Raw genomic sequence first — 115343 nt, 5'->3', positions numbered from 1 at the left:
TCAGCACGGCGGCTGGTTTTGCCGCGCGCATGCTGCTGCATCTGCGTGCCGCGCGTCATGACCGCACTTTCTGGCGCGACTTGCCGCTGGTGCCATTGCGCGATACCTTGCTGGCATTTCAATGGCTCGCGGGCGCGTTCGGCTCCCATGTGGTGTGGCGTGGCGCACGCGTGCCGGTCGAGGCCTCTGCATTGGTCACGCGCGGTGCGGCGTTGAGCGTAATGGATGTCATGGAGACTACGGATGGCGGCTAGGTCACGCGGGCTGATCGTCACTGCCGACGACTTCGGTCTGCATCCCCGGGTGAATCTGGCGGTCGAGCAGGCGCACCGGCACGGCGTGTTGACGGCCGCGAGCCTGATGATCGGCGCGCCTGCCGCGGACGATGCGGTGGCGCGTGCTCGCGCACTCCCAGCGTTGCGGGTCGGCCTGCATCTGGTGCTGGCCGACGGCGACGCGATCACGCCGCGCGCCGGGATTGCCGCGTTGCTCGACGAGCATGGCCGCTTCGGCGACAACATGGTGCGGGACGGGGTACGGTTTTTCTTGTTGCCGCATGTTCGCAAACAGTTGGCGCGAGAGATTCGCGCGCAGTTCGAGGCTTTTGCGAAGACGGGTTTGACGCTCGATCACGTCAACACGCACAAGCATTTTCATTTGCATCCGACGGTGCTCGGGTTGATTCTGGAGATCGGCCGCGAGTACGGGATGCGGGCAATGCGCCTGCCGTTCGAGGTGGGCGCGCCGCTGTGGTTGAGGCCGTGGATTTCACGGGTGCGGGCGAGGTTGGATCAGTCTGGGATCGTGCACAACGATTATGTAGTTGGGATTGCTAATAGTGGGCGGATGGATGAGGCGGCGTGGCTTGCCGTGCTTGCTGATTTGCCCCATGGGGTGGGGGAGATCTATTGTCATCCTGCTTTCGCCGGCGATCGCGTTTTGAGTCATGGGATGCGGGACTACCGGCATGTTGATGAGTTGCAGGCGCTCTTGTCGCCTCGGGTCGCTGATGCTATTCGGGGGGTGGGGGCGCGAGTGGGTGGGTTTGGGGATGTGTTGAGGGGTTGAGGTTTTATAGGCCGGCACGCGCCGCATCGCCGGGTGTCGGGAGCGTGTTTCAACACGCTGCTACAATCCTGTCTTTCTCGATTGATTTTGCGCTATGGGTTTCGAACAACTCGCTGAATTGAAGAAGCAACTGGCTGCGGCACGCGCCGAAGCTGCGCCTGCGGCCAAGCCTGTCGCCAAGCCCGGCGCGAAGCCTGCGCGCAAGCCGTCGCCGCCGCGCCGTGCCGCGCCCGCTCCCAAGCCAGACGCGAAGCCTGCGGCTGACGCAAGGCCTGCGGCTGACGCAAGGCCTGTAGACCCGGTGGTGAAATCGATCGGGAGACTGCAAAAGCGGTTCCCGAATGTATTTCCGAAGAATCCGGCGCCCAAGCTGCCGCTGAAGGTCGGCATCTTCGAGGACCTCGTGGTTCACGCGAAGGAATTGTCGCTGAGCGAAGCCGAGTTGCGCGACGCGATCAAGACCTGGTGCCGTGGCAGCCGCTACTGGAAGTCTCTCGTCGAAGGCGCCGCGCGCGTCGATCTGACCGGCGGCGAAGTTGGCAAGGTGACGGCGCAGGAAGCGGCCGGCGCGCAGCGTCTGCAGGCGCATCGTGCGGGCAGGGGCGCGACTAAGCAGGGCGACTCGCAGGACAAATCGCAGGTCGACCCGCAGGTCAACTCAAAGGACGTCACGACCCCCTGAGGGTCGCACATTAGCGAAACGCAAGCTTTCGTGACAATTCTTCTGCTTCTTTAAAAGACCGATGGTGTGATTTTTACTTCTGTGTCGTGGCGATAAACGTAACAGAAAAATTTTCGCACTGTCGATCCCATTCCTACTATCGTCCAATGGACGAGTCGACACTCCGCGCAGTGTTGCATGACACATGCAACCGGTTTCAGCTCAGCCTGCCGACGGAGGTAGATGTGCGCCAACAACGGTTCGTTCCTGGCGCATTGTGACAGGGTTGCCTCCACGAGATCGCGCGAGAGGACGGTTATCAAGTCTTCATAATAAAAGCCAAAATATAATAAGGAACGTTAGTCTTCAGATCGTGGCTATGGGCGGGTTGGGTTGAAGTAGCGGTATGATTGTGTGGTTTTCCATCCCCGGTTGAAAGCGCCTCAAGTATATAGTTAGAATTGTTTACATTATCATCAAAATCGTATCCGATGGGATAAGTGCTGTTCCCATCCCCGCAGTCGTTTTCGTACATATAGACGTTTACGGCTCCAGCTTTTGGGCTTGATTTCGTTTTTATTTCGTGAGTGTGGCCGGGAATTTGACTGACGTCCAATTTGGTATCGTTGACCGTGGTGGTTATGGTCGGTGTAGCGGAAGTGGTGGTCGCGCTAAATGTCCTGGAACTGGTGTCGCCGCTTAGTTTTTGAGTGTTTTGCCCGCCAACATCGGCTGTCTTTCCGCCTAAAATAAATCGATCAATCAGGTTAGGGGTGGTATCGTCTTTTCCGTCGCACAATAGCCATCCGTCCGGCACGGTTTCGCCGCTAAACATCATGATCATTCCGGTGGGGAACAGAGTTGATACATCAACGCATACGCCGCTGGAACCTACGGTAATTCCGTAGCCTGCTTTTATAGATACGCCATTCGAGTCAACGGAAACGCCGTTGTATGGCTTGACGGAAACACCATTCGAGTCAACGGAAACGCCGTTATGTGGTTTTACGGAAACACCACTCGAGTCAACGGAAATGCCGTTATATGGTTTTACGGAAACACCGTTCGAGTCAACGGAAACTCCGTTATATGTTTTTATGGAAACACCATTTGAGTCGGCGGTAATTCCGTTGAACGGCTTTACGGAAACACCACTCGAACTCACTGTAATGCCATTGCTCTGTGCGACCGATAAGGTACCGATGGTCGCAGCATTAGAAGATAATGCTAAACCTGCCCCCACACCATTTGTTGTCTGATCTGCGCTTTGCCCGATTGCCCGGCGCCCGCATTCCGCGATGTCAATTAAATCGCTGAAGTCCGTCGTCAAAGGAATGCTCCCGGGAGCAAACCGAGCTTTAAGTTCGGACGTGGAAGGGGTTGAGATGGTGCCGGACACTCTCTCCTGCCCTTTTTTTGGAAGACTGCCTGACGTATTGGTGGAATTGCTGCTTTTTTCTGCTGGCGCGCCAGATGTTTTTTTTCCTGTCATTACAAGCTCCGGATGATTTATAAAGCTATGAAAACCCTATGATGTGAAATAAATTTCCCGTCTCTAAAAGTGAGAGCTTTCATAAATGGGAGGTAAAGTGGCGTGCTATCAGAATTTAAAAATTAAATCCCGGTTTAAAAGTCGAATAACTCTGAAAATTATTTCGAAGCGGTAGATTTTATTGATTCAGGAAATCAAGGCGTGGAACCTAAGTGGTGTTGATGATCGTAGTGTAGGGCATCTTCCTGGATTGGCGAGATTTCTCGAAATTGCATGGCGAATTGATTACCGTAAATTTTTGCAATAATAATCAATGCTTTTTGCTTGGGATGAAATGATTCGCCTGTGTGCGCGCGATTAAAGTGGCCTATATGAGCATGCGCATTGAATGGGTTTATCGGCGAAATCGTTGATGGGTAAGCAAATGCCGTCAAGCGTCCGGTGAAATTGAGGAACTCGTCGCACCGGCGTATTCGGGGCTCGGTGATGCTGGTAGGTTGCGGTAATCTGCCGCATGAGCACTAGACGTATATTTTCAGGGTCGGATTTAAATCGACCTTTTCCAGACCCGCTAAGCAAGGATATTTAGCCGGTCAGCATCAATATGGGCAGATTCTCAGTTAGGCGACTGTCAGGTGTGATCGAATTGCGCGCGATCTGCGTGCAACGGTTTTAGACTGTCATGTTTCGCGCGAACATCGGTTCGGTTTTTTTATGACCGTTTGACATTGTCCTGCATCGCAGCCGCCAGCCGGACGCGCACGAAGCCGACGTGCTCGCGCAGCACATAGAACGCGTCGGCGTATGCGAGCGGCATACGCAAGCGGCTAAGCGACGCCTCGATATGATCGAGTTCCGCGAAAAGCTGCCTGCGCTCCGCCTCAGTCGAGTCGGCGAGTGCGCCGCGTTCGATCGCAATCAGCGCACCGTAATAGCGATAGATGCGCGAGCGTACGCGCCACCGGTACAGGGCCGGGATCAGGCGCATCGCCGGAAACAGCAGCACCGCCATCGGTAGCAGCAGAACGAGCGTGCGATCGCCGATGCTCGCGAGCCAGAACGGCAGCGTGCGGTATAGAAAACTCTTGCCGGTCTTGTAGTAGCGCTGCGCGTCTTCGCTGATCTGATATTCATGGGCGACAGGACTCGGGAATTCTCCCGCGTGCTGCAACAGCCCTGGCATGCCGTGCACCTCCTGTGCGGCCTCGATCAATAAGTCGGAAATGGCCGGGTGCAGACCGGTCCGGGCCACGAGTTCGACCGTCGGGCTGATCAGATGGATGGTGTCGGGCGGAATTCTGCGCTTGAGATCCAGCACGCCGGGCGGCAGGTCGATCTCGTCGAGATAGGGAAAGAGGCGCGTATAGGCGCTGGCTTCGTCGAAGTTCATCACGGAGATGCCGGGCACTTTCAGGAGCCGCAGCATCAAGCCGCGCGTGGCCGAGTCGCCGTTCAGGATCGCCGCGTCGACGTCGCCCGCCACGAGTTGCGTGGCGGCCTGCAAGCCATCGCTCGGCACCAGCACAGTGTCGCCGCCCGGTTCGATGCCGTTTGCTTCCAGCAGTTGGAGCGCGAGGAGGCGCGTGCCGCTGCCTTCTCGGCCGATGGCAATCCGTTTGCCTTCCAGTTCTGACAGCTCGCTGATCCCCGTGCCGCGATAGAACACCACCACCGGAATATAGAAAACGCTGCCGAGCGACATCAGCGATGACGTATCGAGCCCATCGGCCACGCCGCCTTGCACGAGTGCGAGATCGACATGCTGTTTCGGGTCCAGCAGACGATGCAGGTTCTGCACCGAGCCGTCGGATTCCAGCACGTTCAGTTTGATGCCGTTGCGGGCGAGGATCTTCTTGTACTGATCTGCGGTGACGAGGAACGAACTATCGTGCGGTCCCGCGCTGATCGTGATGGTTTTCGGCGGCGCCGGATCGACCACCCAGACGATCAGCGTGACCACCAGCACCAAAAGCGCGGCAACGATAACGTAAGGCAGGGTGTGATCGCGCCACTCCGCATGCGAATGATCGTCGGGAAAGTGCGGGGGACGCGGGCGATGCGCTTTCATTGACACTCCGTGCCGGTAGCCGGGATGACGCATTGTCCACTGTCCGCACTGTAAAGGTGAAATGTCCGGCATAACCGGCGCCTTGCCGGCCAGGATGCGCGATGGGCCATGGCATAATCCGCGACAGCTTCTAATCGTGTCGCCGGGCGCATCTTGAGTCGTTTTCATCAGAAGATCGGCAGTTGGCTGGGATTGTTTGCGATCCTGATGGCAACGCTTGCCCCGACGATCTCGCATTCGCTCGCCGCACGTTGTAGCGGCGAAAGCGTAATGCAAGGTGAGCATTGTTTGATGCCCTCGATGGCTTCCATGCCGGCGATGGGCTCCATGGCATCGATGGCTTCCATGCCGGCGATGGACTCCATGGCGTCGATGCCCTCCATGGAGGACGAGGCATCGGACCAACCCGCCGGCAAGCATACCCAACACGCTGCCATGTCCGACGGCGATGCCTGCGGCTATTGCAGCCTGCTCGCACACATGCCCGTGGTGCCCAGTGTCGAGGCGTTGTTCTTCGTCACTGTTCGCGCGCTGCAGCATACCGTCGCCACCCGCTTCGAGAGCGTTCGCCGCGTCGAACCGCTCACTTTCGCGCAGCCTCGCGCCCCTCCGTTCGCATCCTGATTCGAGTCACACCCGCGCGATGCCACGACCGCATCGCGATGCCGCCGCACGTCCGTCTGTAGACGCGCGCGCCGACATCATTACGACCCATGAACAGGATGAACCATGCAAACCCAAACAACGCGCAGCGCGATACCGCTGCGCGCGGCGTCGCTCGTTGCGGCTGCCAGCAGCGTATTTCTCTTTACCCCTTCACTCGCCAGTGCTCACGCGATTGCGGGTGATCGCGTCTTTCCATCGACGATGGCCGTCGACGATCCCGGCGTCGGCGACGAAGCCAACCTGCAATACGGCCACCAGCGCGTGCCCGGCGATAACGGCGATCAAAGCATCAACACCTTCGATTTCGAATACGACAAGCTGATCACGCCGAGGCTGGCGGTGTCCATCGACGGCACCTATACGATGCAAAACAATCCGACGGCGCGTGGCTTCGACAACTTCGGCGTCGGCTTGAAGTACCTGCTGTACGTCAACGATGAACACGAGTTCATGACGTCGGTCGGTGTGGATGCCGAACTCGGCGGCACAGGAAGCCGCGCGATCGCGGACAACTTTTCGACGATCTCGCCGACGATCTACGCCGGCAAGGGCATGGGCGATCTTCCCGCATCGCTTGCCTATCTGCGGCCGATCGCGATCACGGGTGAAGCCGGCCCGGCGCTGACAACAGGAGCGGGGCAGCCGAACGCATTCAACTACGGCTTCACGGTGCAATACAGCTTGCCGTATCTGCAGCAGCACGTGCACGACATCGGGCTGCCTCAACCGTTGGCGAACGTGATTCCGCTGGTGGAGATTCCGCTTTCCAGAAGCCAGGGGCAGACAACCGGCACGGTCAATCCGGGCTTCATCTGGATCAACCGCTACGGCCAGTTCGGCGTTGAAGCGCAAATCCCGATCAACCGGGCAAGCGGCTCGCACGTGGGTATTCTGGTGCAGGCCCACATCTTCTTCGACGATGTCGCGCCGACCACGATCGGCAAACCTCTCTTCCAGTAACACAGGAGCCAAGTGATGAAGAACGATCGACAGGGGTGGATGCGTGACGCGGCGAAATTGCCGTTGCTGATTGCCGGGCTCGCTTTCGCCAGCGCCGCTTTTGCGCATGTGTTTCCGCAGAAGCAGGAGCCAGGCGCGGGTGCGACGGTGGCGTCGCCTGCGCAGGTCCGCGTGACGTTCGACGGGCCGCTCGAGCCGTCGTTCAGCTCGCTGACTGTGACTGACGCGAGCGGCAAGCAGGTCAACACGGAGAAATCCGCAGTCGACGCCCATCAGACGGCGGCAATGGCAGTGCCGTTGCCGCCGCTCGCGGCCGGTCATTACACCGTGCACTGGGTGGCCGTGGCGGACGATGGGCATCGCACGCACGGCGACTACGCGTTCGATGTGAAGTAGTCAGAAGCAATGATGCGCTGCGTCATCGGGAGAACGATGGCGCAGCGTGTCCGATCTCGCGGGAAATCGTTTGCACGTGAAAAGTACTATCATCGATTGCAGGCATTGAGCGCTTGGCTGTGCAATGCAGCAGCCCTTTGCCTCCCGGGAGAGAACCCATGACGGAGTTTGTGAAGGCGCTCCTCGGCGAGGAAAACGGCCATCAGCGCCGGCAGATCGCGTGGCTCTACGCGTTATTACTTACTTTCAATATCGCGGCATGGGTAGCGGCCTTCGTGGCGTTTCGCGGCTACCCGCTGCTGATGGGTTCCTGCCTGCTTGCTTACTCGTTTGGCCTGAGGCATGCGGTGGACGCCGATCATATCGCGGCCATCGACAACGTCACGCGCAAGCTGATGCAGTCCGGCCAGCGGCCGGTGACGGTGGGGCTGATGTTCTCGCTCGGACATTCCACCATCGTCGTCCTGGCGACGATCGGCATTGCGGCGACCGCCATGGCGTTGCAAAGCCGGATGAGTGGTTTCAAGGAAGTGGGCGCCGTGATCGGCACGCTCGTGTCGACGTTCTTCCTGTTTGCCATTGCACTCATGAATCTGATCGTGCTGCGCTCGGTGCTGCGCGCTTTTCGGCGCGTACGCCGAGGCGAGCCCTACGTCGATGAAGATCTCGACATGCTGCTCGCCGATCGCGGCTTTCTCGCGCGTATTTTCCGGCCGCTATTTAACCTGATCAGCAGAAGCTGGCACATGTACCCACTCGGCTTCCTGTTCGGGCTCGGTTTCGATACCGCAACGGAAGTCGGGCTGCTCGGCATATCCGCTGCCGGCGCCGCGCAAGGCATGTCGATCTGGTCGATTCTGGTGTTTCCGGTGTTGTTCATGGCCGGCATGACACTGATCGACACCACCGACAGCATCCTGATGCTGGGCGCTTATGGTTGGGCCTTCGTGAAGCCGGTCCGCAAGCTCTATTACAACATCACCATCACGACGATCTCGGTGCTCGTCGCGCTCCTTGTCGGCGGGATAGAAGGCCTCGGCTTACTGGCTGACAAGCTGCATCTGAGTGGCGGATTCTGGCAGGCGCTGGGCAGTCTGAATGACAACTTCGGCATGATCGGCTACGCGATCATCGGTGTATTTCTGGCTGGCTGGTTATTGTCAGTCGCGGTTTACAAGTGGATGCGATTCGAAGAACTCGAGATTCGTTCGTGATCGTTGCAGGACGTCAACGATTGCGACTGGTGGCGCTTACGCGGGCAACGGCATAAACCCTTAAGGGCTATTGTCAGAGAATTACAGAGGATGCGCTCATCGGGTCCTTATCGGCCCAATACGCTGCCCCATGTTTCGTGAGTAAGTTACCGAAACTGGGTTATTTCGCATCGCTGAACTATACTCGAAAAAGTTTTTCGGGCTCATCACGGTGGGCACCATTCAAACTAAAACATGCAGCAAATCCGATCCTTTTAGCCGCGCTATGCGGAAATTTTTGCGGATTGATTGCTGGACACGTGACTGCCGTGCGGCACTCGCCACGTATCTTTGCTGACAAAAAAGAACGTGGTTCGCAGTGGAGACACACATCATGGCAGAAGCAGACAACGTCCCTTATGGGCGCAAGACTCAGCACGCGCCGGCTCTCAAGGAAGTGCACATCATCTGGATCACCGCGGGCCTCGGCTGCGACGGCGATTCGGTATCGATTACCGCAGCGACTCAGCCGAGCATCGAGGACGTGATTCTCGGTGCGATTCCTGGGCTACCGAAGGTGCATTTGCATAACCCCGTACTGGCGTATGAAAACGGCGACGAGTTTCTCAAGCCGTTTCACCAGGCCGCGCGTGGCGAGCTTGAGAACTTCGTGCTGGTGATGGAAGGCTCGATTCCAAACGAGCGTATCAATCGCGAGGGATATTGGGCCGCATTAGGCACCGACCCCGATACGCAGGAACCGATCACGATTCCGCAATGGCTCGACCGGCTCGCGCCGCGTGCGCTGGCGGTAGTCGGCGCGGGCACCTGCGCGACCTACGGCGGCATTCACGCAATGGAAGGCAATCCGACCGGCTGCATGGGCCTCGCCGATTATCTTGGCTGGGACTGGAAATCGAAAGCGGGCCTGCCGATCGTCAACGTGCCAGGGTGCCCGGTGCAGCCGGACAACTTCATGGAGACGCTGCTCTACCTGCTCTATCAGTTGGCGGGCCTCGCGCCGATGATTCCACTCGACGACGCGTTGCGCCCGAAGTGGCTGTTTACTCGCACCGTTCACGACGGTTGCGATCGCGCGGGCTCCTACGAACAGGCGGTCTTCGCCACCGAATACGGCAGCCCGAATTGCATCGTCAAGCTGGGTTGCTGGGGGCCTGTCGTGCAATGCAACGTGCCCAAGCGCGGCTGGATGGCGGGCATTGGCGGTTGTCCGAATGTGGGAGGTATCTGCATCGGCTGCACGATGCCGGGCTTTCCCGACAAGTTCATGCCGTTCATGGATGAGCCGCCCGGAGCGGTGCTGTCGTCGAATCTCATCAAGAGCTATGGTCCGCTGATTCGCAGCCTGCGTAAGCTGACCAACAACACGCTCAACGACGAGCCGAAATGGCGTCACAACGGTTCGAAACTCACCACCGGCTACAGTCGCTGAGCTGGCGGCGTAGTTGGCGGGATTCGACTTGTCAGCAGGGAGAAGGTCATGGCCGTTAGTACCGCACCTGAAGCGACCACAAGCACCCAGGCAGCGCCGGGCAAGCTGGTCGAAATGAATTGGGATCCGATTACACGGATCGTCGGCAGTCTGGGGATTTACACCAAGATCGATTTTGCGAACCGCCGCGTGGCGGAGTGCTACAGCACGTCATCGATCTTTCGTGGCTACAGCATTTTCATGAAGGGCAAAGACCCGCGCGACGCGCACTTCATCACGAGCCGCATCTGCGGGATCTGCGGCGACAATCATGCGACCTGTTCGGTGTATGCGCAGAACATGGCGTACGGCGTGAAGCCGCCGGCGATTGCCGAATGGATCGTCAATCTGGGCGAAGCGGCCGAATACATGTTCGACCACAACATCTTCCAGGACAACCTGGTGGGGGTGGATTTCTGCGAGAGAATGGTCAAGGAAACCAATCCGGGTGTGTGGGACAAGGCGCAGAAAACGCCCGCGCCGAATGCTGACAAGCACGGCTACAAAACCATCGCGGACATCATGACCGCGCTCAATCCGTTCACCGGCGAGTTCTATCGCGAGACCTTGATGGTCAGCCGCTATACGCGCGAGATGTTCTGCCTGATGGAAGGGCGTCATGTGCATCCTTCGACGCTGTATCCCGGCGGCGTGGGCACGGTGCCGACTATTCAGCTATTCACGGATTACATCACTCGTCTGATGAAGTACGTTGAATTCATGAAGAAGGTCGTGCCGCTGCATGACGATCTGTTCGACTTCTTCTATGAAGCACTACCGGGTTACGAAGAAGTCGGCCGGCGCCGCATTCTGCTCGGTTGCTGGGGCTCGTTCCAGGACCCGAACGTGTGCGACTACAGCTACAACTCGATGACGCAATGGGGCCGCGGCATGTTCGTCACACCCGGCGTGGTGGTGGACGGCGAACTGGTGACGACCGATCTCGTCGATATCAATCTGAATATCCGCATCCTGCTGGGCAGTTCCTATTACGACGACTGGGATCACGAAGAAACCTTCGTCAAGCAGGATCCGCTCGGCAATCCGGTGGACCGCAAGCATCCGTGGAATCAGACCACGTTGCCGCGTCCACAGAAGCGCAAATTCGACGGCAACTACACGTGGGTGATGTCGCCGCGCTGGCTCGACAAGCGCACCGGCGATCATCTTGCGCTCGATACTGGCGGCGGACCGATCGCACGCTTGTGGGCCACCGCGTTGGCGGGCCTGGTCGATATCGGTTACATCAAGGCGACCGGCCACAGCGTGAAGATCTATTTGCCGAAGACCGCGCTCAAGCCGGAAGTTGAATTCGAATGGAAGATCCCGAAGTGGAGCAATGCGCTCGAACGCGATCGCGCGCGCACGTATTTTCAGGCGTATTCGGCGGCTGCGGCTTTGTACTTTGCCGAACAGGCGCTGGCCGAGTTGCACGCGGGACGCACCCGCACGTTCAGCGACTTCAAGGTGCCGGAAGAGGGCATTGGCTGCGGTTTCCATGAAGCGGTGCGCGGCGTGCTCTCGCACCACCTCGTGATCCGCGACGGCAAGATCGCCAACTATCACCCGTATCCGCCTACGCCGTGGAACGCCAATCCGCGTGATATCTACGGCACGCCTGGGCCCTATGAAGACGCGGTGCAGAACACGCCGATCTTTGAAGAGAACGGCCCGGACAAATTCAAGGGCATCGACATCATGCGCGCGGTGCGCAGCTTCGACCCGTGTCTGCCGTGCGGCGTGCATATGTATGTCGGCAATGGCAAGACGATCGATACGTCGCACTCGCCAACCTTTGGCGTGATGCAGGGAGCGCACAAGTGAGCAACGAGAGCGCGGTCGTCGCGCAGCAACGCCGCATCGACGAACTGATTGCGGCGCTGGAAGCGCTCGACGATCCGCGCGCGCGTGAGCCTGCCAAAGAACTGCTGCAGGTCGTCCTCGATCTGCATACGAACGGACTCTCACGACTGATGGAGATCGTGTCGGAGGCGGGCGCGATGGACGATGCGATGCTCGCGGCGTTCGAGCGCGATGCCGGCGTGTCGGCATTGCTGCTTTTGCACGGTTTGCATCCGCAGGATCTGCCGACGCGCGTGTCGCGTGCGGTCGAAAAAATGCGGCCGTTGCTTGGCGCACAGGGCATCCAGATCGAACTGCTCGACGCCGCGGAAGAAGCCGTGCGTGTGCGTGTGGCCGGCCGCCTGCAAGGAAAACACAACTCCGTGGGCGAATTGCAGCAGGAAATCGAACGCGCGATCTTCGAAGCGGCGCCAGAAGCAATGAGCGTCGAGATCGTGGGTCTGCCGGACGTCAATGTGCATGAACTGCGCTTTGTGCCGCATCGCACCCGGGCAGCAAGTGACGCAGCAAGCGACGCAGCAAGCGAGGTAGCAAGCCGGACCGAGGCCGGCGCGCAATGACACCCGCCGTCACGACACGCGGCTGGGTCGCGCGGCTGCGCTATTTCGTGCGCAAAGCCGACGACATGCAGTGCGAGTTGTGCGGCCTGCCGCTTCTATCCGATCATCCGCATCTGTTCGAAACCGCCAGGCGGCAGCTCTTTTGCTGTTGCCGAGCGTGCGCGCTGCTGTTCGGCAGTCAGCAGAATGCGCGCTATCGTCCGGTGCCGCGCGACGCGCATTATCTCGCCGGTTTCCGCATGAGCGACGCGCAATGGGACGCGTTGGCCATTCCCATCGATATCGCTTTCTTCTTTCACGACAGCCAGGCACAGCGTGTCATCGCGCTGTATCCCGGACCCGCCGGTGGCACGCAATCGCTGCTGGAGTTGCAGGCGTGGGACGAACTGGTCGCCGAGAATCCGTTGCTCGCGCAACTGCAACCCGACGTCGAAGCGCTGCTGGTCAATCGCAGCGAAGGTGCGCGCGATTATTACCGCGTGCCGATCGACCAGTGTTACGCACTGACCGGCGTAATTCGCGCACGTTGGCGCGGACTGTCTGGCGGCCGGGAGGCGTGGGATTCGATTCATCGTTTCTTCGCCGCATTGAAGACCCATGGCCGGGTGCCGGAGGGCTTGCTCCATGCCTGATCTCGAGTTCACTGTCGAGTCGGCGGAAGTCGTGCCGTTCGCCGCAGCGCCGCTGCTGACGTTCCGGCTGCGTATCGTCAATACGCCAGTGCAGGAAGAGATCGCCAGCATTACCCTGCAATGCCAGATTCAGATAGAAGCGACCAGGCGCCGCTACGCGCCCGCCGAACAATACGGACTCGAGGACCTGTTCGGCTCGCCGCCGCGTTGGGGTGAAACGCTGCGCACGCTGCTGTGGGCTCATACGACGGCGATCGCGCCACCGTTCACGGGCGAATACATGCTCGATTTGCCAGTGCCGTGCAGCTACGATTTCAATGTCGCCGCAACCAAATATTTTCACGGCCTCGAAGAAGGCGAGATTCCGCTGATGCTGCAATTCAGCGGCACGGTGTTCTATCGCGAGGCCGACGGCGCGTTGCAGGCCGCACCGATTCCGTGGCACAAGGAAGCGGCGTACCGGCTACCGGTTACGCTATGGCGCGACATGATGACCCGCTACTACCCGAACGGTACGTGGCTGTGTTTGCACCGTGATGTGTTCGATCGCCTCTCGCGTTACAAAAGCAGACGGGGTCTCACGAGCTGGGAGCAGGCGGTGACGAGCCTGCTCGACGGCCTCGAGGAGGACATATCGTGAACGCGGTCGAAAGTGTGGTTCAGGCGGTGCTGTACGAGGGCTACATGCTGTATCCGTACCGGCCGACCTCGGTCAAGAACCGGCAACGCTGGACCTTCGGCGGCGTGTATCCGCGCGCTTATGCCGAGGCATCCGGCAGCGATCCGTGGGTGACGCAGACCGAGTGTCTGCTGCGTGGCGACCCGCGCACCCGCGTGGCCGTGCGGCCCGGTTTTCTGCAGGTGATCGAGCGAATGGTGCTCGACGTGGCCGACGATGCCGCCGCGCGGCCGGAGTCGGGTGAGCCGGCCTGGCGCACCGTGCCCGTGCTCGACATCGACGAACGGCGTTACACCCCATGGCAGGAAGCGGCCGAGCGGCACATCGCTGTGCCGGTTTTAGTGATTGGCGAATTGCTTGCCGCACCGCTGCAAATTGCGTTTTCGTTCGACGCTACCTGTGAACTCGAACCGCTCGCTGACAAGCTGGGCGCGCTGCGTGGCGCGCTGCGCCGTACCCGGGCCTCGCTGCAAGGCCACGTCGAATTGAGCGCCGCTAGCGTGGCGGCCGGGGTGTATCGGTTGACGGTGCGCATCGTCAACGAGACGCCGCTCGACGACCCCGGCAGCCTGAAGCGCGATGCGGCTTCGCTGTATGCGCTGGTGTCCTGTCATACGGTGCTGACCATCGAAGGCGGCACGTGGATCTCGTCGATCGATCCGCCCACCGAACTGGTCGAGGTCGCTGCTGCGAGCCGCAATATCGGCGTGTGGCCGGTATTGGTGGGCGATGAGCAGCAGCCCGACACGATGCTTGCCTCGCCGATCATTCTCTACGATTTCCCGCAGATTGCACCTGAAAGCGCCGGCGACCTATTCGACTCCACGGAGATCGACGAGATTCTTACGCTGCGCATTCTCACCATGACCGACGACGAAAAGCGCGAAATGATTGCAACGGACGAGCGCGCGCGTGCCTTGCTTGCACGCACCGAAAGTCTCGGCGCCGAGCAGATGGAGAAGCTGCATGGCACCTTACGCCAGGTGCGCGCACTCGACGGGGCAGGCGTTGACGCATTTTCACCACTCGAAGCGCCCACCATGCCGGTGTCGCCCTGGGCGGAGCTCGACGCGCGGCCTCATCTTGCTTGCGTGCGGGTGGCGGGCGTCGAGATTCGGATCGGCGATCAGGTGCGCTTGCACCCACGCGGTCGCGCGGACATCTTCGATATCGCGCTGAGCGGCATGGTTGCCACGATCGAATCGATCGAGCGCGATTTCGACGATCATGTGCACGTTGCCGTGACAGTCGACGACGACCCCGGCAAAGACTTCGGCATGCAGCGCATGCCCGGCCATCGCTTCTTCTTCGGCCCGGACGAGATCGAGCCGCTGGTCAACACATCCAGCCCGTCCCGGCCGTCCAGTCGTAAAGGAGGCCACGCATGAGTGGGATTCTCGTGGCCGGCATCGGCAATGTGTTTCTCGGCGACGATGGTTTTGGCGTCGAAGTGGTCCGCCGTCTGCAGGAGAAACTGGCGGCCGGTGAGTTGCCGGCATTTGCCGACAGCGTGAGCATCGCGGACTTCGGTATTCGCGGCATCGATCTTTGCTATGCGCTGCTCGATGGCGTGGACAGCGCGATTCTGATCGACACGACGCAGCGCGGCGCTGCGCCGGGCACGTTGTATGTGATCGAACCGTCTGTCGAAGAAGCCGTTGGCGACGAGCCGGGCGATCCGTATGCCGTGCCGATCCTGATGTCGCCGCACGAAATGGACCCGGCCAAAGTGCTGCAAACGGTGCGGATGCTGGGCGGCGGTTGCGAGGACATCGTCGTTCTCGGTTGCGAGCCGCAAGACTTCGGGTTCGAGAATGGCGAGGAAGGAAGGATGGGTTTGAGCGGCGCGGTGTCGGCGGCCGTCGAGCAGGCGGTTGAACTGACGGTGACGCTGGTGATGGCGAGGATGGAGCGGTTGTCCGCGCGGGCGGCTTGAATGGCCGGGCAGCCAGGCGGTTGAATTGCAGTCCACACGGGCTGCCTGAAGGCCTGAGCGCCCGGGCGACTGAGCGATTGTGCGGCGGGCCATCACGGATACGGCGTGAAATAACTGAAGTGGGAGGCGTCATGAAAGGCTTTCTGAAGTACCTCTTGTTGCCGGCGTTGGTGGTCGGCGTGCTCGCGAATATGAAGGACATCAAGCGCTATATCCGCATCCGCAACATGTAGCCGATAGCAGCCAGGGAGGTGGCGATGAGTACGCATGCACAGCCCGCCGGACAATCTTCGCCCCAGCGCCCGGCGGTCCCCGGACCGGTCGGCGAGGAAATTCGTGTGCGCGGACTGGTGCAAGGCGTCGGCTTCCGGCCGACCGTGTGGCGGCTCGCGCATGCGTGCGGCGTGGTCGGCGACGTGCGCAACGATAGCGACGGCGTGCTGATTCATGCGTGGGGCGATGCGTGGACGTTGCAACGTTTTATCGAGAGCCTGAGGGCCGAGTGTCCGCCGCTCGCGCGCATCGACGCGATCGAGCGGCATCAACTGAGCGAAGCGGCCGAGGACAGCGATTTCCGGATCGTGGCGAGCGTGAGCGGCCATGTGCAGACGGGCGTCACGCCTGACGCAGTGATCTGCCCGGACTGTGCCGCCGAGATCGCCGACCCGGCGAACCGACGTTACCGTTATCCATTTACGAACTGCACGCATTGCGGGCCGCGTCTTTCGATCATTCAGGCTATTCCCTACGATCGCGCCAATACGACCATGGCCGCGTTCGATATGTGCGAGGCGTGCCGCGCCGAGTATGAGGATCCCGCCGACCGGCGTTTTCATGCGCAACCGGTCGCGTGTCCGGTATGTGGCCCGCGTGTCTGGCTGGAAGGCCGGCACGGCGCGCGGGCCGATGGTGACGATCCCTGTCGCGCGGCAAGCCTGCTGTTGCGGCACGGCTCGATTGTCGCGATCAAAGGGCTGGGCGGCTTTCAGCTCGCCTGCGACGCCAGCGATGAAGCCGCCGTGGCGCGTTTGCGTCAACTGAAACGGCGCGAGCGCAAACCGTTTGCGTTGATGGCACGCGATCTGAAGGCAGTACGCCGCTATTGCACGCCCGACCCAACAGAAGTCGCCCTGCTGCATAGCGCGGCCGGACCGATCGTTATCCTGCGTGCCGACGGTGCGGAGTGCGTCGCGCCAAGCGTCGCGCCGGGCGTGGGCACGCTCGGTTTCATGCTGCCGTCCACGCCGCTGCATCGCCTGCTGATGGAGTCGATCGACTCAGCACTCGTGGTGACAAGCGGCAACACCAGCGATGAGCCCCCCTGCATCGACAACGCGGATGCCCGCGCACGTCTCGGCCGCATTGCCGATGTTTTCCTGATGCACGATCGCGATATCGCACGCCGGGTCGACGATTCGGTGGCCCGCGTGGTGCAGGGCGAAGCGCGCGTGTTGCGGCGCGCACGTGGCTATGCGCCGGCGCCATTGCTGTTGCCGGACGGCTTCGCCGACATGCCGGCGGTGCTGGCAATGGGCGGCGAGCTCAAGAACACGTTCTGCCTGGTACGCAACGCTCAGGCGATCGTCTCGCACCACCTCGGCGATCTGGAAGACGCGTTGACTTATGCGGACTATCGCCGCTCGGTGGCGCAGTATCTGCGCCTGTTCGAACATGAACCGCAGGCGGTAGCGCTCGACTTCCACCCCGAGTATCTGTCGCGCAAGATCGGCTACGACCTTGCGCAAGCGTGGCAGGTTCCCGTGATCGAGGTACAGCATCATCACGCGCATCTCGCCGCGTGCATGGCGGAAAATGGCGTCGCGCCCGATGCGCTGCCGATGCTCGGTATCGCGCTCGACGGTCTTGGGTTTGGCGACGACGGCAAGCTGTGGGGCGGCGAATTCATGCTGGCGGATTATCGCGGCTTCACGCGCCTCGGCACCTTCAAGCCGGTTGCGATGCCAGGTGGCACACGCGCCATCGACGAACCGTGGCGCAATGCTTACGCACATCTAATGGCGGCATTCGATTGGCGTGGCTTTACCCGGCAATACGGCGGGCTCGACGTGCAGCAGTTCCTGAGCCGCCGCCCCCGCGCCGCGCTCGACAGGATGATCGCGCAACGCGTCAATAGTCCGCTGGCAAGCTCTGCAGGCCGCTTGTTCGATGCCGTGGCGGCGACGCTCGGCGTGTGCCGGGAACGCGTGCTTTATGAAGGGCAGGCGGCGATCGAGCTTGAGGCGCTGGTCGATCTGCACGCGCTGCAAGACGATGCCCACGCGTATCCGTTCGAAATTGTCAGCACCATGCCTGACGGTTTGCGTTGCATCGAGCCACGGCCGATGTGGGAGGCGTTGCTCGACGATATGTTGCGCGGCACCTCCGTGCCGGTCATCGCCGCGCGGTTTCACAAGGGGCTGGCCGTCGCGATCGTGCGAATGGTCGAATGTCTGGCCGACCTGCTGACAGGCCCCGTAGATGCTCGCAGTGTTGCGTTGTCCGGTGGTGTTTTTCAGAATCGCATTCTGTTCGAACAGGTAGCCGGGCGACTCGGCGCAGCAGGTTTTCGCGTGCTGACGCACCGGCAGGTGCCGGCCAACGACGGCGGTCTGTCGCTGGGGCAGGCGGTCGTTGCGGCGGCGCAGGCATTTGAACGCGGTGCAGAGGCGGCAGTGAGGAAGTAGTGGTGCAGAGCAACACAACGGCATTTGAACGTGGTGCAGAGGCGGCGGTGAGGAAGTAGCGATGCAGAGGCAGTGATGCAGAAGCAGCGGTGCAGAAATAGCGGTGCAGAAGTAGCGGCGCAAAAGCGGGCTAAAGGGAGAACAACATGTGTCTGGGCATCCCAGGACAGATCGTCGAAGTGACCGACGCGGAGAACGATCTCGCGCTCGTGAACGTCGGCGGTGTGCGGCGCGTGATCAATATCGCCTTCGTGATCGACGAGGGACGGCCGGCGAGCGCGTGCATCGGCGAATGGGTGCTGGTGCACGTGGGTTTCGCGATGAGCCGGCTCGACGAGCAGGAAGCCGCACGCACGCTCGCGCTATTGCGCGAACTGGGCGTCGCGCAGGGCGAGATGGAAGACATGGCCGCGACGGGCGAACTAAGGGACCCACTGCGCGACGAACTGCGCAGCGCGCCATGAACGCGTGATCGGAAGCCAACGGAGACCGGCATGCCCGAACATGAATCGCTGCAGGCGTTGTATCCGTTCCTGCACGGCGCTCGCCAGGACGCTGACAAGCTCGACGCGGCGTTGCTCGATTCAGTGCGTCTGAAAGCGCAGGACAGCGTCGACACCAAACGACGGTTCTTCGACGAAAACGGTCCGGCGGTGGTGCGGATCGCCCATGCGATAGCCGACATGTACCGCCGCGACGGCAGGCTCTTCACAATGGGCAATGGCGGCTCGAGCTGCGATGCCTCGCATATCGCCGTCGAGTTTCTGCATCCGGTGACCACGGGCCGTCCGGCGCTGACCGCGATCAATCTGGTGGCCGACGTGGCCATGATGACGGCGGTCGGCAACGATGTCGGCTTCAGCCATATTTTTGTGCGGCAACTGGTGGCGCAAGGAAGGCGTGGCGATGCGCTGATCGGCGTGTCGACCAGCGGAAACTCCGACAACCTGCTGACTGCCTTTACGAAGGCGAAAGAGATGGGCCTGCTGACCATCGGGCTGTCGGGCCACGATGGCGGGAGAATGGCGGCCAGCGCCGCTGTCGATCATTGTCTTGTGGTGGGAAGCGACAGCATTCATCGCGTGCAGGAGACCCACGTCGCGATTTATCACATTCTGTGGGACCTCGTGCATACGCTGCTTGCTGACGACCGCGGCGGCCTTGCCGGTTCGGCTGGCCTCGCAGGTTCAGCGGACGGAGGCGCGCCATGAAATACGTCGATGAGTTTCGCGACCCGCACAAAGCGAAAACGCTGGAGAAGGAAATTCGCGCGCTGGTGTCCCGCATCGAGCGCGCCAGGCAACGGCCGCTGCAGATCATGGAAGTGTGTGGCGGCCATACCCATACGATTTTCCGCTATGGCATCCAGCAATTGCTGCCCGATGCCGTCGAGTTCGTGCATGGCCCTGGTTGCCCGGTGTGCGTGCTGCCGATGGGCCGCGTCGACGATTGCGTCGCGTTGGCCGAACGTCCGGAAGTGATCTTCACGACCTTCGGCGACGCAATGCGTGTGCCGGGTTCGAAGAAGAGTCTGCTGAAAGCGAAAGCCGACGGCGCCGACGTGCGCATGGTCTATTCGCCGCTCGATGCATTAAAGATCGCGCAACTCAATCCTGACCGCGAGGTGATTTTCTTCGGTCTCGGCTTCGAGACGACCATGCCCAGTACCGCGATGACGGTCCTGCAGGCGCAAGCGAAAAAGATCCACAACTTCTCGCTGTTCTGCAATCACATCACGATCATCCCGACCATCAAGGCAATTCTCGATTCGCCCGACTTGCACCTCGACGGCTTTCTCGGTCCGGGGCACGTCAGCATGGTGATCGGGACACGGCCCTATGATTTCATCGCGCGGCACTATCGCAAGCCGATCACGGTGGCGGGATTCGAACCGCTCGATATCTTGCAATCGATGTGGATGGTGTTGCGGCAGATCGAAGAAGGGCGCTGCGAAGTGGAGAACCAGTACGGCCGGGTCGTGACGGAAGACGGCAATGCACAGGCCTTGTCGGCGGTGACGCGCGTGTTCGAGACACGCGCGTTTTTCGAATGGCGCGGACTGGGCTCGATCGATCATTCGGGTGTCAGGGTTCGCGAGACGTTCGCCGCCTTCGACGCGGAGCGCAAGTTCGATGTGCCGAACCTGAAGATCGCCGACCCGAAAGCCTGCCAATGCGGCGAGGTGCTCAAGGGTGTGATCAAGCCGCATCAGTGCAAGGTGTTCGGCACCGCCTGCACACCGGAGTCGCCGCTCGGCTCGCTGATGGTGTCGAGCGAAGGCGCGTGTGCGGCTTACTACAACTACGGGCGTATCGATACGTCGCGGATCGATGAGCGGCGTGCTGCGCGGCAAAGCGTGAAATCAACCGATCCAGCTTATGCATTGACCACGCGAGGCCATTCATGAACGACCGGGCGTCCGATCCTTTGCGACCCACGGCACGTCGCCGCGTACGCGACGCCTCCGTCAATCTCGCACATGGCAGCGGCGGCCGCGCGATGCGCGATCTGATCGAAGACGTCTTCGTTTCGACCTTCGACAATCCCACGCTCGACGCGCTGGAAGATCAGGCCGTATTCGCGCTCGCCGATCTCACCACACGTGGGGACCGTCTCGCCTTTACGACCGATAGCTACGTAGTCGATCCGTTGTTTTTTCCAGGCGGCGACATCGGCACCCTGGCCGTATCGGGCACGGTCAACGATCTGGCGGTGTGCGGGGCGACGCCTTTATATCTCTCGTGCGCGGTGGTGATCGAAGAGGGCCTTGCAGTCGATATCTTGCGGCGTGTCGCCGCGAGCATGCAACGAGTCGCGCTCGAAGCGGGTGTGGCGATCGTGACGGGCGATACCAAAGTGGTTGAACGCGGCTGCGCGGACAAGCTCTTCATTAACACTGCCGGCATCGGCGTGGTGCGCAGTGACGTGTCGATTTCGGCTCGCAATGCACGTCCTGGCGACGTCGTGATCGTCAACGGCTATCTCGGCGATCACGGCGCGGCGATTCTGGTCGCGCGCCAGCAACTCGCACTGGAAGCCGATGTGGAAAGCGATTGTTGTCCGCTCAACAGCCTGATTGCGGCGATGCTTGATGCGTGTCCGCAGATTCACTGCTTGCGCGATGCGACTCGCGGTGGTGTCGCGACTGTATTGAACGAGTTCGCACAGAGTTCGAACGTGACGATACGGCTGCGTGAAGCCGACCTGCCGTTGCGCGAGCAGGTCAAGGGCGCGTGCGAGATTCTCGGCCTCGATCCGCTGTATCTGGCCAACGAAGGCAAGCTGGTGGCCGTCGTGCCCGCCGATGCCGCTGAGCGGGTGCTCGCAGCCATGCGTGCACATCCGGCGGGGCGTGAGGCAGCTGCAATCGGCGCGGTGGAAATGGGCGAGACGGGCGCTGACGGTCTAGTCGTCATGCAGACGGCGTTCGGCGGGCAGCGCATCGTCGATATGCTGGTGGGCGAGCAATTGCCACGCATCTGCTGACCGCCGGAGGAGCGCGCCATGCATGAGTTGAGTATTGCCAACAGTGTCGTCGAGATTTGCGCGGAGCAGGCCAACGGCGCGCGCGTAAGAAGTGTGACGCTGGAGATCGGGCAATTGTCGGCAGTGATGCCGGACGCGATCCGGTTTTGTTTCGACGTCTGTGCGAAGGATACGGCGGTGGAGGGCGCGACCCTGGAAATCATCGAGATTCCTGGGCAGGCACGTTGTCTCGCGTGCGGCGAGATGTTCGACATCGATGTGCCGTTTGGGCAGTGCGAATGCGGGAGCGAAAATCTTGAACTGATTTCGGGGCAGCAGTTGAAGATCCGGCAGATGGAGGTGGTGTGATGTGTACGACATGCGGATGCTCGAATACGCAGGGCGCGGCGGTGACTGATCTGGATGCGGAGGAGGCGGCGCAGGCGGGAACGCAATCGCAAGCGCAAGCCGCGCAGGATGGCGCTGCACTCGGCGCACGCGAACCGGCGTATCGGCGTGTGAGCGAATATGAGCAGGGGCATGTACACCCCCATCCGCACGGCCACTCGCATGTGCACGGCCAATCACATGCACACGACTCGCTGCATTCGGACGACCACGTCCATTCACTCGAGCACTCACATCCGCACTCTCACGGGCATGAGCATTCACACGACGGCGACCACTCGCACGCTCATACGCATGCACACGATCATCCGCACGTTCACGACCACGAGCGCGAACACGTCACTTCAATCACATTGGAACGAGACATCCTGGCGAAGAACCAGTTGCTGGCGGAGCGTAATCGCGGCTGGCTTGCGGGCCGTTCGATTCTCGCGCTGAACCTGATGAGTTCGCCGGGCGCGGGCAAGACCACGTTGCTCGAACGCACAATCCGCGATCTTGGCGAGACGTTTCCGCTCAGCGTGATCGAAGGCGACCAGGCTACACTCAACGACGCCGAGCGCATTCGCGCGACGGGTGCGCGCGTCGTTCAGATCAACACCGGCACGGGATGTCATCTGGATGCCCAGATGGCGTCACGGGCACTGACGCAGCTCGATCCGCCGATGCATTCGGTTGTGATGATCGAGAACGTCGGCAACCTGGTATGTCCCGCATTGTTCGATCTTGGCGAGAAGGCCAAGGTGTTGATTCTTTCGGTCACGGAAGGCGAGGACAAGCCGATAAAATATCCGCATATGTTTCGTGCTTGTTCGCTGCTGTTGCTGAATAAGATAGATCTGCTGCCGCATTTGCGGTTTGATGTCGAGCAGTGCATCGACTATGCCCGGAGAGTCAATCCCCAGATTGAGATTCTGCAAGTGTCAGCGCAGAGCGGGGAAGGCATGGAAGCATGGTATGCGTGGCTTCGCGCGCGAGAAGAGCGCGCGGCGTCCATGCAGGTTTAAAGTTTTTGCCTGTAGTGGCGGCAAACAGAAGCGCGCCGCCCAAAAAGGAAAAGGAGTCAGAACTTATGCCGCAGGCCAATCCGAACCACGGCCTGCTTATCATCGGCCGATGCAGACGGTCCATTAATAGCTGCAACCGCCTGCTTCCCAGTCGAATCCGTGCCTGACGCTTTCTGATAAACCCCGATCAGATACACATCGGTACGCTTCGACACGAAGTAATCGATCCCTGACGCGACCTGCTGATAGGTCGCCCCCGTCATGCCCTTGACCGAACTCCCCTTCGTGTAGTCGTACGCCACGCCACACAGCAAATCAGGCGTGATCTGATACTTGAAGTTCACCTCCGCATTATTCAACGTAGCATTGCCGCTCAGGCCGGCCGGATTCGGCCCCGAAGAAAGATCTCCAAGATCGCGAAAGCTCGTATTCGAATAGGTCGCGCCGAACGTCGCCGCACCAAAAAGATATGACGCCCCAGCACCAATCACATGCAGTGACTTCGCCGACGCATACCCGGAATACACAGGCGACACCATATTGCTGCCCGGCACGCCATTCACAGTAACAGCAGGACTACCGGTACTGCCGAAGAACGACGTGTTCGGATTGGCGACATCCAGATAACCCACACCAAGCGCCAACGGCCCATTCACATACCCAGCCGACACCGACCAGATCCGGTTGCGCGCAAAATTGCCCGCAACCCCGCCCAGGCTATACATGCCTTCCACCGTCAAACCACCATACGTGTTGCTGGTGAACTTGATCGCGTTGTTCGTCGAGTTGGTGTTGTTGATGTTGTCGAGATCGCCAGGATGCGCGGCCATATAGCCACCCCATTGATCGCCAACCTCAAACGGGCCGAGGATATCGACGTTCGTGTCGTACTGGCGGCCGAGCGTCACGGTGCCGAAGGGCCCTGACAAACCTACCCACGCCTTCTTGCCAAATAACAAACCGCCCTGACCGAGCTTGCCGGTGCTGGCGTCGAAGCCGTTCTCCAGCATGAAAATCGCTTTCATGCCGCCGCCAAGGTCTTCCGCGCCGCGCAAACCCCAGCGGCTTTGCTGCATCACGCCGCTCAGCAGACGAACCGCGCTATGGCCCGAGACGCTACCGTTGGCGTTGGCCGTCGCCGCATTGCTCGTATAACTCAAACCTTCATCGATAATGCCGTATAGCGTGACGGCACTCTGTGCATGCACCACTGCCGGAAAGGTAGAAGCGAGGCATACTGCCAGTAGCGTTTTTTTCATGTTGTCTGACGCTCAAGTTAGAGAAAGTGCGAAAAGTGACGGACGTGTTCGCTCCCGCGAGCCACGCGTTGCTTGCCTGCAAGCAGCCGGCGGCGAAACCGGCTACTGGAAGAACCTGGGAATTAGCGGTGTTTTAAGGGCGCCCGGCGATAAGCGGCGGCCGCATCGTGCTGTGCGCGGTGGCAACCTCATAGGCGTAGCCGAATTGCAGCAGACCCCAGTCGTCGCGAAAGCGTCCGGCGATCTGTAAACCGATCGGCAAGCCGGACGCGCTAAAGCCGCACGGCAAGGCGAGCACCGGCGATTCGGTGGAGGACAGATACCAGCAGATGCGCATCCAGTCGATATACGAGTCGTACCGTGTGCCCATGAATTCAGTGGGCCAGCGCAGATCGGCATCGAACGGCAGCATCTGCGTGGCGGGCAGCACGTAGTACGCGTGGTTGTCCATGAAGCTGCGCATGCGCTCGAACAACGCCGTCTTGCGCCCGAACATATCACCCAGATCCGCTGCGGATAGCGAGCGGTGCAAGCGGCACTCCGCTTCGATTTCCGGCTTCAGTTGTGCACGTGCATCGGCATCGAGCCGATCGACCAGGCTGCCGATCATCCACGCACGCTCCATGCGAAAGACGTCCTCGGCATCGCCGAGATCGGGGTCGGCGAATTCCACCTCGCAGCCCATCGACTCGAACACCGTGGCCTGGGCCTGCACGGCCCGCTGAATCTCGGGATCGACAGCAAGACCGGCAAGCTGGACCGACATGGCGATACGTGTGCCACGAAAATCACGTTGCAACGGTTGGGCGAAGCGCGATCCTGGTTCGCTGATTTCGGTCGCGGTTTCGCCGGAGGGTCCGGAGATCGCGCTCAATAGCAACGCGGTGTCGGCGACATCGCGTGCCATCGGCCCGTCGACACCGAGCGTCGCCCAGCCGTTCAAATCCGGCGCGCGCGGCACACGTCCGGGCGAGGGACGCAAACCGACCACCGCGTTCCACGCGGCCGGATTGCGCAGCGAGCCCCCCATGTCGCTGCCGCAAGCGAGTGGATTCATCCCGCACGCGACGGATGCCGCCGCGCCGCCGCTGCTGCCGCCGGCGGATTTGCTCAGGTCCCACGGATTACGTGTCACGCCGAAGACTTCATTGAACGTGTGCGAGCCGGCGCCGAATTCGGGCGTGTTCGATTTGCCGATCATGAGCGCACCGGCGGCATCGCAGCGGCGCGCGACCAGTGCGCTGTGCTGCGGGACGTGGTGCTCGAAGGTTTTCGAGCCGAACGTGGTGCGCACTCCGCGCGTCGCGGTCAGGTCCTTTTGCGAAACCGGCAGGCCGTGCAGCGGACCTTGCCAGACGCCGCGCGCCCATTGCGCGTCGATTTCTACGGCGCGGCTCTGCAGAGCGGATTCGTCGGCGATCGTCACCAGCGCGTTGACCTGCGGGTTGACGGCCTCGATGCGTGAGAGGTGCGCATTCAGAATTTCGACGGCGCTCACTTCCTTCTTTCGCTGCAGTTTGAGCAGGGTGTGCGCGGACAGGTCGCAGAGTTCGCTGTGCGCAGCCAGCGGTGCATCAGCATGAAGAGTGTCTGACATGAGAGTTTCGTGGTGTTGAAGCGTGAATGACGAGTGTGTGGCGGCCTAAATGTCCTGACGTGTGCGGTCGGTCACGAACAGCAGCGCGACCAGCGAGAGCACCCCGCAGACGATCACGTACCAGGCGGGCGCAGCCGGATTGCCGGTTGCCTGAATCAGCCAGGTTACGATGAATTGCGCAAAGCCACCGAAGATCGACACGCCCGCGGCGTACGCAATCGAAAGCCCTGTTGCACGCGTGCTGCGCGGGAACATCTCCGGTAGCATCGCGCCGTTTGCGCCCGCGTTGACGGAGTGCAGCGCTGCGAGTGCGCAGACCACCAGGTACAAGGTGCTGATCGAAGGCGAATGCTGGATCAGACAGAAGCCCGGCAGAATCAGCACGGTTAGAAGCACGCGCGAGATGAAAGCGACCCGTTTGCGGCCGAACGTGTCGGACCAGATGCCACCCACCGGCGACACCACCAGCATGACTGCGCCCGCGAGAATGCCGCACCAGAGCGCGGCATCCATCGGCAGATGCAGCACCTTGATCGCATACGTCGACATGTAATAGATCACGATGAAATGCGCCGACGTGCCGCCGACCACCAGCAAAAGCGCCACCACGACAAGGCGCCAGTCGCGTTGCAGAACAGTCTTCAGCACGCCGGCGGAATCGCGCGCGGCGTCGGCAGGCGCATCCGCTTCGCCGCCTAGACGCGAACGCAGATAAAGGCCGAGCGGCGCAATCAGCACGCCCGCAAGAAACGGAATGCGCCACCCCCAGGCCTCGAGCGAAGCTTTGTCGAGGTAGTGCGACAGTAGAAATCCCACCAGTGAGCCGGCCAACGCAGCTGCGCCCTGGCTCGCGAACTGCCAGCTCGTGATGTAGCCGCGTCGCGCGGAAGAGGCACGTTCCGCGAGCAGGGTGGTCGCGACGCCAACTTCGCCGCCGGCTGAAAAGCCTTGCAGCAAACGCGCGGCGACGATCGCGAGCGGCGCTGCGATGCCGATTTGTGCGTAGGTGGGCATCACGCCGATCAGGCCGGTGCCGACCGCCATCGTCACCAGCGTGAGATTCATCGCGGCGATGCGGCCGAAGCGGTCCGCCAGCACGCCGAACAGCACACCCCCAAGCGGGCGTGCGATGAAGCCGATGCCGAACGTGCCGACCGAGAGTAACAGTTGCTGTTGCGACGAAGCGAGCGGGAAGAACAGCTTGCCGAGCAGTACGGCAAAGAAGCTGTAGACGGTGAGATCGAAGAATTCGAATGCGTTGCCGATTGTCGTGGCGACGATCAGCCCGCGGGTCGATGCGCCATGCCTCGCGCTTTGACTGACATCGTGCAGCGAAGAACTGAGTGAAGGTGACTTCATGAACGGGATCCCTCTGGAGGTGAATCAATCCGTGATGCTTCGGTATCGTTTCGAGCGCGCTTCAATATCGGTTCGAGAGCGCCTGGATCGGGTGGAGCGCCTTCAATGACGACGACAGGAAAAGTCTAGGGAGTCAAAAAAGCATTCTGGATTTGCTTTTTCTTATTGTGATAACGCTGGGTTATCGCGCCCCGCTGGGCGGGGTTGGCGCTGCTGCCAGGGTTCATGCGGGCAGCACGGCAATGGGTATTTGGGAGCATGGCCGGGGGTTTTCTCGCGGTGTACCATCGGTTCAAGCCATCAGCCGCGGGTTTCAGCCGCTGGTTGATGCGAGGCGTGGTGTGGTGCCTCTTTCTCTAACCGCTTACCCGACCGCTCACTCGTGAAATACAACCAGTTGCGCGCTTTAGTGGCGATTGCCCAGCACGGCAGCATTCGCGCCGCGGCCAAAACGGTGTGTCTGTCCCAGCCCGCGTTGACCAAGGCGATTCGCGAGCTCGAACAGGAATTGGGCGTGCCGCTGGTATCGCGCAGCGCGCGTGGCGCGCAACTCACGCAGTTCGGCCAGGCCGTGTGTGCGCGCGCAAGACTCATCCTCGCGGAGATGCAGCACGCAAAGGACGACGTGATCCATCTATCCGGACAGGCGGGCGGTACGGTGTCGTGTGCGGTCACGCCGCTGGTGTCGCTGAAGTTTCTGTCGCGCGCCATTCATTCGTTCAGGCAACGTATGCCGAAAACGCGGCTCTCGGTTCAGGAGGGTTTTCTGACGGCGGCGTTGGCGCGGCTGCGCGATGGCTCGCTCGACTTCGTGATCGCTATCGTCGACGAAAAAAAGCTCGCGCCGGAATTCGTGTTCCGCTCATTGCACGAAGGCGAGTTGATCATTTCCGCTCGCAAAGGGCATCCGTTGGCGAATGCCGAATCGATCGCGGATCTGGAAGGCGCGGAGTGGATGCTCAACACCACGCCCGAAAGCATCGGCCAGTCGCTTCAGGATTTTTTTGTGCAGCACGGGGCAAGCGCGCCGCATGTGGTTGTGGAGTGCAGCTCGTTCAGTGCGAGTTTTTCGCTGACGGTGAGCAGTAATCTGCTTTCGTGCTGTCCGAAAAGTTTTCTGGAAACTGACTGGATCCGCGAGCGGCTGGTTTCGATACCGGTGCGTGAGGCTTTACCGCGCGTATCGGTCGGCATCATCTCGCGGCGTGACGCATTGAATACGTCGGCCTGCGATTATTTGATCGACTGCTTTGTCGAGGCCGTCGCCGCTGTGCCGCAGTTTCAGTTCGATACCGATAGCGCGGGCGTGGTTTAAACGGACCACACGCTGCGGCTGAACTCAATCGCTCTTGCCGCGCTCAATGCTATGCCGTGCGCTTGATGCGGTGGAAGTTTCGATCGAAATAGATCAACCCATCGCCGTCCGTGCGCACGCTGATGCAGGTGGTTTTGACGAACATCACCGAGTGCGAGCCCACTTCTTTCAGATCGACGATCTCGCCTTGCAGACTCGCGAGTGCGTCGCGCAATACCGGCACGCCCTGCGTGCCTTCGTCCCAGATCGGCCAGCCAAAGCGCTCTTCCATCGGCACCTGCGTCATGCCTGCGAAGTGTCGCGCGAGCAATTCGTGCTCGCCAGGCAGTACGTTGATGCAAACGTGCCGGTTGCGTTCGAACGTGGCGTGCATCGCGCTTGAGCGGTTCAGGCAGACGAGCAGCGTGGGCGGCGTATCGGTGACGGAGCATACCGCGCTCGCGGTCACGCCACAGCGTCCGTGCGGGCCGGCTGTCGTAATGACGTTCACGGCCGCGGATAGATGCGCCATGGCCTGACGGAATTGCTGCTTCGCTGCCACGTCGCTGTCAGCGACGGGAGTCGATTGCGGATTCGGCTTCATGTTCTGGGTTCCTCGGGAGACGCGGTATCGGTCTGGATTCAAGCGTAATCAATCCACGTACGGAAAAAAATCCGCGCGAGCGGCGTGCAAGGGGGCGTCTTTCCCAATCCGTCTAAAGCTTTCCCCAATGCGTGTCTGAACGGCGGCCGCATGAGGGACATTAATCCGCGCTACAGGGTAACTATCGCTTTGCAGGGCTTTTTCCACTGGTTATCATGAGGCGGCAAGACGCTTCGAATCGCACCCTCCCCGAACCGTTCCGGCTTACTTCATGTCCCACCCGTCTCAGTCCGCACCGTTCCTCGCACCGATCGTCTATATCGTCGACGACGATAACGGCATGCGTACGTCGCTCGCGTGGCTGCTCGAATCGGTCGGCGTGAAGTCGGCGGGCTTCGCCAATGCAAATGAATTTCTGGGCGCTTTTGATCCCAGCGTGCCGGCATGTCTCGTGCTCGATGTGCGCATGCCGGAACAAAGCGGCTTCGACGTGCAAGCGGAGCTGAACCGTCAAGGTGCGACGCTGCCAATCATTTTCGTCAGCGGTCACGGCGATATTCCCATGTCGGTGCGCGCGTTGCAGAACGGCGCGATCGATTTCGTCGAGAAGCCGTATAACTCGCAGCAGATGCTCGACCGCGTGCAGCGCGCGTTGAAACTCGCCACGCAGCGTCATGCCGCCAATCAGAAGCAGCGCGATTTGCGCAAGCGCCTGGAGTCGCTGACGGCACGCGAGAAAGAAGTGCTGCGCGGCGTGATCGACGGCAAGGGCAGCAAGCGTATCGCTTCCGACCTGTCGATCAGTGTGAAGACCGTCGACGTACATCGTGCGAGCATCAAGGACAAGCTCGGCGCGGCGTCAATCGCGATGCTAGTGCGCGACGTGATGGCGGTGTGGGATCAGGATGCGTCCGCGAACGGCGTGCTTCGTTGAGGCACACCGTCGCGTGAGCATTCACGTTGGCGAAATCTACAAATGCAACTCATCACGAGCATCACGAGCGGGTCGTACACTTAACGCATGAACAGGCCGCCGTTCACATCCCAGCACGCGCCGTTCGCGAAGTAAGCGTTCTCGGCAGCCAGCATGACCGCGACATCGGCGACATAGTCCGCTGAGCCCAGACGTCCTGCCGGAATATTGGCGATCACCGCCCTCAGCTTGTCGGCCGCGACGCTCTCGTGCACGATCGGCAAATCCATCGGCCCGGGCGAAATCGCATTGACGGTCACGCCCGCCGCGCCGAGGTCACGCGCGAACACCTTGGTCAACGTGATGACGCCGCCTTTGGCCGCTGCATAGTGCGCACCGGTTGCCGAACCACCGTTCTGTCCCGCCAGCGAGGCGATGTTGACGATGCGGCCTGCGCCGGCGTCGGCGAAATGCTGGCCGAACACCTGGCAGCCGAACAGTACGCTGCGCAGATTCACGTTGATCACCTGATCGAACTGCTCGGCGGTGATCTCCATCACGGGGACGACTTTGGATGCGCCCGCATTGTTGATCAACGCGTCGATGCGGCCCCAGCGTTGCAGGATTGCATCGCGTGCGGATTCGAAGGAGGCCTTCGAGGTGACGTCGAGATTCAGCGCGAAGGCGCTAGAACCGTCGGCGCTCAGTTCGCGGGCGAGGGCTTGTGCGGCATCGAACGCAATGTCGCCGATGGCAACCGCATAGCCTGCTGCATGAAAGCGTGTGGCAATCGCGGCGCCGAGACCACGCGCGGCGCCGGTGACGAGTACGACTCTGTTCTGCATTGCTTCTACTCCTTGGGAATTGCCTGCTTCAGTCGGCGAGGGCCGCTTCGAAGCGTGCCGCAATCGCGCAGACCTGTTCATCCGCGCCTTTGCGTCCAACGATCTGCAAGCCCGCCTTGAGCGGCGAGCCGTCGATAGGCAAGGGCAAGCTCAGCGCCGGATGGCCGCTCAGATTGAACGGCCGGATCAACGACGACATGGCGATGACCGAGGTGCCGCCGCGTGCTTCGTCGAGCGTGATCGGCAGAGCGGGAAGTGTGGGGAGAATCAATACGTCCACGCTTTCAAGCGCATGATCGACGGCCGCGGTGAATTGCCGGCGTACCAACTCCGCCGCATCGAGTTGCGCGGCTGTTGTTTTTGCAGCGGCGCGCAGCCGTGCGTCGAGGTCGGCGCCGAGCTTGCCGGTTGCCACGAGGTGGCCGAACGCATGCGAGGTTTCGGCGTTGATGATCGAGAGGCCCGCTTCGAAGGCGGCGGCAAAGCCTGCGAGCTCCACCGTGTGCGCGGTGCAGTCAGTCTGGTCTGCTGCACGCGCAACGGCGTTGAGGATTTCCGGTGTTGCGTCCACCTGCACGATACCGACGTTCCACGCGGCTGTTTGTGACGCGTGGGCGGCATGCATGTCGAAGTCGGCGGTGATCGCCTGCATCGCGGCTATGATCATCCGCATCTCGCGCGCGAATGGCCCGACGCAATCGAGCGTGGATTCGCGCGGTGCGACGCCGCGCCGCGATACGCGCCCATAAGTCGGCTTCAAACCGATTACGCCGCAACACGCAGCGGGGCCGCGAATCGAACCGCCGGTGTCCGTGCCAAGCGCGGCATCGGCAAGCTTCAAACCAACGGCTGCCGCCGAACCACTCGACGAGCCGCCGGGAATACGCGAGGCGTCCTGGGGATTTTGCGGCGTGCCGGTGTAGTCGTTGATACCGGTCATGCCGAACGCCAGTTCGTGCATATTCGCCTTGCCGACGATGTGCCAGCCGGCATCGAGCAATCGTTCCACGACTTCCGCGTGCTGCTGCGCAGGGGGGGCGTCGGCCAACGCGCGGCTCGCGGCCGTGGTCGCGTAGCCGGCGATATCGATCGTGTCCTTGATCGCGATGCTGGGGCCTGCGCCGCCTAACGACAAGGCCTGGATAAACTCGTTCATGGGTTCGGTTTCCTTGCATTGACGTGCCAGGGCGCGTCGAAAAGACGTTCGGTGCGAAAGTGCGTGATGAGCCAGTCGCGGCCATTGCCGGCAGCCGCGAAATCCACTTCGAGGCGCGCCGAGATCAACTCCGCTTGCGTGTCGACATAGCCGGACGCCTGCAGCATGATCCAACGGCCTTTCGCGGTGGCGCCCCGCACCTCGATGGTTTCCGACGTGAGGAAGTGCACATTCACCGAGAAATGCGGCGACGGCGGCAAGTAACGCGTGAGCATCGCGAGAATTTCCGCATGGCCGGTGAGGTGGCCGAACTTGCTCGCGTACTGCGGGCCGATGCCTTCCCAGATCGCGTCGGCAGCAAAGAGGGCCGCGAGCGTCTCGCCTTCGAGCGCACCCGAGGGCACATCGCATAACGCCATGTAGCGCGCCATCGTGCGGCGCACCGCGGATTCGGCTTCGAGCGCAGCGAGCCGTTCGGTCAAGATGACAAGCGTATCCGGCGTTTCGTTCATCGCATCATGCTCCGGCATGCTCAAGCCGCGTTGGCGTGTTGCGGCGGCACTTCCAGCGCACGGCCGACTCGCGCTTCGATCTTGCCGTAGCGCCACAGGTTGTACTCGCCGACCGGCGTAGTGCGATACAGATTGCACACTGCCACCACAGTATCGAAGTCGCGCACGTCGGCCATGATGTAGAAAGTCCACGGCGAGTTGTCGGCATTGCCGACGGTGAGGCGGTCGTCGTCCATGATGCCGAGCACGCTGACGCCGTCCATCGATTCGACCGCAGCCAGCATCTTGCCGTAGGCCTGCCAGACTTCACCGATCTTCTCGCGCGGCAAGTCGAAGAAATTCTGCGTCACGCCGCAGCAGAACAGAACGCGCAAGGGCAGCTTCTGGTTATCGGACATCGTGTGGTTCTCCATGAATGAGTTTGAACGTCAAATGCAGAAAATGGCTTACAGGTAGCCCGGAATCGGCGGCACGCCGACGAACACCGCACCGGCGCCGTCGAAGTTGCCTTCCCCGAGAAACGCGTGCTGGGTGACCACCATCGCGTCGCGCAGCAGGCGCTGCAACGGATGCGTGCGGTAGATCGCCATCGTGCCGCCGAGCCGGTAGGCACGCTGCACGACCTCGGCGCCTTCGCGGGCGATTTGCGTTGCGGCGAGGCGCAGCAGGCTGGTCTGCTCTGGCGTAACGGGGTTGCCGGCGAGGATCGATTGCCAGACTTCGTCGGTGGTGTCATAGAAGAACGCGCGGGCCGAGCGCAATTGCGCTTCGGCTTTCGCCAGTTCGATCCGGTAGTACGCGCGGTCGGCGAGTTGCGGCGCGCCAGTCGTGGTCTTGCGGCCGCCGGCCATCTGGTTGGCGACATCGAGCGCCGCACGCGCCAGACCAAGGTTGACCACGGCCAGCACTTGCGCCGCGTAGGCGATAGTTGGGTAGCGATATAGCGGTTCGTCTACGTACGGTTCGCCGCCGCGCACGAAGGTCCAGTCCGCGGCGACGAACTGGTCAACGACGCGCAGATCGTGGCTGCCGGTGCCTTGCATGCCGACCACATCCCAGTTTTCGACGATTTCGACCTGATGCGGGCGGAACACGGCCGTGCGTGGTTTGCCGGGTGCGCCCGGGGTGGCCGTGCCTGAGCCGGCCGTACCTGAGCCGGCCGCGCCTAAGCCGGCCGCACCTAAGCCGGCCGCACCTAAGCCGGCCGCGCCGATCCCCACGCCGAGCCAATCCGCGCCCTTGCAGCCGCTTGCGAATTTCCACGTGCCGTTCACGCGCCAGCCGCCGTCGGCAGGCTGGGCGGGCTGTACCGGGAAGAGGCCGCCTGCAAACACCTGATCGGGACCGTCGGCGTAGATGTGCGCCTGAGTTGCCAGAGGCAAGGCCGCGAGATACACGTTTGCCGAGCCGAAACTCGCGACCCATGCCGCCGAACCGTCCGCTACCGCGATGCGTTCGATCATGTCCAGGAACGCGGTAGGCGCGAGCGCATCGCCGCCGAAACGCTTCGGCGTGGCTGCGCGATACACGCCCGCGCGCTTGAGCTTCGCGATGACGTCGCGCGGCACATGTGACAGGCGATCGAACTCTTCGCGCCGTGCTGCGATTTCGGCGATGACGTCGGCGAGTGGCAAACGCGTTGCATCGCGGCTGGCGTCTGCGACGGTGGCAACATTTTCGGTGGCGGTATCTGACATGGCAGGGGCTTCTCCTTGATTCGTTATCGGCTGAAACTCGAGGCACGGCGGTGGCGGGTGATGAGGCCGGTGACGACGCGGGCACAGTGAGGCCAGTCTAGAAATGCAAAAAGAACGCTTCAATTGGGACGCGGGATGCGTTTTTAGGTAACGCGCCGGGGGTAGCTAAAGAAATCTTCAGACGCGAATCGCGCGGACTGGTGTTATGTTCCTTCCCATACGTGATCGAATTTTTCCATCGTCTCGCCCGATGAATTTCCCCGCCGAAGAAGATTTCCACCGCCTGCTCGACGCGCTCACACTGTGCGTGCTGCTGCACGACGCCGAAACGAAGGCGATCGTATGGGCCAATCGCGCAGCCTGCGAGGCGCTTGGTTTTACGCTCGAAGAACTGCTGCCGCTCAAGGCGAAAGATATGACCCGCCCGGTGCCGAAGTACCGGCGCGAGATTGGCGTCGGCGCAATGGACCGCGCGATCACCGAAGGCCCGCAGGTCTACGAATGGTGTTACCGCTCGCGTAACGGGGCCGATATGCTGTCCGAGGCGATTGCCACCTACGTGCCCTTGCGCGAGCGCGCGGTGGTGATGGTGCAGTTCCGCGACATCAGTGTCGAAGACACGCTCAAGCAGACGCTGCGGCGCTACGAGTCGCGGCTGCGCGAGTTCATGCAGGATCTCGGTGAGGGTGTCGCCGTATTGACGCCCGCAGGCGAAGTGGAATTCGTCAGCGAATCCGGACGGCGCGTGCTGGGTCTGGAAGAGGGCGCGCCGATGGGCGACGTGCTCGACTATTGCAGCGAGTCGGATCGCGACCGCCTGCTCGAACAGCTCGCCAGCGCGCCGCGCATCCAGCCTTCGGCGCCGCAGCGTTATCGCATCACGCGCCGCGATGGCACGTCGGGCTGGTTGCGCATCACGTGTAGAAGAATCGAGATCGAAGACGACCTCAACGGCCGCCTGCTCCACTTTCGCGATATCACGGACGAAGTCGCGGTCGAAGAGGCGCGTCGTCACGAGGCGCGACTGCTGGAATACGCGGGGCGCTACAACGCGATGGGAGAAATGGCGACCGCCATTGCGCACGAGTTGAGCCAGCCGCTCGCCGCGGTGCGCAATTTCATCGAAGGCGCGATCCGGCGGCTCGCACAACCCGGTTCCGTCGACGACGCGTTGTGGGGCTTGCGCAGCGCCGATCGTCAGGCCGAGCACGCGGCGGTCATCATCAAGAGCGTGCGCGATTACATCGTCAAGCGCGAGCCGAGCGAGACCTACGCGGATCTGCGCGACATCATCGCGGACGTCGCGTACTTCATCGAATTGCACGCCAAAGAGGCGGGGGTTGCGGTAACGATCGAGCAGGCACCTGAAGCCTTGCCGGTGTATTGCGAGCGCGTGCTGATCGGCCAGGTGGTGCTGAATCTGGCGTTCAATGCGATCGAGGCGTTGACGGAATGCACGACGGGGTTCACAAATGCGGCTGCACGGCACGGTGAATTGCGTCTTGTAACGAGCCTGCGGGGCAAGTCTGCGCTCGTGCAGGTGATCGATAACGGCCCAGGCGTGGCCGCCGAAGCGCATGGCCGGCTGTTCGACGGGTTTTCTTCGTCGAAGGCGGCCGGCAATGGCATCGGTCTGTCGCTGTGCAAAAACATCGTCACGCGGCATGGCGGCGAAATCTGGGCCAAACCGGCACGGCAGGGCGGGCTTCAATGCAGTTTTACGCTGCCACTCGTAGCCGTCGCCCGGTGATTGCTGCAGGCGCGCAATGGGCGTAACGAAAGCACGCGACGCATGGGTCGTGCCGGGCGCATTCTCATTCATGCGCGGTGTTGATGTTCTTCGGAATGGTCACGAGCGTGATCGCGGTGATGAGACCGAAACCGATCAGCATCAATGCGACAGGCCACGGCGCATGCACCTTCGAATACAGCGCGATAGCGACCAGAGGCGCGAGTCCGCCGGAAAACACCGAAGCGATTTCGTGGCCTAGCGCCATGCCCGAATAACGGACCTCGGTGGGAAAAAGTTCGCCCATCAGAGCAGGCTGTGTGCCGATCATCGCTGCGTGGCAGAAGGGCAAGCCTAGTGCGAGCGACAGGAACACGAGCAGCGGTTCATGCGTATCGATCAGCCAGAACGCGGGAAACGCGATCACAACGAGGCCGAGCGCGCCGATCATATACACCGGTCGCCGCCCGATCACATCCGATAGCCGGCCCCACAGCACGATCGTGGCGAGTTCGAGCAGCATGGCGATCATCACACCGCCGAGCATCACCGAAACGGGCACGCCGATCGTCTTGCCGTACACCAGCACAAATGACAGAAAGATATACGTACCGCCGTTTTCGGCGACACGTAGCCCCATCGCCTGCAACACCTGTTTCGGATGATTGCGCAGTACAGTCAGCACCGGCATGTGCTTCGGCTTGGCGGCAGTGAAGTCGCGGCTCTCGGGCAGGCTGCGGCGAACATAGACACCGACGCCGAAGATCAGCACGCTTGCGAGAAACGGCAGGCGCCAACCCCAGGACATGAAGCTCTCGACCGGTAGTCGCTGCGCCAGATAAAAAGCGGCCGCCGACAACACGAAGCCGCCCGCCACGCCTAGCTGACTGAAGGATGCGTAATAGCCACGGCGATTGGCCGGCGCACTCTCGCTGATCAACAGCACGCCGCCGCCCCATTCGCCGCCCGACGCGATGCCTTGCACGACCCGTAAACAGACGAGCGCGATAGGTGCGAGGACACCGATTTGCGAGAACGTGGGCAACAGACCGATGCCGAAGGTCGCCACGCCCATCATCATCAGCGTCACGACGAGCGCACGTTTGCGGCCATGCCGGTCGCCGATGTGGCCGAACACGATGCCACCCAGCGGCCGCGCCAGAAAGCCGATCGCAAAGCCAGCGAAGGCGGCGAGGGTGCCCATCAGCGGATCGCCGTGCAGCGGGAAGAACAACGGACCGAAGATCAGGGCCGCCGCCGTGCCGTACAGAAAAAAGTCGTACCACTCGAGTGCATTGCCGAGTACGGAAGCGACGATGATCCGCCGCAGTGTCCGCGAGGTCGCGGGCGCCGCGGGGATGGCGGGCGATCCGGTCGTGGAAGAAAGCGTGTCGTGTGGCATCGTCGTGCTCGCTGGTATCGTCATCAATTACAACAGGAACCCGACGGCGCTGAGCGCCTCGGTCGAATCGATCAGACGGATGACCTTCTGCACAATGCGTGGTTCGCCGCTCGCGAAACTGATGCGATGCGTGAGATCTGCTGCGAACAGGGTCGACTTGCCGCGCTTATACGCGACGATGACTTGCGCCGAGTTCACTTCGACCTCGTCGCTCGTATCGCTTGTCAAAGTGAAACGTGAGACGGTGCGCACGGTGCGGGCCGCGTCGCTCGCCGAGGCCGAATAGCCGGACGTCATGCGTTGCACGCGTTTCTCGCGCATGTCCTGATCGTCGTAGGCGTAGTTCAGCGTGGCGGCGAAGTCGGTGGTGTCGGGATCGATCGGCACCACGTAGAAGCCTTCGGGGTCCCAAAGCGAAAGCCACTCGCGATAATCCTTGCGGTCCAGCAGCTCGGCTTCGCGCCAGATCAGTTCGATCGCGCCGGCAAAGGTCTGCTGTGAGAACAGTGTGTTCCTGTTATCCATCATGCTTGCTCCATCATCGTGCGCCATTGCGCATACGCTTCGCGCATCCCCGTTTCGTCGGTGGCGTGGGCGGTCTTTTCGCCGTTCGGCGCCGTGCTCTCGCGATTCAGGCCGCGGTTTACGAGGATCGGCAGATCGGGACCCGCGTGCGAGCCGCGCTGCACGCGTTCCCACGCTTCAGCATCGTCCGGACTGCCGAAACCGAACGGGCCCTGGAAATGTTCATGAATGCGCAGACGCACGCGGTTCGCTTCTTCGGGACCACCGTCCATCGCGAGGGCGACGTGACGGATTTCCGTTTCATTCGCGGAGATCGGCCGCAGCACGCGGAAAAACGCCATCGACAGCGCGAGGTTCGGAAACAGATTCAGGTTGAAGCCGACACCCATCAGCGATCGCACGATGCGGCGCACTTCGTCAGGCGTGTGTTTTTTCGCGAGTGTGGCGGCGAGTTCTTCGAAGCGCTCCGGGATCGGTGCGCCGTCGTCCTTGTCAAGATCGACGAGTTCCGGCACCAGCACGGCGAGGCTATGGCCGTTGCCGAGCGAGCGGCAGAAGGCTTCGTCGCTTGTCATGAAGCTCGTGATCGCGGCGGCGGTTTCGTCATCGATCGATTTCATCCACGATTTGTGGACGACCGGGAAGTGATACAGGTCGGTCGTGTTTTCGAGCTGGATCTTCCAGTTGCCGTTAAAGCGGAAGCGGTGTTCGCCGTTCGCTTTGATCGGATAGCCCGCGCCTTGCTTCATGAACAGGTCGATCCACGGTTTGGCGCCGCCGAGGAAGTCTTCGAGCGGCTCGATCTCCTGGTTGAAGCTCGCGAAGATCAGACCTTGATAGATGCCCACCCGCAGACTGGCGAGTGGCAACTCGGTCTTGTCGATTACGCCTTCATAGCCGTCGCCATAGGGCAGTGCGCGCAATGCGCCGTCGAGGCCATAGGTCCAGCTGTGATACGGGCACGTGAAGCCTTTCGCATTGCCCTTGTGCTGCTCGCAGACCGTCGCGCCGCGATGGCGGCAGCGGTTTTGCAGCACGTTGACGGCGCCGCTCTTGTCGCGAACCACGATCACTGGCTGGCGGCCGATCGTGGTAGTGCGGAAGTCGCCCGGATTCGGCAGTTCGCTTTCGTGCGCGACCCAGATCCACGTCTTGTAGAAAATGCGCTCGAGTTCGGTTTCGAAAACCGCCGGGTCGTAGTACAGCGACGGGGCGACGCGGTCGGACTGCGCGCGCTGGTACAAGGCGCTCGCGTCGACGGTCTGATATGAGGATTCGCTCATCGGAGTCGTATGTGGGTGGTCGATGAAGCAAAGTCTCGCTGACCGACTGATATGCGTCAAATTGATCTAAAATAAACTATAAAATCAATCTCATGGATATCTCGATGAATTCGCTGGATCACGTCGATCTCAATCTGCTGCGCGTTTTCCAGGCAATCGTCGAGGAGCGCAGCCTCACGCGGGCCGGCCAGCGGCTCGCGCTGTCACAGCCGGCGATCAGTTACTCGCTGGGGCGTTTGCGAACCCTGTTCGACGATCCGCTGTTCATTCGCACGCGCGCCGGCATGCAGCCCACGCCGATCGCGCTTGAACTGTCGGGCATCGTCGCGCGGGCGCTGGATACGGTGCGTGAAGCGCTGCGTTACGCGGAGCACTTCGATCCCGCAGTGAGCACGCGCACGTTCCGGTTATCGCTGTCCGATGCGGGCGAGTTGGCGTACTTGCCGCCGATTTGTGAGGCGTTGCACCAGCAGGCGCCGCGCGTGAAATTGCGCATCGAGCCTCTGCCGGTAGAGGAAATCGAAGATGCGTTGCGTGCGAGCCGACTCGATTTTGCAATCGGCAATCTGCCGACGCTGACCGCGCGCACGCGTCATCAAGCGTTGTTCGAAGAGACTTACGTTTGCATGACGCGCAAACGGCGCGGTTTGCCGCGCACGAAAGAGCTGAGCATGAAGGCGTTTCTGGACGCGTCGCACGTGCAGATCACGTCGGTCGAGCACAGCCACTACGCGCTCGACGACGCGTTTCGCGCCCAAGGTGTGGGCCGGCATATTGCGCTGGAATTGCCGCATTTCGTGGCCTTGCCGAGCGTGCTGGCCGTGACCGATCTGTTCGCGACGCTGCCGCGGCGTCTTGCACAGATTTTCAATCGGGACGGCGGGTTTCAGCTCTATGAGTTACCTGTCACGTTGCCGATGGCGGCAGTCACGATGCACTGGCACGAGCATTTCGATCAGGACGAGGGTAACGTGTGGTTGCGCAATCTGATGGGGGATATCGTGCGACGGTTTGACGAACGTTGAGATGGGCCGCAGCGGCTTGCTGCGTTTATGATTCTCGCGGGGGCGGGCTTGCATGCGCCCGGAAGCCCTCCATGAGCCACTTACAGGCCGTGTACGGACGGCCCCTTTCAAACCCGTTTGAACAACTCCCGCGCTAGCGAACACAACAACGTCGTAGCCGGCGATTCATCCTGCAGGCGGCGGCTCATGATGATCGGCGACGCGATATTGGCGGCCGGAACCGGCCGGTACACCACGCCATGCGCGCGCAAACCCTCCACGCTTTCCGGCACGAGACACACGCCGACTTGCGCCGCGACCAGCCCGAGCGCGGTTTGCAACTCCCTCACTTCATGAATGGCCTTGGGCTCCAGCGCATGGTCATGCATCGCCGATAGTTGCTGATCCGCATAGCTTGGCCGCGGCGTACTCGGATAGACGATCAGCGTTTCCTGCGCGAGCTGGGCAAGCGTCAGCGGCTTCTTCTGGCGTGCGAGCGGATGGTCTTGCGGCAGTGCGGCAATCATCCGTTCTTCGACGAGCACTTCACGCGCCAGTTGTGCATCGTCGAAACGCAAGCGGCCAAAGCCAACGTCGATACGTCCGCCTTTGAGGGCGGCGAGCTGCTCGATCGTAAACATTTCAATCAGCGACAACTCGATATTCGGCGCAGCCTCGCGGAACGCGCGAATCACGGCGGGCAACGCGCCATAGAGCGTGGACGGCACGAAGCCGATCACGATGCGCTCGGCCAGTTGCGCGAGGCGTCGCGTGAGCGGCGCGAGTTCGTCGGCATCGTCGATCAGACGCTTGGCCTGCGCATAGAAAATGCGACCGGCTTCGGTCAGCCGCAGCGGCCGCGAGCCGCGTTCGAACAACGGCAAGCCGACGCTTTCCTCGATCTGCTGGATCTGGCGGCTGAGCGGCGGCTGCGTCATATGCAGGCGATTGGCGGCCCGCGTGATGTTCATTTCTTCCGCGACCGCAATGAAGTAGCGGAGTTGGCGAAGTTCCATGCATACCCCTAAGGTATGGAAGTAGTCGGAATCGGTGTTGGACTGCTTCGTGGGTTGTTTCTACTATGGAGGCCTCGGTAAAGCAGTTCAGGAGGGCAACGAATGATAGCAACACCCGTGAAGATTGAGAGCGTGGAGACGATTCTCGTCGACGTGCCGACGATTCGTCCGCACCGGCTTTCGGTCGCGACGATGAACTGCCAGACGCTCGTGCTGGTACGTATCCGCTGTGCGGACGGCGTGGTCGGCGTGGGCGAGGGCACGACCATCGGCGGCCTCGCTTACGGCGAGGAGAGTCCGGAAAGTATCAAGGTCAACATCGATACGTACTTTGCGCCGCTGCTCAAAGACATGGACGCGACCCGTCCAGGCGCGGCGATGGCGAAGCTGCGCACGTTGTTTCAGGGCAACCGGTTTGCCAAATCCGCGGTGGAAACCGCTTTGTTCGATGCCCAGGCGCATCGTCTTGGCGTGCCCTTGTCGGAGCTGTTCGGCGGCCGGGTACGCGATTCGGTGGACGTGGCGTGGACCCTCGCGAGCGGCGACACGACCCGCGATATCGACGAAGCCGAGCGTGTTTTCGAAGCGAAGCGGCATCGCGTGTTCAAACTGAAGATCGGCTCGCGCGCGGTTGCCGACGACGTTGCGCACGTCGTGACCATTCAGAAAGCACTGGAAGGACGCGGTGAAGTGCGTGTCGACGTGAACCAGGCGTGGACCGAATCCGAAGCGATCTGGGCCGGCAAGCGTTTCGCCGATGCTGGTATTGCACTGATCGAGCAGCCGATCGCCGCGGAGAACCGCGCGGGCCTCAAACGTCTGACCGATCTCGCTCAGGTGCCGATCATGGCGGACGAAGCATTGCACGGCCCGGCCGATGCATTTGCCGTTGCGAGCGCGCGTGCGGCCGATGTCTTCGCCGTAAAGATCGCGCAATCGGGCGGTCTGACTGGCGCCGCGCAGGTGGCGGCGATTGCGCTCGCCGCGAACATCGACCTGTATGGCGGCACGATGCTTGAAGGCGCGGTGGGCACGATCGCCTCGGCGCAACTCTTCAGCACCTTCGGCGAACTGAAGTGGGGCACTGAACTATTCGGGCCGTTGCTGCTGACCGAAGAGATTCTCACCGAACCGCTGCGCTACCAGAATTTTGCTTTGCATCTTCCCCAAGGGCCGGGTCTTGGCATCACGCTCGACTGGGCCAAAATCGATCGCTTGCGGCGCGATACCCGCAAGGGCGCAAGCGTTACCACGAACTGACGGTTCATCCGCTAACCGGCAAGCACATCAAACGAAGGAGATACCCCATGAACAAGCAAGCCATCGACGCGCTGCTGCAGAAGATCAACGACAGCGCCACCCACGAAGGCAATCCGCGCACCAAGCAGATCGTCAACCGCATCGTCAAGGATCTGTTCTATACGATCGAAGACCTCGACGTGCAGCCGGCCGAATTCTGGACCGCGCTGAATTATCTCGGCGACGCGGGCAAGAGCGGCGAGCTCGGTCTGCTGGCAGCGGGCTTGGGCTTCGAGCATTTTCTCGACCTGCGTCTGGACGAAGCGGAAGCCAAGGCCGGTATCGAAGGCGGCACGCCGCGCACGATTGAAGGACCGTTGTATGTGGCAGGCGCGCCCGAGTCCGCGGGCCATGCACGACTCGATGACGGCACCGACCCCGGCCAGACACTGGTGATGCGCGGCCGCGTACTCGGCGAAGACGGCAAGCCGCTGGCGAATGCGCTGGTTGAAGTGTGGCACGCTAATCACCTCGGTAATTACTCGTACTTCGACAAGTCGCAGCCGGCCTTCAATCTGCGCCGCTCGATTCGCACGGATGCCGAAGGCAAGTACAGCTTCCGCAGCGTGGTGCCGGTGGGTTACTCGGTGCCGCCGCAAGGGCAGACGCAGTTGTTGCTCGATCAGTTGGGCCGTCATGGGCATCGTCCGGCGCATATCCACTTCTTCGTTTCGGCGCCGGGCCACCGCAAGCTGACCACCCAGATCAACATCGACGGCGATCCGTATCTGTGGGACGACTTCGCATTCGCCACGCGCGACGGCCTCGTGCCGGCTGTCAAGCAGGCCGAGGGCGCGGACGGCAAGCCCTATGGCGTGGAGGGCAAGTTCGCGCTGATCGACTTCGATTTCACACTGTTCAATGAGCGCGACAATTTGCCGGGCGCTGAAGTGGAGCGGGTGCGCGCTGAAGCGTGAAGCCTCATGCCTGATGCCTGATGCCTGAAATCGCATAGACGTACTGTATGGATCTCTCTACCCTGGCTGCGCGGCGAGGTTTGCCGGATAGCCAGGGTCTTTTTATTACCGATCAGAGAAGGAGCGCAAGCATGCTGTTTCACGTTGAGATGACCGTCAACCTGCCGCCCGACATGGACGCGGAGCGCGCCGCGCGTCTGAAGTCCGATGAGAAAACGATGTCGCAGAAGTTGCAGCAGGAGGGCGTATGGAGGCACCTGTGGCGCATCGCCGGCCGCTACGCGAATATCAGCGTGTTCGATGTGGAAAGCCCCGCGCATCTGCACGACGTGCTGAGCCAGTTGCCGCTATTTCCGTATATGGATGTCGAAGTGCGCGCGCTGTGCCGGCATGCATCGTCGATTCGCGACGACGACCGGTAAGGGCGGGAGAGAGAAGGTGCTGCGCATGCAGCACCGGCTTGCATTGAAGATTGAGTCTTGGAGATCGAGTCTTAAAGATCGAGTACCAGCAGCGGCGTAGTCGCGCGCGAGACGCAGCAGCAGATCACCTTGCCGCCCGCGCGTTCCGCTTTACTCAGGCAATGATCGCGATGCTCAGGCGTGCCGCTCACCACGTCGACCATACAGGTCCCGCATACGCCTTCACCGCATGACGTATCGACTTCGATGCCGATCGACGCCAGCGCCGCGACGATCGTCGTGTGTTTATCCACGTGTACCGTTGCACCGCTACTGGCGATGCGCACGTCGAATGAGTCGAGCAGGTTCGATTCGCCGCTAGCCGCCGAAGCAGGTTCGGCTGCGAAGCGTTCAAGATGAATCGCCTCGGCAGCCACGCGCGTTTCGCCGATCGCCACGACACGCGCCATGAAGGGCGCCGGGCCACAGGTATAGAGATGGGAGCCGTCGCGCGTATTGGCGACGCAGTCGGCCAGCACCATATCGAGTTGTTCTCTTCCGACGCCGAAATGAAGCCGCACGAAATCGCTGAACGGTGCGCGCGACAGCAACGGCAAGAACGCCGCGTGCTCCGCACTGCGCGCGAAATAATGCAACACGAAGCGCTGCTCCTGCTTGAGCAACCGGTACGCCATACTCAATAGCGGCGTGACGCCGATGCCTGCCGCAATCAGAATGTGTTCGCTCGCTTCGGACGCGAGTTGAAACAGATTGCGCGGCGCGCCGATCGTCAATTCGCTGCCAACGGTCACGTCGTCATGCAGCGCGCGTGAGCCGCCGCGCGACGCGTCTTCACGCTTGACGGCAAACAGGTGCGCTTCACGATGATCCGGGTCGCCGCACAAAGAATATTGCCGCGTGACGCCCGAGGGCCCGGTGACGTCGATATGCGCGCCGGGTTCGTAGCGGTCGAACGGTTGTCCGTCCAGACGCGATACGCTGAACGAGCGCACGCCGTGCGCTTCGTCACGCACGCTGTCGACGCGTACGCTGAAGGTGGTTCTTTCCATGATCTTGCCGGCCAAAGGACAGAGATGAGCAGAGCGGACGCCACATGCATTGCGTGGCGTCCGGTTGTGCGTCAAGGATAAGAAACAGCCGACAATCAGGCAAATCGATTAAAAATCGGTTATGAAATAAGTGTAGTTGATAATAGGGTGTCAGCCGCGCATCCGCGTCATCCTTCCACCCCCGCCAGATGCCGGACCAGCTCTTTTTCCGGCCGTTTCAGCGCGTTCAGGGCGCGCATGCAGATCAGCAACTGACGCGTGGCCCAACTGTCCGTCAGTTCGATCGTGCGAATGCCTGGCGTGCCGCGATAGCGTTTCGCGGCGGTGGCCGGCACGATGGCGATGCCCGCGCCCTGTTCGACCATGCAGCAGATGCTGTCGAAGGTTCGCATATGCGCCCGGACGCTGAGCGGCTGCCCGGATAGCAGTGCGCGTTCGCCAAGGTACGTGTGCAACGCGCTGCTCGTGCTCAAGCCGATAAATTCACGGTCGGCCACTTCCGCAAGCGTCACGCGGCGCCGCGCCCCCAGCGGGTCGTCACGGCTGGTGACCAGTACGAGTTTGTCGACGGCGAAAGGCAGCGTTTGCAGCGCGCCGTGTTCGACGGCATCCGAGATGATGCCGATCTCCGCCGCGCCGGTCAGCACCGCTTTCACGGTTTCGCTACTCTGCCGTTCTTTCAGATCGATCTGCACGTTGGGATGATCGCGCAAAAACAGACCGACCGCGGCGGGCAAAAACTCGGTGATTGCGGCGGTATTGGTCCACAAGCGGATGCAGGCTTTGCGCCCGGCCTGATGTTCGCCGAGCTCGCCTTGCATCCGGTCGATCTGGCCGAGCACGAGCCGCGCATGATGCGCGAGCGTATCGCCTGTCGCAGTCGACTCCACGCCGCGCCGGCCCCGCTCCAGCAACGGTTCGCCCAACGCGTCTTCCATGCCGCGCAAACGTGCGCTGGCCGAAGGCAGCGACATGTTCGCGCGTGCCGCGCCATGCGTGATGCTGCCGGTGTCGAGGATGTGCAGGAAAAGACGGAGGTCGATCAGATCGAAGCGCATGGGGTCGGATTCGAGTTGGTGTTGTACCCGCGGCTGTAGCTGCGGTTTGAGCCTTAGTCTCAGGCTAAGTCACAGTACGTATCTTACGCATTGTGGGCGGCGCTGCGGCAATCGAAAATCGCGGACATGACATCCAGAACAACAGCCCGATGACCTCTTCTTTTGCTCTCTATGCGAGCGTGGTTGCCGCGACATTCGTGCTGGCCGGCTTCGTCAAAGGCGTGACTGGCATGGGCCTGCCCACCGTCGCCATGGGCGTGCTCGGCACGCTAATGTTGCCGGCGCAGGCTGCCGCGATGCTGTTGCTGCCGTCTTTCGTCACGAACGTCTGGCAACTGTTCGCGGGGCCCAGCGTGCGGACGCTGGTCAAGCGTTTGTGGCTAATGATGGCGGGCATCGTCGCGGGCACGCTCGCGGCTGCGTCGTTCATTGCCGGTGGCAGTGGCGAATGGGCGGTGGCCGGATTGGGCGCCGCGTTGACGCTCTATGCCGTGGCCGGGTTGATGGCGTGGCGCTTCTCGGTGCCGGCGCGGCACGAGCGCTGGCTGTCGCCGGCGGTCGGCGTGGTCACCGGTGCGATCGCCGGAGGGACAGGGGTGTTCGTCGTGCCGGCGGTGCCTTACCTGCAGGGGCTAACGTTAAAGAAAGAGGATCTGGTTCAGGCGCTCGGCCTGTCGTTCACCGTGTCCACCATCGCGCTCGCCATCGGACTGGCTCGGGAGCATGCATTCGCGATCGACGACCTGGGCAAGTCGCTTTGCGCCCTAGTGCCCGCCTTGCTCGGGATGTGGATCGGCCAACGGGTGCGCGAGCACATTAGTTCGGTGACCTTCCGGCGCTGGTTTTTTCTTTGTCTGCTCGGCTTGGGCATTCAGTTGTTGGCGCGCGCATTCGTTTGATCAGAACGTGGTGAGAGTGAACCCGGGAGGGCTGGATTGTGTGGTCGAGTATTCTGGATACGCTGGGCGCGTTGGCCGTACTGGCAAGTGTGGCTGTGCAGATTGCGTTCATCCGCAAACGCGGAAACCGGTGAACCGCGAGGCCTAGCCTCAGTCAACGCGGCGCAAGCCGCTCGGGTAGCGCGTAGCGTTGCATCGTGCGCTCCATGCCGTCGAGAAACGCCTGCTCGGCGGCGTTCATCTTGCGCGCGCGCAGCCACAACAGATCGATGTCGACGTCGACCAGACTCTCTTCGGGCGGCAGACGCCACAGCCGCTGCTGCGCGAGATCGTCGCGCACGATGTGCTCCGGCAGACAACCGATGCCATAGCCGGCGAAGATCAGCCGACGCACTTCGTCGAGGCTCGGCGAGGCCCTGAGTCGGAAACCTGCCGTAAGCGTCAAAAAATGCCTCTCTGATCTGCGCGCCGGAGAGGCCGCAACGCCTCCGTTGCAACGCCCCCGAGCACTTGTCTGACCTTTGCTCGTGCGCGCTCCCCAGCGCCTTTCCGATTGTTCGGCTCACCCGACGTATCTATTCGTCTCCAGCCGCTTTATCCATGCGGCCTGTGTGCCTACATTGTGTCCAGTGACAGCGCCACTGCATTTCCAGCTTCATCGACGTCAGCACCGCGAATCTTCGCGACAGGACGTCGGCGCGAACCCCCATCCAAAGGAAACGATCATGAGCAAGCTCACAGGCAAGGTTGCGGTTGTAACGGGCGCATCGAAAGGTATCGGCGCCGCGATTGCGAAGGCACTGGCGGCGCAGGGCGCGTCGGTGGTGGTGAACTACGCGTCCAGCAAGGCGGGCGCGGACGATGTGGTCGCCGCAATCACCGCGGGGGGCGGCAAGGCGGTGGCCGTTGCAGGGGATGTGTCCAAGGCAGCCGACGCGAAAGGCATCATCGATACGGCAGTTGAAACGTATTGCCGCCTCGATATTCTCGTCAACAACTCTGGCGTGTATGAGTTTGCGCCGATTGAAGAGATCACCGAAGAGCACTTCCATAAGCACTTCAATGTGAACGTGCTGGGTTTGCTCCTGGTCACCCAGGCAGCGGTCAAACATCTGGGCGAAGGCGGCAGCGTCGTGAACGTCAGCTCGGTCGTCAGCCGCATCACGCCGCCGGGCAGCGCGGTCTATACGGCCACCAAGAGCGCGGTGGACGGCATCACCGGCGTGCTCGCACGTGAACTCGGCCCGCGCAAGATTCGCGTCAACTCCGTGAATCCCGGCATGGTCGCGACCGAAGGCACGCATAGCGCCGGTATCGTCGGCTCGGACTTCGAAACCTGGGCAGTCAGCACGACACCGCTTGGTCGTATCGGTCAACCTGACGATATCGCCGACGTCGCCGTGTTCCTCGCCTCTGACGACTCGCGCTGGATGACGGGCGAAAGTCTGATCGCCAGCGGCGGTTCGCGCTAACAGGATCGGCCCGCAGCGTGTGGTCGCGTGATCGTGCGTTCGCGTGGTGAGGCTATGCACCGCCTCGACGCACGCTCACCGCGTCAAGACCGCATGAAAACGCCGCTGGGCAGTGCTTGCCCGGCGGCTTTCCATTTCATTGAGCCGTCACGGCAGCGGCGCCAGTCAGGTCCACGGCAAACAACGCATCCAGCAGATTCGACCCCGGCCGCCCGGCGAGCCGCGTAAGCGATTCGATCATCTGCACCTGGCAATCCTGGAGCGGAATCATCCTGATTCGCCGCGATTCGTTGAATTCGGCACGCGCGATTACGCCGACCCCCATACCTTGCGCGACCGCTTCCTCCAGCGCTTCACGCCCGTCCACATACATCACCGGTTCGACCTGCAGCGATTCGCGCACCAATTCGATCTCCAGTAACTGCTGCGTGACCGATTGCGGCTCGCGAAAAATCATCGGCTGTTGCACGAGTTCCGCGTAGCTCAGCTTGCGTTTCTTCGCCACCGGATAGCTTGCCGGCACCATCGCCACCAGCGGATCGCGCCGCAGCACGCGCGACTCGAGCCGGCTGTGCACTTGCGGGGCGGCGGTGATGGCGGCGTCGACCGCGCTCGACAGCACGCGCTGCATACAGTCAGCGGCATTGGCGATCGAGAGCGTCACGACGATGCCGGGATGCAGCCTGCGAAACGCGCCGATCAGCGCGACCGCCAGATCGGGCGCGTCCGCGACCAGCGAGAGCGAGCCGGACTCGAGCCCACCTGCCGATTCGAGCAGTTGCCGCGCGTCGCGCTCGCAACTGAGCATCTGCCGCGTCACGCTGAAGAGGCGCAGGCCGAGTTCGGTGGTTTCGACGCCGCGCGGGCCGCGCTCGAACAGTTTGACGCCGTAGTCCTGTTCGAGCCGCTTCACGTGGTCCGAGACCGCGGGCTGCGTGAGCGACAGCGCCTGCGCTGCTTTGGAAAACCCGCCGTATTCCGCGACCGCATGAAACGCCCGCAATTGCGCGTATTGCAAGTCTGCCTCGCCGATAGATAAGTTTTTGCGATACCCGCATCAATTATATCGATTTTACCGATGGACGGCCTTTCTGTACCGTGTCATGTACCGAAACAGCGATATCGGAGATTCCGACCATGGAAAGCGCGATCGACAGCTCCCCGGCAGTGTCCGCAATGCCTTCAACCGTGACGTGTGCCGCGCCGGCCAAGGGCGAGCCGTATCTGTTGACTCCGGGACCGTTGACCACGGCGTTCTCGACCAAGGAAGCGATGCTGCGCGACTGGGGCTCGTGGGACGGCGACTTCCGCGCAATGACCGCTCAATTGCGCACCGACCTGCTGGACATTGCCGGCGACACGGCCGGCGAGTACGACTGCGTGCCGCTCCAGGGCAGCGGCAGTTATTGCGTCGAAGCGATGCTCGGCAGCCTGATTCCGCGCGGCGGCCACGCCCTGGTGCTGGCCAACGGCGCCTACGGCAAGCGCATTGCGACCACCCTCGGCTATCTCGGCCGTGCCTGCACGGTGCTCGACAAGGGTGATTACCTGCCGCCGCGTGGCGCCGAAGTCGAAAGCATGCTGGACGCCGATCCGCGCATCACGCACGTGGTCGCGGTGCATTGTGAAACGAGCTCCGGGATTCTCAATCCGATCGAAGAAATCGCCGCAGCCACCGCGAAAAAAGGCCGCAAGCTGCTGATCGACTCGATGAGCGCATTCGGCGCGGTGCCGCTCGACGTTCGCCAGATTCAGTGCGAGGCCTTCGTGTCGTCGGCGAACAAGTGCATCGAGGGCGTGCCCGGCTTCGGTTTCGTGATCGCCCGCAAGACTGCGTTGCAGGAGGCTAAGGGCCGCAGCCATTCGCTCTCGCTCGACGTGTACGACCAGTGGGACGTGATGAACCGCACCGGCCAATGGCGCTTCACGCCGCCGACGCATACGGTGGCCGCGTTTATCGAGGCACTGCGTCTGCACAAACTCGAAGGTGGCCAGGCCGGGCGTCTCGCGCGTTACGCGAACAACCGCGACGTGCTGGTCGCGGGCATGCATGAACTCGGCTTCGAGCCGCTGCTGAACGCGCGTTGGCGCTCGCCGATCATCGTGACGTTTTTTGCGCCGGCGCATCCGTCGTTCAAGTTCGAGCGCTTCTATGAATTGATGAAGGAGCAGGGTTTCATCATCTATCCGGGCAAGCTGACGGTGGTGGACAGCTTCCGCATCGGCTGCATCGGTCAGGTGGATGAGCATGTGATGCGCCGCGTGGTGCAGGCCTGCGCGCAGTCGTTGCGGGCGATGGGCGTCGACCACGCCGCGCCGCCGGCGGTAGCGATAGAAGAGCGCAAAATGTTGGCCGAAGCGGCGTGAACAGAGTGCTCCGCGCGAGCCATACAACTTTCTGAGAATCGAAGTAAATGAAACACGTAAAAGCAGTGATTTTCGACTGGGCCGGTACGGTGGTCGATTATGGTTCGTTGGCACCGATGGGCGCATTCGTCGAGACGTTCGAGCAGTTCGGTGTGTCGATCACGATCGACGAAGCGCGCGGCCCGATGGGTATGGCCAAGCGCCCGCATATCGCCGCGCTGATGGCGCTGCCGCGCGTGTCGCAAGCATGGGCCGACAAGTATGGCCGCACACCGGGCGAAGCGGACATCGACGCCGTGTACGACGTCTTCGTGCCGAAGAACATCGCGGTGGCAGCGAGTTACAGTTCGGTGATTCCGGGCGTGGCGGAGGTGGCGAGCGCGCTGCGTAGCGACGACATCAGGATCGGCACGACCACCGGCTATACGCGCGAAATCATGGCCGAGATCGTGCCGGGTGCGGCAGCCCAGGGGTTTTCGCCGGATAGTATTGTGTGTACCGGTGATACGCCGGAAGGGCGCCCGTCGCCCTACATGATCTACAAGACGTTGCCGGAACTGGGTGTGTGGCGCGCGAAGGATGCGATCAAGGTTGACGACACCGAGGTCGGCATCGAAGAAGGGATCAACGGCGGCACGTGGGCGGTGGGTGTCGCCGTGAGCGGAAACGCTTTTGGCATGGCCGAGGACGATGTTAAAGCGTTGGCGCCGGATGAATTTGCATGGCGACGCAAGGCGGCGATTCAAAAGTTGCGGGCCGCCGGGGCGCATTATGTGATTGATAGCGTTGCCGATCTGATGCCTGTCGTGCGTGAGATTGATGCACGGTTGGCGCGAGGCGAGCGGCCTTAAATTGCCTTAAGTTGTCCAGGCGCGGGTTTCGTTGGGCGTAGGCTTTTTTTGCTGTATTTTTCGAAAGCGTACTGTTGAGAGACAGTGCGCTTTTTTGTTGCTGGTGGTCAGCGCGACTTTTACTCCATAAAAAACAACCCGGACCGATATGTCGAAAACCACGCCGGCCAATACCCTCGCATGGCACATCCACGCGCGCTCGCTGCGCTATTTCGATGCAATTCGCCGCTGTGGCTCGATTCGTGAAGCGGCGCGGCAGTTGCACGTCGTCTCTTCGGCGGTCAACCGGCAGTTGCTGAAGCTCGAAGCGGAAGTCGGCACGCCGCTCTTCGAGCGGCTCCCGTCAGGGCTGGCATTGACGGCCGCGGGCGAAGTGTTCGCGCGGCATGTGATCACCGTGCTGCAGGACGCGCGCCGCTTCGAGAGCGAGATGGACGCGCTGCGCGGAATCCGTCGCGGCGAGATCGGCATCGTCACCGTCGAGGGGCTCAACTCGAGTTTTCTGCCGGACCTCGTCGAAGGGATGCTGACGCGTTATCCGGCAATCCGCTTTCAGGTGCGCACGGCCGGTTCGGCATCGATTGCCCGCACGATTCTCGATGGCGACGCCGACATCGGTCTCGCGTTCTCGCTGCCGCGCACGGACGATTTGCAGCAACTTGCCGTGGGACGTTTTCAGCTCGGCGCGATCGTCGCCGCCGATCATCCGCTCGCTAACGAGACAACCGTCACGTTCGCGCAGTGCGCGCGCTATCCGCTGATTCTCGGCAACGCGCAGTTGTCGATCAGCGGGTTGCTCGAACCACTGATCCGCCATTACGCGAAGCCGCTGCAAACGGTGCTCGAAAGCGATTCGATCGAGCTGATGCGGCGCATGGCGGCACGCGGGCGCGGGGTGGGGTTCCAGACGCGCCTCGGGCTGGAACGCGATCTCGCCGACGGCACGCTGGTGCATATTCCGTTGCGCACGCCGCGCGCGCTGGTCTCCGAGTTGGGCGCGTACGCCCGCGCCGGGCGCACCTTGACGCCCGCGCTCGATGCGTTCGTTCGGCTGCTTGCCGAGGCGATCACCGAGCGCGAGGACGACGAGCCGGCTGTCTAACGGCGCGCCGCCGAAAGCCGGTGGTCCTATGCCGGCCACCGGGCATCAGATCCGTTAGACGGAAAAAACGCGGTGCCGCTATTTTGCCGCATCCGCGGTGGCGGAACGCAGTTGCGCTTTTCTCAACGTTGCGGTTAGCACGCTGAATCCGGTCAACGGGCTGATCGCTCTGATCAGGCCGCTCAAACCTCACGCCGGTGCTGATGCCGAAACGGCATCAGCATGCACCTTTTTATGCGCTTTTTTGACCACCCGCCGCGACCTACACTCGGTCGAAACGGGTTCAAAGGAGCCGGGATGTCCGAAGTGCTATCAGCCAAAGCGGTGCCGCACACGAGCCTGCCTGTCATCGACGTGGCCGGGCTTGCGTCGGCCGATCCGCTGCAACGCGCGGCGGTGGGCGCGGCGCTCCATGCCGCCTGCATCGATAAAGGCTTCTTCTACATTGCCAATCACGGCATCGAGCCGGTCCTGATCGATGCGGCGCGCGCCGAAGCCGAACGCTTTTTCGCGCTGAGCGACGCCGAGAAGCGCCAGGTCGACAAGGCGCAGTCGTTCTGCAACCGCGGCTACGAGCCGTTGCGCGGCCAGGTGCTGGAAGCGGGCACGCCGCCCGATCTGAAAGAAGGTTTTTACATCGGCAATGAGCTGCCGCTCGATCATCCGCGCGTCGTGGCGCGCGCTTTCAACTGTGGGCCGAATCAGTGGCCGCAGCAGTCACCCGGTTTTCGTCCGGCCATGGAGGCTTATTTCGCCGCGCTGTTCGACCTGTCGAAGCGTTTGACGCGCGGCCTCGCGTTGTCGCTCGATTTGCCGGAAGACCATTTCGACGCGTTCTGCGACGAAGCGATGGGCACGCTGCGCCTGTTGCACTATCCGCCGCAACCGGCCCAGGCGTTGCCTGAGCAGAAGGGCTGTGGCGCGCATACCGACTTCGGCTGCCTGACGCTGCTGTGGCAGGACGCCATTGGCGGTCTGCAGGTGCAGGACAGCGACGGCGGCTGGATTCACGTGCCGCCTCTGCCGGGCAGCTTCGTCGTCAATCTGGGCGATCTGATTGCGCGCTGGACCAACGACCGCTATCGCTCGACGCTGCATCGCGTGGTCAATGCGTCGGGCCGCGAGCGTTACTCGATGCCGTTTTTTTTCACCGGGCGGCCGGACTATGTGGTGACGTGTTTGCCGGGTTGCACGGTAGCGGGCGAAGCGCCGAAGTATCCGCCGATCACCGTCGTAGGTCATCTCGAGGCGTGCTACCGGAGAACTTACGGATGACGCCTGTACGCACTCCCGCAGCGGGCATGCTGCTGATTCACGGCGCGTGGCAGGGCAGTTGGGCGTGGGACGCCTGGTTGCCGGAACTCGCGGCGCGCGGTTGGACGGTCAGGGCAGTCGATCTGCCGGGCAACGGCGCGAATCCTTCAGGGGATGCCGGCCTCGAGGTCTCGCTGCAAACCTATGTCGGCGCGCTGACCGAAGCGCTCGCGGGGTTCGACGGCCCCGTCGTCGTCGTTGCGCATAGCGGCGCGGGCGTGCCGGCTTCGCAATTGGCCGAAGCGTTGCCCGAGCGGGTTGCGTGCCTCGTCTACGTCGCGGGGATGATGTTGCCGTCGGGCATGGGTTACGCGGAACTCGTCGATGCCAGCGCCGCAGACGTGCCGAATGCCGGCGGCATCGCGCCGTATCTGCAATGGAGCGACGAGGGCGCCGCGACCATCGTTCCACCCGAGGCGGCGCTTGAAATCTTCCTGCACGATTGCCCGCCGGAAGCGGCGCGGCAAGCCGCCTTAAAGCTCACGCCGCAGCGGGAAAGCGGGCGTGCGCTGGTCACGACGCTCAGCGCTGAACGTTTCGGCAGCGTGCCGCGCATTTATGTCGAAGCGCTGCGTGACCGCTCCGTGCTGTTGCCCTTGCAACGCAAGATGCAGGCGCTGGTGCCCGGGGCGATCGTGCGCTCGATCGATTGCGGGCACGTGCCCCAACTCGCGCGGCCCGCTGAACTGGCGGCGCTGGTGTGCGACGCGCTTGCTGGGATTGGTATCGCTTCGTCCTCTTCTTCCTCTTCTTCGGTTACTTCGGTTACTTCGGTTACTTCGGTTTCTGTGAGTTCTTCCGCTTCCCCGGTTTCTACTGACTCAGCCTCTGCCTCCAATCGCCATTCGCTCTCCACCGGAACCTCGTCATGACTCGACTCAATCGCCTCGGCCGGTTGCTCCTCGCAGGTAGCGCGGCTTCGCTCGTTGCGCTCGCAGCCATGAGCGCTTCCGCATCTGCCGCTACCGACGCACCGCTCGACGTCTCCATCGTCTATCTCGGCAATCCTGGCGACGCGGGCTGGACCCACGCGCACGACCTCGGCATTACCGTCGCGGAAAAGCAGCTCGGCTCGCAGATCAAGGTGACGCGCGTCGAAGACGTCCCCGAAAATGCCGATGCGGCCCGCGTGTTCCGCGACCGCGCAGCGAAAGGCGACAAGATCGTGATCGGCACGTCGTTCGGCTATATGGATTCGATGATGAAAGTAGCACACGATTACCCGGACACCGTGTTCCTGCATTGCTCCGGCTACAAGAGCGCGCCGAACCTCGGCAACTTCAACGGCAAGGTCTACGAGTCCGCGTATCTGGCCGGGGTGGTCGCCGGGTACGTATCGAAGTCGCATGTGCTCGGTTTTGTCGGCTCGGTGCCGATTCCGGAAGTGGTGCGCAATATCGACGCGTTCGCGCTCGGCGCGCGTTCGGTCGCGCCGCAAACGGTCGTGAAGGTGGTGTGGATCAGCAACTGGTTCGATCCGGGCAAGGAGCGTCAGGCGGCTGAAACGCTGGTCGGACTTGGCGCCGACGTGCTGATGCAGAACACCGATTCCACCGCGACGATGGCCGTGGCCGAACAGCACAAGGTCTACGCGTTCGGCTGGGATTCGGATATGAGCCACTGGGGCCCGCATGCGCATCTGGGATCGGTGGCGTACGACTGGGGCATCTATTACAGCAGGGTGATCGACGAAGTGCGCCGTGGCACGTGGACCAACAAGCCGGTCTATTGGGGCGTCAAGGAGGGCATCACCGACCTGGTGAATGTGAATACGTCGGTGGTGCCGGCGGATGCACAACGCGCCCTCGCCGAGAAGCGCGCCGCTCTGGTCGCGGGCCGCCTCGATCCGTTCGCCGGACCACTGAGGGACCAGAGCGGCAAGTTGCGGGTTGCTGCTGGCACCGCACTGTCCGCGGACGATACGAACCGGATAAACTGGTTTGTCGACGGTGTGCAGGGCAGCGTCGCGCAATGACGGAGCAGGCGGCTATGAGTACGGCGAGTTCGGCAAACGAAGCGATGAATGGCGCGGTGATCGACGAGGTGATCTGGAACGACTGGCATCCGGTGGCGGCGCTGGATGCACTCGACGGCCTCGGTGCGTTCAGCGGTGCGTCCGGCAGTTTGAACGCCGTGACCAGCACGCGGCTGCTCGGCGTCGATATCGGCATCGCTGCATCGGCATCGGCATCGGCATCGGCATCAGCGTCGAAATTGGCATTGGCGTCCGCGCAGTCGCAGAAGTCCTACCACGTCTGGCGTCTCGACGATCACACACCGTGCCATGCGCAGGCGCGCTACGGCGTGCTGTGGGTCTGTCTCGGCGAGCCTCGCCGCGACATTCTCGCGATTCCCGAGGCCGACGAACCCGATCGACGTCTACTGCATGCCGGCGCGTTTCGCGTTCATGTAAGTGGTTTGCGGGCCATCGAAAACTTCCTCGACATGGGGCATTTTCCGTTCGTCCATACCGGCTATCTCGGCGTGGAACCGTACACCGAGGTCGCGCCATACCGTATCGAACGCGATGAACTCAACGACGAACTGTACGCGCACGACTGCCGCTTCTACCAGCCGCGCGCTGCGATGACCGCGGGCGCCGCGCTCGACGTGCGCTATGTGTACCGCGTCGCGCGCCCGTACAGCGCGATTCTGTACAAGACCTGCCCGCCGCAACCCGAGCGCTTCGACGTGATTGCGCTGTTCGTGCAGCCGGTCGACGAAGAGTGGTGCGTCGCTCACACGGTAATGAGTTATCTCGATGACGCCAGCAGCGACGACGAATTGCGCGGCTTCCAGCAAACCATCTTCGCGCAGGACATCAAGATTCTGGTCAATCAGGTGCCCAAACGCCTGCCGCTCGGCACAGGCGATGAACATCCGGTGCGGGCCGACGCGATGTCGGTCGCGTATCGCCGCTGGCTCACGGCGCAGCAGGTCACCTATGGGACGAATCATGGTCGATAAAGACAGGATCGAACCCGCGTGGTTTGCGCTGTGCGACGTCGATCAACTCGGCGAGCAGGCGATCTATCACACCGAACTGCTCGGCAGCGAGCTCGTGGTGTGGCGCGCGGAAGACGGTACCGTCAACGTATGGGAAAACCGTTGCCCGCATCGCGGTGTGCGTTTGTCGCTCGGCCACCATCGTGGCGAAGGGCTGCAGTGTCAGTATCACGGCTGGCAGTTCAACTCGGGCAGCGGCGCCTGCCGATTCGTGCCCGCGCATCCGGATGCGGCAGCGCCGCCGGTTGCGGTGAAGACGTGGCCAGTGGAAGTGCGTTACGGTTTCGTGTGGACCTGTCTGGCGCCATTGGGTGAGGCGCCGCCGTTTACGCCGATCGAGGAACTCGAAACGGACGCTGCTTTTAATGCACCCATCGATGGACAACACGTTCGCTTACGCACCGTCGCGATCCATGCGCCCAGCGAAACCGTGCAGCATGCGCTCGCCGAGTATTGCTTCGACCCTGTGCGCTTTGATCCATGGCAGGCGACTGAGTGCGTGGCGTTTGATGTCGCGCCGAACGCCGTGATGATCGAGCAACTGGACGACGCCGCGCATCGGGTGGTGTTCCTCGTACAGCCGGCCCGAGTTGGGCGAACATATCTGCATGGTGTCGCGCTCGGGCCGCTTGCGGTGACCGAACGCTTGAGCGTGCAGCGACATCATCAGCAACGGCTCAATGTGTTGCGTGATGCGTTGGAGCAGCAGTCGACGAATCTTCAGTCTTTGTCGGCCGATGGCTTTGCAAATCGGCAGCCGCTGTCCGAACCGCAAACGTCGTCGCCCGCGCAGCCGGTCATTCTGCAGCGCTCATTGTCGAAACCGGTTTCCGCTTCAGGGAGCCTGAGTGATAAGCATTCTTCCGCGGGCCACGACGCGGCGGATCGGGCCTTCGATGTCCATCTGTCGCGCAGCAGGCGGACGGTCAAGGTTCCTGCCGGCGTTACCGTCTTGCAGACCTTGCGCAATCACGGCATCGACGTGCCGAGTTCATGCGAGCAGGGCGTCTGCGGCACGTGCCGCACGCGCGTTATCGAGGGAACGCCGCTTCATCGTGACGATTTTCTGACGCCGCAGGAGTGGGCCGCGGGCGATTGCATGATGGTGTGCGTCTCGCGTGCGGCGACTGAAACGTTGACCCTGGATCTGTGAGGCCGCGATGCTCAAACTTTACGACGACGAGTTGTGCGGCGAAAGCTATAAAGTCCGGCTGATGTTGGGTCTGCTCGATGTGCCTTACGAAAGAGCGCGCATTGAGCTTTATCCATCGAGGCAGAACGAGACGCGTCGCTTTCTCGCAATGAGTCCGCTGGGGACATTGCCGGTGCTCGATACCGACGGCGCATTGCTGCACGATGCCCACGCGATCCTCGTCTATCTGGCGCGGCGCTACGGCGATGCCGAGCCTGGAGGTCAATTGCACTGGTTGCCGCTGAACGATCCTCTACAACTCGCACAAGTCCATACGTGGCTCGGGTTCGCTACACAATTGAGCGATGCAGTATTCCCGATGCGTGCGCAAGTGTTGCACGGCGCGCCAACGCACAACGATGCATGCCGCGTGGAAGCGAAGAAGCTGCTGCGCATCCTCGACGAAACCTGCTGGTTCAACGAGGCCGCGGGAACGCCTTTTGTCTGTGCGACTTCAGCGCCCACTGTGGCGGATATCGCGTGCTTCGTTCCGGTGGCGTTGCTCGACGAAGCCGAGATCGAATCGATCGACTATCCGGCGCTCAGACGTTGGAGCATGCGCCTCAAACGCCTGAAGGGATTCACGACAATGGCCGGGGTCTACGCTGCTGTGTGAGAGCAGGGCAGGCGGTTAACACGCGCCGTTCGTTACCCGTTTCGGCATACCGTATCTCGATCTGTATGGACTGCGCGCTTCGAATCGTGCTCGGTCTGAACGTCCGTCGTCACTTGTCAGTTGAAGTAGCCGACGGCGAGATCGATGAATTCGCGGATCTTGCGCGGCACGAATTCGCGGCTTGGATAAACGAGCGAGACCGCGACGTCGCCATTGAGCACGGCATATTCGTTGAGGATCTGCACCAGGGTGCCGGCGCGCAATTCATCGCTGACCATTTCGAGTGGAAGCAACGCGATGCCCATTGCGCCGAGCGCCGCCTGTTTCTGCATGATCATGCTGTTGACCGTGAACGACGGATCGAGGGTGATGCTTTCTTCAGTGCCGTTGCCGCTGTTGTTCCTGAATACCCAGGTCTGCGGACTGGTGTCGAGGGGTGCTGCGATCACCCGATGTTGCGCGAGATCGGCCGGGGTTGCCGGATACCCGGCCTCGGCCAGATACGCGGCGGCCGCTACCGGCACCGCGTGAGAATTGATGAGGCGGCGCGCCACCAGCGATTCGGAGCGGATCATGTGTTCGGTCACGATCCCCACGTCGAAGCCGCCTTCGAGCAGATCGACACGTTTCTCGGTGAGCGTGACGCGCAGATTCACGTGCGGAAATTTTGCCTGGTACTCCGCAAAAAGTGGCGTGAGCCGGAACAGCGAGAAGCTGCCCAATGCCACGATCCGCAGATCGCCCGCCACTTCCTTCGAGGTAGTGGTCGCACGTGATTCGACCTCTTCGAGTTCCGCCAGCAGAACGCGGCAGCCGTCGGCATAATCCGCGCCGACTTCGGTCAGCACGACCTTGCGCGTGGTGCGCTGGAACAGCCGGATGCCAAGATGCTTCTCGAGACTCGACACATGGCGCGTCACGACCGAGGTCGAGACACTGAGTTGCTCCGCGGCTTGCGCGAAACTGCCCGCGTCGGCGACCTTGACGAAAGCCTGCATGGCCTGAAAAAGATTGATCATGTTAGTGCGCAATACGTGTTCGTTGAGGCGAGTGGCCGTCGACGCGCGCACCGTCAGGCTGACGGACGTTGGTGAGGAGCAAAGCGTTCGTCACAGGGTGATGGGCTGTCGATGTCATAAAAGCGTCCGGCTGCGGTGCGAGAGATCCAGGTTGCACCAGGCAGGGCTGAAATTGTCTGTTGAATGGAGGCGCGGCCTGGTTTGCGGGAGAACGAAGGCGGCGCGCGGCTGGCGCATTGTACTTCGCGGTGCCATGAGGCAAGCACCATCGTCCGGCCTGTGGGCGGCGAGGCATTCAGCCTGCTGGTGCTGCAAGCGGAGCCGTTGGCGCTTTGTGACACGTGTGAACGAACAATAGAATTCGACACGAGACAATAGACTTTGACACAGGCGAGAGCCGCGGCCGCTATGCTGTGTGGTTTGATTTGACCGGACGCACATGCGGGCACGATGGCTCCGGCATGTCGACAGATGATTTGACACTCAAGCCGCTCGATCAACTGCCAAGCGTGCGGCAATTTAGCTACTTGGGAAAAAAAGCGTTCGACGACCTGACGGTGCTGCGCTCCCGCAAGGGGGGCGTCGCTGGCAAAAAGACCACCGGGGGCTGAAGGAGAGAGTGTGTGAATAATTTTCAGGGCAGGCTCAGATCGGGCTTCTCTGATGCAAAGCTTCTTGAGAATTCGTTGGCGCGGCTTCAGCAAATAAAAAGGAAAGCTCCGGATTTCCCGTTCCAGACGAATTGTCTAGATCCGGTGGTTTCGTGATCGGATGAAGGCGATCAGCTTGTCATTGAACGACCGTGTCAGAGGCATCGGGTTCTACCCAGTTTGATGCCGAGAGTCAATCACAAACCACACCGGTGTTTTCGTGATCTCCCGTGTATACGATGCGCCAGGACTAGGCGACTTCGCCGCACGACAGGGCCAACCATGCACTTCACCTTTGTGACCGAGTTCTCTCCGGCATCGTTACCGGCGCAAGCCGTGCGGATTTTCGCCGGCATATTCAATGAGCCGGATGAGCCGCTCTTCAATGTTGTCCCTTTGTACGACTGGGAAGCCTCGTCTCTCAATATCCTGAAGGAGGTGAGCGGCGGGAAACTGGACGGTGCTGCAATTCTCGCAGATCACGGCCAGTATGCACCCAGCGATGGCGGGGATGCGGTGTCACGGTATGCGCCGAATCTGGGCAAGTCTGCAAGCCAGTCGGTTGCGAGCGACTCGATAGTCTTACTCGCCAACGCCGCGGCACCGGCTGGAGGGCTTTGGACGAAACGCGCCATCACGAGCATTGGTGACCTTCAGAGCGCGCGAGTGTGCGCGTTCGATGTTGAGTCGAGTGTGTTGCTGCGGCAGCTCGGCGCGGAGCCGGTGACCACTGATTGGTCGCATGTAAGAGAGCGCGTGGCCGCTAAGGAAATAGACGCGGTGCTGTGTTCTGGGGACGGGGCGGCTTCTCTTTCGCTATCACAGAATTTTCGTTACTTTTCCGCGGTTCGTTATCCCGGACCTGCATGCGCTCTGCTGATGTCGGCACGCTCGTTTACGCGGCTATCGACAACGCAACAGAACGCAGTTCGTCAGGCGGGTAGGTCAGTCGAACATCAACTCGCGGCAGTCGCGTTCTATCAGGAGCAAATCATTTTCGAGAATATGCATGACCTTGGGGTGCATGTGGACTCTCGACCTTCGGCCGAGCTAAGCGCAGCATTCGCTGGCAGTCCATTGGTCGTAGCGTGATGCCGAGCAATTGGCCACCGGGAATCGCCGAATCATTACCTATCCCCTTCCAGTTCGGCAATCGATTGTCAATGGGAATTGGATGCAGTGATTTCCTGGAGCCCTGTCCCTAAACTTCGGGGCGCACGGCAAACCCGCGAAGCACTCGAAGCAATGTGCGCCGATACCCTCAGGAAATGATATGCGCTTGATATTTGCAACGGAGTACCCTCGGGAGGCCTTGCCTGGCGAAGCAATGGCAGTTCTTGCTGAACTGGTGAGCGACGCCGGTGGCTCTGACCTGACAGTCGAATCGCATTTCGAATCAAATCAGTCTCTCTTTGCTGCAGACGCCCCTGCACTCGGCGGGACTGTATTCGGCGCATCCTTGTTGCAGCATGCAAAAGAGTTTGAGCTTGCCGCTATACCGCGGGGTGAGAAGGGACATGCATCCGAGCAGGACGTAAAGCGTTTTCAACGTATCTTCGACGACTGTCTGCGTCGCGAAGGGTTTCGCCTGCTTGCTATCGTGCCCATGCCGCCAACGGGCGTGTGGTCTTCACGGGAGATCGATAGCGCGACGAGCCTCGTCGGGTTGCGGATTAGGTCGTATGACGCCCTGTCGTGCGAAGTCTTCTCGTCGATTGGCTGTGCCGCAACTAATTTGCCATTTTTCCGGTTACGCGCCGCGCTTGAGGCGGGAGAATTTGACGCGGCCCTGTCCTCGGGAGACGGAGCTGCGGGGGACCTTCTGGCCAGTCACTTCGGGCACTACCTGCCCGTCGCCTACAGCACGCCTTTGTGCTTTCTCATTGTCCAGGATGTGAGTTTCCGGGCGCTATCGATGCGTGGGCAGCGGACCCTTAAATGGGCCGGACGGGAGGTCCAGTTCCAGTACTGGACGCGTCAGACCGGTCGGGAAGAAAAGAATCTGAGGGCGATACAGGACCGCGGCATACGGGTGAGTCGCAGTCTTCCCGGAGACGTCATGGAATTGCTGGAGAAAAAGATGGAACTGGTACGACGTCGCCTGATTGCGGAGCATGCCTTGGCCGACGTACTCGTACCGATTGCCTGAGAACCAATATAAGGAGTGCGACCGTGTCGTCGATTGTTTCTGATTCAAGGCTTCCGCACATCAAGGGTTCCATCTTTGCGACGATGGCCCGCGCGGCAAAGAAGTACGGTGCGGTGAACCTATCGCAGGGGTTTCCGGATTTTGCTCCTGACCAATGGCTGCTGGATGCGCTTTCCGAGGCGGTCCAGGGCAACCACAACCAGTACGGCCTTCCTGAAGGCTCTGAGACATTGCGTCAGTCCATCGCGCACATGTTTCAAAACCTCTACGGACTCGGGTTCTCCGCTGAGACCCAGGTCACCATCACTGCAGGAGCGACGCAGGCCATCTCGGCGGCGATCAGCAGTCTCGTTCACGCTGGAGAAGAAGTAATTTTCTTATCGCCTGCGTTCGAATCGTACGCGCCCGCCATTCTTCTCGCCGGTGGCGTTCCCGTGTGCGTGGAGCTCAGGGCTCCGACGTTCGAAGTCGACTGGGATGAAGTCGAAAAGAGCGTGACGACGCACACGCGGATGATTGTCGTGAACAGCCCACACAACCCGACGGGTCGGTGCTGGACGGCGGTCGATGTGGACAGGCTTGCGCGGATCGCTGACCAGTACAACCTTCTCGTGCTGAGCGACGAGGTCTATCACAATATCGTCTTTGCCCCACAACAGCACATTACCGCAATCTCGGACGCACGACTGCGCGAGAGAACTGTTGTGGTGGGCTCGCTCGGCAAAACAATGCACGTTACCGGTTGGAGAATCGGATACGCAATCGGTGCGCCAGCCTTGACCAACGAAATCCGCAAGGTTCTCCAGTTCAACACGTACGCCGCGCCCACGCCGCTGCAGCAAGCTATGGCTGCCGTACTGGATGACGCCGCGTATTCCGATTTGCCGCAGCTCTTTCTTCAGAAGCGCAATCGCTTTCTTGAGGGACTGGGTAGCTCGCGCTTCAGCTTCATGCCAACCGGCGGCGGCTATTTCCAGATGCTCGACTATTCGGCGATATCCGAGCTTCCGGATACGGAGTTTGCCAACCATCTCATCCAGTGCCACGGTGTTGCCGGGCTGCCGATGTCCGGGTTCGGGTCTCAGTATGCGAAGTCGAAGCTCCTGCGGTTCTGTTTTGCCAAGAAAGAAGAAACACTCGACGCGGCCACCGCCATTCTCCGCGCAATCTAAACCATGAACGTACACGAAATCACCGAACAGGGCGGCCGCAGCCACGCGATACAACTGGTCGCGAAAGCTCTCACCATTGCCGGATGGAGTTCTTGCGCGTCGAACTGCACGACCCGGTACTAGGCCGCACTCTTGCCTGTGAATATCAAATCAAAGTTCTTTGATAGGAGAACATCAATGCTGAAGCCGCATCTTGAGTTTGTCTCGCTGGACCTGAATGAAGGCTGGAGCGTGCCCCTGGGCTACCCGCAAGGAATCGAGGAAAAAGTTCTTTGTCGCTCCCTTTCCCCGGAAATGAGCGCCGGCTGCAGAACCCGACTGCTTCGCTTCGCAGCGGGCATTTACACGACCGCACCGTTTGTGCATGAGTACTGGGAAGAAGTCTACCTCGTGCAGGGTGACCTGACGGTTGGTAACGACGCGAACGGGCAAGGCGGCACACCGTTTGGTCCGAACACCTATGCGTGCCGCCCGCCTGGCGCGTTTCATGGCCCGTTTAAGTCGGAAAGCGGCTGCGTGCTCCTCGAAATCCACTACTACGCGAAAGAGCACGCTATTGCAGCGGCGGTACCGGCCGCGGTGGCGGCGTGAAAGAATCCCCTATGGAAGCGAACGCCCAACGAAGACTACGACTCGCACAGTGGACAGCATTCTGGCTCACCATTGTGGCATACATGGTGTCGTTCTTTCATCGAGTTGCACCTGCAGCACTATCGATTGAGCTACAAAAGGCATTTTCCGCTACCAGCACGGAACTCGGATCCATCACGGCAGTTTTCTTCTTTGCCGTGATGGCCATGCAGATTCCGACCGGCGTTATAGCCGATACCTTGGGGCCGCGGCGGATACTGGTGGTCAGCTGCGTGACGGCGGCGCTCGGCGCTTTTGTCTTCGCGAGCGCTCACACGGTCGAAGTCGCGTGCGTCGGACGTGGGCTCATTGGTCTCGGCGCCGCCGTCCCGTTCGTCGCGTTGCTGCGATTGAACGCGTCGTGGTTTTCGGCACGGCAGTTTGCGACGCTGAGCGGACTTACCCTGCTCTTTGGTAACCTGGGATCAATACTGTCGACGGCGCCGCTGCAGATGATGTCGCAGATCGTTAGCTGGCGCGTCGTCATTGGCGGCATCGGCGGTCTTACCCTCGTAGCCGGAGCGCTCATCGCGGTGTTCGTGCGGGACAAGCCCGCCGACCTTGGACTGCCGCATCCGGACGGCCAACCCAGCGTTCCTCCGTATTCCCGGCCGTCGTGGGTGCGGCAGTTGCGCGATGTCGTTACGAACGCACGTACGTGGCCGTGCTTTTGGGTGGGATTTGGCATCTGCGGGACGTTCTTCGCATTCACCAGCCTATGGGCAGTACCGTATCTGGTCAAATTCATCGGTCTGAGCAAGGGCGAAGCATCCATGCATGTCCTGGTCATGATTCTCTGTCATTCGGTCACGGCGCTCTTCTTGGGGCGGGCGTCCGATCGGCTGGGCAACCGCAAGGGGCTGCTGCTGATCCTCGGAGCTGTTTATCTCGTCTCGTGGATGCCCATGTTGGGGCCGATGAACGCGTTCTCTGGCGAGAGCTATGTCGTATTCGCGATTCAGGGAATGGCCTCCACCAGTTACACGCTCATCTGGGCCATCGCCAAAGAGGTGAACGATCCGAATTCGGCGGGCATGGCTATCGGAGTCACGAATACCAGCATGTTTATGGCTGCGGCGATCCTGCAGCCGCTCATTGGTTCTCTGATAGACCGGTTTGGTATGCAAGGAATGCCCTATTCCATCGCACTGTTGGCGGCGGTATCCGGAGTCGGTTTGCTTGCCGGGATGTGTCTGGTCGAAACGCGAGGAAAAAACATCTACGTAGAGAGGGCCATATAACGATGCTTTACTCGTTCTATAACATCGACGCGCCAGGCACAGACCTGAGAGCGAAGCTACGTCCAGCACACCGCGAGTACCTCGCGAAATTCGCCGAACAGTTTGCCTTCGCTGGGCCGCTGCTGGCGGAAGACGGGGTGACTCCAGTTGGTAGTTTGCTTGTGCTCGATTTTGAGACTGTCGAGGAGGCGAACGCTTTTATTAAGGCGGAGCCGTACACGGTCGCAGGGCTTTATGCGAGTGTCAGTATGTGGCCGTTCCTCAACCTATGGCAGCAGCGCAAGGGCTTTCCCGAGCCTCGTTGACGAGCTTTAGCCTGTGCCCGGTAGACGCTCGTTGCGGTGGGGCGCTTCTCACCAGAATCGCTCGGGGCATCCTTGTACGATCGCCTGAGTGCGCACCGAACGATTGACGACATGTCCACAAACCCTCCCGTAAAACGTCGGTTTCGAAGCGTTATCCTGATTCCAGCCATGGGCGTCCTGGTACTCGCCGCCGTCTGGATTGGTGTGCTGACCCGCCTATCTACGGAAAGGGTGGAGGTGTTACAGGCGGCTCAGTCCAAGGCCGATGTTTTGGCTGATGCTCTGGTCCAGCACACGGAGACCACGATTCACGATGTGGATGTCATCGCGCTCGTGGTGAAACTTCAGTTCGAAAAGGACCCAGCGTCAGTGAATCTAAAGGCACTGCAAGACGCGGGGTTTTTCACGAGAGAAACCGCAGCCCAAGTCTCGATTGTCGACGCCGCCGGACGTATTCTACAAAGCACCATCCCTTACGCCGGCGGCGTATACATTACCGATCGCCAGCACTTTGCGGTCCATCGGACGACTGATGTACCGGGACTCTATATCAGCAAACCAGTGCTCGGCAGGGTCTCCGGGAAATGGACCATTCAACTGTCGCGCCGACTGGAGACGAAGGGCGGGGACTTCGCGGGAGTGGTAGTCGTCTCCGAGGATCGGCGCTACCTGACGCGCGGTTTTACAGACGTCGCTGCGCTCGGCGACAATGGCTCGGCGGCCGTCTTCCTACAGGACGGCTCGAAGCTCTCGGATGACGCGATCGAGGAGGAAGCAACAGGCAGGCAGGCTAAAGGTCGCGATAGTCGAGAACCTGCGAAGACAGTTGCCGACCAGATAGCTGCACGGCGTACCGTGCCGGGCTACCCGCTTCACGTCGAGGTGTCCCTTCGTCGTTCGGACGCGCTGGCGGCCTATAGCAACATGAAATCGGTGTATCTGACGAGCGCCGCCGTGCTATCGATCTTTTTCGCGATGTTCGTGAGCGCGATATCGGTACTCGTACATCGCCTCTTCAAGAGTCGCGACCGGCTTCGAATCCTCTCCGAGACCGATACGCTCACGGCTCTGTGGAACCGCCATGGCTTACTCGCGCGGTTAAACGAGGAAATTGCAAGGCAGTCATGCGTGAACCACCTCGCTGTCGTCTACATCGACTTTGGCAATCTTAAGCACGTAAACGACACGCTCGGCCACGAAGCGGGTGACCAGTTGTTGAAGAAGATCTCCGTGCGACTCAGGCAAGGGCTGTCACCTCACACCGTCGGCCGGTTTGGCGGTGATGAATTCCTTGTGATTGTGACGCCTGACGATAGCGATGCGGACGTCTATCCTGCGACACAAAAGGTGATAGATGCGATCGTCGCCATATTTGAGGCGGCGATCACGTTGCGCGGAAACGTCTTCAATATCCGGGCAAGCATTGGAGTTTCGATACGTGCACGCAGTGAGGATGGCGTTTCGGCGCTTATTCGCGAGGCCGACGAGGCGATGTACGCCGCCAAGGCGCAGATGGTGAGTACGCACAAGACGAACTGGCGATACTATTCAAACGAGATGCGCGAGAGCGGGCGTCTCGCGGTTGAAAACGAACAGCGCTTGCGCATCGCATTGAGCGACGCTAGCCTCCGGCTTACCTTCTACCCTATCCGTGAGTTGCACAGTAAGCAGGTGGGAGGCTTTCGCGTTGCAGTTGCCGTCCTGGAGGAGAAGGGCAATCTGGTGCCTGTGAAATCCACCCTGTCAATCAACGAAGAAAACGGGCTACTTGGACCGATAACTGAGTTCGCCTTTGCTCAGATCTGCCTCACCCTCTTGAGTTGGAAGGAAGAAGGGGCAGCGCCCGCACGGCTTACGTACCCACTGGACAAAGAACAGTTTCTCAATGTCGACTGCGCCCGCATTATCCGCGAACTCGTGCGGAAGTTTGAATTTGTGCCGGACGCATTCGTGCTGGAAGTACCGGAAATAGCGTTTTTTGACGAACCTGTCCTCGCGGCAGAACGCGCCATTGCACTTGCCAGCACAGGGGTGTGCCTGATGCTTGGCTCCTTCTCGGGTGGCTTTGATGCGTTTAAGTTACTCGAGAATAGTCTGGTTCGAGGTGTGGTAATTGGCCCCCAGTCATCGTCGGCCGATATATTGGCCTCGGCGGTCGAGTGCGTAACCCATTCAGGCCGGACAGTTATGCTGGAGTCGGAAGAGCAATCTGCAAAGGTAGCCCCAAGCTCGTCGGTATCGGTAATAGATTTTCTCGACGCCCGTCTCGACGCAAACGTAGCCATGCGCTTATTGAGACAGCTGTCGAGTCCTTGAAGAAGGTAAGCTTACGTAAGTGAGACTCATGGCCGACTCAGCAGGTGAAAAATCGGGAAATTGTTGTTTACGCGGCTGAAGTCGCTGTCGGACGCGAGCGCGTAAGCGTTCGACTGCTGGTACGTGAAGCACTGATGCTCCTTGAGCGGGAGCTGATTCAGGCGGATGGCACATGCTTCATCCACTCCGTTTCGGTCGATGTTCACGCCACCACGTACGACTATTTGACTGCAGACCCGTATTTCGCGCAATTGGAACGGCACTACAGTGCAATTCAAGAAAAAATTCGCCAGCTTGCAAGCCAAGAGGAATGAGCGAACCCAATATTTTCTGAGAGGCTGTGGAGGGAATGCAAGTGAATATCGGGAAAGTACTGGCCGCAATCAATGTGCTCGGCGAGTGCGGACACGACATAGAGCTTCATCCGCGGCTCAGAGCCGTTTTCTCGCAGCTCCAAGTTCCCTCGTTTATCTTCAGTTCCTTCCGCGTGGACACGAACGGACCCACAACCGATTATCGCTTCCTTGTTGGATGCAACCCGGAGTGGATTCAGATCTATCAGCACCGCCACTGGTACAGCAATGACCCGTATCTCCAGTACGCGCGGTTCAATGCGGTGCCAGCTCGCGGCAGTAGCATCCAGATAACGAGCGCGGGGCAACGCGATATGCGCGCTATGGCGCGTCAATACGGGTTTCGGAGCAACCTGATCGTCCCCGCGCATTCACGCGCAACATCGCTTCTCGGCGTTTTGCATGTGGCTAGCGAAATCGAAGTTGAGGACGGTGGGGAAGCACGACTGTTTGAATGGCAAGCGCTCTTACGCGCAATGGCGATGACACTTCTGGATGTACGCATGATGGCGCAGCGCACCTTGATGGTCGCAAAGTTTGAACTCGATGACCGCGACCTGACTGCACTTCGGCTTGTGCTGGTAGCGGAACCAGCACAGGAAGTAGCGAAGAGCTTGGGACTCTCGGTCGCGAGTATCTATTCCATGTACTCGCGGATAAACGAGAAAATGGGTACAAACCGAATCAACGAGGCTGCGCGTCTAGCGCAACAATACGATTTGCTGTAAGTGGCTGCGGCACTGTTTCCAAGCGCTGTGCATGGCGCCTTGCTTCGGGAGCGGTCCGTTCGGAAGCCCACTGACGGCGCTGCGATTCCCGTCCGATCATTGCTGCGTGATAGTGCATTGCAGTCCACAGACGACCCGGTCGGTTTTGCAGGAGGGCGTTGCCTGCCTCGATGCGCCGGGACGCTGCCGCCGGACAATTGACAGGCGTCTGTGTCGCTGTATGGCCACGCGTAAGGTTGGCTTAAGCATGGGCTGTTCAGATAGCGGGACCGTGTCGGGGACAAGGCCGGAGCGGCTCGGGATAGTGCCGTGGCGGCCGGCCTCGCCAGCAGGGAGAGCTGCTGGTTGTACACGCAACTAAAACGGCTGGAAAAACGACGATGAGCAAGCCACGCAAGAGCAGTCGTCACGCTGATAAGAAGCTTTACAGGTCCGCCTACCTGATGGAGTTGGCGAGGGGCAGCTCGTACATTGCCAGCACCTTGACGCCCGCTACGCAACGCGCTGCGATTCAGGAGGTATTGCAGGAATTCCGCGCGCAGCATGGCGCGGAAAAGCTGTTCATCTTCCGTGAACTGCTCGCCGAAAGTCTCGAGAAACGCCAGAATCCGCACGCGGCGCAGGCTGTGCTGACCTTCGAGCCGTTATAGCGCTGCCACTATCAGCTTCAGCCCTGCGGGCAGCGATTCGCCGAACACCCGGCCTTCGTCGGCGTCATCGAGCTCCACGGTCTCGCTGACCATCGTGATCCACGCGCGCGGCGCATTGGCCGCTTCGAGCCTGCGCACTACCGTATGGCGCAACGCCTCGGGCAGGTCGCGCGAGCGGTCGCCGGTCATACGGGTGATCTGCACGGCGGCGAAGGCCGCGGGGTCGACTTTCTTCCAGTCGAGCGCAAGGATTGCGTTCAGCCATTGTGCTGCGACGTCCGGCGGCACGACGCTATGCGCGCTTCCGTAGAACGGCCGCCGCGCACCGATGCGGCCGACCGCCCACCAGCTCTGATGGTTTTCGGCGGGTTTTTTCAGCCGCGTGAGCACCGACTCGCCGAGCTCGATCTTGCGTTCGACTGGAATGCGTTCGAGCGAGGCGCTCAGCCGGACCATGTCGGTGAAGCCGGTTTTCGACACGTCGAACGGCAGCTTATGGCGCGATTGCGCGGCCGTTTGCAGATAGGCCATCGCGTCGAGCACGCGCAGTTGCGCGCTTTCGTCGAGGCCGCCCGCCGCGCGGCGCCATAGCGTCCACCATTCCGACCAGACCTGGCTTTCGTTGACGTACTGGATGCCGTCGTCGAAGAGCGACCAGAGTTGCTCGACGCGCCATTCGTCGAGCGGATAGCCGAAGCCCGGCCGTACGCAATAGCCGGCCAGATTCAGCCACAAGCGTTCGTGGTCCGCCGAGCGCCGCCGGCGGCGCGCACGTTCCCACAGTGCACCGAACAGTTCTCGCAGCAGCGCGCTGTTCCAACTTTCGCGGGGGCCGAGCAGGTGTTCGAGTTGCGAGCGCAGGCGTTTGACTTCCTTGGGGCCGACGTTTTGCGCGCGTGAGCCGAAGCATCGGTCGATATGGTCGATCGCTTCGTCGAGCGCGGGGTGCCGGGCTTGTGCCGGATCCGCCGACAGGTTCAGCTGGGCGCTCACCTGACCGTCTGCGCGGCGCAACTGGAATTCGAGCAGCCAGCGCTGCGCCGGATTGTCGAGCTCGATGCAGTGCACTTCGAGCGTGCCCACTTCGGTAAGGGATGTGACGATCTGTACCGCGGTCTCGCCGCGCGCCGGGCTCGCGCCGCGCGCTTGCACGATCGTCGCGATAGGGGGCAGCCGAACGAAGTCGCCTTGCGCAAGGTCGGTCAGTTCGCCGGGTTGATAGAGGGTGTCCGCGCTTGAAGAAGCCAGGTGAAAGCGCACAGGGTGCCCGAGGCGCAGCGCGAACGTGCGGTCTTCGATCCGGATCTCGTGGCCTTCTTCGGTGCCGCGCGGCAGCAGGCAGATGCCGCGTTGCGTCGGCTCGGTGTCGCGTTCGCCGTCACCGGTTTCGTCCAGCACGAGGAAGTAACTGCGCGCCGAGCCGCCACCGATTTTCGGCGCCTGGCCCGAGCGGGCGAGGGCATAAGCGACCGCGCCGCGCGCCACGGCGACGTCGGGATTGTCGTTGTGCAGAACGTTGAGCGGCTCGCCCCGCCATGTGCCCAAGGTGCTGGACAGGCGCTGCGTGAGCGCCTCGGCGCGAAATACGCCGCCGTTCAGCAGCAGCGTGTCAGGTATCGGCAAAGGCTCGTCCTGACCTTCGCCTGTATCGGAGGAACGCGCAGAGGAACCGGCAGACGAACCCAGCGCCTTACGCGACTGTGCCGCGAAGCGGCTCAGAAACGCCGCGATATGACGCGTGACCGCCGCATCGGTGGCATAGGGCAGGCCGAACTCGACGATCGCACCGCGCGGCCTCCCGGGCCGTTCGTTTGATGCGACTGCCGGAAAGAATCCGTCGACGATGATCTGCTCGACTTCCTCGCGCGTGACCTGCGCGGTGCGCGCGCCGCCGATCAGCTTCGAGCCCGCACCCAGCAGCGTGATCGAAGCCGACTCCGGCGCGTGCGGGCCGAGCAGTTGTTCTTTCGCGCCACGGCAACGCTCGACCAGTTGCGACAGACTCGCCGCCGACAAACGCGTGCGCTCGCTGCCCGCTTGAGACAAGCGCGCCTCGACCCGGTGCGCGAGCGCGAGGTCCATGTTGTCGCCGCCGAGCATCAGATGGTTGCCCACGCCGATACGCGCGAGCTCCGGCTCGCCGTCGCGCATGCGGACTTCGATCAGCGTGAGGTCGGTGGTGCCGCCGCCTACGTCGCAGATCAGCACGAGCCGTGTGTCCGACAGTTCAGTTGCCAGGCTGTCTCGATGATGAAACAGCCAGTCGTAGAACGCCGCCTGCGGCTCTTCCAGCAGCCTTAAAGTGGGTAGGCCCGCCATACGCGCCGCTTCCACCGTCAGCGCTCGCGCGCCTTCGTCGAAAGAAGCGGGCACCGTCAGCACGATGTCCTGCGCTTCGAGTGGCGCGTCCGGAAAACGCTGATTCCAGGCCGCCCGCACGTGCGCCAGATAGCTCGCGCTGGCTTCGACCGGCGAGACTTTGCGGACATCGTCCGCGGCGCCCCACGGCAGAATCGGTGCGACCCGGTCCACCGACGCGTGGGACAGCCAACTCTTCGCACTCGCCACCAGCCGTCCCGGCACCTGGCCGCCGAGCGCACGCGCGAGCCGGCCGATCACTACAGGCGGATCCTGCTGACCCTGCTGACTTCCGACAGCGCCATCGACCGTGCGATCGACCGCACTGTCCGTCGCGCGCCAGGGCAACTGCAGATCGCCCGCGCTCAGCTCGCCCGGCGCCGCGTGATACCGCACCGACGGCAGCAGCGGCCGCGCGGCGACTTCGCCGAGACTCACCAGCTGATCGATCTCGAAGACGCGAATCTCCTGCGAGCCCGCCGCGGGATAGCCCGCCGCGGGACAACCCGCCTCGGGATCGCCCGCCGCGGCATACGCAAGCACCGTGTTACTGGTGCCGAGATCAATGCCGACGCTGTAGCGCTTCATCTCAGTCATGCATTGGCGCTGCCGCGCACGTCGAACTCGACCTTCCAGCGCTCGTCGGTGCCGCGCGGCATGGCTTCGAGTTCGAGCGTGCCGGCTTCCGTCACGCGCGCATGCAGCTTCACCGGCACGACTTCACCGGCGGTGCGGCCGGCGGACGGCAGCGTCGCCTCGATTTCCTCCAGTTCCTGCAATTCCTCGGGGCCCCAGAAGTCGAGCAGCGTGCCGACCTGATCCTGACGACGCACCGACGAGCCGAAGAAGCGGAAGTGCACCGGCTCGCCGACGACCAGCCCGAACTCCTGCGCCGGCAATTCGGCGTCCGTGCCTTCCTCCATGCCGAACGGCGCGACGCACAGCGCCTGCACCGGCGGCTCGAGACCGGGGACGGCGGGCATCGCCGATTCGATCGCGATGTAGTACGCGCGTGCCGTGCCGCCGCGAATGCGCACGCCCTTGCCGCGCCGCACATAGCCGTAATAGGCCGCGCCGCGCGCGACGGCGAGATCGAGATCGGCGCCTTCGAGCAGGCGTGCTTGCGGCGCACCTTCGGCGCTGAGCCAGCCATTGAGCGTGCCCATGATCCGCTCGACCAGCAGCGGCGACTTGAACACGCCGCCGTTGAAGAGCACAGCGGTGGGGTGCAGGAAGGTCGCGCCCTCCGCGGTGGCGATATCGCGCAAGCCGTCGAGTTCGGCGAGCGCGCCCACCTGACGGCCAAGGAAGGCCGCCAGATGCCGCGTGATGCCCGCGTCCTGCGCATACGGCAGGCCGAGTTGCGTCAGACCGGCACGCGCGCGGCTTACCGGACGCGCCGCGCTATCGACCTGCGGGAAGAAGCCTTCGAGGATCGTCTGGGTCAACTCGGCGCGCGTCAGCTCGGTGCGGATCGAACCGCCGATCAGCTTCGAACCGCGGCTCGGCACGACGAGCGGCACCGTGTCGGTGGTGGGATCGCTAAGCAGCGTTTCCTTGGCCGACCGGCATGCATAGGTGAGGGCGCGCAGTTGCCACGCGTCGGCCTGGGTACCTTGTGCTGCAAGCTTGCGCGCGACCACGTGAGCCAGCGCGAGATCCATGTTGTCGCCGCCCAGCAGAATATGTTCGCCGACCGCGACGCGATGCAGTTCGAGATTGCCTTCGCGCTCGATCACGGCGATCAGCGAAAGGTCGGTCGTCCCGCCGCCCACATCGACCACGAGAATGATGTCGCCGACCTTGACCTGCTTGCGCCACTGGCCGCCGCTCTTCTGAATCCAGCTATACAGCGCGGCTTGCGGCTCTTCGAGCAGCGTCATGCGGCCGTAACCGGCAGCCTCGGCGGCTTCGGCGGTCAGCTCGCGCGCAGCCGGATCGAACGACGCGGGGATCGTCACCGTGATGTCCTGCTGGCTGAACGGTGCATCCGGATGCGCGTGATCCCACGCTTCGCGCAGGTGCGTCAGATAACGCACCGAGCTTTCGAGCGGCGAAACGCGCGCGACTTCGGGCGGCGCGTCGTTCGGCAGAATCGCCGCGCGACGGTCGACGCCCGGATGGCACAGCCAGCTCTTGGCGCTCGACACGAGCCGGATCGGCGTGGCCGCGCCGCGGCTGCGGGCGAACTCGCCGACCGCGAATTCGCGCTGGCCGGTCCACGGCAGATACAGGTCGCCCGAGGCGAGTTCGTCCGGATGCGGCACGTAGAGGAACGACGGCAGCAGATCGAGGTTGTCGATCGCGCCGGGGCCGGTGAGTTGTGCGATCGGCAGCACGCCCTGGGCGGTCTTTTCGCCGTCGCTGGCTGTCGTGTCCACGTAGGACAGTGCGCAGTGCGTGGTGCCCAGGTCGATACCGATTGAGAAGCGTGCGTCGCTCATAGCTCCACCTCGGCCGGTGCGATCACCTTGGCGTTATGGCTGCCGGTCAGCTTCGGCAGACGCACTTCGTCGACACGCCAGCCACGATGGCTGATGCTGCCGTTAAACGGCGCCTTGCCGACGACGTTGCCGGTCAGGCGAATCGAGGTGGCGTCGAAACCTTCGGCCAGCGTCACGCGGCTGCCTTCGGCTTCGTCGCGCACCGGGCGGATCGTGAAATGCTCACGCAGCGTCGCGCGGCAGCCGTCGTGCACGAGGCGGGCGGCGGCGCCGATGTCGGCGTCGCTATAGCCCTTGATGTCTTCTTCGACGAAATCGATGAAGCGCGCGTCGCGTTGCAGCAGGCCGAGCAACTGGAGCGCGGCGTCCGGGGTCGCTTCCTTCAGCGTGGGCGCCGGCTGGGGCGCGGGCGCCGGGGCAGCGGCAGGCGCGGGCGTGGGCGCGGCGGCCGGTGTGGGTGCAGATGCGGCGCTCGCGGCAGCGGCGCCACCCGCGCCACCCTTACGCAGGCGCAGCACGCCGGCGGCGAATTCGCCATCGCCGAGGATGCTGAAAAACGTACTGACGGCAAGTGAAATCCTGCCGAGGAAAGATGGGTTCGAATCGGTCATGAATGCTCCTGAGGGGGCTCTGTTAAAGGACGAGCTGTCCTGGCTGCGCCGCACGCGACGGGCCCGGCAGGCCTGATTGGCTTGCTGGGCCGTCGTCGTGCGTCTTTGCGAGGGTCGGCGGCGGGCAAGCCGCCGAGGTCTGATTCATCCGGTCTTGCGGCGCGTTCCGCGCGCGCAAAACCCGTATTTTGCCTTGTCGCGCGCCCGAAGCGGGCAAAGCCGGCAATTCTAGCGGTCAATGGGGGAAGATTGGCGGGTGGCGGAGGCCGTCTTCCGGATGTGCCCGGCGACCCATTTCACGCGGCGTGCGGCCCGAATTCGGCCACGACCTGATCGATAAACGCGCGTAGTTTCGGGGTGACGCGGCTTGCCGGAAAGACCAGATGCATGGGGCGCGCGGGCGCTTCGTAGCCGTTGAGCAGGCGCACCAGCCGGCCCGCGGCGAGCTCGTCTTTCACCGCCACTTCGGGCGCGAGTATCACACCGGCGCCATTGAGGGCGGCCGCCAGCAGCGCTTTCACGTCGTTGGCCTGAAAGCGGCCGGAGATCGGCACCGCGTGTTCGCCTTGCTCGTCGGCAAAACTCCATTCGGTCGCAACCGGCAAGCTCGTGTAGACGAAGCTCAGACACTCGTGCTCCGTCAGCGCTTCCGGTGTATGTGGCTCGCCGCGCTCGGCCAGATAGCCGGGCGACGCGCAGGCGATCAGCCGGTACGGCATCAACGGCCGTGCGATCAACGACGAATCCGACAGCGAGCCGAGGCGGATCGCGGCTTCATACCCTTCGTCGATCAGATCGACGAAGCGGTCGGTCAGCGCCAATTCGACCCGCACCTCGGGATGGGCCTTCAGATAGCGCGTGATCATCGGCGCGAGACAGCAGGCGCCGAAGGTGACCGGCGCGGTGACGCGCAAACGCCCGCGCGGCGAGGCCGACAGCTCCTGCGCGACCGATTCGGCCGCTTCGGCATCCGCCAGCAGCGCCTTGCAGCGTTCGTAGAAAATCTGGCCGATCTCCGTGAGGTTCTGGCGGCGCGTGGTCCGGTTGAGCAAACGCGCGCCGACGCGCTCTTCCAGCGTGCTGACATGCTTGCCGGCCATCTGCGACGAGATGCCGAAGGCGAGTGCGGCCGCGGCGAACGAGCCGCTGTCGGCCGTTTTCACGAACACGGCCATGCTGGTCAAACGGTCCATTATTCCCCACTCCTGGTTTCGACAGTCATCAGATCATGCATGTTTATCCGATTGAAGTTTTGAATCATAGTGTTTCTCACCGACGGGCGTGCGCTCAGCGGCGCGATCCTCAGATAGACATGGAGTGTGAAACATGAAAATAGGCATTCTCGGCGCCGGCTTTATCGGCCGCGCGATGGCGACGCTCGCCAGCAACGCTGGTCACGAAGTCATGATCAGCAATTCCCGTGATCCGCGGACCTTGATCAGCACGGCCGCGGCGATCGGTTGTGCGCTCGGCACGGCTGAACAGGCGGCCAGGTTCGGCGACGTCGTGGTGGTGGCCGTGCCGTTCTCGAGCATTGCAGCGCTGCCGGTTACCGCGCTCGACGGCAAGATCGTGATCGACACATGCAACCACTATCCCGAACGCGATGGCCGGATCGAAGCGCTCGACAGTCGCTCGACGACCACCAGCCAGATGCTGGCCGCCGCATTGCCGGGCGCGAAAGTGGTTAAGGCCTTCAACGCGATTCTGGCGAAGGACCTCGAAACGGACGGCAAGCCTGCCGATGCGCCGAACCGCCGGGCACTGCCGTTCGCCGGCGATGACGCGCCGGCCAAACACGTCGTGAGCGGGCTTCTCGATCAGTTCGGCTTCGATCCAGTCGACGCCGGGACCCTCGCCGACAGTTGGCGCTTCGAGCGTGCCAAGCCGGTCTACTGCATTGCGCTGGATCGCGCGGGCATCGCTGAAGGATTGGCTGCGGCGAGACGGGACGTCGAGTTGCCGCATGGGTCGTGGCGGCACTGAGCGGAGACGACATAAGCAGGGCAGTGCCTTCATGAAGCTGAAATTCCGACCGTGGCGGAACGGGGTGCGGAGACAGTGATGCAGCGCTTGCTCGATACGGCGCGGGTGTTGATCTCGAAGACGGTTGCCGGCGTCGGGGGGCGTTACCAGGTATTCCTGAAAGGATTCGTTCGCTGCTGGAGCGCACAGTGCCCTATCCGCCGAAAATGGCGATTGCAGCTTTCGTTTACGGTGCCGCATTGCAGGGAGCGATTGCGGTTGCGAGCGCTGTTGGCATCGCGCCAGTCGCCGCCCCACTCGTCATTGCGGGAGGTCGTCCCTGCGGTGTAGCTCGGCTGCCCGAGCAGATAGACCTTCAGTGCCTCGCCATTCGCGGTCGAGATGCGCCTAGGGAAAACACTAAATATGCGCGTCCGTGCGCGCGCCAAGGGCCGCCCGGTCTGCTTCTCGCACCATGTGGCGACCCGTCACCAGGGTTTGTTCCATTTATCCGTCGTTGACAGCCTGCTCTTCCTTCGTTAAAAATGTCGTCAACTGATATGTCAGTTGACGACAATGAGGCGACAGATGAAAAAGGCAGGGATCGACGTTCGTACGGTTGGTGATCTTCAGTGTGATGTCCTTGTGATAGGTGGAGGTGCCGCCGGCGTTGCCACTGCGGTCACCGCGCGGCGTCAGGGACTTAAAGTAGTGCTGCTGGAACGTTACGGCTTTTGCGGTGGGGGGGCGGTAGCTGGGCTTTCGGGGACCGTGTGCGGCATGTATCTCGCTACAGACCGCGTAGCCGCGAAGCCTGAGCCCGTCGTTTTCGGCTTTGCGCAGGAATTTTGCAAACTACTGGAAGAACGCGGAGGGCTTGGCGCGCCGCTGCGTTACGGCAAAACGTGGACGCGCGTTCACGACCCTCTCGTGTGGCGGGACGCGGCCGACGCTCTACTGAGCGAGACCGGTGTCCACGTCATCTATCACGCAGTCGCGACCGGCGTCCTGCTTGACGGGAACGAGCGCACCGAAGGCGTCACCGCGTGGACCAAGCAGGGACCGTTGACGATTCGCGCGCACGTTACTGTCGACGCAAGCGGGGATGCCGATCTGGTTGCGATGGCTGGATTGGACAGTTTTGTAGGCGATGAAGGTCGTGTACAGAATCCGACCATGATTTTCCGGCTACAAGGTGTGGACGTCGCACGCTTCACCGCAGCTTACGGTGACGACACGATCATGGGCGCAGCGATCTCTGCACTCCTACACGAACGTCACCTCGCTGGCGACAATCTCCCCCGATCAAAAATCTGGCTCTTCCCGACGACCAGGCCAGGAGAGTTGCTATGCAACTGCACCCGAATTACTGGCACCGACGGGCGCGAACTCAATCCACTTTTCTATGAAGATTTCACGGAAGCCGAACTGAACGGTCGGCGTCAGGTGCACGCATACGCCCGCTTCCTTAGAGAGTACGTGGCCGGGTGCGAAAACGCCTTCATAAACGATACCGGCGTTCAGGTGGGCGTACGCCAGACACGTCAGGTCGAAGGCGTCTCGAAGCTGATGAACGCAGACGTCGTGAGTGCCCGCAAGTTTTCCGCGGGTATCGCACGCTCGCCTTGGCCGATCGAACTGCACGCCGGCGCGAAACCCAAGGTGGAATGGGTGCTGGACGACTACTACGAAGTGCCCTACGGCTGTTTCGTGCCATCCCGTGGCGAGGGTCTGCTCGTCGCTGGGCGATGTCTGTCTGCAGAACATGAGGCGGTTGCCTCCGCACGGGTCACCGCTCAGTGCTTTTCATATGGTCACGCGATCGGTCATGCCGCGACGCTCGCCGTCCGACAAAGGATCGAGCCGCGCGCGCTGGAACCACAGGCGATACGCGACGCGCTTGAGCGAGACGGCGCATGTCTGCAATGAAAGGGCTCAACCAATGAAACGTAAACGTGGAGTGTATTGATGATTATTGTAAATATCGGTCATGTTCGTCAGCTGACCCTGAATCGACCCGCGCGTCGCAACGCGCTCGACGGCACCTCAATCGACGAACTGGGGCAGGAACTGCAGCAGGCTGATCGAGATCCAGCCGTGCGTGCAATTGTCGTGTCCGGTGCTCCTCCTGCTTTCTGTTCCGGCAGCGATCTGAAGGAGCTCAGCACCATGTCGATCCAGGAGATGTGCGATTCGGAGTCGGAGACCGCTCGAGTCGCGCGATCTATCGCAGGGTTGTCCAAACCCGTGATCGCCGCAGTCGAAGGGTTTGCACTTGGCGGCGGCTTCGTTCTCGCAATCTCGTGTGATGTCGTGGTGACTGCGTCAAATACGCGCTGGCATCTTCCTGAAGTACCAAACGGCTGGCTACCGCCCTGGGGGCTCCAGGCTCTGCTTGCCCGCGTGGGTCCCGTTCGCGCGCGACTTCTGACCTGGGCAGCGGACCCGATCGATGGTACTGAAGCACACCGCCTCGGCGTCGCGGACTATGTGAGCCAACCCGGGCTTGCCGACCAGCAGGCGATCTCGCTCGCTAAACGGCTAGCCGAATTGCCCCCCGATGCGATTGCGTCGACCAAACGTTTCTTCGAACCCTTCGTCACGCTCGACGGCGAGCGACTCGACAATCTGGCGTCCTGTCATTTTGCAAGCAACTGCGAAGGCGGCGCGGCGCAGGCTATTTTTTCGAAATTCAAGGTGAAGTCATGACAAAGATTATCTCTGCGGCCGCGGCCGTCGCATCGATTCAGGACGGACAAACTGTGGCGTCGGTGGGGGTCATCGGATGGGTGGTTCCGGAGGCCACACTTGAAGCGCTTGGCAAGCGCTTTCGCGAAACTGGCTCACCACGCAACCTCACGTTTTACTTTCCGTGCGGCACGGGAGACGCAGTCAACATCCGTGGTATGGACCATGTGGCGCAGGAAGGTCTGATGAAACGCATTGTCTCCGGGTCTTACATCAACCCGGTCGACCCGCGTACTGGTCAGCGCCCGGCTCTGATGAAACTGATCCAGGAGAACCGGATTGAAGCGTATTCGTGGCCGATCGGTGCCTCGATGCACTGGTTGCGCGAAGTTGCGCGCAAGAGCCCCGGCTATGTGACGCGTGTGGGGGTGGGAACCTACGCAGATCCGGATTTCGGTGGAGGGAAGTTCTCCGGGCGCTGCCAGGATGATCTGATCCAGAAGATCCGGCTGAACCACGAGGAGGTGTTGTTCTATCCGACCTGGCCCATTGACGTAGCGATCATTCGCGCGAGTAGCGCCGACGAGTTCGGGAATCTTTCGTTCGAAGACGAACCGTTGGTTTCGGCCGGTCTGGCCCTCGCTCTGGCGGCCAAGGCAAGTGGCGGTCGCGTCATCGCCCAGGTTCGGCGAATCGTACCGCGCGGGCAGCGACCGGCAACGTCAGTTCGACTGCCCGGCATGCTGGTCGACGCGCTCGTGGTCGAGCCCGACATGATGATGAGCACCGATACTCCGTATAACGAAGCGTATCTGCGCTCGGTCGGCGCGAGTACAGCGTTGCCCGCGATTCCTTTTGGTCCCGACAAGGTAATCGCACGGCGCGCGGCGATGGAAGTACGCAAGCATGAACTGTCGATTTTCGGTTTTGGCGCAGCAGCCGACGTACCCCTGGTGATGGCGGAGCAGGGCCTTATCGACTCCGAAACTGGATCGGATGACTACTGGTTCACGACGGAACACGGTTCCTACGGCGGGATCGTGATGAACGGCTGGCAGTTTTCGGCGAACCTGTATCCGCAGGCCATGATGGATGGCGTCACACAGTTCGACGTGATCGACGGGGGGCTGTGTCGCTTTGCTGCGCTGGCATTCGCTGAATATGATTCGCATGGAACGGTCAATGTCAGCAAGTTCGGCAAGGTCAACCCGGGAGCGGGGGGCTTTATCGACATCGCAATGAATGCCCAGCGGCTCGTGTTCACGGGCTCGTTCACTACGGGTGGACTTGATATCGCGTATGACGCAGGTCGCATGAAGATTCTTAAGGAGGGCAAGGTCAGCAAGTTCGTCGATACCGCGCAGAGCATTACCTATTCGGTCGCGAAGGGGGTGTCGGCTGGGCAAAGCGCGTTGATCGTCACGGAACGTGCCGTCTTCGAGCAGACTGCCCAAGGCCTTGTGCTGACTGAGGTTGCTCCGGGCGTCGATGTACGTCGGGATGTTCTCGAGCATATGGCGTTCGCTCCGGCCCGTATCCTCGACCCGTTACCGCTCATGGACGCATCATTGTTCTCGGCCACCTCTGATCATTGCGTCGAATCGGCAGTCGAAAACTAGAAAATCATCGCGACGGCGTACTTTTCTGCAGTGTGAAGTTCTATCCTGATCCGGCCAGCATGCGCGCGAGATGCGATCGTTCCATCAGCCATAGGCGAATTTCACGCTTGCCGAATACCGTACGCCCGTTCGCCCCCGTTGCAAGGACTGGTTCACTTGTGTGGATCTGTCCGAGACAGCTTGACCATCTGGGTCGCTACGGCGGCCACGGAGGAGACAACTATGAAGTACCGTTGGTTTATCGTTTTCATGCTATTTCTCGCCTGCGCGATCAGCTATCTTGACCGGGCGGCTCTCTCCGTCGCGGCCCCGCTGATTGCGAAAGATCTGCATCTCGATCCGGCCCATCTCGGCATCGTCTTCAGCGCTTTTTTTGTGGGGTACTCGTTGTTCTGCTTCATTGGCGGTTATGCAGCTGACCGCTTTGGTGCAAAACGGGTGCTCGTCGTCGCCATCGGCCTCTGGTCAATTTTCTGCGGCTTGACCGCAGCGGCTTCGAGTCTCGCTGTGCTGCTGGTTATCCGGGTCATCTTCGGCGCCGGGGAAGGCCCGTTAGCCACCTGCACGAATAAGATAATTAGCGGCTGGTTCGAGCGAAAGGAGCAGACGACCGCAGTAGGGTTTGCGAATTCGGGCCTGCAATTAGGCGCGGCGCTCGCGGGGCCGGTCGTCGGCTTGATGGCGGTCCACTGGGGTTGGCGGATTCCCTTTATCGTGATCGGCGTGCTCGGGGTACTGTGGGTGCTGATGTGGTCGATATTCTCTACCGATCGGCCGGAGGGCAACCGCTGGGTTCGCGGTGCTATGCCGGCGGGATCGGACGCAGGCGCAGAGCTTACGGCACGAGAGTCCGTCGCACACACGCCGTTGAGCTTCTATCTGAAAAGTCCAACCATCTGGGCAACCTCGCTTGCCTACTTTGGCTACGCCTACATCCTTTATTTCTTTCTGTCGTGGTTCCCCAGCTACCTGATGATGGAACGACATCTGAGCCTGTCTTCGATGAGCATCGTCAACGTCATCCCATGGATTCTCGGGTTTATGGGGATCGCTTTGGGCGGCTTTATCTCCGATCGGATTTTCCGCTTGACAGGGAATGCGCTGAAGTCGCGCAAAATCGTAATCGTGGGTGGTCTGCTGATTGCAGCTGCCTGTGTAGCGTGTGCGGGGACGGCGAATAGCGTCGGTGCAGCGGTCGCCCTGATGGGAATTACCGTGTTCTTTATGAACCTTACACTCAGCGTGTACTGGGCCATCATCCTGGATACGGTTGAACCCGCGAGGATGGGCGGCGTGGGCGGATTCATGCACCTGCTGGCGAACACGGCCGGAATTCTCGCGCCGATTCTGACGGGCTTCCTCGTGCAATGGACCAAGGTATTCACAAGCGCGTTCCTGCTGAGCGGAGGCATTGCTCTGGCGGGTGCCCTCGCGGTGGCCGTGTTCGTGCGTGCGCCGCGAAACATTTCCGACACTCACGGCAACCTGAGCGCGCAGGGTCCCCATCCGCTGACGGACTGATGCTGTTCGCACCTGTTTGACGGATAGGTTGGACGGCATCGGGCAGCATGTCCGGCTTACCGACTTTCATCCTGGCCGGTCGGCCGGGATGATTGCCGGTTGTTATTCGAGCGGCAACATGATTGGCGCCGCCCAATTAGCCGCAATGCATACTCACCCTCGACGAATCCCTGGCCGATGGGAGGACCGTTGAAGTTCGCGGTGCTATCTGGGCCGTATTAGATGCACAGATGCGGTTCAAGAACCGCATCCCGCCTCATAACGTAACCGCTAGAAAGTATCGAGCGCGGAGCGGGTAAACCGCTCGATGAACTGCATCAACCCGTTAGCGGCGGCCGCCGCCTGATCGCCATCGCCCTGTGCGATGGCGTTCAGTACTTTGGCGTGCAGCTGCGCGCCCTCCACATACGCGCGATTTTGCCCGATGTGCAGGTACCAGAATCTTCGCGACTGAGCGTGAATTGGCTGCATGCTGGTGATCAGCATGCTGTTGTGGGTCGCGCGGACTTCTGCCTCGTGAATCACCCCACCGGCGCGAATCCAGTCCTCCATATTTCCGCGTTCGGCTGCCGCAGCCATCACCTTGGCGAGTTCTCGGAGGTTGCTGCGCTCCTCCTGCGTCGCACGCAGCGCCGCCATCCGGACGACGAGCTCCTCTAGCGGACGTCTTACCTCCAGCAGTTCGAGTTGTTGGCGAATATCGACACCGGCAACCAGCGTACCGCGGCGCGGCAGCATTTCAACGAATCCGACCTGGCGTAACCGCTGGAGAGCCTCGCGGACCGGCGTTCTCCCCATGTCCAACTCGGCTGCAAGCTGCACCTCGGAGATCATGGAACCGGGTGGCAGGCGACGCGTGATGATCATTTCTTCGATCTGCGCGAATGCGACATCAGCCAGCAACTGCTCGGGCGGACTTGCGACTCCGCGGTTGTGAGTATTCTTGACGGAATTGCTTTTTCTCATTGGAGCTATCAGAAACGGTGGACTCGAGCGTACAAGGAGCGTGGTGACCTACACAGAGGCGCCGCCTGTTATCGTCAGGATACACGCGACCGGGGTAAGACACGCTTTATGTCTACAAGGCCTTCCTTTGCATTGCTCGCATCGGCCGCTGCCGCGACGACGGCGACCACTCTGCTTTTGTTGGCAGGCGTCTATATTTTCGGTCGTCAAAACAATTGATGTGACCGCCAATTCTAGCGAGGCTGCATTGCAGGTCGCAAACGGCATCTCAACTCAAACTGAACGGTTCTGGTATGTGAGGCGACATGGTGCCCACGACCCAAAGCCAATTCAGCGCGCCCGCAGCTTGTTCGCCTCGACGCGCAGCAGCTTGACGCGCAAATCATCCCAGTGTTCGAGGAAGGCGTCGCGCGCGGCCGCGAAGTCGCGCGTCTTCAGGCAGGCGATCAAATGCTCGTGCTCGCGCACGATTTCCTTCGGATTTTGGTAGAAATGCTGGCGCTGCTGTACCAGCAGCAATTCGATCTCGCTTTCGATCGCTTCGTAGCTGCGTTGCAGCCGCTCGCTTCCGCTGGCCGACACAATCGCACGATGGAAGTCGCGATCCGCCGCCACCATGAACGAGACCGGCGCGTCGCCGGGGGCATGACGCAGCCGCTCGACAGCGTTGATCGCCTCGACCGGGATTTGCCCGGTATGCACGATCATCTTCACCGCTTCGGCTTCGAGCACGCCCCGAAAACGCGTCACGTCAACGATGTCGTCGGCTGAGAACTCCGGCACGAAGAAGCCGCGGTTGGCCACCTGACGCAGGATGCGGCGGCCAACCAGCAACTGTGCGGCCGTACGGAATGTGCTGCGCGAAACCTCGTACTCCTCGGCCATCCTGATGTCGCGCAGGTACTCGCCCGGCGCGAAGTCGCCGTTCAGGATGCGGGTCTTGAGCTTCTCGGCCAGCGCTTCGACGGCTGTGGGCCTGGCCGCCTCGACGACGCCCGCCGGTTTGGAAATTAGTGCACTCATATCGCGATAGTTCTTGGGTACCACGATTATATGCGGCGGATGCACCTCAACGTGCCGCCTGTCGATAGCCGGATGGTGGGCGCGACCGGCCATCAGTGATCACAGGGCGGCGAGCACGGTGTCCAGTTCCGTCAGCAGGCGGTCGGCGTCCTTGGCCGCGAACACCAGCGGCGGTCGGATCTTCAGCACGCTCGCGTCCGGCCCGGTCGCCGAAATCAGCACGCGCCGCTGGCGCAGGCCATTGACCACTTTGAGCGCCGTTGCTATGTCGGTGTCCTTTTTCGCGCGATCATGCACCATCTCCACGCCGAAATACAGACCTGTGCCGCGCACGTCGCCGATGCATTCGTATTTCTTTGCCAGCCCGTTCAAGCCCTCGAGCATGATCGAACCGACCCGTTGTGCATTGTCCAGCACGTGCTCGTCGCGCAGCACGTCGAGCGTGGCCTGCGCGGCAGCGACCGCCACTGAATTACCACCGAAGGTATTGAAGTAGCGCATGTCCTGGCCGAAACTGGCGACGACATCTGGGCGCACGACCAGACCCGCCACTGGATAGCCGTTGCCCATCGGCTTGCCCAGCGTGACAATGTCGGGCACAACCCCGTGGCGCTCATGCCCCCACATATGGGTACCACTACGCCCGAAGCCCGACTGTACCTCGTCCGCGATGAACAGGCCGCCAGCACGGCGCACCACCTCGGCGACCGGCGCGAGCACATCAGTCGGGTGGGCAAATACGCCATCCGACGAGAAGAAAGAGTCGGCGATGAACGCCGCGAGGCCGCCGCCGTGACGGCGGATGTCCTCGATTTGCAACGCGACCTGCTCGGCCATGCGCTGGCCGATCTCGGACGGCGTCATCCGGTATGAGTCGGGGGCTGGGACCGTGCGCACGTAGGGGCCGAGCAAGGCCCTGCGGCCCAGCGACGGCGAAAAGCTCGAGGTCAGGTGCGAGTTGCCGTGATAGGCCTCGCTGGTCACGATCACGCCTGTGTTGCCGGTGTAGTGCATCGCGATGCGCATGGCCAGGTCGTTGGCCTCGGAACCGGTGCAGGTGAACATCATCTGGCCTTCGCGGATCGACGTGCTGAACGTCGAGAGCAGGTCCTCGGCGTAGTCGAGGATCGGCTCCTGCATGTAGCGGGTATGCGTGCAGAGCGTCGAGAGCTGGCGGGTAACAGCGTCGACGATGCGCGGATTGGCATGCCCGACGCAGACGACATTGTTGTAGGCGTCGAGATAGTCGTTGCCCTTGTCGTCGTACAGATAGACCTTTTCGCCGCGCACGATTTTTACCGGCTCGGCGTAGAACAGGCGATACGACGGACTGAGCAGCCGTACGCGTCGCGCGACGTGTTGTTGCGTGGCGGCGTCAAGGTGCGAGATCGCCGACGGATTGAAGCCGTTCGGCATGTCGCCGCGCAGGCTGTCGTCGGGTTTGCTGATATCTACAGCTTCGTTGAGAACTGGCGGCTGCGACGTGGGGGCGGCGTTCATAGAGGGATCACGAGAGGCGGGGTGAGTGGGTCGGCGGACGAATTCAAGCAAGGCATTGGAAACAGTGTCATGGTCGCGCTGCATGAACCAGCGCAGATGCTCCCATCCCGGCCGGGTGAAACGCAGGATGTAGGCTTCGTTTTCCGGGAACAGTTTTGCGCGCCATGAAGTCAGCAAGGCGCGCGCCGCGACGCGCGCCATGGCCAGGTGCGGAATCAGCAGCAGTTCGTCGTCGCTGAGCTGGGCATGCGCGAGATAGCCGCGCAGCAGGTCGCGCGCCTCGACAAACAGGTCGTGCGGGCCGTCGGCGTCGAAGTCGAGCGGGAACTGGTTCATGAGCGCCGTGGCGACGTCGATGGCTACCGCCGTGTGCACGGTGTCGCCAAAGTCGATGATGCCGCTGACGAAGTTCGCGCCGCCCGGGTTGGCGACGATGTTCGAGCGGTTGAAGTCGTTGTGCACGACTTGCGTCGGGCAGCAGCGCAGGGCCGGCTCGATCGCCGCAAAGCGTGCGAATGCCTGCTCGATCAGCGAGCGGTGCAATGGGTCGGCGATATGGGCCTGCAACCCTGTCAGACTCAACAGGTGCTTCACGTCCCAGGCCAGTACCCGGTGCTCGTGCGGATGGCGAAAACCGGCCATGGCCAGTCGCAACTGCGCCAGCACCTCACCGATCTCGTAGCGATTGCGCGCGCTGGGGTGCAGCGCGTCGAGCGGCACGCCTTCGAGGTAGCTGTAGAGCCTTGCCGTACGATGCGGGTGCGTCGATGATCCCAGCGGCAAGACAAATTGTCCGTCAATACCTCGCAGCACGCGCGGCACCGGCAACCCCGGCGCGACGACGGCAACGTGCCGCATCGCGGCGACCTGCAGGTCGAGTTCTTCAGCCGTCTCGCCAGGGTTCGAGATTTTCAGTACGTACCGCGAGCCGTCGCCGGCGTCGATGCGAAAGGTGTCGTCTTTCTCGGTCGAAAACCTCGTAGCTGTGCCATCTATGCCATACACGCGGCGTGTAATCTCAATCGCATCAACTGTGTCCAGACGGGGGAATCTGACCGACAGGCTGCTGGCCAGCAGGGCATCGAGCGCCGATGAGGGCGTAGTGGATACGTCGCTGAAAGTAATGGGTGCGGACATCGGCGAACCGGGGGTGAGCAAAAGTTGGCTCATTATTGTTGGACAATTTTTGGTTGTAAACCCCAAATATTGCTTTTTTTCCGTGCCGCTTCCCTGTTATTGTTCTACAAACTACTCTGGAGTTGCGTCATGCCTGCACCGCTGCTGAAAATCGAGACGACCCCGACAGTGCCGGGGGAGGTCGATGTTGTCGTCATCGGTGGTGGGATCGTGGGCGTGTGTTCCGCGTACTACCTTGCGCGACGTGGCGTGCGGGTCGCGCTGGTCGAGAAAGGCTTTATCGGCGCGGAGCAGTCGAGCCGGAACTGGGGCTGGTGCCGTCAGCAGAACCGCGATGCACGCGAATTGCCGATGTCCACCAGAAGCCTGGCGCTGTGGGAGAGGTTCGCCGTCGAGATCGGCCGCGACACTGGGTTCCGTCGCTGCGGGCTGCTATACCTGAGCCACAGCGCGGAGGAGATTGAAGGTTGGGCACGGTGGCGCGATTTTGCCGCGGGTGTCGGCGTCACGACGCATATGCTGAATGCGCGCGAGGCAAGCGAGCGTGGCGTCGCGACCGGACAGGCGTGGAAGGGCGGGGTGTTCTCACCATCGGACGGAACGGCCGATCCTGCTGTCGCCGCTCCGGTCATCGCAATGGGGATAATGCAGGAGGGCGGCACGGTGCATCAGCAATGCGCTGCGCGTGGGCTCGAGACCGAAGCCGGCCGCGTAAGCGGTGTTGTCACCGAGGCCGGCACCATTCGCGCCCGGACCGTGGTGCTCGCCGGCGGGGCATGGGCGTCGTCGTTCTGCCGGCAACTTGGAATCCGCTTCCCGCAGGCGTCCGTCAGGGCGTCGATCCTGTCGGTCCTGCCGGGGGCGCAAGGGATTCCCGATGCGTTGCATACGGCCGAGGTGTCGATCACGCGTCGAGGCGATGGCGGCCACACGCTGGCGATCAGCGGGCGCGCGAAGGTCGATCCCACGTTGCAACAATTGCGCTATGCACAGGACTTTCTGCCAATGTTCGCCAAGCGTCGGCGCAGCCTCAAGCTGGGAGACCTGACTGGCTGGCGCTCGGGCCACGAGACCGTGACGAAATGGCGGCTCGACGCGCCAACGCCGATGGAAAGCAACCGCGTGCTCGATCCGGCGCCCGATCGCGAAGCCGTCGAGGAGACGTTGCGGCGCGCGCGCCGGCTGTTGCCGGCACTGTCGTCGGCCGCTGTTGCGCATGCGTGGGCCGGGTATATCGACAGCACACCCGACGGCGTGCCGGCGATCGGTGAGCTTGACGAGATGCCGGGGCTCTTCCTTGCGGCCGGCTTCAGCGGCCACGGCTTCGGAATCGGACCGGGTGCGGGGCATCTGGTGGCCGATCTGGTGACGAACGCGCAGCCGATCGTCGATCCCTTGCCGTATCGCCCGGAGCGCCTGGCCAAATCGGTACGCGGCAAGGTAGCGGAGTTCTGATCGACAGGGCGATGCCGCGGCATCGGCCTCAAGGCAGGCGTCAGTGGCATGGCGCGATATGAGCGCCTGGCCGACGTCGAACACGGCGGCCAGGGGGCGCGGATGAGTTACAGACCGAGCTGTTCCGCCAACTCGATGATGCTCCTGACCGGCGTATAACCGTATTCCGGTGCTTCCGGTTCGTGGCCACGCAGCACATGAGCCTTGTGGACAATGCCGAGGTCGTGCGCGGTCATCAGGTCGTAGCGCGGGCTCGACGAGACGTGCAGGATTTCATGAGGCTGCACGTCAAGCTTCTTGAACATGTATTCGAAGCCTTGCATGCGCGGCTTGTAGGCGCCGGCTTCTTCGGCCGTGATGACGGCATGGAACGGTGCGCCGAGCTTCTCGATATTGCTCATGATCTGCTCGTTGGCCGCGTTGCTCAGGCCGACCAGCTTGTATTTTTTCGCAAGGCGCGAGAGGCCTTCCGGGACGTCGGGATGCGGCCCCCAGGTCGGCACGGCCAGGTAGAACTGTTCGGCCTCGGCTTCGATGAAGGGCACGCCGGTGCGCTCGCAGGCGCGGCGCACGGAATTGATGACGACGTCGCGGTAGGGCTTCCAGGCGCCAAGCACTTCGTCACGACGGTAGGCGGCGAATAGCTTGACGAAGTTTTCCAGCGCGTCGCCGTGGAGGCGGGCGCCGTAGATTTCCCGCGCCATGTCGGCCATGCGGAATTTGACGAGGGTGCCGTAGCAATCGAAGGTGATGAATTTCGGCTCGAAGTCGATCATGTCTTCAGTCTCGATGAGTTACGAATCCCGAGGGATTCTTGAATGAGGGAGCTTGCCGGAAACCACTTGGAGCAAGCACCGATAGCGATGTCGGTAATTGAAAGTTTAATCAGGAAAAATTTCGCGCCGACGCCGAATTGATCGGTGAAAAAGAGGAATTCGAAGCGTTTATCAGGGGATTCGCGGCAGCTCCTGCCGTGCAATATCCCCCGCTGCCGAACGCCGCGTACGAACAGCAAGATCGTCGTATTCAGGAGTGAGGTTGCTATCCATATTGACGAGGACGCGAAGGCGCTCACATGGATCCAATCTGACCGGACGGAGGGAAGGGAAGATGAAAACGGATTGCACGCTTGACCGGCTGGACTTGCGCATTCTCACCGAGTTGCAGAAGTGTGGGCGCATTACCAATGTGGAACTGGCCAATGCGGTCGGACTCTCGGCGAGCCCGTGCCTGACGCGCGTCAAACGGCTCGAGAAGGCTGGGTTTATTGCGGGCTACGGCGCGCTGGTTCGGGTCGAGAAGCTCGGTGACTTCCAGGTCGTGTTTACCAAGATCACGCTCGCAGACCATCGTCGCGATGATTTCGTACGCTTCGTCGAAGCCATTCGCGGCGTCGACGAGATCATGGAGTGCCACCACGCCACGGGCGGATACGACTACCTGCTCAAGTTCGTCACGCGCAACGTCATCCACTACCAGAGCGTGATGGAGGGGCTGCTGGAGCGCAATATCGGCATCGAAAAGTACTTCAGCTACGTAATCATCAATTCGCCAATCGCCAGGCCGCCCTATTCTCTCGAGACCCTCTTTGGTGCGGGGGAGGGTTGCAGCAAGCGAATATGATCGATGAGGCGGCGCTTCGCAGTTCATTGCGAAGTCGTTGTCTGTGTAGGCCAGCGCCGGCTGCGTGATGGTGTTTTGCGCCGCCTATTTGGCGCTGGTGCTAATCGCCGATCTTGCTCAAATCATCTCTAACCCGAGGCTGCGTCAACGAGGAACCGACCCGCCGATCCCCATTTGTCACACGTGGGCACCGAGATCCATGAGGAGCTTGTGGCTGCAGTATTGGCTGACTTGTCCGCTGCCGTTCCCGATGTCGATGCTGCAGGAACGAAACAGAGCGTATTGAGGAGGCTCACCCGCACTTTTCCGTGCTGGGTTTTTATCGTGTTGTTCCGGATGGTGATCGCAGTGATCGGGCCATCGATTGCGTCCTATAAAGGCGCCGCGATGTCGTCAGTGGCTCGATTTGCATAACATAGTCTGGAAATAGTATTCATGAAACTTAAACCCTACTGGCTTGATACGGCACCCCGTGCATTGGAACGGCCGAAGGTCCGCCGAACGGCAGCGCGGATGTGGTGATCGTTGGCGCCGGCTTTACCGGTCTGTCAGCTGCGCTGGCTCTGGCGAAGAGAGGAGCCAATGTTCTCCCGGTCGTCGGTGCCTATTATCGTTTTAAGGATCTCATTGGATGACTTATCAATCACCGCATAGCCACAACGTCGATCCGAAAACTTATGGCAGTTTCTATATTGACGGCCAGTGGATTTCCTCTGCAAGACTGACGTTCATGTCCGTAGTGAATCCGGCAACTGAATTTCAGACGACTGACTTCGCAATCCGATCGCGCGCTTCCAGCAGGCTTGTTTCGAAGCCGCGCCGCAGACTGTGCCGTTTCGGTCATGTGCATCTGATCGCTGTCCACAGACAGCGGGTGGCGTCGGAAAAGGGGCTCTTATAAGACGAATTCGCGGAAACCCGAATGAGGTATGCGTGGACTGACGCGTGTGATGAAAAATTGGCATTACGGTCGCGTCAGTTCTTTTTCCTCTCTAAGGTGCAAGGGTGTCTTCAACCCCGATCCTGCGTGAGGAGCTTGTCCATGGCTGCTGAAATATTCTTTAGATCCGAACATGATCTGCTTGGTGACCGTGACGTTCCCGCTCACGTCTACTATGGGGTTCACACGCTACGCGCGCTGGAAAATTTCCCGATTACCGGTTCGCCGATCTCGGTATACCCGGAGTTGATCAAGGCACTGGCGTCCATCAAGCAGGCCGCCGCGCAGGCGAATCATGAGTTGGGTCTGCTCGACGGGACGCGTTGTAACGCCATCGTCGGCGCCTGCGCTGAATTGCTGGAAGGCAAGCTGCATGATCAGTTTGTGGTCGACGTCATTCAGGGCGGCGCGGGGACCTCGACCAACATGAATGCCAACGAGGTGATCGCCAACCGCGCGCTCGAACTGTTAGGGAAGAAAAAGGGTGAATACCAGTATTTGCACCCGAACGAGCAGGTCAACATCGGTCAGAGCACCAACGACGTGTACCCGTCGGCCCTGAAAATCGCGACCTGGTTCGGCATTCTGAGTCTCATCGAGGCGATGGCCGTTTTGCGACGCGCCTTCGAAGCAAAGGCGCTGGAGTTCAAGGACGTTCTGAAAATGGGACGTACGCAATTGCAGGATGCGGTGCCGATGACGCTCGGCCAGGAATTCAGCACCTACGCCGTGATGCTCGGAGAGGATGAGGAACGGCTTCGAGAGGCGGCTCTGCTGATCTGCGAAATCAACATGGGCGCGACGGCGATCGGTACGGGCATTACCGCGCATCCCGATTACGCACCGCTGATCCTGAAGCATCTCAAGGAAATTACGGGCATCCCGCTTGTCACGGCACCCAACCTCATAGAAGCAACGCAGGACTGTGGCGCTTTCGTTCAGTTGTCCGGTGTGCTCAAGCGCGTGGCAGTCAAACTCTCGAAAACCTGCAACGACTTGCGTCTGCTCTCCAGCGGTCCGCGCGCGGGTCTTGGGGAGATCAACCTCCCGCCGATGCAGGCTGGATCGAGCATCATGCCGGGGAAGGTTAACCCGGTTATCCCCGAGGTAGTCAACCAGATTGCCTTCGAGGTTATCGGCAACGATGTCACCGTGAGTTTCGCGGCCGAGGCCGGTCAGCTCCAGTTGAATGCTTTTGAGCCGATCATCGCGCACAGCCTGTTCAAGAGCGTGACCCACCTGCGCAACGGCTGCTTGACACTCGCCGAGCGCTGCGTCAAAGGAATTACAGCCAACGAAGCGCGCTTGCGCGCGTCGGTCGAGAACTCGATCGGCATCGTAACGGCGCTCAATCCATACATCGGCTACGCCAACGCGACATCCGTGGCGATGGAGGCACATGCCTCGGGCGGGCGCGTCTACGACATCGTGCTTGAGCGGGGACTGTTGTCCGAGCAACAACTCGACGAGATCCTCAAGCCAGAGGTGCTCACGCAACCCACGCCGCTTCATATCCCGCCGACACGGTAAGCGATCTGGCCGCATAAAGTGCCCGGTGTTGAGCCGGGAAGGGACGAGTTGCCCAGGTACATATCGACGGACAGACCACGATCTGCCGCAGTTGCCGGAGACAGGACATCATGAAGACGAACAAGCTTACGACGTGGATCATGGTCGCCATGGTTCTAGGTGTCGGTGTGGGTTACATCTGCAACATCAATGCACCCGACGCGAAGGCAGCGAAAGAGATCGCCGGTTATTTATCGATTGCCACAGATGTGTTCCTGCGTCTGATCAAGATGGTCATCGCACCGCTCGTGTTCGCGACCCTGGTGGGTGGCATCGCCAGCATGGGGGACTCGTCCGCCGTCGGGCGGATGGGCACCAAGGCAATGGGCTGGTTCATCTCCGCTTCGGTGGCATCGCTGTTGCTCGGGATGCTGTTCGTGAACGTCCTGCAACCGGGCCACGCGCTCAACCTGCCCTTGCCGACCATGGCCGCAACGACCAATCTGCAGACTTCCACGCTCAACCTGAAGGACTTCGTTACTCACGTCTTCCCGAGGAGCGTGTTCGAGGCGATGGCCCAAAACGAGGTCCTGCAGATCCTGGTCTTCTCGCTGTTCTTCGGCTTTGCCATCGCCTCGTTCAAGGGCCGCGCCGGCCAACATTTGATCGCACCGATCGAGGAGCTGGGCAAGATGATGCTGCGCGTCACTGACTTCGTGATGCGCGTTGCTCCGCTCGGGGTATTCGGGGCGGTGGCCGCCGCGATCACCGTTCAGGGCATCGGCGTACTCGTGACCTACGGCAAGTTCATCGGCGAGTTCTACTTGGCCCTGCTGGTGCTGTGGGGGGCATTGATCGGGGCGGGCTATCTGTTTCTTGGTGCGCGTGTCTTTACGCTGCTCAAGCTGCTCAAGCAGCCGACTATCCTGGCCTTCTCGACCGCCAGCAGCGAAGCTGCCTACCCGACAGTCATGGAGCAGATGAAGAAGTTCGGTGTGCCAGACAAGATCACCGGCTTCGTGCTGCCGCTCGGTTACTCGTTCAATCTCGATGGCTCGATGATGTACTCGGCCTTCGCGTCGCTGTTCATCGCTCAGGCCTACAACATCCAGCTCAGCCTGACGGAGCAGATCACGATGCTGCTGGTGCTGATGATTACAAGCAAGGGTATCGCCGGTGTGCCGCGGGCGTCCATCGTCGTGGTGGCTGCCGTTCTGCCGATGTTCAAGCTGCCCGAAGCTGGCGTTCTGCTGATACTGGGTATCGACCAGTTTCTCGACATGGGCCGCACGGCGACCAACGTGATCGGTAACGGCATCGCCACTGCGGTGGTGGCTAAGTCGGAAGGCCTGCTCGGCGCCACCCGTGATACCGACGAGGACGACATGCTCGAGCCGCCTGAGCAGAACGCCTTGGCGAACTAAGCCGGAGCGGGGTTCGCCGGAGAGATTGCCCGCATCCGCGTAACGCGCTTTCTCAAACAACCTTTTGTCCTCCGGTGTGGTCCTGGGCCAGCCGGTGGATCAACTCGGCAAAAAAGGAGGGGACCTGCAAGTTTTCAAATCACTCAAACATTGGTTGGGACTCGGGCTTGGCGCCGCGTTGGTCTGCAATTCGCCGGCGCAGGCGCCGGTCGAAGGCGCGCCGCCCAAACTTCCCAACATCGTGATCCTGTTGATGTTGGCGCTTACCCGAACAGAGGACACGAAGGACATTCAACGCATGTTTTCTATCTACCAGTGAATCGGAGTACAGATTGACTTAACGCTGCCAGCGTTATGACAGCGAACCCTGGATAGCGCCGAGATAAGCGTATTGCATGACGGCCTTCGGGAAGGACTGCGCGTTGCTCGGAAAACCATATGACGCCGATGGTCGCTATTACGGAGTTTCATTCAGGCGCTGCGAGGCGAGCGGTTATGAGTTGTTTTGAATCAATGATTTGAAGGGGGGCTGTGTCCTGTGGCTGCTGGCACAACCATTGCATTATTAGGGCAAGAAACCGTCGCGCCGCCCACGGACGCGAAACAACAAAGGAGACAAGATGGACGTGAATGACGATCTCGATCCACTCGAGACCAGTGAGTGGCTGGATGCACTGCGCGCCGTCCAGCAGCATCGCGGCACCGAACGGACCAACTACCTTGTCAACTCACTGGTGGACGCGGCGCGGCGCGACGGTGCGTACGTGCCACATTCACTGACGACTGCCTACAAGAACACCCTCTCGCCCGAACAGGAACAGAAGTCTCCCGGCGACCGTGCCATCGAACATCGGTTGCGCTCGATCATCCGCTGGAACGCGCTGGCAATCATCCTGCGTGCCAATCAGCACAGCTCCGAACTCGGCGGCCACATCGCCAGCTTCCAGTCGGCTGCCACGCTCTACGACATCGGCTTCAACCACTTCTGGCATGCGCCAACGGATGCTCACGGCGGCGACCTGATCTACATTCAGGGGCACAGCGCGCCGGGCATCTATGCGCGCGCCTTCGTCGAAGGACGTCTGACTGAAGAGCAATTGCTCGGCTACCGTCAGGAAACCGGTGGCAAGGGTTTGTCCTCCTATCCGCACCCGTGGCTGATGCCTGACTTCTGGCAGTTCCCGACCGTGTCAATGGGGCTAGGGCCGCTGATGGCGATTTATCAGGCGCGCTTTCTGAAGTATCTGGCGGGCCGAGGCCTCGCCGACACTGCGCCGCGCAAGGTGTGGGCCTTCATGGGTGACGGGGAGATGGACGAGCCCGAATCGCTAGGCGCGATCTCGCTGGCGGGTCGTGAGCGGCTGGACAATCTGATCTTCGTCATCAACTGCAACCTGCAACGGCTCGACGGCCCGGTGCGCGGCAATGGCAAGATCGTGCAGGAACTGGAGTCGGTCTTCCGAGGCGCAGGCTGGAACGTCATTAAGGTGCTGTGGGGCAGCGGTTGGGACAAGCTGCTCGCGCGAGACAAAAGTGGTCTGTTGCTCAGACGCATGGAAGAGTGCGTCGATGGCGAATATCAGGATTTCAAGAGCAAGAGCGGCGCGTATGTGCGCGAGCACTTCTTCGGCAAATATGAAGAACTCAAGGCGCTTGTCGCCGACATGAGCGACGAAGATATCTGGGGGCTCACGCGCGGCGGCCATGATCCCGACAAGGTATTCGCTGCCTATGCCGCTGCGGCGAAGCACACCGGTCAGCCGACATTGATTCTGCCGAAGACAGTCAAGGGCTACGGCATGGGCGAGTCTGGCGAAGGGCAGATGATCGCTCACCAGGCCAAAAAAATGACCCAGGATGCGTTGCGCGGCTTTCGCGACCGTTTCCAGATTCCGGTGGCCGACGAGGATCTCGCCAAGGTGCCCTTCATCAAGCTGGCCGACGATAGCCCGGAGATGAAGTACCTGCACGCGCGCCGCGCTGATCTCGGCGGTTATCTGCCGCAGCGCCGGCGGCGGTCCGCATCGCTCCAGGTGCCGCCGCTCGACACCTTCAGGCGCTTGCTCGAGCCGACCGGCACGCGTGAAATCTCCACCACGATGGCCTTCGTGCAGATGCTCGGAACACTGGTGCGTGACAAGACCATCGGCAAGCACGTTGTGCCTATCGTGCCGGACGAATCGCGCACCTTTGGCATGGAGGGGATGTTCCGCCAGCTCGGTATCTACTCGTCGGTGGGCCAGCTCTACAGGCCGCAGGACGCTGACCAGTTGATGTACTACCGCGAGTCGAAAGACGGTCAGGTGTTGCAGGAAGGCATCAATGAAGGCGGGGCGATGTCGAGCTGGATCGTCGCGGCCACCTCGTACAGCACGAGCAACGTGCCGATGATTCCGTTCTATATCTACTACTCGATGTTCGGGTTGCAGCGTGTGGGCGACCTGGCCTGGCTGGCCGGCGACATCCGCGCACGCGGCTTTCTGCTCGGCGGCACGGCAGGGCGCACGACGCTCAATGGCGAGGGCCTGCAGCACGAGGACGGTCACAGTCACATCATTGCCGGGACGATTCCCAACTGCGTTTCCTACGACCCCACATTTGCCTATGAAGTCGTGACCATCGTGCGCGAGGGCATGCGGCGCATGGTCGAGCAGCAGGAGGATGTTTTCTATTACATCACGCTGATGAACGAAAACTATCCCCATCCGGGCCTTGCCGATGCGCCAGCCGTGGCTGAAACCAGCGTGGAGGAGGGCATCCTCAAGGGGCTGTACCTGCTGAAAGCCGGCGGCGACACGGCAAAGAATGGCCATCGTGTGCAACTGACGGGCAGCGGCACGATCCTGCGCGAAGTGATCGCTGCAGCCGAGCTGCTCAAAGAAGACTTCAACGTGACGGCCGACATCTGGAGCGCGACGAGCTTCAACGAGTTGAGGCGCGACGGCATGGCCACGCAGCGCTGGAACCTGCTGCATCCGACGGACTCGCCGCGCCAGAGCTGGCTTGAGCGCTGCCTCGACGGCCATGAGGGGCCGGTGGTGGCATCGACCGACTACATGCGGGCATACGCCGACCAGGTGCGCGAGCAGGTTCAGAACAGCGGGCGCCGCTTCCTGGTGCTGGGCACCGACGGCTTCGGGCGCAGCGACTACCGGGCCAAGCTACGGCGCTTCTTCGAGGTGGATCGCTATTACGTAGCGGTTGCGGCGCTGAAGTCGCTGGCCGATGACGGTGCGATTGCTCCGGCGATCGTGGCCGAGGCGATTGCCAAATATGGTCTGGACACCGAGCGCGCGGCCCCGTGGACCGTTTGACATGCTGAGGATGACACAACACATGAACCAGGCAATCGATATAAAAGTGCCCGACATCGGTGACTTCCACGACGTGCCGGTGATCGAGATATACGTGAAGGTCGGCGACACGGTCAAGGCTGAAGACCCATTGGTGTCGCTCGAATCGGACAAGGCGACGATGGATGTGCCGGCGCCGCTCGCCGGCGTGGTCAAGGCGATCCAGGTGAGCGTTGGCGACAAGGTTAGCGAAGGCGGCGTCATCATGACCCTTGCCACTGAAGCGGTGTCTTCCACATCCGTGGCCTCGCCCGGGGCTGCCGTAGCAGCACTTGCACCTACACCTGCACCTGCACCTGCACCTGAGCCAGCGCCGGCAAAGTCTGCATGCGGCTTCGACGAAGCCGGCTTCGCGCTTGCGTATGCGGGCCCGGCGGTGCGCAAGCTGGCGCGCGAGCTGAACGTGGATCTTGGCAAGGTCAAAGGCACTGGCGAGCACGGTCGCGTCGTACGCGCTGATGTCGAAGCATTTGCGAGCAATGGCGGTGTGTCGGCTGCCACTGCCGGGACTGCTGCAAAAAGCGCTGCGGTGCCCGCTGGCGGTGGCAGTCTGGACCTGCTGCCCTGGCCCAAGGTCGACTTCGCGAAGTTTGGCCCCGTCGAGCGTAAGGAGCTATCGCGCATCAAGAAGATCTCGGCGGCCAACCTGCATCGCAACTGGGTGGTCATTCCGCACGTCACCACGCACGACGAAGCCGATATCACCGATCTCGAGCAGTTCCGCGTGCAGATGAACAAGGAACTGGAGAAATCGGGCATCAAGATCAGCATGCTGCCGTTCATGATGAAGGCAGCGGTGGCTACGCTAAAGGCGTTTCCCGAGTTCAACGCGAGCCTTGAGAAGAGCGCCGACGGTGACGCGCTCGTCCTGAAACAGTACTACCACATCGGCTTTGCGGCTGATACGCCGAACGGGCTGGTGGTTCCTGTGATCCGCGATGCCGATCGCAAGAGCGTGCCCGAGATCGCGAAGGAGATGACCGAGCTGGCAAAGCTGGCCCGCGAGGGCAAGCTCAAACCCGAACAGATGCAGGGCGGCAGCTTCACGATCAGTTCGCTCGGGGGCATCGGCGGCATCTATTTCACGCCGATCATCAACGCACCCGAGGTCGCCATCATGGGCGTGTGCAAGAGCTACTGGAAGCAGCACTCCAGCGACGGCAAGAGCTGGACCTCGCGGCTGACGCTGCCGCTGTCGTTGTCCTGGGACCATCGCGTGATCGACGGCGCTGCCGCCGCGCGCTTCAACGTCCATTTCGCCAACCTGCTCGCCGATCTGCGGCGCGTTCTGTTCTGATGGGCGTACTGCAATGACCAATCTCGTAGAAGTGAAAGTGCCCGACATCGGCGATTTCAAGGATGTCGCAGTGATCGAGTTGATGGTGAAGGTCGGCGAGGTGATCGCCGTCGATACCGGCCTGATCATGGTCGAGTCCGATAAGGCCTCGATGGAGATCCCGTCCACACATGCCGGCGTGGTTAAGGAACTCAAGGTAAAGGTCGACGACAAGGTCAGCGAAGGCTCGGTGATTCTGCTGGTCGAGGCCACCGGTGCCGCATCTGCACCGGTCTCGTTGCCGGTCGCGGCGCCCCCAACTGCGCCTGCCACGGCGCCGCTGCCGGCCTCGAGTTATGGCGGCAAGGCTGATGTGGAGTGCGAGGTGCTGGTGCTTGGCGCTGGCCCCGGCGGCTACTCAGCAGCTTTTCGCAGCGCCGATCTCGGCATGAAGACAGTGCTGGTCGAACGTTACGCGACGCTGGGCGGCGTGTGCCTGAACGTGGGCTGCATCCCGTCCAAGGCGCTGCTGCACACCGCTTCGGTGATGGATGAGGTCAGGCATCTACCCGATCACGGCATCCGCTACGGCGCGCCCGAGATCGACCTCGACAAGCTGCGCGCCTTCAAGGACGGAGTGGTCGGCAAGCTTACCGGCGGCCTCGCCGGTATGGCCCGGGCACGCAAGGTTGAAGTGCTTACCGGTGTCGGCAGCTTTGTCGATCCGCATCACCTCGAGGTTGTGGCGGCGGACGGCGGCAAACGCGTCGTCAAGTTCGCCAAGGCAATCATCGCGGCGGGTTCGCAGGCGGTGAAACTGCCCTTCATGCCCGAGGACGAGCGCGTGGTCGACTCGACCGGTGCGCTGCAGTTGAAGAGCATCCCCAAGCGCATGCTGGTCGTGGGCGGCGGGATCATCGGGTTGGAGATGGCCACGGTCTATTCGACGCTAGGCACACGCATCGATGTGGTCGAGATGCTCGACGGCCTGATGCAGGGAGCCGATCGTGACCTGGTGAAGGTTTGGGACAAGATGAATGCACACCGCTTCGGTCACGTGATGTTGAAGACGCGTGCGGTGAGTGCGAAAGCGACCGAGGCCGGTATTGAGGTCGGCTTCGACGGCGGCATTGCGCCCGGCGAGCCGCAACTTTACGACCTCGTGCTGGTGGCCGTGGGCCGCAGCCCGAACGGCAAAAAGATTGGCGCCGACAAGGCCGGGGTGGTGGTGACTGAGCGCGGCTTCATTCACGTCGATCGGCAGATGCGTACCAACGTGTCGCACATCTTTGCGATCGGCGACATCGTCGGTGAGCCGATGCTGGCGCACAAGGCTGTGCATGAAGCGCATGTGGCGGCGGAAGCGGCGCATGGCGAAGCGAGCTTCTTCGACGCGCGTCAGATCCCGTCTGTCGCCTACACCGACCCTGAGGTGGCCTGGGCCGGCAAGACGGAAGAGCAGTGCAAGGCGGAAGGCATCAAGTACGGTAAGGCGCTGTTTCCGTGGGCAGCATCGGGACGCGCGATCGCCAATGGTCGCGACGAGGGCTCCACCAAGTTGATCTTCGACGAAGCCACCCATCGCGTCATTGGCGGTGGCATCGTCGGCACCCACGCGGGCGACCTGATCGGCGAGGTGTGCCTCGCAATCGAGATGGGCTGTGAGCCGGCCGATATCGGCAAGACCATCCACCCGCACCCAACCCTGGGCGAGTCGATCGGCATGGCCGCGGAAGTCTTCGAAGGGCATTGCACCGATCTGCCTCCGCAGAAGAAGAAATAGGCCCCGCACCATGACACTTGATCTGGCATACGAATCGATCGGCGACGGACCGCCGCTATTGATCCTGCACGGGTTGTTCGGCTCCGCCAGCAATTGGCGGGGCATCGCGCAGGTTCTGGCCGGTACTCACCGCGTGATCAGCATGGATTTGCGCAACCACGGAGAGTCGCCGTGGGCCGACTCGATGAGCTACCCCGAGATGGCCGACGACGTGCTCCGCCTGATCGAGCAAGAGGGGCTGGAGCGGCCCGCGATCATGGGGCACAGCATGGGTGGCAAGACGGCGATGGCGCTTGCCCTGTTGCATCCCGAGCGCGTGGGCCCCCTGATCGTGGTCGACATTGCGCCGGTCAGTTACGCCGATCACCTGTTGCTGTTCACCGACGCGATGCGCGGCGCGGGCATGCTCGGCGCCTTCGGTCACGCCGACGCATGGGAGCGCCTGACCCGTCTGGTGCCGATTCTCATGCAGCACCCGGCGTTGGGCAATGCGCTCGTTGACTGGCGTACCAACCTGCCGGGCATTGCCACCGCCATCCAGTGCCTGAGTGCTTTCCCCGCCGAATTGCGCGAAATGCGCTGCTCGCAGCCGGTACACGTGATTGCCGGCGGATGCTCCGGTTACGTCGCGCGGCTCGACGGCGCCGAGTTTCGCCCGATGTTTGAGCAGGTGGAGGTCGAGGTCATCGGCGCAGCGGGCCACTGGGTCCACGCCGAGTTGCCGCAGCGTTTTCTCGATTCTGTTGCCGCTGCGCTGCGCGACATGCCGCTTGCCATACCCGTACCTGTTCCTGCCGCGACGCCGGTCTAAAAAACTCTGGAGACGACCATGACGGACAATCTGCGCGAAGACGCACTCGACTATCACCGCTATCCCACGCCGGGCAAGATCTCGGTTACGCCGAGCAAACCCATGGTCACCCAGCGCGACCTCGGTCTGGCGTATTCGCCGGGTGTCGCGGAGGCTTGCCTCGCGATCGTCGACGATCCGCGCGAGGCCGGCAACCTGACGGCGCGCAACAACCTCGTGGCCGTCATCACCAACGGCACGGCGGTGCTGGGACTCGGCAACATCGGCGCGCTGGCCGGCAAGCCGGTGATGGAGGGCAAGGGCTGTCTCTTCAAGAAGTTCGCCGGCATCGACGTGTTCGATATCGAACTCGACGAGACCGACCCCGACAAGCTGATCGACACCATCGCGCGCATGGAGCCGACTTTCGGCGGCATTAACCTCGAAGACATCAAGGCGCCTGAGTGCTTTTACATCGAGCAGAAGCTACGCGAGCGCATGAAGATTCCGGTCTTCCATGATGACCAGCACGGCACAGCGATCGTGGCTGCGGCGGCCATACTCAATGCGCTCAAGCATGTCGGCAAGGATATTGCCGAGGTCAAGCTGGTGGCCTCGGGAGCCGGTGCCGCGGCGCTCTCCTGCCTTGACCTGATCGTCAGCCTCGGGCTGCCGATGCGCAACGTGTTCGTATCCGATAGCAACGGCGTGGTCTACGCCGGCCGCAAGGAGCAGATGGATCCGAACAAGGCGCGCTATGCTCAGGACACCTCAGCGCGCACGTTGGGAGAGATCATCGAGGGGGCTGACATTTTTCTCGGGCTGTCTGCCGGTGGCGTGCTCAAGCCGGAGATGGTCAAGCGCATGGCGCGCGCGCCGATCATCCTGGCGATGGCCAACCCGACGCCGGAGATCATGCCCGAAGAGGCGCTCGCCGCGCGCCCCGACGCGATCCTGGGCACTGGTCGTTCGGACTACCCGAACCAGGTCAACAATGTGTTGTGCTTCCCTTTCATCTTCCGCGGCGCACTCGACGTCGGCGCTACTACGATCAATGAGGCGATGAAGCTGGCCGCCGTGCGTGCGATTGCCGAGCTCGCGCACGCCGAAATTCCCGAAGTCGTCGCGCAAGCCTATGGTGCCGTCGGTCTGCGCTTTGGCGCGCAGTACCTGATCCCCAAGCCGTTCGATCCGCGCCTGATCGAAGTGGTGGCGCCTGCGGTCGCCCAGGCGGCGATGGACAGCGGCGTCGCCACGCGGCCGATCGACGACCTGGCCGCTTACCGCCAGCGTCTGAGTCAGTTCGTCTACCAGTCTGGCAGCGCGATGCAGCCGGTGTTTGCCTCCGCCAAGCGGGCGCCAAAGCGGGTGCTCTACGCGGAAGGCGAAGACGAGCGCGTGCTGCGCGCCGCGCAGGTGGCGGTGGACGAGCGAATCGCGCATCCACTGCTGGTCGGCCGGCCGGAGGTGATTGCCGAGCGCATTGCGCAATACGGTCTGCGCCTGCGGCCCGGCACCGATTTCGAATCCGTCGACCCGTTGGATGCGGCGGTTTACGGTGGGGCCGCAGAGGCGTACTACCGCCTTGTACGCCGCCTCGGCGTGTCGAGCGCGCAGGCACAGGCGGAGATGCGCAGCCACGGCACCCTGCTGGGCGCGATGGCACTGCGCGAAGGCCGCGCCGACGCGATGCTGTGCGGCACCTTTGGACGCTATCAGGATCATCTCGGCTACGTGAGCGACGTGATTGGCCTGAAGCGCGGCACGCAGACGTTTGCGGCCATGCAGATGCTGATGCTGCCGGGGCGTCAGTTGTTCATCTGTGACACCCACGTCAATCTCGATCCGACGGCTGAGCAGATCGCCGAGATCACCCTGCTGGCAGCCGAAGAGGTGCGGCGCTTCGGGATCGTGCCAAGTGTGGCGTTGCTGTCGCATTCAAGCTTTGGCAGCTCGGATGCGGGCTGCGCAGTCAAGATGCGCGAGGCACTGGCGATTGTGAGGGCGCTTGATTCAGCGCTTGCAGTGGACGGCGAGATGCGCGGCGACGCGGCGTTGTCGCGCACGATCCTCGAACACGAGTTTCCAGACTCAGGTTTGAGCGTGGAGGCCAATGTGCTGGTGATGCCCAACGTCGATGCGGCCAACATCTCCTACAACTTACTGCGGATGGCGGCGGGTGGGGGTATCACGGTCGGCGGCATCTTGCTGGGGGCGGCGCGGCCGGTGCATATCCTCACGCCTTCGTCGACGGTGCGCCGGATCGTCAACATGACGGCGCTTGCCACCGTCGATGCGGGTTCGCAACGGAGCGGCCAATGACAGCGGGCGAGGAGCCCGAGGCCGTGCTCGACGCCGTTGAACAACCTATGCCGGTGACCGCACGGCGCTGAGAACTGGAGCGGGGTCAATCCATGAACACGACAACCGATCGCTCGCGCGAGCGTCATCGCATCGTCATTGTTGGCGGCGGCGCGGGCGGGCTCGAACTGGCCACCCGGCTGGGCAACACACTTGGCCGGCGTGGTCAGGCCGAGGTCACGCTGATCGAACAAAACCGCACTCACGTCTGGAAGCCCAAGCTGCATGAGATCGCCGCCGGCAGCATGGACATGAGCGCGCACGAAGTGGGTTATCTCGCACAGTCGCACTGGCATCATTTCCGCTATCGAGTTGGCGAGATGGTGGGCCTGGATCGTGAGCGGCGTGAGGTGCTGGTAGCGCCTCACGTCGATGGCGATGGCCAGCAGGTTACGCCGCAGCGTGCATTCGGCTACGACACCCTGGTGATGGCCGTCGGCAGCCAGAGCAATGACTTTGGCACGCCGGGCGTGCGCGAGCACGCGATGCGGCTGGAGTCGGCCGCCGATGCACTGCGTTTCCATTCGCGCATGGTCAATGCCTGCATCCGAGCACACGCGCAGACCACGCCGCTCAGACCCGCACAGCTGCAGGTGGCCATCATCGGCGCCGGCGCTACCGGGGTCGAGCTGGCGGCGGAGTTGCACCGGACGACTCGCGAAGTGGTGGCCTTCGGCCTCGACCGCGTCGATGCCGACAAGGACATCCGGGTGACAGTCATCGAGGCCGCCCCGCGCGTGCTGCCGGCTTTACCGCCGCGCTTGTCGCAGGCAACGGAGGACCTGTTACGCCGGCTTGGCGTGGAGGTGCGCACGAATGCTAAGGTAGCCGAAGTGTTGCCGGATGGCGTGCGCTTCGCCGATGGCCAGTTACTGCCCGCCGAACTGGTGGTTTGGGCGGCCGGCGTCAAGGCACCCGATTTCCTGAAGGACATCGCCGGTCTCGAGACCAATCGGGCAAATCAACTGGTGGTGCTGCCTACGCTCCAGGTCAGCCGCGACGAGAACATCTTTGCCATCGGCGATTGCGCGGCGTGCGCCTGGTCCCAGGCCGGGGAACGTGCCCTCGTGCCGCCTCGCGCGCAGGCCGCGCATCAGCAGGCCACGCATATGGTGCGGCAGATTCGGCGCCGGCTGGCGGGCAAGCACCTCGACGAATACCGCTATCGGGATTTCGGCTCGCTGGTGTCGTTAGGTGAGTTCAGCACGGTCGGCAACATGATGGGCGGACTGATCGGCGGCAACCTGGTGATAGAGGGCCTGTTCGCGCGTCTGATGTACCTGTCGCTCTACAAGATGCACGAGCTGGCACTGCACGGCTTTCCCAAGGTTGCGCTCGACACGCTTGCGCGTCTCATCGTGCGGCGCACCGAACCGCATGTAAAGCTGCACTGACGCTTTTCGTCCCAATCGCTCACCTTCGAGGCACGAAAACCGTGATCACGTCACCCCGCGATCCCAATGCCTGGCTCGCCGGGCACGCCGGAGGTCAGGTCAACGCACCTAAGAAGGCGGATAACCGCAAATACCCTGTGATCGAGCCGGCACTGGGCCGTTACGTCAAAGACAAGGCGCGCTGAGGCCACCGGTTGTGTGTTTTAGCATCATCCACCTAGAAGGAGTGAACATGTCCGATATCGTTATCGTCGCCGCCGCCCGCACCGCCGTGGGCAAGTTCGGCGGCACCCTCGCCAGGACCCCTGCGGTTGATCTCGGCGCTCATGTCGTCAAGGGCCTGCTCGCTCAGGCCGGCGTGGCTGCCGATACGGTCAGCGAGGTCATCATGGGGCAGGTTCTGACCGCCGGGGCAGGCCAGAATCCGGCGCGTCAGACTGTCATCAAAGCCGGACTGCCGCAGGCCATTCCCGCTATGACCATCAACAAGGTGTGCGGCTCCGGCCTCAAGGCTGTGATGCTTGCGGCGCAGGCCATCAAATGCGGCGACGCGGAGATCGTCGTGGCGGGCGGCCAGGAGAACATGAGTGCCGCGCCGCATGTGCTGCCGGGTTCCCGCGACGGCTTCCGCATGGGTGACGCGAAACTGGTTGACAGCATGATCGTCGACGGCCTGTGGGACGTCTACAACCAGTATCACATGGGCACCACGGCCGAAAACGTCGCCAAAGAGTACGGCATCACGCGCGATATGCAGGATGCGCTGGCGCTTGCATCGCAGCAGAAAGCCGCTGCGGCGCAGGACGCTGGCCGCTTCGCGGACGAGATCCTGCCGTTCTCCATCGCGCAGAAAAAAGGCGAGCCGATTGTGTTCGCCGCGGACGAGTTCGTTAATCGCAAGACCAGCGCCGACGTGCTGGCCGGTTTGCGGCCGGCCTTCGACAAGTCCGGATCGGTGACGGCGGGCAATGCGTCGGGCCTGAATGACGGCGCAGCCGCCGTGCTGGTCATGAGCGCGCAGCGCGCGGCTGAACTCGGCTTGCGTCCGCTCGCCGTAATCCGCGCGTACGCGTCGGCTGGCCTCGACCCGACCCTCATGGGCATGGGTCCGGTGCCAGCCTCCCGGTTGTGCCTCAAGCGCGCAGGCTGGTCGGCGCAGGACCTCGACCTGATGGAGATCAACGAAGCCTTCGCCGCGCAGGCCTGTGCGGTGAACCGGGAAATGGACTGGGACACCAGCAAGATCAATGTCAACGGCGGCGCCATTGCCATCGGTCATCCGATCGGCGCGTCCGGCTGCCGGATTCTCGTGACGCTGCTGCACGAGATGAAGCGCCGCGGCGCCAACAAAGGCCTAGCGTCGCTGTGCATCGGCGGCGGCATGGGTGTGGCACTCGCCGTCGAGCGGGCATGAACGAGTTTATTGACCAACGAGGAGAATGAGCATGACACAAAACCGCGTAGTACTCGTCACTGGCGGAATGGGCGGCCTGGGCGAAACGATTTCCACCAAGATGGTTGACGCCGGCTACAAGGTGGCCGTGACCTACTCGCCCGGCAACTCCCGGCACGGCGAATGGGTCGCGCAGATGAAGGCGAACGGTTACGAAATTCTCGCTGTGCCGTGCGACGTGACCGACATCAACTCCTGTGCGAGCGCGGTGGCGCGCACGCAGGACGAACTCGGTCCGGTCGACGTACTGGTCAACAACGCCGGTATTACGCGCGACATGACCTTCAAGAAGATGGACAAGGTCAACTGGGACGCGGTGCTGCGTACCAACCTCGACAGCCTGTTCAACATGACCAAACAGGTCGCCGACGGCATGGTCGAGCGCAACTGGGGGCGTGTCATCAACGTGTCGTCAGTCAACGGCTCCAAAGGGGCCTTCGGCCAGACCAATTACTCGGCGGCCAAGTCCGGGGTGCATGGCTTCACGAAGGCGCTGGCGCTAGAAGTCGCGAAGAAGGGCGTGACCGTGAATACTATCTCGCCTGGCTACATCGGCACGAAGATGGTGACGGCCATTCCCGAGGAAGTGCTGAACTCGAAGATCCTGCCCAATATCCCGGTCGGCCGCCTCGGCAAGCCGGAGGAAGTGGCTGGCCTGATCATCTATCTGGCTTCCGATGAGGCCGCCTTTGTGACCGGCGCCAACATCGCCATCAACGGTGGCCAGCATATGCAATGAGGGGCTCGCGAGCCCTTTGCTTTTTGCCGTATGGTGGCCTTGGGGCTCTGATTTCTGATTTTATTCGGTAGTGCTTTTTATTTTATCGGGCGGCGCGATGTGGCGCCGCTCCGCTGGCTTCTGCGTGCTGCGCTTTGGCTCGAGCCCTGATGTCTGACCTGACTGGCGCGCACGGGAAACCATACGCCACCGCCTTTGCTATTCCGGTATTCCGTTCTGGCGCCGTGGGTTGGTCGATCGAAAAATAAATTAAATCAACGGTTTGGGCGCTGCCGTATCGGCTCGCGGAAATTGGCATGGTCATTGCTTTTTACAGGTCAAAACACGCGGCGGCGTCATTCATGCGAACCGCCGGGAGGAGACGAAATGAATGCAAGCGACAAGCTCGATCTGGTTGAGACCGGCGAGCGGACAGGCCGTCCGTGCCCTGTTCAGCCACATCGCGAGAGCGAGCGAACCCACCGACCCGACGGCCGTGCGGCAGGTAGCGCACGAAGCGCACGACGTGGCGGTGCACGAATGCTTCATCGGCTCCCCCCTCCAGAAAACCCCACACCCGAGCCAGTCTCCGGACAGCGCCGGACGCCGCCGCGCTTGCGCATTCACGGCCGTGCGAAGCGTCAAGTGGTGCTGCCGGCAAGCTCTTCCGACTTTGAATCTGCCGGTCCCCATCCTGTTTGACCATTAGCGAAATGCTCTTCTAAGGAGGCACATCATGCAAGTCACCGGAATGTTCCATGGCTCAAGGATGCTCCAGTTCGTCGATTTCCCCACCACCGAAGTGCTGGGGCCGAGCGCCAGCGAAGAGGAGATCCGTGCGCTGATCGACAGGCACGGCCTGATTTTCATCAAGCCGATGTTCAAGGGTGGTGTCGGCAAGAAGGGCAAGGCCGGCCTGATCGGCAAGGCCACTGACCTGAAGACTGCGCTGAAAGAAAAGGAGCGTCTGTACTTTGTGGAGCACAGCGTCGGCAACACGGTGGCCAAGGCCAACGGCGTTACCTTCGAGGCAGGCGTGCCTGCCGAACACGAGGTCTATTTCTCGATTACCGACTCGACGCACTTCCGGGCGCCAACGATGACGCTCACCCACCACGGCGGCATGGACATCGAGGAACTCGACAGGACCCAGGTGGCGCAGGTGCCATTCGATCCGCTCACGGGGCTGAAAGCCTTTGTCGTGGCCAATGCGCTGTCCGCGCTCGGGGCGCCCAAACAGATCATTTCGCCGCTGGTGCAGCACCTGCCCAAGTTGTGGGAGCTGTACCACGACTACGGCATGACGACGCTCGAGTTGAATCCGATCCGCATGCGGGTGGACAAGAAAGGCCGTATGACGCCCGTTGCTTGCGATTTCAAATGTGGCTTCGATCGCGACGACCCCCGCTGGCGGCGTCTGAATCTGCCGGCCAGCCTGTTTGCGGTGGACTACTCCGACTTCGAGCAGGAGATCAACCAGTTGCGCACCTACCAGGGGCAGAGCGACGTCTACGTGATCAATTCGTCAGGCACCATCCTCGCGCCGACTTTCGGCGGAGGGGCGAATTCGCTCGTCACCCAGATGCTCGGCGACGACGCCATCATCTCCTCGGACTTTGGCGGCAACCCGCCGTACGAAAAAATGAAGGAAGTGGCGCGCATCTGCTTTAAGCACTGGCTCAAACAGAGCAACGTGCTGTTCATTATCGGCGGCAAATCGAATAACACGGACATCTTCGAGACCTTCCGCGCGATGGCCGATGCCCTGCGTGAGCATTTCAGCCGTCACGGGGCCACGCCGCTGTACGTCGTGATTGGCCGCGGCGGCCCGAACCTGGTGCGCGGCATGGGCGCGATGCGCGACACCCTCGATGCGCTAGGTCTGCCGTATCGCTTCTTCGGCTTCGACTCCGATATGAGCGAAGTGGTGCTGCATGCGAAGCAGGTCGACGCCTGGATGAAAGCTGGTGGCCGCGAGCAGGTCGCGGCCAGGCTCGGCATCGCGCCCAGCCTGGCGGCCTGACTGTTGCCATCACAGACAAGGAGAGTGTCATGTACAAACAAGGCGTAGGCGATTTCAAATATTTCGTCGGGACCAGTTCCCTCGCTCAGGTGGCTACCCGGGAGGACCGCGTCTGCGTGCTCAATATCCTGGGCGGCGAGTCGAGCGACGTGACGCCGGTGGGCCATGCCTATTCGGGCGGCAATGTGGTGTTCGGCACCGCGCCGGGTAAGCGCGGCCAGGTGCTGGAGACCGCGCTGGGCAACGTGCCGGTTTACAACAACGTGCTGGAAGGCATCAACGACGGCCACCGCTTTAATTGCGGCGTGATCTACCTGCCGCCCGCGGCGGCGCGTGACGGCGTGGCCGAACTGATCCGGGTCAATCCGGAACTCAAGAAGATTTTCATCGTCACCGAGAAGCTTGCCGTACACGATTCGCGCGAAATCCGCGCGATGGGGCAGGCCAACGGCATCGATATATTCGGCGGCAACAGTCTGGGCGTAGCCGATACGTGGAACCAGGTGCGCATCGGCGGTGCACTGGGCGGCGACCATCCGGAGGAAGCACTGCGTCGTGGCTCGATTGCGATCTTCTCCAACTCGGGCAACTTCACCACGACCATCGCAACCTATCTGCGCATGGCCGGATGGGGCACGACGACATCGATTTCCAGCGGCAAGGACGTCTATATTCATTTTGCGGCCCCTGAGTTCGCGTTTGCGCTGTCCAACGACGCTCGCAGCAAGGCCGCCGTGCTCTACGTCGAGCCTGGCGGCTATTATGAGCTGGACGCCAACTTCACCAAGCCTGTCGTGGCTTGCGTGGTGGGCCGCTGGAAGTCCCGGCTGACCCGCTCAGTTGGGCATGCGGGCGCGATGGCCGGCGGCGCCGACGACGCGCTCAGCAAGGAAGGCTGGTTCATGGAAAAGTTCGGCGTTGACGGTATCTTCACGCCCGAGCGTCCGGTGTTTTCGGCCAAGGGCGCGTTGGTCACCAACATCGCCCACATTCCTGCCGCCCTGACTGCAGTGATGCGCGAGAATGCCTGCCGTCCCGACTTCGAATCCGAGGGCAGCCTTGCCCTGAAGCCATGGTTCGGCGCAAACCACGGCTTGACCTTGTCGCCCGAGATCGACTTGCCCGTCGTTGCCGCAGCGGCCCCCTACAACGAACAGATCGCGGCGCTCAATCAGCAGATCGGCGCGGTGCCGCCGCGGCAGACGCTGAAGGACGCTTCGGGCGCCTCGCAGATGGACGCGAGGACCCAGGTCACCAGCCTGCACGGCGTCTCAATGCTCGACGCCGCGCAATATCCGCTGGAAGCGAACGTCAGCCTTGCGTTGCTGCACGAACCCGGCGGCGCGAATGATCAGCGTTTGATCAATGTGGCGATCGGCGCCGGTCTCAACCTGTACGGCCACCCGGCGCTGGCTGCGGCGCAAGCGGCGCGCGAAGGTGGCAATGCCCCCAACAGCGTGCTGGCTGCCGCGGCCAGCATTCTCGGGCCGCGTAGCCAGGGTCAGGCGCGCAATGCAGCGCGCGTGCTGATCGATAGCTTCGTCGCTGCCGGCGTGAGCGACGCGCTGGACGAAAACTTCGATACGGACCGCATCAAGATCGACGAACCGGCGCTCTTCGTTGGCGCCGATCCCGATGCCCGCGCTGAGGCAATGCTCGCGGGTCTGCGCGCACGCGGCGTGAAGTCGATCTTCGTGCGCTACCTGGAAACCTTGCCCGGTCATCCTACAGCCGACGCCGTGCTCGCCGCGATCACCACCACGCTCGCGTGGGGACCGCTGATGCGCAAGCGCGTCTCGCGACTGACGGCCGAAAGCCTGCCGTGGTGGATGCGGCTGTTCGGCGCGTTGATTGGCGCCTCGGTATCCGCCGAACAACATCGGCCGGACAGTTTTTGCGGTATCCCGACAGCAGAGATCCTGCAGCAGCGGCCGATCAGTGAGGTAGCCTTTGCCGCCCTGCTTGGTATGACGCCGACGCCGGCCGACCTGCTCTCGTTTCAGGTGCTGGTGGGACTGCTTCTGTCCAACGGCCCAGGCACGATCTCCGCCCAGGGTGCCAAGGGTGCGGTCTCGGCCGATGGCCCGGAGGACCCGGAGCGGGTCCAGCTCAACAAGGGACTGGTCGGTTTTCTCACCCACACGGGTTACACACACGGTGGCAACGGCTACGAGGGCATCGCTTTCCTGATCGAGCAGTTCAAGGATACAGGCCTGACCGATCCGGGCAACCCCAATCACGGTATCGATCTGAAGGCGCTGGCGTTGAAGTATGTCGAGGCCTATGCCCGCTACAAGTCGAATAAGAAGAACAGCGGCAGCCTGGACATCCAGAAGATTCCTGGCGTCAATCACCCGGTGTTCAAGGACAAACCGGTCAATCATGATCCGCGCGAGGTTTTCATCCGCAAGCTGATGGCCGAGCATCACGAATACAACGTCTTTCACGACTTCTACGGCACCCTCGTGGAGACGCTGTTCGAGGCCGGTGTATCGCGCAACATTTACTGCGTGAACGTCGATGCGGTCATCGCCGCGCTGTTGCTGAAGATGCTGTGGCAACCCTACCGCCGCGGCGAATATGACAGCGCCGCGCTGGAGACAGCGGCCTTCACGATCTTCCTGTACCCGCGCATGCTCGGTTGCGCCGCCGAGGTCGATGACCACATGAACCGCGGCCGCAACATGGACACCCGTACGCCGGCATCACAGTGCCAGTTCGTCGCTTGAGCGCGCGCGGCCGGATGCCCGGATCGACATGGCCAGGCGTTGGCCATGTCGATCCAACATGAGACACAGATTCTGGAGACGCGAGAATGTCGAACGCAAGCGCAACACAATCCAAAGTCGGAATGGTGATCCGGGTGACGAGCGGTAACTTCCTGGAGATGTTCGACTTTTTCCTGTTTGGTTTTTACGCGACCTATATCGCCAAAACCTATTTCCCGGCGGACAGCGAATTCGCTTCGTTGATGCTGACGTTCGGCACTTTCGGCGCGGGTTTCATCATGCGGCCGGTGGGCGCGATCGTCTTGGGCGCCTATATCGACAAGGTGGGCCGCAGGCAGGGGCTCATCACGACGCTGTCTATCATGGCGACGGGGACGGTGCTGGTGGCTTTTGTGCCGGGCTACGCGACGATTGGCCTCGCGGCGCCACTTCTGGTGCTGATCGGACGCCTCCTGCAGGGGTTTTCAGCGGGTGTGGAACTGGGGGGCGTGTCGGTGTACCTCGCGGAAATGGCGACCCCGGGCCGCAAGGGCTTTTATGTGAGCTGGCAGTCGGCTAGCCAGCAGGTTGCGATCATCATTGCGGCCTTCATCGGTTACGTCATCAATGCCACCATGGCGCATGAAACGATTGCGGCCTGGGGGTGGCGAATTCCGTTCTTTATTGGCTGCATGATTGTGCCGTTCATCTTCGTGATCCGCCGTTCGCTGCAGGAAACCGACGAGTTCATGGCCCGCAAGCACCGGCCGGACGCGCGCGAAATTTTCCACTCGATGGTGCGTAACTGGAGCATCGTGGTCGCCGGCATGATGCTGGTGGTGATGACCACCGTGTCGTTCTACCTGATCACCGTGTACACGCCGACTTTCGGACGTAGCGTGCTCAGGTTGACGGCAGGGGACAGCCTCGCCGTGACCTTCTGCATCGGCTTGTCGAACCTGTTCTGGCTGCCGGTGATGGGAGGGTTGTCCGACCGGGTCGGACGCAAGCCGCTGCTGATCATTTTTTCGGTGCTGACCATCCTCACCGCTTATCCGGTGATGGCCTGGCTGGTAGTTGAGCCGACCTTCCTGAAGATGCTGATCGCCGAACTGTGGCTGTCGTTCCTGTACGGCAGTTACAACGGCGCGATGGTCGTGGCGCTCACCGAGGTGATGCCGGTCGATGTGCGAACTTCAGGTTTCTCGCTGGCCTACAGTCTGGCAACCGCGATTTTCGGCGGTTTCACCCCCGTTGTTTCCACCGTCCTGATCGAGGTGACCGGCAACAAAGGTGCTCCGGGCTTGTGGATGAGCTTCGCCGCCTGCTGCGGCCTGATTGGCACCTGGGTGCTATATCGGCGCAACGCGGTGGCAAGGCGGGAGGCGTCGTCATTGCACGCGTGAAGGAAGGTATCATGGGCGAAAGTGCCGTATGCGTTGACGCGTTCTTCGAGGCGCCAACGCGCGAGTGCTTACTGCCGCGGCCGAGTGACTTGAGTCAGGCTTTCACACACAGGGGCACCCGTCGCGAGCGGTATCCGGCTGCCCCCTGAGAGGAGACACAATCGTGACCCCGTTCACGCCCGGGATCAGACCGCGTCAGTGCGGCGCCATCCGGCGCGGGCGCTGGCCCGTCGGCCTATGAACCCGGTGCGCATGGAGCGACGCGATGAACAGGGCGGCATACGACGCGTGCTGACCTGGTGTGCCGCTCTGTTATTCATCGGCGTCGCCGCGATGACGGGGCATGCCGTGGGCATGCACGCTGGCGTGTCGCGCTTACGCGAAGCGGCCCAGCACCGTCTCGACATGGTAGGCACGGGACTGCAAGGTGACCTCGCGCGCCTGGATTATCTGCCGTCGTTACTCGAAATGATCCCCAGCGTATTTGAGTTGCTCGCTTCGCCGGGGAATGCCAGCTTGCGTGACGAGGTCAATCGTTATTTGCAGGGCGTCAATGCAACAGCCGGCGCATCCAGTCTCTACGTGCTGAGCCTCGCGGGCGTCGGCGTGGCCGCATCCGACTGGAATGAACCCGGTACGCCGATCGGAGCGGATCTCTCATTTCGGCCCTATGTGAAGGACGCGCTGGTGCACGGCCGGGGGCGCTTCTACGGCATGGGCTTCACCAGCAAGCGGGCGGGATACTATCTCTCCTATGCCCTTTACCACCACGGCCGGATGAGCGGGATCGCCGCTGTCAAGGTAGATCTCGAGAAAACCGAACGGGGTTGGAACAAGCTTCCGGGCAGCGTACTTCTGGTCGACCAGCGCGGCGTAGTGATTCTGTCGTCGCGCGACGAGTGGAACTTCAGGCCGCTGGCGCCGCTTACCCCGCAGGTACGCGCGGAAATCGCCACGACACGCCCGTATGGGGGCGCCGCACTGGTTCCGCTGAATTGGCACGTGACGCAGTGGCTAGCGCCCGACACGTCGCTAATACGCCTCGGCGACGGCCTCATGCTTGAGACGACGCGGCCCTTGGGTCAGAACGGCT

General features: G+C 61.7%; 103 protein-coding genes and 2 pseudogenes (2 of these 105 cut by a window edge). 76 read left to right on the top strand and 29 right to left on the bottom strand.

Annotated elements, in window-relative coordinates; all coding sequences use genetic code 11:
- From hpnI to HHL24_RS04720, 3 genes are all read left to right on the top strand, one after another.
- A protein-coding gene (gene hpnI / locus HHL24_RS04730; protein WP_169484278.1) for a bacteriohopanetetrol glucosamine biosynthesis glycosyltransferase HpnI crosses the window boundary here: on the top strand, positions 1-254 show its 3' end. 1009 nt of this gene lie to the left of the window's left edge; only the last 254 of its 1263 coding nucleotides appear in the window; its start codon lies off the left edge, out of view; the stop codon is at positions 252-254.
- Positions 244-1068: a hopanoid biosynthesis-associated protein HpnK gene (gene hpnK / locus HHL24_RS04725; RefSeq protein ID WP_169484276.1), complete on the top strand. Its 825-nt coding sequence runs from the start codon at positions 244-246 to the stop codon at positions 1066-1068. The genes hpnI and hpnK overlap by 11 nt, the downstream gene beginning before the upstream one ends.
- A 94-nt stretch (positions 1069-1162) precedes the next feature.
- Entirely contained in the window at positions 1163-1750 is a 588-nt protein-coding gene (locus HHL24_RS04720) for a ProQ/FinO family protein (RefSeq protein WP_407947471.1), read from the top strand.
- A 298-nt stretch (positions 1751-2048) separates the two neighbouring features.
- Here HHL24_RS04720 and HHL24_RS04715 read toward each other — a convergent pair whose 3' ends face one another.
- Both HHL24_RS04715 and HHL24_RS04710 read right to left on the bottom strand, forming a co-directional pair.
- Positions 2049-3221, bottom strand: a complete 1173-nt coding sequence (locus HHL24_RS04715) for a tail fiber protein (protein ID WP_169484275.1) — start codon at positions 3219-3221, stop codon at positions 2049-2051.
- A gap of 712 nt (positions 3222-3933) precedes the next feature.
- The gene (locus HHL24_RS04710) at positions 3934-5289 is read right to left on the bottom strand and encodes a TAXI family TRAP transporter solute-binding subunit (RefSeq protein WP_169484273.1); all 1356 of its coding nucleotides are present in this window, start codon (positions 5287-5289) and stop codon (positions 3934-3936) included.
- Positions 5290-5496: 207 nt separating this feature from the next.
- Between HHL24_RS04710 and HHL24_RS04705 the strand changes: the two genes are divergently transcribed.
- The 19 genes from HHL24_RS04705 to hypB all read left to right on the top strand — a co-directional run bounded on the left by HHL24_RS04705 (position 5497) and on the right by hypB (position 23230).
- Entirely contained in the window at positions 5497-5913 is a 417-nt protein-coding gene (locus HHL24_RS04705; RefSeq protein WP_407947475.1) for a DUF2946 domain-containing protein, read from the top strand.
- Positions 5914-6018: 105 nt separating this feature from the next.
- A complete protein-coding gene (locus HHL24_RS04700; RefSeq protein WP_169484272.1) occupies positions 6019-6915 on the top strand; it encodes a hypothetical protein in 897 nt (298 codons plus the stop codon).
- Positions 6916-6930: 15 nt separating this feature from the next.
- Positions 6931-7311, top strand: coding sequence for a copper resistance CopC family protein (locus HHL24_RS04695; protein WP_407947470.1), 381 nt, complete (start codon positions 6931-6933; stop codon positions 7309-7311).
- A 158-nt stretch (positions 7312-7469) separates the two neighbouring features.
- The gene (locus tag HHL24_RS04690; protein WP_169484270.1) at positions 7470-8525 is read left to right on the top strand and encodes a HoxN/HupN/NixA family nickel/cobalt transporter; all 1056 of its coding nucleotides are present in this window, start codon (positions 7470-7472) and stop codon (positions 8523-8525) included.
- 373 nt (positions 8526-8898) lie between these two features.
- Positions 8899-9957, top strand: a complete 1059-nt coding sequence (locus HHL24_RS04685) for an NADH-quinone oxidoreductase subunit B family protein (protein ID WP_169484268.1) — start codon at positions 8899-8901, stop codon at positions 9955-9957.
- 48 nt (positions 9958-10005) lie between these two features.
- Positions 10006-11820: a nickel-dependent hydrogenase large subunit gene (locus HHL24_RS04680; protein WP_169484266.1), complete on the top strand. Its 1815-nt coding sequence runs from the start codon at positions 10006-10008 to the stop codon at positions 11818-11820.
- Entirely contained in the window at positions 11817-12419 is a 603-nt protein-coding gene (locus tag HHL24_RS43840) for a NifU family protein (RefSeq protein ID WP_169484265.1), read from the top strand. Before HHL24_RS04680 ends, HHL24_RS43840 begins: the two co-directional genes overlap by 4 nt.
- Entirely contained in the window at positions 12416-13051 is a 636-nt protein-coding gene (locus HHL24_RS04670) for a DUF5947 family protein (protein WP_169484263.1), read from the top strand. Before HHL24_RS43840 ends, HHL24_RS04670 begins: the two co-directional genes overlap by 4 nt.
- Positions 13044-13691, top strand: a complete 648-nt coding sequence (locus tag HHL24_RS04665) for a DUF6084 family protein (RefSeq protein WP_169484262.1) — start codon at positions 13044-13046, stop codon at positions 13689-13691. The genes HHL24_RS04670 and HHL24_RS04665 overlap by 8 nt, the downstream gene beginning before the upstream one ends.
- Entirely contained in the window at positions 13688-15118 is a 1431-nt protein-coding gene (locus HHL24_RS04660; protein ID WP_169484261.1) for a hypothetical protein, read from the top strand. The genes HHL24_RS04665 and HHL24_RS04660 overlap by 4 nt, the downstream gene beginning before the upstream one ends.
- Positions 15115-15666: a hydrogenase maturation protease gene (locus HHL24_RS04655; protein ID WP_169484260.1), complete on the top strand. Its 552-nt coding sequence runs from the start codon at positions 15115-15117 to the stop codon at positions 15664-15666. Before HHL24_RS04660 ends, HHL24_RS04655 begins: the two co-directional genes overlap by 4 nt.
- Positions 15667-15797: 131 nt before the next feature.
- Positions 15798-15899: a DUF6893 family small protein gene (locus tag HHL24_RS44980; RefSeq protein ID WP_370707810.1), complete on the top strand. Its 102-nt coding sequence runs from the start codon at positions 15798-15800 to the stop codon at positions 15897-15899.
- Positions 15900-15923: 24 nt separating this feature from the next.
- Positions 15924-18350, top strand: coding sequence for a carbamoyltransferase HypF (hypF, locus tag HHL24_RS04650; RefSeq protein ID WP_169484259.1), 2427 nt, complete (start codon positions 15924-15926; stop codon positions 18348-18350).
- 146 nt (positions 18351-18496) lie between these two features.
- A complete protein-coding gene (locus HHL24_RS04645; protein WP_169484258.1) occupies positions 18497-18814 on the top strand; it encodes a HypC/HybG/HupF family hydrogenase formation chaperone in 318 nt (105 codons plus the stop codon).
- A gap of 30 nt (positions 18815-18844) precedes the next feature.
- Positions 18845-19561: a D-sedoheptulose-7-phosphate isomerase gene (locus tag HHL24_RS04640; protein WP_169484257.1), complete on the top strand. Its 717-nt coding sequence runs from the start codon at positions 18845-18847 to the stop codon at positions 19559-19561.
- Complete coding sequence (hypD, locus tag HHL24_RS04635; protein WP_169484256.1) at positions 19558-20757, top strand: hydrogenase formation protein HypD; 1200 nt, start codon at positions 19558-19560, stop codon at positions 20755-20757. Before HHL24_RS04640 ends, hypD begins: the two co-directional genes overlap by 4 nt.
- Positions 20754-21836 carry a hydrogenase expression/formation protein HypE gene (gene hypE, locus HHL24_RS04630; protein WP_169484255.1) on the top strand — a complete coding sequence of 361 codons (1083 nt, stop codon included), beginning with the start codon at positions 20754-20756 and terminating at the stop codon, positions 21834-21836. The genes hypD and hypE overlap by 4 nt, the downstream gene beginning before the upstream one ends.
- An 18-nt stretch (positions 21837-21854) precedes the next feature.
- The gene (gene hypA, locus HHL24_RS04625; protein ID WP_169484254.1) at positions 21855-22184 is read left to right on the top strand and encodes a hydrogenase maturation nickel metallochaperone HypA; all 330 of its coding nucleotides are present in this window, start codon (positions 21855-21857) and stop codon (positions 22182-22184) included.
- Positions 22184-23230, top strand: coding sequence for a hydrogenase nickel incorporation protein HypB (gene hypB / locus HHL24_RS44525; RefSeq protein ID WP_206002714.1), 1047 nt, complete (start codon positions 22184-22186; stop codon positions 23228-23230). The genes hypA and hypB overlap by 1 nt, the downstream gene beginning before the upstream one ends.
- Positions 23231-23286: 56 nt before the next feature.
- Here the strand turns inward: hypB and HHL24_RS04615 are convergent, their stop codons facing one another.
- From HHL24_RS04615 to HHL24_RS04605, 3 genes are all read right to left on the bottom strand, one after another.
- The gene (locus HHL24_RS04615) at positions 23287-24489 is read right to left on the bottom strand and encodes a porin (protein WP_169484253.1); all 1203 of its coding nucleotides are present in this window, start codon (positions 24487-24489) and stop codon (positions 23287-23289) included.
- A 133-nt stretch (positions 24490-24622) separates the two neighbouring features.
- A complete protein-coding gene (locus HHL24_RS04610; RefSeq protein ID WP_169484251.1) occupies positions 24623-26086 on the bottom strand; it encodes an amidase in 1464 nt (487 codons plus the stop codon).
- Positions 26087-26131: 45 nt separating this feature from the next.
- Positions 26132-27445, bottom strand: a complete 1314-nt coding sequence (locus HHL24_RS04605) for an MFS transporter (RefSeq protein ID WP_169484250.1) — start codon at positions 27443-27445, stop codon at positions 26132-26134.
- Between the two features lie 382 nt (positions 27446-27827).
- Between HHL24_RS04605 and HHL24_RS04600 the strand changes: the two genes are divergently transcribed.
- A complete protein-coding gene (locus HHL24_RS04600) occupies positions 27828-28760 on the top strand; it encodes a LysR substrate-binding domain-containing protein (protein ID WP_169484248.1) in 933 nt (310 codons plus the stop codon).
- Between the two features lie 49 nt (positions 28761-28809).
- Here HHL24_RS04600 and hpaC read toward each other — a convergent pair whose 3' ends face one another.
- Positions 28810-29343 carry a 4-hydroxyphenylacetate 3-monooxygenase, reductase component gene (gene hpaC / locus HHL24_RS04595; RefSeq protein WP_169484247.1) on the bottom strand — a complete coding sequence of 178 codons (534 nt, stop codon included), beginning with the start codon at positions 29341-29343 and terminating at the stop codon, positions 28810-28812.
- Positions 29344-29614: 271 nt separating this feature from the next.
- Here hpaC and HHL24_RS04590 point away from each other — a divergent pair, with 271 nt between their 5' ends.
- Positions 29615-30277 (top strand): response regulator transcription factor, encoded by a 663-nt coding sequence (locus HHL24_RS04590; RefSeq protein ID WP_169484246.1) that lies wholly within the window; start codon positions 29615-29617, stop codon positions 30275-30277.
- An 80-nt stretch (positions 30278-30357) separates the two neighbouring features.
- On the opposite strand, the gene HHL24_RS04585 is transcribed toward HHL24_RS04590, so the two are convergent.
- From HHL24_RS04585 to HHL24_RS04565, 5 genes are read right to left on the bottom strand one after another with little or no spacing between them, the layout of a single operon-like run.
- Entirely contained in the window at positions 30358-31101 is a 744-nt protein-coding gene (locus HHL24_RS04585) for an SDR family NAD(P)-dependent oxidoreductase (RefSeq protein ID WP_169484245.1), read from the bottom strand.
- Positions 31102-31129: 28 nt separating this feature from the next.
- Positions 31130-32257 (bottom strand): amidase, encoded by a 1128-nt coding sequence (locus tag HHL24_RS04580; RefSeq protein WP_169484244.1) that lies wholly within the window; start codon positions 32255-32257, stop codon positions 31130-31132.
- Positions 32254-32769, bottom strand: a complete 516-nt coding sequence (locus HHL24_RS04575; protein ID WP_169484242.1) for a nuclear transport factor 2 family protein — start codon at positions 32767-32769, stop codon at positions 32254-32256. The genes HHL24_RS04580 and HHL24_RS04575 overlap by 4 nt, the downstream gene beginning before the upstream one ends.
- A 20-nt stretch (positions 32770-32789) precedes the next feature.
- Positions 32790-33167 carry a hypothetical protein gene (locus HHL24_RS04570; protein WP_169484241.1) on the bottom strand — a complete coding sequence of 126 codons (378 nt, stop codon included), beginning with the start codon at positions 33165-33167 and terminating at the stop codon, positions 32790-32792.
- A 48-nt stretch (positions 33168-33215) separates the two neighbouring features.
- Complete coding sequence (locus HHL24_RS04565; protein ID WP_169484240.1) at positions 33216-34466, bottom strand: acyl-CoA dehydrogenase family protein; 1251 nt, start codon at positions 34464-34466, stop codon at positions 33216-33218.
- Positions 34467-34716: 250 nt separating this feature from the next.
- Between HHL24_RS04565 and HHL24_RS04560 the strand changes: the two genes are divergently transcribed.
- Positions 34717-36216, top strand: a complete 1500-nt coding sequence (locus HHL24_RS04560; protein WP_169484239.1) for a PAS domain-containing sensor histidine kinase — start codon at positions 34717-34719, stop codon at positions 36214-36216.
- Between the two features lie 64 nt (positions 36217-36280).
- Here HHL24_RS04560 and HHL24_RS04555 read toward each other — a convergent pair whose 3' ends face one another.
- From HHL24_RS04555 to HHL24_RS04545, 3 genes are read right to left on the bottom strand one after another with little or no spacing between them, the layout of a single operon-like run.
- Positions 36281-37597 carry an MFS transporter gene (locus HHL24_RS04555; protein WP_169484238.1) on the bottom strand — a complete coding sequence of 439 codons (1317 nt, stop codon included), beginning with the start codon at positions 37595-37597 and terminating at the stop codon, positions 36281-36283.
- A 27-nt stretch (positions 37598-37624) separates the two neighbouring features.
- Positions 37625-38125: an aromatic-ring-hydroxylating dioxygenase subunit beta gene (locus HHL24_RS04550; RefSeq protein ID WP_169484237.1), complete on the bottom strand. Its 501-nt coding sequence runs from the start codon at positions 38123-38125 to the stop codon at positions 37625-37627.
- Positions 38122-39405, bottom strand: a complete 1284-nt coding sequence (locus tag HHL24_RS04545; RefSeq protein ID WP_169484236.1) for an aromatic ring-hydroxylating oxygenase subunit alpha — start codon at positions 39403-39405, stop codon at positions 38122-38124. The genes HHL24_RS04550 and HHL24_RS04545 overlap by 4 nt, the downstream gene beginning before the upstream one ends.
- Positions 39406-39509: 104 nt before the next feature.
- Between HHL24_RS04545 and HHL24_RS04540 the strand changes: the two genes are divergently transcribed.
- The gene (locus tag HHL24_RS04540; RefSeq protein ID WP_169484235.1) at positions 39510-40430 is read left to right on the top strand and encodes a LysR family transcriptional regulator; all 921 of its coding nucleotides are present in this window, start codon (positions 39510-39512) and stop codon (positions 40428-40430) included.
- 107 nt (positions 40431-40537) lie between these two features.
- Here the strand turns inward: HHL24_RS04540 and HHL24_RS04535 are convergent, their stop codons facing one another.
- Complete coding sequence (locus HHL24_RS04535; RefSeq protein ID WP_169484234.1) at positions 40538-41425, bottom strand: LysR family transcriptional regulator; 888 nt, start codon at positions 41423-41425, stop codon at positions 40538-40540.
- Between the two features lie 102 nt (positions 41426-41527).
- On the opposite strand from HHL24_RS04535, the gene catB2 reads away from it, so the two are divergent.
- The 3 genes from catB2 to catC all read left to right on the top strand — a co-directional run bounded on the left by catB2 (position 41528) and on the right by catC (position 44063).
- Positions 41528-42685, top strand: coding sequence for a muconate cycloisomerase CatB2 (gene catB2, locus HHL24_RS04530; protein WP_169484233.1), 1158 nt, complete (start codon positions 41528-41530; stop codon positions 42683-42685).
- 47 nt (positions 42686-42732) lie between these two features.
- Complete coding sequence (gene catA, locus HHL24_RS04525; RefSeq protein ID WP_169484231.1) at positions 42733-43641, top strand: catechol 1,2-dioxygenase; 909 nt, start codon at positions 42733-42735, stop codon at positions 43639-43641.
- A gap of 131 nt (positions 43642-43772) precedes the next feature.
- Positions 43773-44063 (top strand): muconolactone Delta-isomerase, encoded by a 291-nt coding sequence (gene catC, locus HHL24_RS04520; RefSeq protein WP_169484230.1) that lies wholly within the window; start codon positions 43773-43775, stop codon positions 44061-44063.
- Positions 44064-44134: 71 nt separating this feature from the next.
- Here the strand turns inward: catC and HHL24_RS04515 are convergent, their stop codons facing one another.
- Both HHL24_RS04515 and HHL24_RS04510 read right to left on the bottom strand, forming a co-directional pair.
- A complete protein-coding gene (locus tag HHL24_RS04515; protein ID WP_169484229.1) occupies positions 44135-45112 on the bottom strand; it encodes a PDR/VanB family oxidoreductase in 978 nt (325 codons plus the stop codon).
- A gap of 167 nt (positions 45113-45279) precedes the next feature.
- Positions 45280-46170: a LysR family transcriptional regulator gene (locus HHL24_RS04510; RefSeq protein WP_169484228.1), complete on the bottom strand. Its 891-nt coding sequence runs from the start codon at positions 46168-46170 to the stop codon at positions 45280-45282.
- A 149-nt stretch (positions 46171-46319) separates the two neighbouring features.
- Between HHL24_RS04510 and HHL24_RS04505 the strand changes: the two genes are divergently transcribed.
- A complete protein-coding gene (locus tag HHL24_RS04505; RefSeq protein ID WP_169484227.1) occupies positions 46320-47069 on the top strand; it encodes a sulfite exporter TauE/SafE family protein in 750 nt (249 codons plus the stop codon).
- A 154-nt stretch (positions 47070-47223) separates the two neighbouring features.
- Here HHL24_RS04505 and HHL24_RS04500 read toward each other — a convergent pair whose 3' ends face one another.
- Positions 47224-47514, bottom strand: a complete 291-nt coding sequence (locus tag HHL24_RS04500) for a LysR substrate-binding domain-containing protein (protein ID WP_268966681.1) — start codon at positions 47512-47514, stop codon at positions 47224-47226.
- A 280-nt stretch (positions 47515-47794) separates the two neighbouring features.
- On the opposite strand from HHL24_RS04500, the gene HHL24_RS04495 reads away from it, so the two are divergent.
- Complete coding sequence (locus HHL24_RS04495; RefSeq protein WP_169484226.1) at positions 47795-48541, top strand: glucose 1-dehydrogenase; 747 nt, start codon at positions 47795-47797, stop codon at positions 48539-48541.
- A gap of 136 nt (positions 48542-48677) precedes the next feature.
- On the opposite strand, the gene HHL24_RS04490 is transcribed toward HHL24_RS04495, so the two are convergent.
- Complete coding sequence (locus tag HHL24_RS04490; protein WP_169484225.1) at positions 48678-49559, bottom strand: LysR substrate-binding domain-containing protein; 882 nt, start codon at positions 49557-49559, stop codon at positions 48678-48680.
- A 119-nt stretch (positions 49560-49678) separates the two neighbouring features.
- Here HHL24_RS04490 and HHL24_RS04485 point away from each other — a divergent pair, with 119 nt between their 5' ends.
- The 9 genes from HHL24_RS04485 (at position 49679) to HHL24_RS04440 (ending at position 58989) form a co-directional block, all read left to right on the top strand.
- Positions 49679-50908, top strand: coding sequence for a 2-aminoethylphosphonate--pyruvate transaminase (locus HHL24_RS04485; RefSeq protein ID WP_169484224.1), 1230 nt, complete (start codon positions 49679-49681; stop codon positions 50906-50908).
- A gap of 47 nt (positions 50909-50955) precedes the next feature.
- On the top strand, positions 50956-51759 hold the full coding sequence (gene phnX / locus HHL24_RS04480; protein WP_169484222.1) for a phosphonoacetaldehyde hydrolase: 804 nt from the start codon (positions 50956-50958) through the stop codon (positions 51757-51759).
- 148 nt (positions 51760-51907) lie between these two features.
- Positions 51908-52861 (top strand): LysR family transcriptional regulator, encoded by a 954-nt coding sequence (locus HHL24_RS04475; RefSeq protein WP_169484221.1) that lies wholly within the window; start codon positions 51908-51910, stop codon positions 52859-52861.
- A gap of 297 nt (positions 52862-53158) precedes the next feature.
- On the top strand, positions 53159-54136 hold the full coding sequence (locus HHL24_RS04470) for an isopenicillin N synthase family dioxygenase (protein ID WP_169484219.1): 978 nt from the start codon (positions 53159-53161) through the stop codon (positions 54134-54136).
- The gene (locus HHL24_RS04465; protein ID WP_169484218.1) at positions 54133-55047 is read left to right on the top strand and encodes an alpha/beta fold hydrolase; all 915 of its coding nucleotides are present in this window, start codon (positions 54133-54135) and stop codon (positions 55045-55047) included. The genes HHL24_RS04470 and HHL24_RS04465 overlap by 4 nt, the downstream gene beginning before the upstream one ends.
- Positions 55044-56150: a BMP family ABC transporter substrate-binding protein gene (locus HHL24_RS04460; protein ID WP_169484217.1), complete on the top strand. Its 1107-nt coding sequence runs from the start codon at positions 55044-55046 to the stop codon at positions 56148-56150. The genes HHL24_RS04465 and HHL24_RS04460 overlap by 4 nt, the downstream gene beginning before the upstream one ends.
- A 14-nt stretch (positions 56151-56164) precedes the next feature.
- Positions 56165-57142, top strand: a complete 978-nt coding sequence (locus tag HHL24_RS04455) for an aromatic ring-hydroxylating oxygenase subunit alpha (RefSeq protein WP_169484215.1) — start codon at positions 56165-56167, stop codon at positions 57140-57142.
- Positions 57120-58334 carry a Rieske 2Fe-2S domain-containing protein gene (locus tag HHL24_RS43580; protein ID WP_206002713.1) on the top strand — a complete coding sequence of 405 codons (1215 nt, stop codon included), beginning with the start codon at positions 57120-57122 and terminating at the stop codon, positions 58332-58334. The genes HHL24_RS04455 and HHL24_RS43580 overlap by 23 nt, the downstream gene beginning before the upstream one ends.
- A 7-nt stretch (positions 58335-58341) precedes the next feature.
- Positions 58342-58989 (top strand): glutathione S-transferase family protein, encoded by a 648-nt coding sequence (locus tag HHL24_RS04440; RefSeq protein ID WP_169484214.1) that lies wholly within the window; start codon positions 58342-58344, stop codon positions 58987-58989.
- 116 nt (positions 58990-59105) lie between these two features.
- Here the strand turns inward: HHL24_RS04440 and HHL24_RS04435 are convergent, their stop codons facing one another.
- A complete protein-coding gene (locus tag HHL24_RS04435) occupies positions 59106-60008 on the bottom strand; it encodes a LysR family transcriptional regulator (RefSeq protein ID WP_169484213.1) in 903 nt (300 codons plus the stop codon).
- A 461-nt stretch (positions 60009-60469) separates the two neighbouring features.
- On the opposite strand from HHL24_RS04435, the gene HHL24_RS04430 reads away from it, so the two are divergent.
- The 11 genes from HHL24_RS04430 (at position 60470) to HHL24_RS04380 (ending at position 70202) form a co-directional block, all read left to right on the top strand.
- A complete protein-coding gene (locus tag HHL24_RS04430) occupies positions 60470-60619 on the top strand; it encodes a hypothetical protein (protein WP_169484103.1) in 150 nt (49 codons plus the stop codon).
- 321 nt (positions 60620-60940) lie between these two features.
- A complete protein-coding gene (locus HHL24_RS04425) occupies positions 60941-61750 on the top strand; it encodes a type 2 periplasmic-binding domain-containing protein (protein ID WP_169484212.1) in 810 nt (269 codons plus the stop codon).
- 235 nt (positions 61751-61985) lie between these two features.
- Entirely contained in the window at positions 61986-62807 is an 822-nt protein-coding gene (locus HHL24_RS04420) for a type 2 periplasmic-binding domain-containing protein (RefSeq protein WP_169484211.1), read from the top strand.
- Positions 62808-62830: 23 nt separating this feature from the next.
- Positions 62831-63979 (top strand): methionine aminotransferase, encoded by a 1149-nt coding sequence (locus tag HHL24_RS04415; protein ID WP_169484210.1) that lies wholly within the window; start codon positions 62831-62833, stop codon positions 63977-63979.
- Between the two features lie 177 nt (positions 63980-64156).
- The gene (locus HHL24_RS04410; protein WP_169484209.1) at positions 64157-64570 is read left to right on the top strand and encodes a cupin domain-containing protein; all 414 of its coding nucleotides are present in this window, start codon (positions 64157-64159) and stop codon (positions 64568-64570) included.
- An 11-nt stretch (positions 64571-64581) separates the two neighbouring features.
- Positions 64582-65850, top strand: coding sequence for an MFS transporter (locus HHL24_RS04405; protein ID WP_169484208.1), 1269 nt, complete (start codon positions 64582-64584; stop codon positions 65848-65850).
- Between the two features lie 2 nt (positions 65851-65852).
- Positions 65853-66155, top strand: a complete 303-nt coding sequence (locus HHL24_RS04400) for a YciI family protein (protein ID WP_169484207.1) — start codon at positions 65853-65855, stop codon at positions 66153-66155.
- A gap of 111 nt (positions 66156-66266) precedes the next feature.
- The gene (locus HHL24_RS04395) at positions 66267-68471 is read left to right on the top strand and encodes a diguanylate cyclase domain-containing protein (RefSeq protein WP_169484206.1); all 2205 of its coding nucleotides are present in this window, start codon (positions 66267-66269) and stop codon (positions 68469-68471) included.
- A gap of 44 nt (positions 68472-68515) precedes the next feature.
- Positions 68516-68785: a hypothetical protein gene (locus HHL24_RS04390; RefSeq protein ID WP_169484204.1), complete on the top strand. Its 270-nt coding sequence runs from the start codon at positions 68516-68518 to the stop codon at positions 68783-68785.
- Positions 68786-68820: 35 nt separating this feature from the next.
- Positions 68821-69552 carry an autoinducer binding domain-containing protein gene (locus HHL24_RS04385; protein ID WP_169484203.1) on the top strand — a complete coding sequence of 244 codons (732 nt, stop codon included), beginning with the start codon at positions 68821-68823 and terminating at the stop codon, positions 69550-69552.
- 380 nt (positions 69553-69932) lie between these two features.
- On the top strand, positions 69933-70202 hold the full coding sequence (locus tag HHL24_RS04380; protein ID WP_230417327.1) for a hypothetical protein: 270 nt from the start codon (positions 69933-69935) through the stop codon (positions 70200-70202).
- On the opposite strand, the gene HHL24_RS04375 is transcribed toward HHL24_RS04380, so the two are convergent.
- From HHL24_RS04375 to HHL24_RS04360, 4 genes are all read right to left on the bottom strand, one after another.
- The gene (locus HHL24_RS04375; protein WP_169484201.1) at positions 70197-73157 is read right to left on the bottom strand and encodes an Hsp70 family protein; all 2961 of its coding nucleotides are present in this window, start codon (positions 73155-73157) and stop codon (positions 70197-70199) included. The genes HHL24_RS04380 and HHL24_RS04375 overlap by 6 nt on opposite strands.
- Positions 73154-75004 carry an Hsp70 family protein gene (locus HHL24_RS04370; protein WP_169484200.1) on the bottom strand — a complete coding sequence of 617 codons (1851 nt, stop codon included), beginning with the start codon at positions 75002-75004 and terminating at the stop codon, positions 73154-73156. The genes HHL24_RS04375 and HHL24_RS04370 overlap by 4 nt, the downstream gene beginning before the upstream one ends.
- Positions 75001-75615, bottom strand: coding sequence for a DUF2760 domain-containing protein (locus tag HHL24_RS04365; protein ID WP_169484198.1), 615 nt, complete (start codon positions 75613-75615; stop codon positions 75001-75003). Before HHL24_RS04365 ends, HHL24_RS04370 begins: the two co-directional genes overlap by 4 nt.
- Positions 75616-75911: 296 nt before the next feature.
- Positions 75912-76808, bottom strand: coding sequence for a LysR family transcriptional regulator (locus HHL24_RS04360; RefSeq protein WP_169484197.1), 897 nt, complete (start codon positions 76806-76808; stop codon positions 75912-75914).
- Between the two features lie 133 nt (positions 76809-76941).
- On the opposite strand from HHL24_RS04360, the gene HHL24_RS04355 reads away from it, so the two are divergent.
- The 5 genes from HHL24_RS04355 (at position 76942) to HHL24_RS04335 (ending at position 83408) form a co-directional block, all read left to right on the top strand.
- Complete coding sequence (locus HHL24_RS04355; protein ID WP_169484195.1) at positions 76942-77601, top strand: NADPH-dependent F420 reductase; 660 nt, start codon at positions 76942-76944, stop codon at positions 77599-77601.
- 555 nt (positions 77602-78156) lie between these two features.
- Entirely contained in the window at positions 78157-79509 is a 1353-nt protein-coding gene (locus HHL24_RS04350; RefSeq protein WP_329606586.1) for an FAD-dependent oxidoreductase, read from the top strand.
- 39 nt (positions 79510-79548) lie between these two features.
- Complete coding sequence (locus HHL24_RS04345; RefSeq protein ID WP_169484193.1) at positions 79549-80289, top strand: enoyl-CoA hydratase/isomerase family protein; 741 nt, start codon at positions 79549-79551, stop codon at positions 80287-80289.
- A complete protein-coding gene (locus HHL24_RS04340; protein ID WP_169484191.1) occupies positions 80286-81887 on the top strand; it encodes a CoA-transferase in 1602 nt (533 codons plus the stop codon). Before HHL24_RS04345 ends, HHL24_RS04340 begins: the two co-directional genes overlap by 4 nt.
- A 222-nt stretch (positions 81888-82109) precedes the next feature.
- On the top strand, positions 82110-83408 hold the full coding sequence (locus tag HHL24_RS04335; protein ID WP_169484190.1) for an MFS transporter: 1299 nt from the start codon (positions 82110-82112) through the stop codon (positions 83406-83408).
- Positions 83409-83678: 270 nt separating this feature from the next.
- Here the strand turns inward: HHL24_RS04335 and HHL24_RS04330 are convergent, their stop codons facing one another.
- The 4 genes and pseudogenes from HHL24_RS04330 to HHL24_RS43825 form a co-directional block, all read right to left on the bottom strand.
- On the bottom strand, positions 83679-84374 hold the full coding sequence (locus tag HHL24_RS04330) for a GntR family transcriptional regulator (protein WP_169484189.1): 696 nt from the start codon (positions 84372-84374) through the stop codon (positions 83679-83681).
- Between the two features lie 330 nt (positions 84375-84704).
- A complete protein-coding gene (locus tag HHL24_RS04325) occupies positions 84705-85397 on the bottom strand; it encodes a GntR family transcriptional regulator (protein ID WP_169484188.1) in 693 nt (230 codons plus the stop codon).
- 99 nt (positions 85398-85496) lie between these two features.
- On the bottom strand, positions 85497-86813 hold the full coding sequence (locus HHL24_RS43830; RefSeq protein WP_407947474.1) for an aspartate aminotransferase family protein: 1317 nt from the start codon (positions 86811-86813) through the stop codon (positions 85497-85499).
- Positions 86814-87215: 402 nt separating this feature from the next.
- Positions 87216-88034 (bottom strand): annotated as a pseudogene (locus HHL24_RS43825) (phosphotransferase); the annotation flags it as partial.
- A gap of 129 nt (positions 88035-88163) precedes the next feature.
- Between HHL24_RS43825 and HHL24_RS04315 the strand changes: the two are divergent.
- Positions 88164-89489: an NAD(P)/FAD-dependent oxidoreductase gene (locus tag HHL24_RS04315; RefSeq protein WP_169484186.1), complete on the top strand. Its 1326-nt coding sequence runs from the start codon at positions 88164-88166 to the stop codon at positions 89487-89489.
- A gap of 107 nt (positions 89490-89596) precedes the next feature.
- On the opposite strand, the gene HHL24_RS04310 is transcribed toward HHL24_RS04315, so the two are convergent.
- A complete protein-coding gene (locus tag HHL24_RS04310) occupies positions 89597-90265 on the bottom strand; it encodes a haloacid dehalogenase type II (RefSeq protein ID WP_169484185.1) in 669 nt (222 codons plus the stop codon).
- A gap of 334 nt (positions 90266-90599) precedes the next feature.
- On the opposite strand from HHL24_RS04310, the gene HHL24_RS04305 reads away from it, so the two are divergent.
- The 19 genes and pseudogenes from HHL24_RS04305 to HHL24_RS04215 all read left to right on the top strand — a co-directional run.
- Positions 90600-91112, top strand: a complete 513-nt coding sequence (locus HHL24_RS04305) for an Lrp/AsnC family transcriptional regulator (RefSeq protein WP_169484184.1) — start codon at positions 90600-90602, stop codon at positions 91110-91112.
- Between the two features lie 435 nt (positions 91113-91547).
- Positions 91548-91699, top strand: a pseudogene (locus HHL24_RS04300) (FAD-dependent oxidoreductase); the annotation flags it as partial.
- A 44-nt stretch (positions 91700-91743) separates the two neighbouring features.
- Positions 91744-92013, top strand: a complete 270-nt coding sequence (locus HHL24_RS04295) for a hypothetical protein (protein ID WP_169484183.1) — start codon at positions 91744-91746, stop codon at positions 92011-92013.
- A gap of 141 nt (positions 92014-92154) precedes the next feature.
- Complete coding sequence (gene aspA / locus HHL24_RS04290) at positions 92155-93582, top strand: aspartate ammonia-lyase (RefSeq protein ID WP_169484182.1); 1428 nt, start codon at positions 92155-92157, stop codon at positions 93580-93582.
- A gap of 110 nt (positions 93583-93692) precedes the next feature.
- Positions 93693-94985: a dicarboxylate/amino acid:cation symporter gene (locus tag HHL24_RS04285; RefSeq protein WP_169484181.1), complete on the top strand. Its 1293-nt coding sequence runs from the start codon at positions 93693-93695 to the stop codon at positions 94983-94985.
- A 94-nt stretch (positions 94986-95079) separates the two neighbouring features.
- The gene (locus HHL24_RS04280) at positions 95080-95304 is read left to right on the top strand and encodes a hypothetical protein (protein WP_169484179.1); all 225 of its coding nucleotides are present in this window, start codon (positions 95080-95082) and stop codon (positions 95302-95304) included.
- A gap of 301 nt (positions 95305-95605) precedes the next feature.
- A complete protein-coding gene (aceE, locus tag HHL24_RS04275; protein ID WP_169484178.1) occupies positions 95606-98299 on the top strand; it encodes a pyruvate dehydrogenase (acetyl-transferring), homodimeric type in 2694 nt (897 codons plus the stop codon).
- A 22-nt stretch (positions 98300-98321) separates the two neighbouring features.
- A complete protein-coding gene (locus HHL24_RS04270; RefSeq protein WP_169484177.1) occupies positions 98322-99635 on the top strand; it encodes a dihydrolipoyllysine-residue acetyltransferase in 1314 nt (437 codons plus the stop codon).
- A 13-nt stretch (positions 99636-99648) separates the two neighbouring features.
- Positions 99649-101397 (top strand): dihydrolipoyl dehydrogenase, encoded by a 1749-nt coding sequence (gene lpdA / locus HHL24_RS04265; protein ID WP_169484175.1) that lies wholly within the window; start codon positions 99649-99651, stop codon positions 101395-101397.
- Positions 101398-101407: 10 nt separating this feature from the next.
- Positions 101408-102208, top strand: a complete 801-nt coding sequence (locus tag HHL24_RS04260) for an alpha/beta fold hydrolase (RefSeq protein ID WP_169484173.1) — start codon at positions 101408-101410, stop codon at positions 102206-102208.
- Between the two features lie 18 nt (positions 102209-102226).
- Entirely contained in the window at positions 102227-104509 is a 2283-nt protein-coding gene (locus tag HHL24_RS04255) for an NADP-dependent malic enzyme (protein ID WP_169484171.1), read from the top strand.
- 92 nt (positions 104510-104601) lie between these two features.
- A complete protein-coding gene (locus tag HHL24_RS04250; protein WP_169484170.1) occupies positions 104602-105942 on the top strand; it encodes an NAD(P)/FAD-dependent oxidoreductase in 1341 nt (446 codons plus the stop codon).
- A 41-nt stretch (positions 105943-105983) separates the two neighbouring features.
- Positions 105984-106127, top strand: a complete 144-nt coding sequence (locus HHL24_RS04245; protein ID WP_169484102.1) for a hypothetical protein — start codon at positions 105984-105986, stop codon at positions 106125-106127.
- Between the two features lie 47 nt (positions 106128-106174).
- Positions 106175-107356 carry an acetyl-CoA C-acetyltransferase gene (locus HHL24_RS04240; RefSeq protein ID WP_169484168.1) on the top strand — a complete coding sequence of 394 codons (1182 nt, stop codon included), beginning with the start codon at positions 106175-106177 and terminating at the stop codon, positions 107354-107356.
- A 25-nt stretch (positions 107357-107381) separates the two neighbouring features.
- Positions 107382-108134 carry an acetoacetyl-CoA reductase gene (gene phbB, locus HHL24_RS04235; RefSeq protein ID WP_169484167.1) on the top strand — a complete coding sequence of 251 codons (753 nt, stop codon included), beginning with the start codon at positions 107382-107384 and terminating at the stop codon, positions 108132-108134.
- Between the two features lie 715 nt (positions 108135-108849).
- On the top strand, positions 108850-110136 hold the full coding sequence (locus HHL24_RS04230; RefSeq protein WP_169484166.1) for an ATP citrate lyase citrate-binding domain-containing protein: 1287 nt from the start codon (positions 108850-108852) through the stop codon (positions 110134-110136).
- A gap of 29 nt (positions 110137-110165) precedes the next feature.
- Complete coding sequence (locus tag HHL24_RS04225; protein WP_169484165.1) at positions 110166-112865, top strand: CoA-binding protein; 2700 nt, start codon at positions 110166-110168, stop codon at positions 112863-112865.
- Between the two features lie 86 nt (positions 112866-112951).
- On the top strand, positions 112952-114250 hold the full coding sequence (gene tcuC / locus HHL24_RS04220; protein WP_169484164.1) for an MFS transporter: 1299 nt from the start codon (positions 112952-112954) through the stop codon (positions 114248-114250).
- 237 nt (positions 114251-114487) lie between these two features.
- A protein-coding gene (locus HHL24_RS04215) for a sensor histidine kinase (protein WP_169484163.1) crosses the window boundary here: on the top strand, positions 114488-115343 show its 5' end (the start). 1019 nt of this gene lie beyond the right edge of the window; the window shows 856 of its 1875 coding nt (coding positions 1-856); its start codon is at positions 114488-114490; its stop codon lies beyond the right edge, outside the window.

The organism is Paraburkholderia polaris, assembly GCF_012927345.1.
GTDB lineage: Bacteria > Pseudomonadota > Gammaproteobacteria > Burkholderiales > Burkholderiaceae > Paraburkholderia > Paraburkholderia polaris.
Note: the sequence above shows the minus strand (reverse complement) of the source record. Positions and strands in the feature narration are given on the sequence as shown.

Excerpts from the sequence above, each read along its gene's own strand:
- hypD (WP_169484256.1), top strand. The coding sequence starts at position 19,558 with ATGAAATACGTCGATGAGTTTCGCGACCCGCACAAAGCGAAAACGCTG.
- hypA (WP_169484254.1), top strand. The coding sequence starts at position 21,855 with ATGCATGAGTTGAGTATTGCCAACAGTGTCGTCGAGATTTGCGCGGAG.
- HHL24_RS04470 (WP_169484219.1), top strand. The coding sequence starts at position 53,159 with ATGTCCGAAGTGCTATCAGCCAAAGCGGTGCCGCACACGAGCCTGCCT.
- HHL24_RS04495 (WP_169484226.1), top strand. The coding sequence starts at position 47,795 with ATGAGCAAGCTCACAGGCAAGGTTGCGGTTGTAACGGGCGCATCGAAA.
- HHL24_RS04535 (WP_169484234.1), bottom strand. The coding sequence starts at position 41,425 with ATGGAACTTCGCCAACTCCGCTACTTCATTGCGGTCGCGGAAGAAATG.
- HHL24_RS04655 (WP_169484260.1), top strand. The coding sequence starts at position 15,115 with ATGAGTGGGATTCTCGTGGCCGGCATCGGCAATGTGTTTCTCGGCGAC.
- HHL24_RS04455 (WP_169484215.1), top strand. The coding sequence starts at position 56,165 with ATGAGTACGGCGAGTTCGGCAAACGAAGCGATGAATGGCGCGGTGATC.
- HHL24_RS43580 (WP_206002713.1), top strand. The coding sequence starts at position 57,120 with ATGGGACGAATCATGGTCGATAAAGACAGGATCGAACCCGCGTGGTTT.
- HHL24_RS04700 (WP_169484272.1), top strand. The coding sequence starts at position 6,019 with ATGCAAACCCAAACAACGCGCAGCGCGATACCGCTGCGCGCGGCGTCG.
- HHL24_RS04555 (WP_169484238.1), bottom strand. The coding sequence starts at position 37,597 with ATGCCACACGACACGCTTTCTTCCACGACCGGATCGCCCGCCATCCCC.
- HHL24_RS04585 (WP_169484245.1), bottom strand. The coding sequence starts at position 31,101 with ATGCAGAACAGAGTCGTACTCGTCACCGGCGCCGCGCGTGGTCTCGGC.
- HHL24_RS04335 (WP_169484190.1), top strand. The coding sequence starts at position 82,110 with ATGAAGTACCGTTGGTTTATCGTTTTCATGCTATTTCTCGCCTGCGCG.
- HHL24_RS04580 (WP_169484244.1), bottom strand. The coding sequence starts at position 32,257 with ATGAACGAGTTTATCCAGGCCTTGTCGTTAGGCGGCGCAGGCCCCAGC.
- HHL24_RS04515 (WP_169484229.1), bottom strand. The coding sequence starts at position 45,112 with ATGGAAAGAACCACCTTCAGCGTACGCGTCGACAGCGTGCGTGACGAA.
- HHL24_RS04225 (WP_169484165.1), top strand. The coding sequence starts at position 110,166 with ATGTACAAACAAGGCGTAGGCGATTTCAAATATTTCGTCGGGACCAGT.
- hpnK (WP_169484276.1), top strand. The coding sequence starts at position 244 with ATGGCGGCTAGGTCACGCGGGCTGATCGTCACTGCCGACGACTTCGGT.
- hypB (WP_206002714.1), top strand. The coding sequence starts at position 22,184 with ATGTGTACGACATGCGGATGCTCGAATACGCAGGGCGCGGCGGTGACT.
- HHL24_RS04680 (WP_169484266.1), top strand. The coding sequence starts at position 10,006 with ATGGCCGTTAGTACCGCACCTGAAGCGACCACAAGCACCCAGGCAGCG.
- HHL24_RS04465 (WP_169484218.1), top strand. The coding sequence starts at position 54,133 with ATGACGCCTGTACGCACTCCCGCAGCGGGCATGCTGCTGATTCACGGC.
- HHL24_RS04640 (WP_169484257.1), top strand. The coding sequence starts at position 18,845 with ATGCCCGAACATGAATCGCTGCAGGCGTTGTATCCGTTCCTGCACGGC.
- HHL24_RS04330 (WP_169484189.1), bottom strand. The coding sequence starts at position 84,374 with ATGAGAAAAAGCAATTCCGTCAAGAATACTCACAACCGCGGAGTCGCA.
- HHL24_RS04240 (WP_169484168.1), top strand. The coding sequence starts at position 106,175 with ATGTCCGATATCGTTATCGTCGCCGCCGCCCGCACCGCCGTGGGCAAG.
- HHL24_RS04260 (WP_169484173.1), top strand. The coding sequence starts at position 101,408 with ATGACACTTGATCTGGCATACGAATCGATCGGCGACGGACCGCCGCTA.
- HHL24_RS04435 (WP_169484213.1), bottom strand. The coding sequence starts at position 60,008 with ATGATCAATCTTTTTCAGGCCATGCAGGCTTTCGTCAAGGTCGCCGAC.
- HHL24_RS04410 (WP_169484209.1), top strand. The coding sequence starts at position 64,157 with ATGCTGAAGCCGCATCTTGAGTTTGTCTCGCTGGACCTGAATGAAGGC.
- hpaC (WP_169484247.1), bottom strand. The coding sequence starts at position 29,343 with ATGAAGCCGAATCCGCAATCGACTCCCGTCGCTGACAGCGACGTGGCA.
- HHL24_RS04360 (WP_169484197.1), bottom strand. The coding sequence starts at position 76,808 with ATGGACCGTTTGACCAGCATGGCCGTGTTCGTGAAAACGGCCGACAGC.
- HHL24_RS04710 (WP_169484273.1), bottom strand. The coding sequence starts at position 5,289 with ATGAAAGCGCATCGCCCGCGTCCCCCGCACTTTCCCGACGATCATTCG.
- HHL24_RS04430 (WP_169484103.1), top strand. The coding sequence starts at position 60,470 with ATGTCGACAGATGATTTGACACTCAAGCCGCTCGATCAACTGCCAAGC.
- HHL24_RS04690 (WP_169484270.1), top strand. The coding sequence starts at position 7,470 with ATGACGGAGTTTGTGAAGGCGCTCCTCGGCGAGGAAAACGGCCATCAG.
- HHL24_RS04375 (WP_169484201.1), bottom strand. The coding sequence starts at position 73,157 with ATGACTGAGATGAAGCGCTACAGCGTCGGCATTGATCTCGGCACCAGT.
- HHL24_RS44980 (WP_370707810.1), top strand. The coding sequence starts at position 15,798 with ATGAAAGGCTTTCTGAAGTACCTCTTGTTGCCGGCGTTGGTGGTCGGC.
- tcuC (WP_169484164.1), top strand. The coding sequence starts at position 112,952 with ATGTCGAACGCAAGCGCAACACAATCCAAAGTCGGAATGGTGATCCGG.
- aspA (WP_169484182.1), top strand. The coding sequence starts at position 92,155 with ATGGCTGCTGAAATATTCTTTAGATCCGAACATGATCTGCTTGGTGAC.
- HHL24_RS04315 (WP_169484186.1), top strand. The coding sequence starts at position 88,164 with ATGCCTGCACCGCTGCTGAAAATCGAGACGACCCCGACAGTGCCGGGG.
- phbB (WP_169484167.1), top strand. The coding sequence starts at position 107,382 with ATGAGCATGACACAAAACCGCGTAGTACTCGTCACTGGCGGAATGGGC.
- HHL24_RS43830 (WP_407947474.1), bottom strand. The coding sequence starts at position 86,813 with ATGCCGAACGGCTTCAATCCGTCGGCGATCTCGCACCTTGACGCCGCC.
- HHL24_RS04365 (WP_169484198.1), bottom strand. The coding sequence starts at position 75,615 with ATGACCGATTCGAACCCATCTTTCCTCGGCAGGATTTCACTTGCCGTC.
- HHL24_RS04295 (WP_169484183.1), top strand. The coding sequence starts at position 91,744 with ATGACTTATCAATCACCGCATAGCCACAACGTCGATCCGAAAACTTAT.
- HHL24_RS04545 (WP_169484236.1), bottom strand. The coding sequence starts at position 39,405 with ATGAGCGAATCCTCATATCAGACCGTCGACGCGAGCGCCTTGTACCAG.
- HHL24_RS04510 (WP_169484228.1), bottom strand. The coding sequence starts at position 46,170 with ATGCGCTTCGATCTGATCGACCTCCGTCTTTTCCTGCACATCCTCGAC.
- phnX (WP_169484222.1), top strand. The coding sequence starts at position 50,956 with ATGAAACACGTAAAAGCAGTGATTTTCGACTGGGCCGGTACGGTGGTC.
- HHL24_RS04615 (WP_169484253.1), bottom strand. The coding sequence starts at position 24,489 with ATGAAAAAAACGCTACTGGCAGTATGCCTCGCTTCTACCTTTCCGGCA.
- HHL24_RS04350 (WP_329606586.1), top strand. The coding sequence starts at position 78,157 with ATGAGGCGACAGATGAAAAAGGCAGGGATCGACGTTCGTACGGTTGGT.
- hypF (WP_169484259.1), top strand. The coding sequence starts at position 15,924 with ATGAGTACGCATGCACAGCCCGCCGGACAATCTTCGCCCCAGCGCCCG.
- HHL24_RS04570 (WP_169484241.1), bottom strand. The coding sequence starts at position 33,167 with ATGTCCGATAACCAGAAGCTGCCCTTGCGCGTTCTGTTCTGCTGCGGC.
- catA (WP_169484231.1), top strand. The coding sequence starts at position 42,733 with ATGAACAAGCAAGCCATCGACGCGCTGCTGCAGAAGATCAACGACAGC.
- HHL24_RS04440 (WP_169484214.1), top strand. The coding sequence starts at position 58,342 with ATGCTCAAACTTTACGACGACGAGTTGTGCGGCGAAAGCTATAAAGTC.
- HHL24_RS04230 (WP_169484166.1), top strand. The coding sequence starts at position 108,850 with ATGCAAGTCACCGGAATGTTCCATGGCTCAAGGATGCTCCAGTTCGTC.
- HHL24_RS04705 (WP_407947475.1), top strand. The coding sequence starts at position 5,497 with ATGGCAACGCTTGCCCCGACGATCTCGCATTCGCTCGCCGCACGTTGT.
- HHL24_RS04590 (WP_169484246.1), top strand. The coding sequence starts at position 29,615 with ATGTCCCACCCGTCTCAGTCCGCACCGTTCCTCGCACCGATCGTCTAT.
- HHL24_RS04575 (WP_169484242.1), bottom strand. The coding sequence starts at position 32,769 with ATGAACGAAACGCCGGATACGCTTGTCATCTTGACCGAACGGCTCGCT.
- hypE (WP_169484255.1), top strand. The coding sequence starts at position 20,754 with ATGAACGACCGGGCGTCCGATCCTTTGCGACCCACGGCACGTCGCCGC.
- HHL24_RS04695 (WP_407947470.1), top strand. The coding sequence starts at position 6,931 with ATGAAGAACGATCGACAGGGGTGGATGCGTGACGCGGCGAAATTGCCG.
- HHL24_RS04560 (WP_169484239.1), top strand. The coding sequence starts at position 34,717 with ATGAATTTCCCCGCCGAAGAAGATTTCCACCGCCTGCTCGACGCGCTC.
- HHL24_RS04550 (WP_169484237.1), bottom strand. The coding sequence starts at position 38,125 with ATGATGGATAACAGGAACACACTGTTCTCACAGCAGACCTTTGCCGGC.
- HHL24_RS04345 (WP_169484193.1), top strand. The coding sequence starts at position 79,549 with ATGATTATTGTAAATATCGGTCATGTTCGTCAGCTGACCCTGAATCGA.
- HHL24_RS04325 (WP_169484188.1), bottom strand. The coding sequence starts at position 85,397 with ATGAGTGCACTAATTTCCAAACCGGCGGGCGTCGTCGAGGCGGCCAGG.
- HHL24_RS04395 (WP_169484206.1), top strand. The coding sequence starts at position 66,267 with ATGTCCACAAACCCTCCCGTAAAACGTCGGTTTCGAAGCGTTATCCTG.
- HHL24_RS04425 (WP_169484212.1), top strand. The coding sequence starts at position 60,941 with ATGCACTTCACCTTTGTGACCGAGTTCTCTCCGGCATCGTTACCGGCG.
- catB2 (WP_169484233.1), top strand. The coding sequence starts at position 41,528 with ATGATAGCAACACCCGTGAAGATTGAGAGCGTGGAGACGATTCTCGTC.
- HHL24_RS04665 (WP_169484262.1), top strand. The coding sequence starts at position 13,044 with ATGCCTGATCTCGAGTTCACTGTCGAGTCGGCGGAAGTCGTGCCGTTC.
- HHL24_RS04305 (WP_169484184.1), top strand. The coding sequence starts at position 90,600 with ATGAAAACGGATTGCACGCTTGACCGGCTGGACTTGCGCATTCTCACC.
- HHL24_RS04400 (WP_169484207.1), top strand. The coding sequence starts at position 65,853 with ATGCTTTACTCGTTCTATAACATCGACGCGCCAGGCACAGACCTGAGA.
- HHL24_RS04485 (WP_169484224.1), top strand. The coding sequence starts at position 49,679 with ATGGAAAGCGCGATCGACAGCTCCCCGGCAGTGTCCGCAATGCCTTCA.
- HHL24_RS04610 (WP_169484251.1), bottom strand. The coding sequence starts at position 26,086 with ATGTCAGACACTCTTCATGCTGATGCACCGCTGGCTGCGCACAGCGAA.
- HHL24_RS04420 (WP_169484211.1), top strand. The coding sequence starts at position 61,986 with ATGGCAGTTCTTGCTGAACTGGTGAGCGACGCCGGTGGCTCTGACCTG.
- HHL24_RS04385 (WP_169484203.1), top strand. The coding sequence starts at position 68,821 with ATGCAAGTGAATATCGGGAAAGTACTGGCCGCAATCAATGTGCTCGGC.
- HHL24_RS04460 (WP_169484217.1), top strand. The coding sequence starts at position 55,044 with ATGACTCGACTCAATCGCCTCGGCCGGTTGCTCCTCGCAGGTAGCGCG.
- HHL24_RS04285 (WP_169484181.1), top strand. The coding sequence starts at position 93,693 with ATGAAGACGAACAAGCTTACGACGTGGATCATGGTCGCCATGGTTCTA.
- HHL24_RS04605 (WP_169484250.1), bottom strand. The coding sequence starts at position 27,445 with ATGAAGTCACCTTCACTCAGTTCTTCGCTGCACGATGTCAGTCAAAGC.
- HHL24_RS04715 (WP_169484275.1), bottom strand. The coding sequence starts at position 3,221 with ATGACAGGAAAAAAAACATCTGGCGCGCCAGCAGAAAAAAGCAGCAAT.
- HHL24_RS04645 (WP_169484258.1), top strand. The coding sequence starts at position 18,497 with ATGTGTCTGGGCATCCCAGGACAGATCGTCGAAGTGACCGACGCGGAG.
- HHL24_RS04250 (WP_169484170.1), top strand. The coding sequence starts at position 104,602 with ATGAACACGACAACCGATCGCTCGCGCGAGCGTCATCGCATCGTCATT.
- HHL24_RS04565 (WP_169484240.1), bottom strand. The coding sequence starts at position 34,466 with ATGTCAGATACCGCCACCGAAAATGTTGCCACCGTCGCAGACGCCAGC.
- HHL24_RS04380 (WP_230417327.1), top strand. The coding sequence starts at position 69,933 with ATGAGCAAGCCACGCAAGAGCAGTCGTCACGCTGATAAGAAGCTTTAC.
- HHL24_RS04340 (WP_169484191.1), top strand. The coding sequence starts at position 80,286 with ATGACAAAGATTATCTCTGCGGCCGCGGCCGTCGCATCGATTCAGGAC.
- HHL24_RS04685 (WP_169484268.1), top strand. The coding sequence starts at position 8,899 with ATGGCAGAAGCAGACAACGTCCCTTATGGGCGCAAGACTCAGCACGCG.
- lpdA (WP_169484175.1), top strand. The coding sequence starts at position 99,649 with ATGACCAATCTCGTAGAAGTGAAAGTGCCCGACATCGGCGATTTCAAG.
- HHL24_RS04355 (WP_169484195.1), top strand. The coding sequence starts at position 76,942 with ATGAAAATAGGCATTCTCGGCGCCGGCTTTATCGGCCGCGCGATGGCG.
- HHL24_RS04505 (WP_169484227.1), top strand. The coding sequence starts at position 46,320 with ATGACCTCTTCTTTTGCTCTCTATGCGAGCGTGGTTGCCGCGACATTC.
- HHL24_RS04370 (WP_169484200.1), bottom strand. The coding sequence starts at position 75,004 with ATGAGCGACGCACGCTTCTCAATCGGTATCGACCTGGGCACCACGCAC.
- HHL24_RS04310 (WP_169484185.1), bottom strand. The coding sequence starts at position 90,265 with ATGATCGACTTCGAGCCGAAATTCATCACCTTCGATTGCTACGGCACC.
- HHL24_RS04405 (WP_169484208.1), top strand. The coding sequence starts at position 64,582 with ATGGAAGCGAACGCCCAACGAAGACTACGACTCGCACAGTGGACAGCA.
- HHL24_RS04720 (WP_407947471.1), top strand. The coding sequence starts at position 1,163 with ATGGGTTTCGAACAACTCGCTGAATTGAAGAAGCAACTGGCTGCGGCA.
- HHL24_RS04270 (WP_169484177.1), top strand. The coding sequence starts at position 98,322 with ATGAACCAGGCAATCGATATAAAAGTGCCCGACATCGGTGACTTCCAC.
- HHL24_RS04255 (WP_169484171.1), top strand. The coding sequence starts at position 102,227 with ATGACGGACAATCTGCGCGAAGACGCACTCGACTATCACCGCTATCCC.
- aceE (WP_169484178.1), top strand. The coding sequence starts at position 95,606 with ATGGACGTGAATGACGATCTCGATCCACTCGAGACCAGTGAGTGGCTG.
- HHL24_RS04670 (WP_169484263.1), top strand. The coding sequence starts at position 12,416 with ATGACACCCGCCGTCACGACACGCGGCTGGGTCGCGCGGCTGCGCTAT.
- catC (WP_169484230.1), top strand. The coding sequence starts at position 43,773 with ATGCTGTTTCACGTTGAGATGACCGTCAACCTGCCGCCCGACATGGAC.
- HHL24_RS04540 (WP_169484235.1), top strand. The coding sequence starts at position 39,510 with ATGAATTCGCTGGATCACGTCGATCTCAATCTGCTGCGCGTTTTCCAG.
- HHL24_RS04475 (WP_169484221.1), top strand. The coding sequence starts at position 51,908 with ATGTCGAAAACCACGCCGGCCAATACCCTCGCATGGCACATCCACGCG.